The 115,343-nt window shown below is 57.3% G+C and carries 90 protein-coding genes and 4 pseudogenes; 41 read left to right on the top strand and 53 right to left on the bottom strand.

The features are described from left to right. Positions 1-239 precede the first annotated feature (239 nt). The 6 genes and pseudogenes from OGM81_02935 to OGM81_02960 form a co-directional block, all read right to left on the bottom strand. Positions 240-470 (bottom strand): annotated as a pseudogene (locus OGM81_02935) (glycosyl transferase family 1). A gap of 257 nt (positions 471-727) precedes the next feature. Then, positions 728-958: pseudogene (locus OGM81_02940) on the bottom strand (glycosyl transferase family 1). A gap of 390 nt (positions 959-1,348) precedes the next feature. Further along, a complete protein-coding gene (locus tag OGM81_02945; GenBank protein UYJ44108.1) occupies positions 1,349-1,690 on the bottom strand; it encodes a DUF3846 domain-containing protein in 342 nt (113 codons plus the stop codon). A 9-nt stretch (positions 1,691-1,699) separates the two neighbouring features. After that, positions 1,700-2,593, bottom strand: coding sequence for a class II glutamine amidotransferase (locus OGM81_02950; protein UYJ44109.1), 894 nt, complete (start codon positions 2,591-2,593; stop codon positions 1,700-1,702). Positions 2,594-2,660: 67 nt separating this feature from the next. Continuing rightward, on the bottom strand, positions 2,661-3,767 hold the full coding sequence (locus OGM81_02955) for an amidoligase family protein (GenBank protein UYJ44110.1): 1,107 nt from the start codon (positions 3,765-3,767) through the stop codon (positions 2,661-2,663). A 241-nt stretch (positions 3,768-4,008) separates the two neighbouring features. Further along, positions 4,009-4,230, bottom strand: coding sequence for a hypothetical protein (locus OGM81_02960; GenBank protein UYJ44111.1), 222 nt, complete (start codon positions 4,228-4,230; stop codon positions 4,009-4,011). Between the two features lie 321 nt (positions 4,231-4,551). Between OGM81_02960 and OGM81_02965 the strand changes: the two are divergent. Next, positions 4,552-5,501 (top strand): annotated as a pseudogene (locus OGM81_02965) (IS3 family transposase). A gap of 17 nt (positions 5,502-5,518) precedes the next feature. On the opposite strand, the gene OGM81_02970 reads toward OGM81_02965, so the two are convergent. Continuing rightward, positions 5,519-6,454 carry a hypothetical protein gene (locus OGM81_02970; protein ID UYJ44112.1) on the bottom strand — a complete coding sequence of 312 codons (936 nt, stop codon included), beginning with the start codon at positions 6,452-6,454 and terminating at the stop codon, positions 5,519-5,521. A 433-nt stretch (positions 6,455-6,887) separates the two neighbouring features. Here OGM81_02970 and OGM81_02975 point away from each other — a divergent pair, with 433 nt between their 5' ends. Together OGM81_02975 and OGM81_02980 are read left to right on the top strand one after the other, a co-directional pair. Further along, positions 6,888-7,043 carry a hypothetical protein gene (locus OGM81_02975; protein UYJ44113.1) on the top strand — a complete coding sequence of 52 codons (156 nt, stop codon included), beginning with the start codon at positions 6,888-6,890 and terminating at the stop codon, positions 7,041-7,043. 4 nt (positions 7,044-7,047) lie between these two features. Further along, a complete protein-coding gene (locus OGM81_02980) occupies positions 7,048-8,607 on the top strand; it encodes a recombinase family protein (GenBank protein UYJ44114.1) in 1,560 nt (519 codons plus the stop codon). Here OGM81_02980 and OGM81_02985 read toward each other — a convergent pair. After that, positions 8,592-9,440 (bottom strand): patatin family protein, encoded by an 849-nt coding sequence (locus OGM81_02985; GenBank protein UYJ44115.1) that lies wholly within the window; start codon positions 9,438-9,440, stop codon positions 8,592-8,594. The two genes, OGM81_02980 and OGM81_02985, sit on opposite strands and share 16 nt — an antisense overlap. A 185-nt stretch (positions 9,441-9,625) precedes the next feature. Here OGM81_02985 and OGM81_02990 point away from each other — a divergent pair, with 185 nt between their 5' ends. From OGM81_02990 to OGM81_03025, 8 genes are all read left to right on the top strand, one after another. Beyond that, positions 9,626-9,775, top strand: a complete 150-nt coding sequence (locus OGM81_02990; GenBank protein ID UYJ44116.1) for a hypothetical protein — start codon at positions 9,626-9,628, stop codon at positions 9,773-9,775. A 76-nt stretch (positions 9,776-9,851) separates the two neighbouring features. Next, entirely contained in the window at positions 9,852-10,547 is a 696-nt protein-coding gene (locus tag OGM81_02995) for a class I SAM-dependent methyltransferase (protein ID UYJ44117.1), read from the top strand. Then, positions 10,544-11,227 carry a thiaminase II gene (tenA, locus tag OGM81_03000; GenBank protein ID UYJ44118.1) on the top strand — a complete coding sequence of 228 codons (684 nt, stop codon included), beginning with the start codon at positions 10,544-10,546 and terminating at the stop codon, positions 11,225-11,227. The genes OGM81_02995 and tenA overlap by 4 nt, the downstream gene beginning before the upstream one ends. A gap of 369 nt (positions 11,228-11,596) precedes the next feature. After that, positions 11,597-12,709: an ABC transporter substrate-binding protein gene (locus OGM81_03005; GenBank protein ID UYJ44119.1), complete on the top strand. Its 1,113-nt coding sequence runs from the start codon at positions 11,597-11,599 to the stop codon at positions 12,707-12,709. Positions 12,710-12,724: 15 nt separating this feature from the next. Continuing rightward, positions 12,725-13,573, top strand: coding sequence for an ABC transporter permease subunit (locus OGM81_03010; protein ID UYJ44120.1), 849 nt, complete (start codon positions 12,725-12,727; stop codon positions 13,571-13,573). A 1-nt stretch (position 13,574) separates the two neighbouring features. Then, positions 13,575-14,363, top strand: a complete 789-nt coding sequence (locus OGM81_03015) for an ABC transporter permease subunit (GenBank protein ID UYJ44121.1) — start codon at positions 13,575-13,577, stop codon at positions 14,361-14,363. 10 nt (positions 14,364-14,373) lie between these two features. Further along, complete coding sequence (locus OGM81_03020) at positions 14,374-15,402, top strand: ABC transporter ATP-binding protein (GenBank protein ID UYJ44122.1); 1,029 nt, start codon at positions 14,374-14,376, stop codon at positions 15,400-15,402. Next, positions 15,399-16,457 (top strand): PHP domain-containing protein, encoded by a 1,059-nt coding sequence (locus OGM81_03025; protein ID UYJ44123.1) that lies wholly within the window; start codon positions 15,399-15,401, stop codon positions 16,455-16,457. The genes OGM81_03020 and OGM81_03025 overlap by 4 nt, the downstream gene beginning before the upstream one ends. A gap of 95 nt (positions 16,458-16,552) precedes the next feature. Here the strand turns inward: OGM81_03025 and OGM81_03030 are convergent, their stop codons facing one another. The 3 genes from OGM81_03030 to OGM81_03040 form a co-directional block, all read right to left on the bottom strand. Continuing rightward, complete coding sequence (locus tag OGM81_03030; protein ID UYJ44124.1) at positions 16,553-17,383, bottom strand: energy-coupling factor transporter transmembrane protein EcfT; 831 nt, start codon at positions 17,381-17,383, stop codon at positions 16,553-16,555. Then, positions 17,373-19,094 (bottom strand): ABC transporter ATP-binding protein, encoded by a 1,722-nt coding sequence (locus OGM81_03035; GenBank protein ID UYJ44125.1) that lies wholly within the window; start codon positions 19,092-19,094, stop codon positions 17,373-17,375. The genes OGM81_03030 and OGM81_03035 overlap by 11 nt, the downstream gene beginning before the upstream one ends. 64 nt (positions 19,095-19,158) lie before the next feature. Continuing rightward, entirely contained in the window at positions 19,159-19,707 is a 549-nt protein-coding gene (locus OGM81_03040; GenBank protein ID UYJ44126.1) for an ECF-type riboflavin transporter substrate-binding protein, read from the bottom strand. A 291-nt stretch (positions 19,708-19,998) separates the two neighbouring features. On the opposite strand from OGM81_03040, the gene OGM81_03045 reads away from it, so the two are divergent. From OGM81_03045 to OGM81_03085, 9 genes are all read left to right on the top strand, one after another. Continuing rightward, positions 19,999-21,447, top strand: coding sequence for a C69 family dipeptidase (locus OGM81_03045; GenBank protein ID UYJ44127.1), 1,449 nt, complete (start codon positions 19,999-20,001; stop codon positions 21,445-21,447). A 218-nt stretch (positions 21,448-21,665) separates the two neighbouring features. Further along, positions 21,666-23,183: a response regulator gene (locus OGM81_03050; GenBank protein UYJ44128.1), complete on the top strand. Its 1,518-nt coding sequence runs from the start codon at positions 21,666-21,668 to the stop codon at positions 23,181-23,183. After that, the gene (locus OGM81_03055) at positions 23,167-24,897 is read left to right on the top strand and encodes a histidine kinase (protein ID UYJ44129.1); all 1,731 of its coding nucleotides are present in this window, start codon (positions 23,167-23,169) and stop codon (positions 24,895-24,897) included. Before OGM81_03050 ends, OGM81_03055 begins: the two co-directional genes overlap by 17 nt. A 146-nt stretch (positions 24,898-25,043) precedes the next feature. Further along, positions 25,044-26,345 carry an extracellular solute-binding protein gene (locus tag OGM81_03060; protein UYJ44130.1) on the top strand — a complete coding sequence of 434 codons (1,302 nt, stop codon included), beginning with the start codon at positions 25,044-25,046 and terminating at the stop codon, positions 26,343-26,345. Positions 26,346-26,420: 75 nt separating this feature from the next. Further along, a complete protein-coding gene (locus OGM81_03065; GenBank protein UYJ44131.1) occupies positions 26,421-27,326 on the top strand; it encodes a sugar ABC transporter permease in 906 nt (301 codons plus the stop codon). Beyond that, positions 27,323-28,162 carry a carbohydrate ABC transporter permease gene (locus OGM81_03070; protein UYJ44132.1) on the top strand — a complete coding sequence of 280 codons (840 nt, stop codon included), beginning with the start codon at positions 27,323-27,325 and terminating at the stop codon, positions 28,160-28,162. The genes OGM81_03065 and OGM81_03070 overlap by 4 nt, the downstream gene beginning before the upstream one ends. 6 nt (positions 28,163-28,168) lie before the next feature. Beyond that, positions 28,169-29,023: a PIG-L family deacetylase gene (locus OGM81_03075; GenBank protein ID UYJ44133.1), complete on the top strand. Its 855-nt coding sequence runs from the start codon at positions 28,169-28,171 to the stop codon at positions 29,021-29,023. Positions 29,024-29,035: 12 nt separating this feature from the next. Next, positions 29,036-31,375 carry a glycoside hydrolase family 65 protein gene (locus OGM81_03080; protein UYJ44134.1) on the top strand — a complete coding sequence of 780 codons (2,340 nt, stop codon included), beginning with the start codon at positions 29,036-29,038 and terminating at the stop codon, positions 31,373-31,375. After that, positions 31,362-32,207, top strand: a complete 846-nt coding sequence (locus tag OGM81_03085) for an HAD family hydrolase (protein UYJ44135.1) — start codon at positions 31,362-31,364, stop codon at positions 32,205-32,207. Before OGM81_03080 ends, OGM81_03085 begins: the two co-directional genes overlap by 14 nt. An 86-nt stretch (positions 32,208-32,293) precedes the next feature. Here the strand turns inward: OGM81_03085 and OGM81_03090 are convergent, their stop codons facing one another. The 11 genes from OGM81_03090 to OGM81_03140 all read right to left on the bottom strand — a co-directional run bounded on the left by OGM81_03090 (position 32,294) and on the right by OGM81_03140 (position 44,567). Continuing rightward, positions 32,294-33,706, bottom strand: coding sequence for an MATE family efflux transporter (locus OGM81_03090; GenBank protein ID UYJ44136.1), 1,413 nt, complete (start codon positions 33,704-33,706; stop codon positions 32,294-32,296). Positions 33,707-33,917: 211 nt separating this feature from the next. Continuing rightward, a complete protein-coding gene (locus OGM81_03095) occupies positions 33,918-34,913 on the bottom strand; it encodes a LacI family transcriptional regulator (GenBank protein UYJ44137.1) in 996 nt (331 codons plus the stop codon). 212 nt (positions 34,914-35,125) lie between these two features. After that, positions 35,126-36,103: an isocitrate lyase/PEP mutase family protein gene (locus OGM81_03100; GenBank protein ID UYJ44138.1), complete on the bottom strand. Its 978-nt coding sequence runs from the start codon at positions 36,101-36,103 to the stop codon at positions 35,126-35,128. Between the two features lie 137 nt (positions 36,104-36,240). Continuing rightward, positions 36,241-37,641 (bottom strand): MATE family efflux transporter, encoded by a 1,401-nt coding sequence (locus tag OGM81_03105; protein UYJ44139.1) that lies wholly within the window; start codon positions 37,639-37,641, stop codon positions 36,241-36,243. Continuing rightward, positions 37,638-38,351 (bottom strand): ABC transporter ATP-binding protein, encoded by a 714-nt coding sequence (locus tag OGM81_03110; GenBank protein ID UYJ44140.1) that lies wholly within the window; start codon positions 38,349-38,351, stop codon positions 37,638-37,640. The genes OGM81_03105 and OGM81_03110 overlap by 4 nt, the downstream gene beginning before the upstream one ends. Then, a complete protein-coding gene (locus OGM81_03115; protein ID UYJ44141.1) occupies positions 38,348-39,100 on the bottom strand; it encodes an ABC transporter ATP-binding protein in 753 nt (250 codons plus the stop codon). The genes OGM81_03110 and OGM81_03115 overlap by 4 nt, the downstream gene beginning before the upstream one ends. Next, positions 39,097-40,074 carry a branched-chain amino acid ABC transporter permease gene (locus tag OGM81_03120; GenBank protein ID UYJ44142.1) on the bottom strand — a complete coding sequence of 326 codons (978 nt, stop codon included), beginning with the start codon at positions 40,072-40,074 and terminating at the stop codon, positions 39,097-39,099. Before OGM81_03120 ends, OGM81_03115 begins: the two co-directional genes overlap by 4 nt. A 1-nt stretch (position 40,075) precedes the next feature. Then, a complete protein-coding gene (locus tag OGM81_03125) occupies positions 40,076-40,942 on the bottom strand; it encodes a branched-chain amino acid ABC transporter permease (GenBank protein UYJ44143.1) in 867 nt (288 codons plus the stop codon). A gap of 166 nt (positions 40,943-41,108) precedes the next feature. After that, positions 41,109-42,455 carry an ABC transporter substrate-binding protein gene (locus tag OGM81_03130; GenBank protein ID UYJ44144.1) on the bottom strand — a complete coding sequence of 449 codons (1,347 nt, stop codon included), beginning with the start codon at positions 42,453-42,455 and terminating at the stop codon, positions 41,109-41,111. A 67-nt stretch (positions 42,456-42,522) separates the two neighbouring features. Further along, the gene (locus OGM81_03135; protein UYJ44145.1) at positions 42,523-43,566 is read right to left on the bottom strand and encodes an isocitrate lyase/PEP mutase family protein; all 1,044 of its coding nucleotides are present in this window, start codon (positions 43,564-43,566) and stop codon (positions 42,523-42,525) included. Positions 43,567-43,583: 17 nt separating this feature from the next. Continuing rightward, entirely contained in the window at positions 43,584-44,567 is a 984-nt protein-coding gene (locus OGM81_03140; protein ID UYJ44146.1) for an isocitrate lyase/phosphoenolpyruvate mutase family protein, read from the bottom strand. A gap of 563 nt (positions 44,568-45,130) precedes the next feature. Between OGM81_03140 and OGM81_03145 the strand changes: the two genes are divergently transcribed. Beyond that, positions 45,131-45,481, top strand: coding sequence for a cupin domain-containing protein (locus OGM81_03145; protein UYJ44147.1), 351 nt, complete (start codon positions 45,131-45,133; stop codon positions 45,479-45,481). An 85-nt stretch (positions 45,482-45,566) separates the two neighbouring features. Then, positions 45,567-46,223, top strand: a complete 657-nt coding sequence (locus OGM81_03150) for a hypothetical protein (protein ID UYJ44148.1) — start codon at positions 45,567-45,569, stop codon at positions 46,221-46,223. Positions 46,224-46,319: 96 nt separating this feature from the next. Here the strand turns inward: OGM81_03150 and OGM81_03155 are convergent. The 8 genes and pseudogenes from OGM81_03155 to OGM81_03190 form a co-directional block, all read right to left on the bottom strand. Then, a pseudogene (locus tag OGM81_03155) lies at positions 46,320-46,565 on the bottom strand (IS3 family transposase). Between the two features lie 264 nt (positions 46,566-46,829). After that, positions 46,830-49,592, bottom strand: coding sequence for a beta-galactosidase (locus OGM81_03160; GenBank protein UYJ44149.1), 2,763 nt, complete (start codon positions 49,590-49,592; stop codon positions 46,830-46,832). A 14-nt stretch (positions 49,593-49,606) separates the two neighbouring features. Continuing rightward, positions 49,607-51,355 (bottom strand): beta-glucuronidase, encoded by a 1,749-nt coding sequence (gene uidA / locus OGM81_03165; protein UYJ44150.1) that lies wholly within the window; start codon positions 51,353-51,355, stop codon positions 49,607-49,609. Positions 51,356-51,435: 80 nt separating this feature from the next. Continuing rightward, on the bottom strand, positions 51,436-53,148 hold the full coding sequence (locus tag OGM81_03170) for a DUF2264 domain-containing protein (GenBank protein ID UYJ44151.1): 1,713 nt from the start codon (positions 53,146-53,148) through the stop codon (positions 51,436-51,438). A gap of 4 nt (positions 53,149-53,152) precedes the next feature. Further along, positions 53,153-54,319 carry a glycoside hydrolase family 88 protein gene (locus OGM81_03175; GenBank protein UYJ44152.1) on the bottom strand — a complete coding sequence of 389 codons (1,167 nt, stop codon included), beginning with the start codon at positions 54,317-54,319 and terminating at the stop codon, positions 53,153-53,155. 86 nt (positions 54,320-54,405) lie between these two features. Further along, positions 54,406-55,233, bottom strand: coding sequence for a carbohydrate ABC transporter permease (locus tag OGM81_03180; protein UYJ44962.1), 828 nt, complete (start codon positions 55,231-55,233; stop codon positions 54,406-54,408). A 54-nt stretch (positions 55,234-55,287) separates the two neighbouring features. Further along, positions 55,288-56,205, bottom strand: a complete 918-nt coding sequence (locus tag OGM81_03185) for a sugar ABC transporter permease (GenBank protein ID UYJ44153.1) — start codon at positions 56,203-56,205, stop codon at positions 55,288-55,290. Positions 56,206-56,319: 114 nt separating this feature from the next. Continuing rightward, positions 56,320-57,660, bottom strand: coding sequence for a sugar ABC transporter substrate-binding protein (locus OGM81_03190; protein UYJ44154.1), 1,341 nt, complete (start codon positions 57,658-57,660; stop codon positions 56,320-56,322). 403 nt (positions 57,661-58,063) lie between these two features. On the opposite strand from OGM81_03190, the gene OGM81_03195 reads away from it, so the two are divergent. Genes OGM81_03195 through OGM81_03215 form a run of 5 tightly spaced genes read left to right on the top strand, consistent with a single transcriptional unit; the run spans position 58,064 to position 64,336 of the window. Continuing rightward, positions 58,064-59,860, top strand: coding sequence for a histidine kinase (locus OGM81_03195; protein ID UYJ44155.1), 1,797 nt, complete (start codon positions 58,064-58,066; stop codon positions 59,858-59,860). A 9-nt stretch (positions 59,861-59,869) separates the two neighbouring features. After that, positions 59,870-61,153 (top strand): response regulator, encoded by a 1,284-nt coding sequence (locus OGM81_03200; protein ID UYJ44156.1) that lies wholly within the window; start codon positions 59,870-59,872, stop codon positions 61,151-61,153. Next, positions 61,122-62,948 (top strand): heparinase II/III-family protein, encoded by a 1,827-nt coding sequence (locus OGM81_03205; GenBank protein ID UYJ44157.1) that lies wholly within the window; start codon positions 61,122-61,124, stop codon positions 62,946-62,948. The genes OGM81_03200 and OGM81_03205 overlap by 32 nt, the downstream gene beginning before the upstream one ends. After that, positions 62,948-63,544, top strand: a complete 597-nt coding sequence (locus OGM81_03210) for an ATP-binding protein (protein UYJ44158.1) — start codon at positions 62,948-62,950, stop codon at positions 63,542-63,544. The genes OGM81_03205 and OGM81_03210 overlap by 1 nt, the downstream gene beginning before the upstream one ends. Then, positions 63,545-64,336 carry a carbohydrate-binding protein gene (locus OGM81_03215; protein UYJ44159.1) on the top strand — a complete coding sequence of 264 codons (792 nt, stop codon included), beginning with the start codon at positions 63,545-63,547 and terminating at the stop codon, positions 64,334-64,336. Positions 64,337-64,476: 140 nt separating this feature from the next. On the opposite strand, the gene OGM81_03220 is transcribed toward OGM81_03215, so the two are convergent. From OGM81_03220 to OGM81_03275, 12 genes are all read right to left on the bottom strand, one after another. Continuing rightward, positions 64,477-73,836, bottom strand: a complete 9,360-nt coding sequence (locus OGM81_03220; GenBank protein ID UYJ44160.1) for a hypothetical protein — start codon at positions 73,834-73,836, stop codon at positions 64,477-64,479. A 298-nt stretch (positions 73,837-74,134) separates the two neighbouring features. After that, a complete protein-coding gene (locus OGM81_03225; GenBank protein ID UYJ44161.1) occupies positions 74,135-75,562 on the bottom strand; it encodes a 6-phospho-beta-glucosidase in 1,428 nt (475 codons plus the stop codon). Positions 75,563-75,576: 14 nt separating this feature from the next. Then, a complete protein-coding gene (locus tag OGM81_03230) occupies positions 75,577-76,953 on the bottom strand; it encodes a PTS transporter subunit EIIC (protein UYJ44162.1) in 1,377 nt (458 codons plus the stop codon). Positions 76,954-77,166: 213 nt separating this feature from the next. After that, positions 77,167-77,904, bottom strand: coding sequence for a MurR/RpiR family transcriptional regulator (locus OGM81_03235; GenBank protein UYJ44163.1), 738 nt, complete (start codon positions 77,902-77,904; stop codon positions 77,167-77,169). Between the two features lie 204 nt (positions 77,905-78,108). Continuing rightward, positions 78,109-79,659 carry an SPFH domain-containing protein gene (locus OGM81_03240; protein ID UYJ44164.1) on the bottom strand — a complete coding sequence of 517 codons (1,551 nt, stop codon included), beginning with the start codon at positions 79,657-79,659 and terminating at the stop codon, positions 78,109-78,111. 429 nt (positions 79,660-80,088) lie between these two features. Further along, the gene (locus OGM81_03245) at positions 80,089-80,271 is read right to left on the bottom strand and encodes a hypothetical protein (protein UYJ44165.1); all 183 of its coding nucleotides are present in this window, start codon (positions 80,269-80,271) and stop codon (positions 80,089-80,091) included. 21 nt (positions 80,272-80,292) lie between these two features. After that, complete coding sequence (locus OGM81_03250) at positions 80,293-81,045, bottom strand: amino acid ABC transporter ATP-binding protein (protein UYJ44166.1); 753 nt, start codon at positions 81,043-81,045, stop codon at positions 80,293-80,295. 24 nt (positions 81,046-81,069) lie between these two features. Beyond that, the gene (locus tag OGM81_03255) at positions 81,070-81,579 is read right to left on the bottom strand and encodes a hypothetical protein (protein ID UYJ44167.1); all 510 of its coding nucleotides are present in this window, start codon (positions 81,577-81,579) and stop codon (positions 81,070-81,072) included. A 2-nt stretch (positions 81,580-81,581) separates the two neighbouring features. Further along, positions 81,582-82,292, bottom strand: coding sequence for an amino acid ABC transporter permease (locus OGM81_03260; GenBank protein UYJ44168.1), 711 nt, complete (start codon positions 82,290-82,292; stop codon positions 81,582-81,584). 16 nt (positions 82,293-82,308) lie between these two features. Then, positions 82,309-83,175: a transporter substrate-binding domain-containing protein gene (locus tag OGM81_03265; protein ID UYJ44169.1), complete on the bottom strand. Its 867-nt coding sequence runs from the start codon at positions 83,173-83,175 to the stop codon at positions 82,309-82,311. 426 nt (positions 83,176-83,601) lie between these two features. After that, positions 83,602-85,167 carry a hydroxylamine reductase gene (gene hcp / locus OGM81_03270; GenBank protein ID UYJ44170.1) on the bottom strand — a complete coding sequence of 522 codons (1,566 nt, stop codon included), beginning with the start codon at positions 85,165-85,167 and terminating at the stop codon, positions 83,602-83,604. Positions 85,168-85,662: 495 nt separating this feature from the next. Next, positions 85,663-85,923, bottom strand: a complete 261-nt coding sequence (locus tag OGM81_03275) for a response regulator (protein UYJ44171.1) — start codon at positions 85,921-85,923, stop codon at positions 85,663-85,665. Here OGM81_03275 and OGM81_03280 point away from each other — a divergent pair. Next, positions 85,916-86,104 carry a hypothetical protein gene (locus OGM81_03280; protein ID UYJ44172.1) on the top strand — a complete coding sequence of 63 codons (189 nt, stop codon included), beginning with the start codon at positions 85,916-85,918 and terminating at the stop codon, positions 86,102-86,104. The genes OGM81_03275 and OGM81_03280 overlap by 8 nt on opposite strands. Before the next feature lie 190 nt (positions 86,105-86,294). Here the strand turns inward: OGM81_03280 and OGM81_03285 are convergent, their stop codons facing one another. After that, positions 86,295-86,705, bottom strand: coding sequence for a peptide deformylase (locus OGM81_03285; GenBank protein ID UYJ44173.1), 411 nt, complete (start codon positions 86,703-86,705; stop codon positions 86,295-86,297). A 492-nt stretch (positions 86,706-87,197) separates the two neighbouring features. Between OGM81_03285 and OGM81_03290 the strand changes: the two genes are divergently transcribed. Together OGM81_03290 and OGM81_03295 are read left to right on the top strand one after the other, a co-directional pair. Continuing rightward, positions 87,198-91,577, top strand: a complete 4,380-nt coding sequence (locus OGM81_03290; protein ID UYJ44174.1) for an efflux RND transporter permease subunit — start codon at positions 87,198-87,200, stop codon at positions 91,575-91,577. Next, on the top strand, positions 91,574-92,170 hold the full coding sequence (locus OGM81_03295; GenBank protein ID UYJ44175.1) for a TetR/AcrR family transcriptional regulator: 597 nt from the start codon (positions 91,574-91,576) through the stop codon (positions 92,168-92,170). Before OGM81_03290 ends, OGM81_03295 begins: the two co-directional genes overlap by 4 nt. 71 nt (positions 92,171-92,241) lie before the next feature. On the opposite strand, the gene OGM81_03300 is transcribed toward OGM81_03295, so the two are convergent. The 5 genes from OGM81_03300 to OGM81_03320 all read right to left on the bottom strand — a co-directional run bounded on the left by OGM81_03300 (position 92,242) and on the right by OGM81_03320 (position 97,706). Next, entirely contained in the window at positions 92,242-93,639 is a 1,398-nt protein-coding gene (locus tag OGM81_03300; GenBank protein ID UYJ44176.1) for a Na+/H+ antiporter NhaC family protein, read from the bottom strand. 31 nt (positions 93,640-93,670) lie between these two features. Next, a complete protein-coding gene (locus OGM81_03305) occupies positions 93,671-94,897 on the bottom strand; it encodes a pyridoxal phosphate-dependent aminotransferase (protein UYJ44177.1) in 1,227 nt (408 codons plus the stop codon). Between the two features lie 67 nt (positions 94,898-94,964). Further along, entirely contained in the window at positions 94,965-95,333 is a 369-nt protein-coding gene (locus OGM81_03310; GenBank protein ID UYJ44178.1) for a RidA family protein, read from the bottom strand. Between the two features lie 318 nt (positions 95,334-95,651). Further along, on the bottom strand, positions 95,652-96,308 hold the full coding sequence (locus OGM81_03315) for a PAS domain-containing protein (GenBank protein UYJ44179.1): 657 nt from the start codon (positions 96,306-96,308) through the stop codon (positions 95,652-95,654). An 81-nt stretch (positions 96,309-96,389) separates the two neighbouring features. Then, positions 96,390-97,706, bottom strand: coding sequence for a penicillin-binding protein 2 (locus OGM81_03320; protein UYJ44180.1), 1,317 nt, complete (start codon positions 97,704-97,706; stop codon positions 96,390-96,392). Between the two features lie 182 nt (positions 97,707-97,888). Between OGM81_03320 and OGM81_03325 the strand changes: the two genes are divergently transcribed. The 7 genes from OGM81_03325 to OGM81_03355 all read left to right on the top strand — a co-directional run bounded on the left by OGM81_03325 (position 97,889) and on the right by OGM81_03355 (position 106,591). After that, positions 97,889-99,106, top strand: a complete 1,218-nt coding sequence (locus tag OGM81_03325) for an iron-containing alcohol dehydrogenase (protein UYJ44181.1) — start codon at positions 97,889-97,891, stop codon at positions 99,104-99,106. A gap of 245 nt (positions 99,107-99,351) precedes the next feature. Beyond that, positions 99,352-100,707, top strand: coding sequence for an MATE family efflux transporter (locus OGM81_03330; GenBank protein UYJ44182.1), 1,356 nt, complete (start codon positions 99,352-99,354; stop codon positions 100,705-100,707). A 113-nt stretch (positions 100,708-100,820) separates the two neighbouring features. Further along, on the top strand, positions 100,821-101,183 hold the full coding sequence (locus OGM81_03335; GenBank protein UYJ44183.1) for a BlaI/MecI/CopY family transcriptional regulator: 363 nt from the start codon (positions 100,821-100,823) through the stop codon (positions 101,181-101,183). Positions 101,184-101,188: 5 nt separating this feature from the next. Further along, on the top strand, positions 101,189-103,147 hold the full coding sequence (locus OGM81_03340; protein UYJ44184.1) for a M23/M56 family metallopeptidase: 1,959 nt from the start codon (positions 101,189-101,191) through the stop codon (positions 103,145-103,147). A gap of 15 nt (positions 103,148-103,162) precedes the next feature. Next, positions 103,163-104,392: a peptidoglycan DD-metalloendopeptidase family protein gene (locus OGM81_03345; GenBank protein ID UYJ44185.1), complete on the top strand. Its 1,230-nt coding sequence runs from the start codon at positions 103,163-103,165 to the stop codon at positions 104,390-104,392. An 11-nt stretch (positions 104,393-104,403) separates the two neighbouring features. After that, positions 104,404-105,795 carry a peptidoglycan DD-metalloendopeptidase family protein gene (locus OGM81_03350; GenBank protein UYJ44186.1) on the top strand — a complete coding sequence of 464 codons (1,392 nt, stop codon included), beginning with the start codon at positions 104,404-104,406 and terminating at the stop codon, positions 105,793-105,795. Positions 105,796-106,126: 331 nt separating this feature from the next. Beyond that, positions 106,127-106,591, top strand: a complete 465-nt coding sequence (locus OGM81_03355) for an Lrp/AsnC family transcriptional regulator (protein UYJ44187.1) — start codon at positions 106,127-106,129, stop codon at positions 106,589-106,591. Here OGM81_03355 and OGM81_03360 read toward each other — a convergent pair. The 5 genes from OGM81_03360 to OGM81_03380 all read right to left on the bottom strand — a co-directional run bounded on the left by OGM81_03360 (position 106,582) and on the right by OGM81_03380 (position 110,339). Then, positions 106,582-106,959: a type II toxin-antitoxin system PemK/MazF family toxin gene (locus tag OGM81_03360; GenBank protein ID UYJ44188.1), complete on the bottom strand. Its 378-nt coding sequence runs from the start codon at positions 106,957-106,959 to the stop codon at positions 106,582-106,584. The genes OGM81_03355 and OGM81_03360 overlap by 10 nt on opposite strands. Before the next feature lie 54 nt (positions 106,960-107,013). After that, complete coding sequence (locus tag OGM81_03365) at positions 107,014-108,105, bottom strand: acyltransferase (protein UYJ44189.1); 1,092 nt, start codon at positions 108,103-108,105, stop codon at positions 107,014-107,016. A 61-nt stretch (positions 108,106-108,166) separates the two neighbouring features. Beyond that, positions 108,167-108,544 (bottom strand): holo-ACP synthase, encoded by a 378-nt coding sequence (acpS, locus tag OGM81_03370; protein ID UYJ44190.1) that lies wholly within the window; start codon positions 108,542-108,544, stop codon positions 108,167-108,169. An 18-nt stretch (positions 108,545-108,562) separates the two neighbouring features. Then, on the bottom strand, positions 108,563-109,918 hold the full coding sequence (locus OGM81_03375) for an HD domain-containing protein (GenBank protein UYJ44191.1): 1,356 nt from the start codon (positions 109,916-109,918) through the stop codon (positions 108,563-108,565). A 34-nt stretch (positions 109,919-109,952) separates the two neighbouring features. Beyond that, complete coding sequence (locus OGM81_03380) at positions 109,953-110,339, bottom strand: hypothetical protein (protein ID UYJ44192.1); 387 nt, start codon at positions 110,337-110,339, stop codon at positions 109,953-109,955. A 198-nt stretch (positions 110,340-110,537) separates the two neighbouring features. On the opposite strand from OGM81_03380, the gene OGM81_03385 reads away from it, so the two are divergent. The 4 genes from OGM81_03385 (at position 110,538) to OGM81_03400 (ending at position 115,335) form a co-directional block, all read left to right on the top strand. After that, entirely contained in the window at positions 110,538-111,014 is a 477-nt protein-coding gene (locus OGM81_03385) for a MarR family transcriptional regulator (GenBank protein UYJ44193.1), read from the top strand. Further along, positions 111,004-112,746, top strand: a complete 1,743-nt coding sequence (locus OGM81_03390) for an ABC transporter ATP-binding protein/permease (GenBank protein UYJ44194.1) — start codon at positions 111,004-111,006, stop codon at positions 112,744-112,746. The genes OGM81_03385 and OGM81_03390 overlap by 11 nt, the downstream gene beginning before the upstream one ends. After that, a complete protein-coding gene (locus OGM81_03395) occupies positions 112,730-114,370 on the top strand; it encodes an ABC transporter ATP-binding protein/permease (protein UYJ44195.1) in 1,641 nt (546 codons plus the stop codon). Before OGM81_03390 ends, OGM81_03395 begins: the two co-directional genes overlap by 17 nt. 80 nt (positions 114,371-114,450) lie before the next feature. Next, complete coding sequence (locus OGM81_03400; GenBank protein ID UYJ44196.1) at positions 114,451-115,335, top strand: MerR family transcriptional regulator; 885 nt, start codon at positions 114,451-114,453, stop codon at positions 115,333-115,335. Positions 115,336-115,343 lie beyond the last annotated feature (8 nt).

Below are 115,343 nucleotides of genomic sequence, written 5' to 3' on the forward strand. Positions count from 1 at the left end.
AAACCCACGGCGGGTCGCACAAAGGCAATCCACCGTAGGCTTGAACTCTCCTGCAATCTTTATTTGCTGCTCCTTTTTGTGGGTCAAAACAGAGCTTCCAAAAGCCACCTACATATAACCCTCAGGATTTCCCGCTTCTTGCAGTTTTTCAACAAATAAAACATTTGAAGGACAACTCAAGCCGTCAAAACCATTTAGTTATCGTAGGTTTTCTTGGTTGACCCTATTATATCTCTAGCCCCGCGCCGCTCAATGGTCGGAACAGCCTTCTGACGGATTCCCTCGTACTCCGTTTTACCAGCATCGTCATATTCTGCACCACTCACATGATGGCCTGCTCTGTTGTAGCAAGTCACGTCACAGCCATTCTGCGCCATTCGGGTGCAGAGCTCTTTGACAACGATCTCTACTCCGCCTTCTCTCGATAATCGCTTCTGTCCGAACATCGCAATCGCAAGTTTCTTGCTCATAAATCTTTCCCACAATCCCACTCAATTTCTTCATTAACATCTCAGCCAACACAAAGAGCGGATAGGCTCGTGCACCTGTCCGCTGGCTGTCACCCCACCCTCATGGTCGAGATTTCTTCCTGCGTGGCATTTCTGCCACCCAAAAAGATCAGTCGTTCATTCTTCGGGTAAGAAAATATGAACTTCAGGTTGCGGAGCCTTTCATTCTCTGCCGTACCCTTGTCCCTATTATGACAGCCGCGTATTATATCTCTAGCCCCACGCCGTTCAATGGTCGGAACAGACTTCTGACGGATTCCCTCGTACTCCGTTTTACCAGCATCGTCATATTCTGCACCACTCACATGATGGCCTGCCCTGTTGTAACAGGTCACGTCACAGCCACTCTGTGCCATTCGGGTGCAGAGCTCTTTGACAACGATTTCTACTCCGCCTTCTCTCGATAATCGCTTCTGTCCGAACATCGCAATCGCAAGTTTCTTACTCATAAATTTTTTCCACAATCCCACTCAATTTTTTCATCAATATCTCGGCCAACACAAAGAGCGGGTATCCTCCTGAAGACTCCAATCGTCTTCTCCCCCTCGCCTTGTCATTTCCGTATTCATTTTAGAATCATTGTATATATACGTTTTCTATATGTAGTACTATGCCTGGTCCGCTCTATCGACAGCTCTCTAATTATTTCTACACTTTTCGATTCTATATGCAGCAATTCTACCATATTCGACAAATTATTTCAATTGTAAACAGGGTCTCGGGGACATTGCAAATAATATTTCGCCATACTGACAAGTAATGGCTAATGTTGTGGTGCAAAAACGCACAATTTTATAGCAAAAAAGAGGGGTGCAGCTTAATGCTGTCCCCTCTTTGGGTTACCAGGCCAGGAACATGGGTTCCTTAAACAGGTTTGTGTACTTTTCTAACATGGCATCGGACAAAGAACACAGGTTGCCCTCCTCGTCCCCTGCGGCGATAAAAGCCGGGCCGACCAGCAGGTCTTGGCCGCCCCAAAGCCAACGGTTGGGCGGCAGCTGTAGCAATTTTCCCTCATCGTTGCATACCAGAACAATATCTGCCTCCGGGTCATCCATGGGCAGGCACTCAATCAGGCCACCGACAAATTGCTGCATGGCTTCCAGTGTGTTATCGATTGTAACCATCTTGGCGTACTCAGTCGGCAGTAACGCCAGAACACGGATTTTTTCTTCTTTCATAAGCACACCTCAGTAATATAACATCTCGTAACAGGCATCGGACAGCAATGCGCGGAACGCATCACTGTCGTTCAGAGCTGCCTCGATTTCTTCCTCGCCGTAACCACAATCCGACAGCCAATCCACATCCGCCGGGTCGAAGCCCATGTTATGGGCCGTCACGGTCAAATCTCTCCGTTGCTTCTGGGTGTCCTTCTTATACGGCCAGCAAAGCGACTGCCAGAAACGCCTATAATCGATTCGTTCCGTTGAAAAATGGTTGCGATGCATTTTCCCTTCCGCCGTTATGCAAAGTATCTCACCCTCAGCCACCTTAACGGTCTGATGTACTTTTCCCCGCAAATATGGCAGCGGAATCACTGCCGCCGCCAAAATTTCCGGCGTACTTGCGTAGAGATGCACCCCCGTGGCCGGGTAATACCACACTGACAGCGGGTTATTGCCCCGCACAAGGTACAGATCATTTCCGGAAGTCAGAATCGAAAACGTGAACGTCCCCTCCAACTGTTCTGCCATAGCAGCAATGGTCTGCGGTGTCACCGCGCCATAACTTTGCAGCAATTGGACGGCAACAAAACTGTCTGTTTCCACCGCCGTCTGTGGCAGGTTAAATCGCAGGCGAATGCTCGTTTCGTTATGCAGTACACCGTTGTGGGCCAATGCAAAGTCTCCGCCGGGCAATGCACCGCGGAACGGATGATTGTTATAGTTTTTCTTCTCGCTCCCCTGGGTCGTCATCCGCACATGGCCCAGCAGTTGGGTCGTGCCTTTGGGGAGCCGCAGTTGCATCCGCGCGGCAGGTTTCGGGCGCTTGTATATACGCAGTTTTCCACTCTGTACGTAGGCAATTCCTGTTGCATCCTGCCCACGAACTGCCACTGGCGCGGGCCAGCGAATTGGCAAGGGCGCTAGCCTGTTTTTCCGTCAGACTGTGCTGCAGGTCACTAAATCCAAACAATCCACACATAGGTTAAACCTCTCTTTCTGCCGTGACCGGCTCATTGACATACAGGTTCCGTTCTTTTAGGTACTGCACCAGTTCCGGGCAATTATCCTGCGTCAGGGCTTCAATCAGCGCCGGCCAGCTGAACTCTTGGATGCGATATTCCGGCAAAGAAATTGCCACCCGACACAGGTTCGCAACGAACTGCAGGGTGGCAATTACTGTATTGTATTTCAGAGTTCCGCGGAACACACGAAATTCGATCGTGTCCGTGTTAGTCAGGTTGATGCAGGCGTATCTACCATTAGCTCCGTGCTTTGCCTCCTTTAAAATCTCTTCGCCGCGATCTTTGTAGCCGTACCGCGCAGCCCAGTGGTTGATCTGGCTTTCTGTTCGCCGGGAGAAGCGCAAAATCTCCTGCCAGAAGCGCTCGAAAATGTACAGCAGTTTGGCAATTGTCTCTTCCTGCTCGTACACATCTTTACCCAATGCCTTACGGCTGACATGGACATGCAGCCCGCAGGTTCCCGGTGCGTGGCTGCGGTAGCCCATGCCGCGCAAGGCTTCCAGCGTTTCCCGCCAAGGCACCTGCTGTAAGTGTGTTTCCAGCGTACAGGGATGTGTCACCAGTTCAAATCCATCGTTTAGGCTGCCATCCGATTTGACATAGCCATATACATTTTCTTGGTTAAACGCCCGCAGCGCTTGGACCGCATTAATGTTGTCCTTGCCTGCTTCATCCACCTCCAGCTCAACACCCAGGTAGAGTGGTCCATCCCCGTAAAAGATTGGTTCCGGCTTGTAAGAATAATTGTGAATCGTTCCGCCGTAACCGCGCTCATAGCAGCTGTCGCAATAAGCTTCGTCCTCGTCATTGTAGTGGGCATCTTCCTGCGGAATCAGTGCGCCGCAGTTTTCGCAGGTAACATAATTGTCTGCACGGCAGGACGCGCAAAGATGCAGATAATGAGTTCCGTAGTCGTTTGCCATCCAGATGCGTTCGCCGCAGCAATCGCAGCATACCGTATATCGTTGCAGGCATTCCGGGCAGAGTTCGGCACTGCCCATCCCGGTCAGGTTTACGCGGGGGTGCACGGCACCACAGTGGGTACAGGGTTGGGTCTTTTCGTTCATGATCGCATTTCCTTTCTGATTTCATTCGCTCATGTTTTTGATTACTTCTGTCACGACAGCCACTGCCAAAGTCAGTAAGGCTTCCGCAATGGCTGCCGGCAGCTTGCAATCCGTCTCAGCACAGGTCGTTCATGGGACTTCCTCCTTGTATAAAAAGTAACAGAAGGCACCGTTTCCAGTGCCTTCTGTTCTACTAAAATAATATACAATTATTTTTTATAGAAATACGGTCATGGCAGTTTTAACTGTTGCAAAGTTCCTCGTATTCCTCTTCGGCTTTCTTCTGGCACTGTTCGCATTCCCCATCGCAGGGGCCGTTGCGCAGGCGTTCCATCAACGTCGACTCATAGCTTTCCTGTAATTTTCTCTTGAATTCTTCATAGCTCGCTCTTTTTTCACCCTCCAGCAGCGTCCAGACCGATGGCATCTGCGCCACAGGTACATCATCCGGCAGGTAGACCATAGATACCCCGGCACGGGCAATGAACTGCACCCCATTTGTTAGACAGTATGGTATACTGTTTAGGAAATGGGGTGTTTTTGTATGCCAAAAGGAGTACCAAACAAACGATATACGCCGGAATTCAAGAGAATGGTTGTAGAAACCATGGAAAAAAAACATCTGAGTATCCATGCAACGATGCAGGAATTCGGAATTAACGACCATAAAATTATAGAGCGTTGGGAACGCATTTATTTGGAAGAAGGGCCGGAAGGCTTGTCGGTTGAGCGACGGGGCCGCGGCAGCACTGGCCGGCCAAAGAAGCTGCCAAAAGAGGCGGAAGAAGATCTGCTGGCCGAAGTGCAGCGACTGCGTGCGGAGAACGATTACCTAAAAAACTTGCAAGCCTTGGTTTTGGAAGACGAGCGACGCCAGCGCAGAAAACGCAGGTAGTTCAAAAGCTGAGGCAAAGACATTCTCTGGATATTCTTCTCTCAATCGCTCAACTTCCCCGTGCCACTTTCTACTACCATCTGAAGCGGATGAACAGTGCAGATAAGTATAAAGCTGTCAAAGCGGAGATCACGGCCATTTACCATGAAAACAAAGGAAGATACGGCTATCGCCGCATTACAGCAGAACTTCACAAGCGCAATTTCCTCCTGAACCACAAGACTGTCCAGCGGCTTATGAAGGAGCTGGGTTTGGTTTGCCGTGTCAGGATGAAGAAGTATCGTTCTTACAAGGGTGAAGTTGGCAAAATTGCGCCAAATCTGTTAAACCGGGACTTCCGCGCCGAAAAGCCAAACCAGAAGTGGGTCACCGATGTGACAGAGTTCAGTTTGTTTGGAGAGAAGCTCTATCTCTCGCCCATCCTTGATCTGTGCAGCAGCGATCTGGTCAGCTATACCATCTCCGACCGTCCTGTTCTGAGTATGGTTACGACTATGCTGAATAAGGCTTTTGAGAAGATACCGGATGGAACCGGGTTGATCCTTCATTCTGACCAGGGCTGGCAATACCAGCACAAGCAGTACCAGCGAATGCTCCAGAAGAAAGGTGTTCAGCAGAGCATGAGCCGGAAAGGCAACTGTCTGGACAACGCTGTGATAGAGAATTTCTTTGGCTTACTCAAAAGTGAACTGTTGTACTTACAAGAGTTTCAGTCCATGGAACACTTCAAGCAGGAACTCGTTGAATATCTGGATTACTACAACAACCGCAGGATCAAGGCAAAGCTAAAGGGCTTGCCGCCTGCAATTCACAGACAGCAAGCCCTTTCGGCTGCTTGAACAATTTTTGCTTCAAATTATTGTCTAACTTTTTGGGGGCACTTCACAAAGGCTTCCCGGTAGTCTGTCAGTTTTTTCCGTGCTGCCGCCGGGGTTCGCCCTTTTGCGACAATATCGGCCAGGATGTTCATTTCAGCCTTTTCCCTGTCGGCATAGGAATTCCACCGATCAGCAACTTCTGCCAACTCGCTGGCCCGCTTAGGGTAAACCTCCCGCAGCTTTTTTTGCAAGTCATCTCTGTGCAGATAATCGCCGGTATTCTTCAGCACCATGCGCCAAAAGGCAGAGATAAGATCTTCCCCATTGTCGTAATAGTGATTTAGTGTTTCATAGGGGCTTATAACCTTTTCGGCCTGATTGTAGTCCTTGATGGCGCGCCGCCCCTCTTTCAATTTAAAAATCAAGCGTTGATTGCCGTAATCTCGTTTAATTTTTACGGTAAGCTTGTGTGATTTGCAACCAATCACACATTTGTCCGGCGTAAGTTCCTGCACCTTGTAGTTACTGTCACACACCGATTTGCAGATAAGCAGCAAATACCAGGAAAGGTCCATATCCGTATCCAGTTCCACCATTGCCTGCAATGTTACGGACCGCACCGAGAACTGCTGGGCCGGATCGTAACTATGCAAGTCCCATTCCCGCATTAGGTCACGGATGCTGCTCTTCGGATCCGAGTAGCCGTAAAAGTCGAGTTCTTCGTATTCACCATCCTCGTCCTTTTCCCGCACAATGTCCCAATAAACACTTTGGTCGTTATTTGCTCCAAAGCGCATGTACAAGCCGTCCCCAAGGCGATATCTTTGCTTATCCTCTTCCCATTCGTAGTAAGGGTTGTTGTACAGGTGGCCTTTTACACTCCGCATCTGTATTGCTGTAAGCTGTTTACGGATCGTAACTTTGTAGACTGCACTGTCTTCCCGCCGTCTGGTATAAGAAATTGTGTTATCCATATAAGTACCTCTTAATTTTAACATCGATTATTTTGTATAACAAGTTTCTTCACAAAAGCAAAACAGTCTCCCGTTTAGGTCCAGGAGATGATGATTACGTTGTTCCTGACGAAGAAATTCTAGGGAACCCAGCAATTCAGCCACTAGCCAATGCCATAAGTAACATTGCCGACTATCATGTATTTGAACGCACCCGCCGTAGATTTTTGGCTTCCTGGGAGCCTTATCCTGGAGCTCTCCAATCTCTTCGCATAGAAGATGATCCGTAATTCAAATTTGCTGACTGAAAAGTTGTGCAGATGTGTCGATGTGCCGGGTTTCCAGCGCATCTGCACATCCGCACAGGAGGCAAATGCCGCAGTAGAAATGCTGCGGCATTTTTTGTTGGGGTGGGGCATAGAAATGGACAAACCTGAAATAGGAGGGCATTTGCATGAAAAGTGAGCAGGTGGTCCAGCAAAACAAGGCTTCTGGCAAGGTGCGGCGGCAAGCAGAGGTCACCTTTACTTACACCCCCAACGGCCCTACGCTCGAAGCACTTTTAAAGACTCTGCTGCGCACCGCGGCCCTGCCGGGGCAGGCAGTGTAACAGCATGGCGGTACGTAAAAAAGGCGCGACAGCCAGTCGGGAGATTGCCATCTACCTGCGCCTGAGTTCCGCCGACGGCACCGAAGCTGAAAGCAACTCCATCGGCAACCAGCGCAGCTATCTACACCAATGGGCGGCGCGGGAGGGGTGGCAGATCGTGGCCGAATTTTTGGACGATGGTCACACGGGCACCGACTTTGAGCGGCCCGGCTTCCGTGCGCTGATGGCCGCACTGCAGGAAAAACGCATCACCACCTTTGCCACCACCGACCTCTCCCGCCTTGGGCGCAACTACCTGGAAGTGGGGCTTTTACAGGAAAAGACTTTTCCTGCTCTAGGTGTGCGGTACATAGCGGTCAATGACGGGTACGACAGTGCCCGTGCCGACACCGGCAGCATCGATCCCAGCCTGTTCAAAAACCTGATGAACGACATCTACGCGCGGGATTGCAGCAACAAAGTTTTGCGCGCCAAGCGCACTTTACAGCGCCAAGGCAAGTACCTAGGCTCAGCCCCTTACGGGTACAAGCTGGATCCAGCCGACAAATATCACCTGGTGCCAGACCCGGACACCGCGCCTGTTGTGCAGCGTATCTACGCACTATTTTTGACAGGTGAGACTCGCACCCATATTGCCCATCTGCTGATGCAGGAACAAGTCCCCTGCCCGGCCCGCACCAAAGGGATGACCGGGCGTCGCTTTACCGGCGAGTGGACCCCCACCACGATAAAGCGCATTCTGACCCTGCCCACTTACTACGGCGCAGTGACCCAGCACACCCGCGAGATGGTAAGTTACAAGGTCCACAAAGCACGGTTCCTGGGCAGCACTGATTGGATCGTGGTCGAGGGAACCCACGAGGGGCTTGTGACCAAAGCCGATTTTTTGCAGACGCAAAAGCTGCTGGAAACCCGCAGTTACACCGCGCCCGACATGCAAGCCCACCGGCTGACCGGGCTGGTTTACTGTGCCGATTGCGGCGGCAAATTGTTTGCCCACAAGGTAGGCGGGCATTTTTACCTGACCTGCTACACCTACAGCCGCCGGCCGGGGCAGCATCTGTGCACCAGCCACGCCATCCGGGAGGATTGGCTGGAATCGCAGATCTGCGATCAATTGCGGGCACTGGCGGATGGTGCAGTTGATTTGCCTATCTTTGCGCAGGAGCGCTTGCGGCAAATGGCCAAGGGCAGCAACACCGTGCAAGCCGAACGTGACCGACTGACCGCCCAGCTAAACAAAACAAAAAAGACCCGCCTGTCGGCCTACAAAGACCTGACTGACGGGTTATTGACGAGAGAAGAATTCAGCGATATAACATCCGATTTACGAAAAGAAGAAGACCAACTGACCCAGCGATTGCAGGCGCTGACCGATGCTCCCTCCCCTGCCGCTGACGCAGAATCGCTATGCGAAGAAATGCAAAAACTGCTGCAATTTACCACCCTAAACAAGGTGCAATTGCAGCAGTTTATTAAACGTATTACCGTGGATACCGACCGCCATGTAACGATACAGTTTGCCTTTCAGGAGCCGCACGGCAAAGATCAGTCCAGTAAATAGGCTTTCACCTCAGCCAAGCGCTTTTCCGCCTCCTGACGGCCGATGTTGTAAGCAGCTTTCAGGTGCTCCGGGTTCTTCTCTACCCGGTCCACCGGCAGCGCCTGGGGCGGGCGAATGACCAGCAGGCGGCCCGCGGTTTCCTCCTGGGCAATGTAGTCCACCGTTTCGTTATACATGGCTGGGCGGTTTTCCATCGCCGTAACCAGGTTAGGATAGCGCTTATACTTGCGGCGAATCAACGGCATAATGCTGTTTTTCCCTTTGCGGTAGCCTTTAGGCTGGGTCAGCACCACCACATTGCGGTCGTAGCCGATGGACTGAAAGTACCGCACGGGGATCGAATCGGCAATGCCGCCGTCCAGCAGTTTGCGGCCCTCAATTTCAACGATGCGCGAGACAAGCGGCATCGAAGCCGAGGCGCGTATCCAATCAAATCCGTGGTCACTTTGGCCCAGATATTTGTGGTAAACTGGCTGGCCGCTTTCGATGTCGGTGCAGACAACGTAAAATTCCTGCGGGTTGGCATCGTAGGCGGTAAAGTCAAAGGGGTCAAGTTCCAGTGGCACCGTGCCATAGCAAAAATCCGTATTATAAATGTCGCCGGTTTTGACAAGCGAGCCAAAGCCGCCGTAACGCTTATCGGCGCAGAAGCGTGTATTATAGCGGATAACACGGCCAATCTGTTTTGACTTATAGTTGCAGCCAAACGCCGCGCCCGCCGATACGCCGATCACGCCATCAAAATCCACGCCGTTCTGCATCAGCACATCCATAACGCCTGCCGTGAACATGCCGCGCATCGCACCGCCCTCTAGTACAAGCCCTGTTTTCATCTGTTACGCCCCACTTACATCTGTTTTTGTCTATTATAACAGATTTTTATGAAAAAGGAAATGCTTCAGGCTTTCCGATTTACCAGTAAAAGTTGTACTCTTATGTCACCAACAAAAACCGAGTTGGTTCCCAAAACACAGGGGGGCAAGCAAAACGCCCCGGAAAAAGAAAGTAAGGGTACAAAATGAAGTACGAAATCGTAGGTATCGCACACGCAGTCGGCGACTTTACGCCCCCTGCGGGCAAAAACGCAGACACCGTCCGGCACTATGACGTGCATCTGCACCGCAAAGGCACCATCCCGTATTGCGGCAGCATAGGGTTTATGCTATAATTTAGCCTGTAAAATGGCGGCGCTCGGGGTGGAAAAATCCGGCGCGGCACGCTAAAAAAGAAAGGAACCTTCTAAAATGAAACCCAAATTTGATGGTTATGCAGCCCAATATGATGCCTGGTTTATGGAAAACGACAACCTGTTCCAGAGTGAGCTGCGGTTGTTCCAGCGGGCACTGGGGGATATTTCCGGCCAGCGCGTGCTTTCTGTGGGCTGTGGCAGCGGCCTGTTTGAGAGCATGATCGATCACAGCGGCATCGAGGGCATCGAGCCTTCCCGCGATATGGGCGCGATTGCCCAGAAGCGCGGTGTGAACGTCATCACCTTCGGCGCTATCGAGGATGCCGACCTGGAGGAAAATGCCTACGATGTGATTTACCTCAACGGCAGCTCCAGCTATATGGAGGATCTGCACAAGGCTTTCGCTGTCTGCAAAAAGGCTCTGAAACCGGGCGGGCGCTTCATCTCGTTGGATGTGCCCAAAGAGAGTGCTTTCGGCTTTATGTATCTGCTGGCTAAGAATCTGGGCACCTTTGACCATCCTTATCTGAACGGGGTAATGCCCCAGCTGCCCTACCCGCTGGAGCTGTGCAGCGCCGGTGTATGGCACTCCACCGAGGAGAAGATCAATGTGCTGAAAGACCTCGGTTTCCATGACTTTGACTACTGCCAGACTTTGCTGAAGAACCCGATGTACACCAACGAGGATGTCGAGGACGCTGTGCCCGGCTACCAGAGCGGCGGCTATGTTGCCATCATTGCCCGCAAATGAAGATAGAAGCAAGCGGGAAACTCTCGCAAAAGATCGCTGTCCTTGCGGAAAAGCTCTGGCCGCGGTATCTTTGCCACCCTTTTATCACCCATATGGCAGACGGCACCCTGCCTTTAGAGAAATTCCGCTATTATATGCTGCAGGATTACCTGTACCTGCGGGATTACACAAAGATCTTAGCGGCGATTTTGCAAAAGGCTGATACGTTTGAACAGATCCGCTTTTTGAGCGGTGAGATCGAAAGCACCCTCGGCGAAACCTATCGCACCCATATTCCCTACATGCAGCGCCTTGGCATCACCGAAGAGGAGATTCGCCAGGCGCACACGCACATTGACAATTGTGCTTACAGTCATTATATGCTGTGCGAGACCCAGAACGGAAATGTGCTGACCGGGTTGGTGGCGCTTTTGAACTGCTCCTGGAGTTATGCGTACATTGCCGAGCAGATGGTTCAGCGCTATCCCCAGGCACTGCAAAATAAGATCTACGGTGCCTGGTTTGCAGGCTATCTTTCGGAGGAATACCGCAAAGCCAACCAGGATCTGATCGACCGCATCGACGCGCTGGCGGCGTCCATTTCCCCGCAGGAGGAAAATCGCCTGTGCGAGCTGTTTGAGAAGTGCTGTCTTTTCGATCTGCGCTTTTGGGATATGGCCTATGCCATGGGAAACTGCTGAAGGGTTTGCATTTTTCGATAACTATAACAAGGTAAATTGGTACTCACAAGGGCTCGCAGTAGTTCAGGATACTAAAGTATCCTGCTACTGCGAGCCTTTTGTTTTGTGTGTAAACGTTACCCGCCGTTTACATCTGCTTTACCAGTCACGGCCCGTCAGCCCGCCCGCCGGGCCAAAAAGCAACGCCGTATCATATGGTTAGGGCCGTTCTGACCAATTTGGCCGGCACCGGATTTTTACAATAACGCCCCGCGCCCCGCCAAAGCTTTACGCAAACTTGGCGGGGATTTGGTTGTTTGGCGGGGTGAATTTCCGTATAGTTAGAGATGTTCCGACGAAATATGAGACGAATGTTCAAAGGAGAACACCATGAAAAACAACCACAAAAAAGCCGTTGCCGTTCTGTGCAGCACAATGATGGCTGCCTCCCTGTCCCTGACCGCCTGCGGCGGCGCTTCTACTGCCGAAAGCGTTGACCTGCGGGAAGTGCCGCTGGACACCATCATTGAAAAAGCCAAGGCGGAAGGCCAGATCAACTCGGTAGGCATGCCGGATGACTGGGCCAACTGGCGCGGCAGCTGGGCCGCTGTGAGCGAGAAGTACGGCCTGACCCATGAGGACACCGACATGAGCTCTGCCGAGGAGCTTTCCACCTTTGAGACGGAGAAGGATGCCGCCACGAAGGACATCGGCGATGTCGGCCAGGCGTTCGGCCCCACCGCCGTGGAGATGGACGTGGTGCAGCCCTACAAGGCCAGCACTTGGGATTCCATCCCCGATTGGGCCAAGGACCCGGACGGCAAGTGGTGCATCAGCTACGTGGGCACTATGAGCGCCATGGTCAACGCGGACCGCGTTTCCACCACCATTGATTCCTGGCAGGCGCTGAAAGACAGCGGCGCCGCCATCACCATTGGCGACGTGGTGCGCGGTGCGTCCTCCCAGATGACGGTGCTGTCCTGCGCCTATGCGCTGGGCGGCGGCATGGACAACCTGGATCCGGCCTTCGACTTCTTTAAAGAGATGGCCCAGGAGGGCCGCCTGGATGCCGGCACCTACAGTCAGGAGCGCATGGACCGCGCCGAGATCGATGTGCTGCTGACCTGGGATTATCTGACCCTGCAGTACCGTGACCTGACCAAGGCCAGTGTACCCGATGCCAATATCGAGTGCCACGTCATGAAGGATGGCGCGCTACAGTCCGGCTATGCGCTGGTCATCAACAAGTACGCCCCGCACCCCTACGCGGCCGCAGCCACTGTGGAATATCTGCTGAGCGATGAGGTTCAGATCAACCGTGCCGAGGGCTATGCCCGCCCCATCCGCAGCGATGTGGAACTGCCTGCTGAACTTTCCGCCAAGATGATCCCGGACGAGGAGTACACCAACACCATCCCCCTGACCGACAACGATGCCGTGACCGCCGCCTGCACCGAGATCGCCACCCGCTGGGAGGAAGAGATCATCCCCTTGATGGGCTGATGGGAGCAATTTGCTATGCTGCAACAAATCAAACGCACCGGCAGCCGCTGCCTGCTGCTGGTGCCCCTGGGGCTGATCGTGCTGCTGTTTGAGTGTGTCCCGCTGGTCAGCATGTTCGTGAAAGCCTTTTCCGAAAACGGGCATTTCAGCCTGGCGCAGTTCGGCACCATTGCCCACCAGCTGGTGTACCGCACGGCCATCATCAACAGCCTGTGGGTAACGCTGCTGTCCACCGCGGTGGGGCTGGTCATTGACTTTTTCCTGGCGCTGGCGCTGTATGGCGACCATGGCCGCAAAAAGACGCTTTATCTTTCTTTATTGAACCTGACCTCCACTTTTTCCGGTGTGCCGCTGACCATCGCGTTCATCACAATGATGGGCACTTCCGGTGTGCTGGTGCTGCTGGGCAAGCAGCTGGGCATCAGCCTGCTGGCCAACTACAACCTGTACTCGATGACCGGCATGTTCATTATCTACGCCTACTTCCAGATCCCCATGGGTACGCTGCTGTTGCTGCCCACCGTGGACAAGGTGCGGCGGGAGTGGAAAGAAGCCGCCCGCCTGATGAACGCAGGCAGCATCCGTTTTTGGCTGCAGGTGGGCATTCCCGTGATGATGCCGGGCATTCTGGGCACCTTCAATATGCTGTTTGCCAACGCGGTGGCCGCCTACGCGACGCCGTACCTGCTCATCAATAACAGCATTGCGCTGCTGCCCATCAAAATCGTGGATATGTTTGTAGGCGATACCCGTCAGCGGCCCGAACTGGGCAGTGCCCTTTCGCTGGTATTGCTGGGCATTGTCGTACTGGAAATCTGCCTGAGTAACCTGGTCAAGCGGCATTTTGAGAAAGGGAACCGGTAACATGAACCAACATACACTCCCCAAAGCGATCTGGAAAACCATCGTTGCCGTGTTTCTTTTGATGCCGCTGGTGGTCACGGTCGTCTACGCGTTCTCGGCCCGGTGGGTGCACATTTTGCCAGAGGGCTTCACCCTACGCTACATCGCCACCACGCTGACAAACCAGAAATTTTTACTTGGCATCGGGCGCGGGCTGCTCATCTCCTTTGTGCCGGTGGTCATCACCAATGTCAGCGTACTGCTGGCCTTGTATGTGGTCATCGTCTACCTGCCGAGGCTGGAAAAAGTGGTGCAGCTGCTCTGTCTGATCCCCACTACGCTCAACGGCATTATCCTGGCTACCTCGGTGCTGGGCACGTATGCGGGCACCAACACCCTTTTGGCCAACCGCATTGTGATGCTCAGCTTCATCTACTGCGTGTTCATCATGCCCATGACCTATCAGGGTTTGCGCAACAGTCTGTACGCGGTAAACACCCGCGGTCTGCTGGAAGCCGCCGAGATGCTGGGTGCGCGGCGGTTCCACAGCTTTTTGACCATCGTAGTGCCGGCCATCCTACCGGGACTTTGCAACTCCGCTTTGATGTGTCTTTCGGGGCTGTTCGGCGATTTCGCCATCATCAAAATCATCGCGTCTTCGCAGTTTGAGACCGCCCAGTCCTACCTGTACCGTAACCGCGCCCAGGACACCCAGGAACTGAGCGCCGCCGTGGTCATTCTGCTGCTTATCACACTGCTGATCAATTATCTTGTACACAAAAGTCAGGACCCGGCCGACCGGGTATCCTAAGGAGTCCGCCATGTCTTACATTACCTTTAAAAACATCTGCAAAAGCTATGACAATAAAACCCAAGTGCTGAAAGGCATTGACCTGGAAGTGGAGGAGGGCGAGCTGTTGACCCTGCTGGGGCCTTCCGGCTGCGGAAAAAGTACGCTGCTGCGCTGCCTGGCCGGGTTGGAGCAGGTGCAGCAGGGGCACATTCTGCTGGAAGGGCGGGACATCACCGACCTGGATGCCCGCCAGCGACATATTGGCATGGTGTTCCAGCAGTACAGCCTGTTTCCCAACATGACGGTTGAGCAGAACATGGCCTTTGGGCTGAAGATCCAGCGCTTAAGCAAGGCCGAGATCAACGACCGTATCACCGAAGCTCTGGCCATGGTGGGCTTGCAGGACAAGGCCGACGCCTACCCGGCCCAGCTTTCCGGCGGCCAGCAGCAGCGTGTAGCACTGGCCCGCGCCATCGTCACCCGGCCAAAAGTTTTGCTGTTGGATGAGCCGCTGAGCGCCATTGATGCCAAGCTGCGCAAGAGTTTGCAGGTGGAGATCCGCCGCATCCAGAAGCAACTGAACATTACCACCATCTTTGTCACCCACGACCAGGACGAAGCCATGGTCATGTCCGACCGCATCTGCCTGCTGAACTGCGGCAAGATCGAGCAGATGGATACCCCCATTGCCATTTACACCCACCCCCGCACCAAGTTTGCGGCGGGCTTCATCGGCAGCTACAATGTGCTGGAGCCGCTGGAATTTGGCCGTGTGACCGGGGACATCGACCTGCCCGCGCAGCCCATTGCCATCCGGCCCGAGGTGCTGAATATTGCCCGCGAAAAGCAGAATTTACCCGGCACCTACGATATTGAGGGCACCGTTATCGACAGCACGCCCCGCGGCAATGTACTGCGCTACAAGGTGGATGTGAACGGTGTGCAGCTTTCCGCCGATACGCTGTTCCGCAGCTTTTCGATTTATGAGAACGGCAGCAAGGTCTGGCTCTCGCTGGAAAAGCGCAACTGCCTGCATGTGGAGGAGGAAGCCGTATGAAAAAGGATTGTTTCGGCGGCCCCGGCCAGTGGTACAAGGGCAATCTGCACTCCCACACCACCAACTCGGACGGACACCTGACCCCGGCACAGGCGGTGGCGCTGTTCCGCCAGTACGGCTACAGCTTTTTGTGCCTGAGCGAGCACGACTACTACACCGACCTACGGGCCGAATTGGACCGTGAAGATTTCATCTTATTGCCCGGCGTGGAAGCCTCCAGCTGGCTGGTACAGCCGCCCAAGGACCCCGCCGCGCTGCAGGAGCTGGCAGCGCTGAAAGAGAAAAATGCCTCGATGCCCGAACTGGTGCAGTTCTGCTGCACCCATGGGACCGGACTGGGCAAGACCCACCACATCCACGGCATCTTGGGCAACGAAGCCATGCAAAGGGCGGCCGGAGACAATGTTTTGCACCACGGCGAACGCCTGACCCCGCCGGTGGCCGTGGGCGATTGGGACGGTTTGCAGGCTGCGCAGCAGCTGACCGACTACCTGAAAAGCCGCGGCTGCTTTACCACCTACAACCACCCCACATGGTCCCGCGTGGAGATGGCCGATGTTGTCGGCCTGCAAGGGGTCTGGGCCGTGGAAGTATATAACTATGGCACCGAGGTAGAGTGCGGCGAGGGCTGCGACACCGCCTTTTGGAACACGATGCTGCAGAAAGGCACGCAGACAGGCTGTTTTGCTTCGGACGATAACCACAACCCTGCCAAGTTTTTTGACGCACTGGGAGGCTGGGTCTGTGTGAAGTCTGAGGAATTGACCCACGAGGCTATCGTAAACCACCTGCTGGCCGGGGATTACTACGCCTCCTCCGGGCCGGAGATCACTGCCTGGGGTGTGGATGGCGACGAAGTGTACCTGACCTGCTCCCCTGCCGCGCGCATCAACTTTATTGCGGGCGGGCTCGTAGGCGGCAGCGAGACGATTTTGCAGCACGAAAGCCCGCTGACCCATGGCCTGCACACACTGCACGGCGGCGAGACATGGGTCCGCGCCGAGGTCGTCGACCACCAAGGCCGCCGCGCCTGGACGAATCCCATCTGGCTGTAAGCCTACTATAATAGATAAGTAAAAACGAACTGCCTTGTGGGGAGGTTTTCCCTGCAAGGCAGTTTGTTTTTACGTTTTGTATTATTTATTTGTCATTATACGAATGGATTATAAAAGCGACCAAACTTGATGGTGACAGTCAGGCTGACCAGCAGCAATACCACGCCAAGGGCCAGGGCGATGAAATCACGCCGGGCGAAGGGGCGGCGAACGTACCAGGTGCGCTTGCTGCCCTTGCCAAAGCCGCGCAGCTCCATCGCGTTAGAGATGACGTCGATGCGGTTAAGGCTCGTTAAGATCAGTGGCAACAGAATGTTGACCGAGTTTTTCAACCGCTTAAAGAACGGTTCACTGCGGCCAAGCTCCACGCCGCGGGCCTGCTGTGCCTGGCTGATGCTGTGGTAGTCGCGCTGGATATCGGGGATATAACGCAGTGCGATGGCGACCGAGTAGCCGATTTTGTACGATACACCGATGCTGTTCAAGCTTGCCGCAAACTCACTGGGGTCGGTAGCCGAGATGAACAGGATTGCCACCGGCAGCGCCACGAAGTATTTCAGCGAGATATTGAACATATAAAACAGCTGTTCGGCCGTGACATCGTACCGCCAGAACAGGTGGCACAGCACCGTGCGGGTGCCGTACAGTGTGGTGCCCTGGTTGGGGTCGAACAGGAAGATGAACAGGTCGTTCAGAATCAAAAAAACAAGCATGAAGACCAGCATAAAGCTGACTTCCTTAATTTTAATGTGGCTGAGTTTGAACGCCGCAAAGCTGACGGCCATCAGCCCCAGCAGCACCCAGGTGTTGTAGGTGATCATGCTGGCAAAGGTAAACAGTAGAAAAAACGCCAGCTTGGTGGTGCCGGTAAGCTGATGCACCACACTTTTGCGCGGCAGGTAGTTTAAAACGGTCTTAGCAGCCATGGGCGCGCACCTCCCTGTCGGCGGCAATGAACCGCTCCACAAAATCTTCGGCCGGGGCAATGCCGCAGCGGTTGGCCAGCGTGTACAGGCTGGTCTCCTTTAACGCTGCGCGCTCGATGAGTTCCGGGTCACACAGCACGGCCGAAGCACTGCGGTCAGCGATCAGCTGACCGTCGCAGAATACCAGTGCGCGGGGGGTGTACTCCAGCATCAGGTGCATGTCGTGGGTGATCATCACCACGGTCACGCCCCGGGTGTTAAGACCCTGCAAAAACTCCATAATGTCGGTGTAATGGCGGAAATCCTGGCCGGCGGTAGGTTCGTCCAGTAAAATCAACTCAGGGTCCTGTACCAGCACGCTGGCGATGGTAACGCGCTTTTTCTGGCCGAAGCTTAATGCCGAGACCGGCCACTTGCGGAAGGGATACAAGCCGCAGACTTTCAGCGTATCCTCGACCTTTTCCCGAATCTGTTCCTCCGTCAAACCGCTGCCCTGCAGGGCCATGGCGACCTCGTCGTAGATCATCGTTTTCGAGATCATCTGGTTGGGGTTCTGCATCACGTAGCCAATGTGCTTGGCGCGGCGGCGGATGTTTTCATCTTTCAGGTCCTTACCGTTGAGGTAAATTTCGCCGGAGTCCTGGGTCTCAAACCCGCAGATCAGCTTGGACAGCGTGGATTTGCCCGCGCCGTTGCGACCCACGATGCTGACCATCTCGCCCTTGCCGATGGAAAAGCTGACGTTTTGCAGCGTATGCTGACCCTTGTTGTAGCCAAAGCAGAGGTCGCGTACTTCCAACAGCGGCTCTGGGGCCGGTTTGGGGGCGGGCAGCGGCTCGGCCTGGAACCAGCTGTGCAGGCGGGCGGTGTCGGCCTTGTCCAGCACTACCGAGTCAATGTGGGCGGGGTGCTTTTCGGGCGTGACGGCAATGCCCGCGTAGCGCATGGCCGTAAGGTAGAGCGGCTCACGGATGCCGTTCTCGGCCAGCAGCGAGCCGGAGAGCAGGTCATCCGGGCGCATGTCAGCCAAAATACGGCCCTCGTTGACCAGCACGATGCGGTCGACATTGCGCCAGAGCACATCCTCCAGGCGGTGCTCAATAATCAACACGGTGGTGTCGGTTTTTTGCTGGATGGTGTCGATCAGCTCGATAGCCTGCTTGCCGGTGGCGGGGTCGAGATTGGCCAGCGGCTCATCGAACAGCAGAATTTTCACATCGTCCACCATGACGCCTGCCAGGCTGACACGCTGCTTCTGCCCGCCGGAAAGCTCATGCGGGGCAAAGCCGAGGTGATTTTCGATGCCCACCAGCTCGGCGGCATGCTGCACGATCTCCTTCATTTCCGGCTGCGGGGTGCAGTTATTCTCCAGCGAAAAGGCAATGTCCTCCCCCACTGTCAGGCCGATGAACTGGCCGTCCGGATCCTGCAGCACGGTGCCCACGTGGCCCGCCAGGTCAAAAATGCTGCTATGGGGGGCATCCACGCCGTCCACCATCAGGGTGCCGGTGCACTCGCCGGGGTTGGAGAAGGGGTTCAAGCCATTGATGCAGGCGGCCAGCGTGCTTTTGCCGCTGCCCGAGGGACCTGCGATAAGCACACGCTCGCCGGGGTAAATATCCAGGTTGATGTCCTGCAGGGTAGGCTTTTTCTGTGCCCGATACTGGAACGAGAAATTTTTAAAGGAAATGATGGGGGTCTTTGCAGCCATGCGGCACCTCACAAACAAAGTGCCTTCCCGCCTATGTGGGAAGGCACAAGGGAAATATACGGGTTTACTCCTTGTCCAAAGAGCCCTTCTTGGCGATGGTCTTGGTGTAGGCCAGCACCAGCAGGCCGCCGACGACAACAGCGGTGATGATGTTGGAGATCGCTGCGAAAGCGCCCTGGGCGAAGACCTTCTTGGCAGGCTCGGCATAGATGAGGATGTCCAGCACCGGGGCAACCACGATCCAGGCAATCAGGTGGGCGATGACGTTGGAAATGGTGTAGGTGATGACCTTGCCTTTATTGAAGTCGCCTTCCTGCAGGTTCAGCTTTTTGGCAAACAGGCCGACCACCACGCCGGTGAAGGCAGAGGCGATGACCCAGCTCCACCACGGGATGCCGCCCCAGGACAGGTCGATCAGCGCATGGCCGATGAAGCCGATCAGGCCGCCGGCCACAGGGCCGTACATGGCAGCCAACAGGCCCAGCACGGCATACTGCAGGCTGATGTTGGTGTTGGGCACCGGGCTGGGGATGGCCACAAAGCGGCCCAGGACAAAGAACAGAGCTGCGCCGATACCAACGGCAACGAAGGTTTTGATGTTGTTGTTTTTCATGATTCCACACTCCCTAATTTATTATGAAATTAGTCCGCAATATTCCTTTATAAAAAGGAACGATACCAGTATACGCGTTCCCTTTATAAGGTGTCAATGGGCAAAACCGTATAATTGCGCCAAATCTGGGGCCGGTTGTAAATTTTAGGAAATTTTGGCGCAGTTTTTCGCAGTTTTTCGCTCCTTTGGCAGCTTTTATGCGCCCACGCTTGCACCGCCGGGCAAATGGTGCTACAATGCACCCAGGAGAGAAAACTTTATATTTTATATAAGGAAGGGAAGTTTTGTAAAATGGCCTGCACTACTATTCTTGTCGGCAAAAATGCCTCCTACGACGGTTCTACCATGATTGCCCGCAACGACGATTCCGGTTCCGGGCATTTCACCGCTAAAAAGTGGACGGTCGTCCACCCGGAGGACCTGCCCGCCACCTATAAGTCGGTGATTTCTCACGTGGAAATCCCGATGCCCGCCGGGGCCATGCGCTTTACCGCCATGCCCAACGCTGTGGAGGGCAAAGGCATCTGGGCGGCGGCCGGTATCAACGCCGCCAACGTCGGCATGACCGCTACCGAGACCATTACCTCCAATCCCCGCGTGCTGGGCGCTGACCCGCTGGTGCAGGGCGGCATCGGCGAGGAGGACATCGTCTACCTTGTGCTGCCCTACATCCACAACGCCCGCGAGGGCGTGCAGCGCCTGGGTTCCCTGCTGGAGACTTACGGCACCTACGAGATGAACGGCATCGCCTTCCAGGACGTGGATGAGATCTGGTGGCTGGAGACCATCGGCGGCCACCATTGGATGGCCCGCCGTGTGCCCGATGACGTGTACGTGGTCATGCCCAACCAGCTGGGCATCGACGAGCTAGACCTGGACGATGCGCTGGGCGAGCAGAAAGAGTACATGTGTTCCGCCGATCTGCGGGAGTTTATCGCCAAGAACCATTTGGACCTCTCCCAGGACGGTGTGCTGAACCCGCGTGACGCCTTTGGCAGCCACGATGACTCTGACCATGTGTACAACACGCCCCGCGCCTGGTACATGCTGCGCTATTTCAACCCCCACACCATGAACTGGGACGGCCCGGAAGCCGACTTTACGCCGCGCTCTGATGACCTGCCTTGGTGCCTGGTGCCGGAGAAGAAGATCACGCCGGAGGATGTAAAGTACGTACTGTCGTCCCATTATCAGGGCACGCCCTACGACCCGTATGCCAGCTATGGCGAGCGCAGCATGAAGGGCGCCTACCGCTCCATCGGCATCAACCGCAACGATTTTGTAGCCCTGCTGCAGCTGCGTCCCGATATGCCGGAAGAGTCCCGCGCCATTGAGTGGATCGCCTACGCCTCCAACGCGCTGAACACGATGGTGCCGTTCTACGCCAACATCGACACCACCCCCGCTTACCTTGCCAACACCACCGGCGAGGTCTCCACCGACAGCTTCTACTGGGCCAGCCGTATGATCGCCGCCATGGCAGATGCCTCCTTTGCCAAGTCTCAGTTCCATCTGGAGCGGTATGAGCTGGCTGTGCTGTCTGAGAGCCGCGCCATCCTGAACGATTACGACGCCAAGCTGGCCACCGAACCGGATGCCGCTGCCCGCGCCGCCCTGCGTGTGCAGGCCAACGACACCCTGGCCGCCAACCTGAAGCGCCACGCCGCCGACACCCTGGATAAGGTCCTGTTTGAGCTGAGCAGTCAGATGAAGAATGCGTACTCCCGCTCGGATGCGTAATTTTTTCGTCATAACAGCAGCTTTATTTATGCAATAAACGTGTAACAGTAAAAGGTGCCGTGTGAATGAACGATTCACATGGTGCCTTTTGTTTTGCTTTCGCCGTACGGCAAATTGTATAGAATTTTGCAAAATCGCTTGCATATTTTTAAACGTACTGTATACTGGAGAAAAGGATAAAATATTTTTTCATAATTTTCAGACGCAGCAGGTGTATTATGTACAAGATTTTAGTTGTTGATGATGAATCCATTGAACGTGAGGGAATTTCTTTCCTCATTGAAAAGTACAAGTTTCCGTTGGAGGTTGCCCAGGCGACCAACGGGAAAACGGCGCTGGAATATATGCGCACCCATCCCATCGACATCCTGCTCACCGATGTAAAGATGCCCCAGATGGACGGGCTGGAACTGGCGCGGCATACGTTTGAGAAATACCCGGATGTGCGCATTCTGGTTTTCAGCGCTTACGGGGAGTTTGAGTTCGCCAAAAAGGCGATGGCCGCCCAGGCGGTCAGCTACCTGCTGAAGCCTATCGAGGTGGACGAGTTCCAGCGCGTGATGACGCAGATCATTGCCCAGTGCGATGAGCTCTCCGAGAAGAAAAAAGACGAGCAGCAGCGCGGCGAGGAATATCGTCAACAGCTTTTATTCCGCCTTGTGACAGGAACAGGCTTGGGGAAAGCACACATTACGGAAGAATGGTTTTCTGGACAGACGCTTTGCTTACTTCATGTGCAGACCGAGAATGACTACTTTGCTACAAATGAAGATGCGTTTTGTCAAATGCTGAAGGATTGTACGCAATATAAGTTTGAATACATCAATACTTACCCAGATGAAGCATTCGTCCTCTTTTACAGCAAATATGATTTGTCTGATCGTCTGGGCGATAAGCTGAAAGGCATACAGGAAAAACTCCGACAGAATGGCTGCGAGGCATCGCTGCTGTTGGGCATAGATTTCACCGGCTTGGAGAATATCTCTGCCCGTGCGCAAGCGTTGTCAAGAATTCGCAACGAACTGTATGAAGCACCCGATGCGCTCCTGCTGGAGAAGGAGATCGGTGAGTCGGTCAGCTACTATGCAGAAGCCATAGAAAAGCTCCGTGCCGAGGTGCAGGCCGCATTGAATGAACATCACCCGGAGATTTTTCTGTCCGCGGTACAACGCCTGATACAGCAGCTTGGGCAGAACCGTTCTTTGAGCAAGATGTATATGTATCATGTCCTGTATGATCTGCTCGCGCAGATGTACCGTGCTTATGGCATACAGGACCGCAACGAGATTGGGCGCGGTATCAATCGGATTTTAAGCTGTAATACGGCAGCAGCCATGTGCGGTGTGCTGGAAGAAATCATGGCATCTTTGCAGGGAACACCAGAACCGCAAACGGAGGACAGCTCCGCTATCATTCGTCAGGTGCAGAAAATTGTGGATGCCGAATACGGCGAACCGTTGAGTCTGGAATACATCGCGGAAAAAGTATATATTACGCCTTCGTACCTGAGTTACATCTTTAAGCAGATGACTGGGCAGAATCTTATCAAATACATCACAGATCTGCGTATGTACAAGGCGCGGCGCATGGTAGCAGATGGCAATTTGAAAATTTCCCAAATTGCTAAGAACTGCGGTTACGACAACCCCTCCTACTTCAATAAGCTGTTCAAGAACTATTTCGGCGTAACGCCCCGCCAGTACAGGGAGGGCGAACGCGATGAAAGCATTGTATAAATGGTTCGCCTATAAGCTGCCTATTCGCAGTAAGCTGCTGATCAGCTTCAGCATTCTGGTTATGGTGCCGATCCTTGTGCTGGGCATTTACAGCTACCAGCAGTCGAAGGAAAACACCGAGCGCCAGATCCGCAGCACGATGGAAAGCAATCTGGCACGTCTGACCTCGGAACTGGATACCCGTTTCCAGCGGGAAGCCTCCACGGTGCGGTTTCTTGCGTACAACCTGACCTTCCGCAATGCGCTGGAAAACAGCGGCGCCAGCGCCATGACGATGGCGCAGGTCATGAATACCTCAGTCGAGCCGACCTTCTGGTACTTCATTGCAGGGGATTCCTATGTCAAGGGAATGGAGGTCTACTCCACAAAGGTCCGCGACAAAATCGGCAACTTCCTGCTGCCGGTGGATGATACCGTCAGCCAGCAGGCTTGGTACCGGCAGGCGCTGGACAGCTATGCCACCCACTGGACTTACGATGGGGTAGAGATTTGTGCCAATCGTGCAATTCTCGATACGAATTCCAGCAGTGAGGTCATAGCAGTGCTGCGGATGTTCTGCTATCCGGCCTCGCTGTTAGATGCCACCGACAGTATGAATTATCTGGACAACGGCATCCGTATCGTGGACGAAACCGGTCAGACCGTCTATGCCCGCAACAGCGGTGTGGATGCTTTGGACGAAGCCATGCGCCTGTTGGCCGAGGATGGCAGCGAGACCGCCGCGCTTGAGCAGGGGGTGCTCTATAAAAGCCGGATGGAAGTCAGCGGCTGGAGCATTTATTACTATCTGGACAAAGCGAACATCACGAAAGAATTGCAGCCGATTTTGAATACAACGATTTTGGTGGTGTTGATTTGCCTGTTCCTTTCCATTGCAGTCATTAACCTGTTGGCTACAGCCCTGACCCGCCGCATCCTGAAATTACAGGAGTACGCAGAATATGTGGCAGAAGGGCATCTGGATAAGGAACTTTCTACCACGGATACCGATGAAATCGGCGTGGTGACAAACAGCATGGGGCAGATGACGCACCGGCTGAATGATATGATCCATCAGGTCTATACGATGGAGATCGAAAAGAAAGCCAGTGAGCTGCGCGCCCTACAGGCGATGATCAACCCACATTTCCTGTACAACAGTCTGTCCAACATCAAGTGGAAGGCGCTGCGCTCCGGCAATGATGACATCAGCGAGATAACGGGATTGCTGGCAAAATTCTACCGCACCTGCCTGAACAACGGTCAGCCTTTAACCACGGTGCGTTCGGAGCTGGAAAACATCAAGGCGTATGTGCGTATCCAACAGCTGACCCATGACAACGGCTTTGATGCCGAATACGACATTGAGGAAAGCCAGCTTGATTACCGGATGCTCAACTTCATGCTACAGCCCATCGTGGAAAATGCCGTCAAGCACGGCTTAGAGTATGAAGAGCAGGACGGAAAAGGGCATATCCGCATCGAATGCCGCGGCGAGGATGAGTTCATCGTGTTCCGCGTCATCAACAATGGCGGCGCTATCGACCTGCAAAAGGTGGCCGAAGTCATGCGCACCCCCAGCACGGGGTACGGCATCTATAATATCTGTGAACGCATTGAACTGTATTACGGTCCCGGCAGCGGACTTTTCCCCTCTGTCACAGAGGACGGCGAGACCTGCTTCACCTTAAAACTGAACCGCACATTGGAAAAAGAAACACCCACTGAAGCCTGATTGCACCCCACCGATACAATTTCTGTCGGTGGGGTGTTCTGTAAAATAGTGTTAGTTTTCGAAAAAATGTTCTATTTCGCATTTTGGACATTTCGGGTACAATAAAGCCATCGAAAGCAGAACACACTGCAAGGAGGAAAACAAACATGAAAAAAGCAATCGCATCCGTGCTCGCAGCGTCGATGGCTCTGTCCCTCGCCGCCTGCGGTGGCTCCTCTACCGCCACCTCTAGCAGCACCGCCACTGAGAGCACTGCCAGCAGCACTACGGCAGAAAGCACCGCATCCGGTGACAAGGTTACGCTGCGCATGACCTACTGGAACAGCGAGGACACCGTCAAGGCGCTGCTTGACTATTTGGGCGAGGCTGTTCCCGATGTTCAGATCGAGTATCAGTTCATCGACAACTCCAACTACGACACCATCGTGGATACCCAGCTTTCTGCCGGTGAAGGTCCCGACATCATCTGCGAATCTCCCGCTTCTGCCCTGAAGCACGCAAAACTTGGCTATCTGGCCGATGTGAGCGACCTCGGCGCGAAGTTCTCTGATGCCGGCACTTCCGTTTACAGCTATGACGGCAAGACTTACGCATTGCCCGGCATCTCCTGGTTCGAGGGCATCTACTACAATGTTGATCTGTTCGAGCAGAACAACATTGCACTGCCCACCACCTTTGACGAGTATCTGGATGTCTGCAAGAAGTTCCAAGACCTCGGCATCAAGCCGCTGGCTGCCGGTCTGAAATCTTGGGAGCCGATGCTGAAGAACTCCATGGCGTTTGTCACTGCCGAGTACCTCTCCACTGATGAGGGCAAAGACTTCGGCGGCAAATATCGCGAGGGTCAGGCTACTCTGAACGGCACTTGGAATCCGTACCTCGAAAAGTGGAGCGAGATGATCACCAGCGGTGTTTACACCACCGATATGACCGGTATCGACCACGATCAGGCTCTGGAAGAGTTCGCCACCGGCAATGCCGCTATGTTCTGCTCCGGCCCGTGGGATCTGGAGGCCATCCAGTCCAAGAACCCCGACCTCAACCTCAACATGATGCCTTTCTACGGCACCAAGGCCAGCGCCGGCTGGCTGATCGGCGGCCCCGGCTGCGGCTTCGCCGTTAACGAGAACAGCGCCAACAAGGAAGCAGCCCTCAAGGTTCTGGCTGCTATCGCTACCGAGGAAGGTCAGAAGGCCCTGTGGGAGAACAACCAGGGCGGTTCCTCCTACATGAGCGGTGTTTCCTTTGATCTGCCTGAGGTCTACTCCAGCATTTCCACCGCCATCAATGCCGGCAATGTCTACTGCCCCTGGAACGAGTGGGGTTCTGCTGCCGGTGCCCACGAGGATTACGGCACCGAGATGCAGAAGTACCTGCTTGGCGAGGAAGACCTCTCCGCAGCACTCTCCAATGTCGATGCTGCCGTTGCTGAGCTGCTGAGCAAGTAATCCGATCCGTAACCATGGCCTCAAACTTTCAATCGAGGGTTTGAGGCTCTTTTTTTCAAAAAACGGAGGTCAGAAATGCCTACTAAGACCCAAAAGAAGTATGTGCCCGGTTCGTTGGGCAGATACTTCGCCATGTTTGTGGCACCGGCGCTGATCGTGTATCTGGTGTTCAGCATTGTGCCGTTCCTGTTTACGATCTATTACAGCTTTACCGATTATACCGATATGAACCCCGTAAATCTGCACTTTACGGGTCTTGCAAACTACATAAAAGTCCTTGGTTCCCCGCTGATGCGCACAGCTATTAAAAACTCGCTGATTTACGCCGTGGTGCTGACCGGGGCGCAGGTCGTGCTGGGTCTGCCGCTGGCTGTCATCCTGAATATGAAGCTGCGCACCCGCAATCTGCTGCGCGCAACCTTCTTTTTCCCGGCGGTATTCTCCTCGCTGATTATCGGCTACCTGTGGAACTTCATCCTTTCCTCCTCCAACTACGGTCTTATCAACAACCTGCTTGCTAAGGTTGGGCTGCCGACTTTCAACTTTTTCACCTCGCAAAACGCACTTTACTCTGTCCTGCTCACGCAGATTTGGCAGTGGACCGGCTGGGCTATGGTCATCTTCCTTGCCAACCTGCAGAGCATCTCGGGCGATTTGTACGAGGCAGCTGAGATCGACGGTGCCAGCGGCTTCACCCGCTTTTTCCGTATCACCCTGCCGCTGATGTGCCCCTCGGTCAAGATCGTGGCGGTCACCGGTTTGATCGGCGGCATGAAGGCATTCGATGTCATCTACTCGATGACCAGCGGCGGCCCCGGCGATGCCACCCAGACCGTTATGATGGTCATGATGCGCAAGGGCATCTCGGACGGCTTCTACAATCAGGGCGCGGCGTTCGGCGTTTGCTTCTTCGTTGTCGTTATGATTTTGAGTGCTATCATGAACACGATTATGCAGAAATGGAGTGACTCTATTCAATGAATACGCGTAAATTTGAAAGACGCGGCCTGATCATTACCGAAACATTGATGGTCTTGCTCGCTGTTCTCTGGGCTGTCCCTATTTACTATCTGATCGTCACAACGCTGAAATCCCCCGCGGAGGCTACCGCCAGCCCGCTGGCGCTGCCCAGTGCTATCAATCTGCAAAACTATATCGACGCATGGCAGAAGATGGAATTTCCCCGTGCGTTTGCCAACACACTGTTTATCACGGCAATGAGCGTCTTTCTCATCGTGCTGTTCGGCAGTATGGCCGGGTATGCACTGGCGCGCACAAGCTCCAAGCTCGGCGGCCGACTGTTCCTGTTCTTTCTGGCCGGTCTGGTCGTGCCATTTCAGATGAACATTGTCAGCTTGTACAAAATCGTCAAGGCGCTGCATCTGATGAACAGCCCCTTCGCCGTCATTCTTGTCGATGTGGCTGTGAATATGCCGCAGGCGGTGTTCCTCTTCCGTGAATTCGTTCACTCTACGGTGCCTGTTGAACTGGAGGAGGCTGCTGAAATCGACGGCTGCGGCACGATGCAAAAGTTCTTCACCATCGTATTTCCGCTGCTCAAGCCGGTAATGGCTACCGTTATCATCATCGTTACGCTGAATGTCTGGAACGAGTTTATGACCCCGCTGCTCTTCCTGCAGAGCCGTGCCAACGATGTCATCCTGCAGGAGGTTTCCCGCAACATCGGTCAGTTCTCCACTGACTGGACTGCTATGTTCCCGATGATGATGCTGGGCGTTGCACCTTTGATGATTTTCTATCTGTTCATGCAGAAGTATATTATTGCCGGTGTTGCTGCCGGTGCTGTGAAGGGGTAATTGAAAATGAAAATCACAGATTTTGGTAAAATCATGGTGATCGTTCCCCATCAGGACGATGAGCTGCTTTTGACGGCCGGTGTGCTGTATTCGGCTGCCAATGCGGGGCTGAACCCCCATGTGGTAATGGTGACCAACGGCGACTACGGCTGTCACGACCACAGCGTAGGCTATGCGCGTCTGCGTGAAACATTGGCGGGCGTGGAAATGCTGGGGGTTCCGAATGAGCAGGTGACATTTCTTGGCTATGCTGACACCGGTATGCCGCGGGCGGAGAGCTTTCTTGCGGGCTTGTATGACGAAACCGATGAGAACAAGGTTCATCCCTCCCACTGCGGCACGGAGACCTACGGTCTGCCCGAAAAGCCGGATTTCCACGCGCAGCATTTCGGTAAGCCTGCGCCGTATACAAAAGCCGGCTTTGTGCAGGATCTGAAAGCCGTACTCGACGAAATCGAACCGGACAGCATCATTACCACGGCACTTTGCGATACCCACGGTGACCACAGTGAGCTGTACCAGTTTATCTGCGATGAACTGCGCAGCCGCCGTGAGGCTGGCAAAAAAGTTCCGACCCTCTATACCGGCATTGTCCATTCGCCCGCTGGGGATGAAAACTGGCCGCTGCGTGACGGTGTTCGTCCGCTGACCTGCCCGGAGGGGCTGGAGGCCGCCAGTACCCTGCGTTGGGATGACCGCATTATTTTGCCCGTCCCGCAGGAAATGCTGAACGAAGATCTGGCGCAGAACCTCAAGCACCGCGCCATTTCCTGCCATAAAACGGCCTTAAAACCGGATGCCGTGGATTTTCTGTATTCGTTTGTAAAAGCAGACGAGGTATTCTGGAAAGTAGACCTGTAAGGAGAATTTGCAATGGATACCAATAAAAAGCCTATTTATCCTTTTGAGCCTTGGAATGTATCGGAAGATCACCTTGACCTTGCGATGAACTACCGCAACGAAACGACCTTTGCGCTTTCCAACGGCTATATCGGCACCCGCGGCACTCATGAGGAAGCCTACGAATTTGATGAGCAGCACGGCTTGGAGGGCAATTTCCTCAATGGTCTGTATGAGCAAGAGCACGTCCGCTATGGCGAGTGGAACTTCGGCTTCCCGACCGAAAGCCAGACAATCCTGAATGTGCCGAACTGTAAGACGATTCGTCTTGCGGTTGACGGTGAGCCTATGGACATCCGTACCGGCACACTGCAAAATTACCGCCGCACACTGGATATGAACCGCGGTCAGGTCGTGCGCAGCTTTGAATGGACCGCCCCCAACGGCAAAACGGTACGGGTGGAAAATACCCGCTTTGTCAGCCTTGCACACAAAAACCGCATGGCACAGCGCTACAGCGTTACCCCCGTGAACTTCAGCGGCACGCTGACGCTGCGCAGCGCACTGGACGCCGATGTGGAAAACCACACCCGTACTACAAACCCGCTGGTGGACTACGGCCCGTTTGGGCGTCATCTGCTGCCCGATGCACTGACGGCAGACGACACCACGATGACCTGCCAAAGCACCGCTGTCAACAGCAAGCTGGCGATGGCCTGCGGTTCGGTGCATCTGGTCTCGGAGGCAGCAGCTGCGACCCGGCATCAGGCAAACGATGTCGATGCTTGGATCGAATACGATTTTGCCGCCAAGCAGGGTCACACGATCACACTGGAAAAGCTGACCGTCTACACCGACTCCCTCGATATGGACAAGGACGCCATGCTCCCGTTTGTGAATGAGGAACTGATTGCCTTTGCCGCTGACGGATATGATAAGGAGTTTGCCGCCCACGCTGCCATGATGGAGCATTTCTGGGAGACTGCCGATATTCGCGTGGACGGCGATGTGCCTCTGCAGCAGGGACTGCGCTTCAACCTGTATCATATCATGCAGGCATCGGGCCGTGATGGCAGAACGGGTATGGGTGCCAAAGGCTTGTCCGGCGAAGGGTATGAGGGTCACTACTTCTGGGACACCGAAATGTATGTTCTGCCAGTCTTTGTCTATACTCAGCCGGAGCTTGCACGCAGTCTGCTGGACTACCGCTACAGCACCTTGGATAAAGCGCGCGACCGCGCCCGTGTACTGGGGCATCCCATCGGTGCATTGTATCCTTGGCGCACCATCAACGGCGAGGAAGCATCTACCTATTTCCCGCTGGGTACGGCGCAGTACCACATCAATGCGGACGTGGCCTATGCATTCCAGCTCTATGTTGCTGTCACCAACGATATTGACTACCTTGCCGACAAAGCAGCCGAGGTTCTGTGCGAAACAGCCCGCGTCTGGGCGGATGTAGGCTGCTTTGCCGAGTGCCGCGGCGGCAAATACTGCATCTGCTCCGTGACCGGTCCCGATGAGTATAATGCCATTGTGGACAATAACTTCTATACGAATCTGATGGCGCAGCAGAACCTGTATGCCGCCGTCAACGCGCTGGAAACGCTGAAGGAACAGCGCCCCGATGCTTACCAAAAGCTGATCGAAAAAATTCAGCTCGATCCGGACGAGCCTGCCCTGTGGAAAAAGACTGCCGATGCTATGTATTTTGCTTATGATGAAAAGCGGCAGGTCTATTTGCAGGACGATGGCTTTATGCTACGCAAGCCGTGGGACGATTCCCGTATTCCGCCGGAAAAGCGGCACCTTCTGTACGAAAACTATCACCCGCTGTTCATCTACCGCCAGCGAATGAGCAAGCAGGCCGATGCCATCATGGGTATGATGCTGTACAGTGCGCTGTTTACCGATGAGGAACTGCTGCGCAATTACGACTTCTATCAGACCGTAACGCTGCATCATTCTTCGCTTTCCACCTGCATCTTCGGTATTCTGGCAAGCCGCATCGGACGCCACGAGGACGCCTACACCTATTTTGCCCAGTCTGCCCGGATGGATCTGGATGATTACCATGACAACTTCTACGCTGGTATCCATGCCGCCAATATGGCCGGCACATGGCAGAGCATTGTGTTTGGCTTTGCCGGTCTGCGTCTTGTAAACGGCGTGCCGGAGTTCAAATTCTATATTCCCGAAGCATGGAACGGCTATCACTTCACTGTGAAAATCAAACGATCCGTGCTGGCAGTGGATGTGCTGCCGGATGGCTGGACCATCACGCTGCAAAGCGGCGATGCCGTCAACTTCCTTGTCGAGGGCAAGCCTTACAAACTGACCGAGAAAGGGGCAACCTGCCATGAAGCACTATAAAGCAATCTTTTTTGATTGGGACGGCACAGCGGTTCTCTCCCGCAAAGCGCCTGTAGAGGATGCCGTCAACGCCATGCGCCCCCTGCTGGATAAAGGGGTAAAGCTCTGCATCGTCAGCGGTACGACCTACGAGAACATTGCAGGCGGCAAGCTGCACAGCTACTTTACGCCGAAGCAGCTGGAAAACCTGTACCTTGGTCTGGGGCGCGGCGCGTTCGACTATGGGTATGATGCTACAGGGCAGCCGACTATCCTTGTTGACCGTGTGCCGGATGCCAAGGGCATCCTTGCCGTACACGATGCCTGCTACCGCATCCACCGCGAGCTGTTGGAAAAATACGGCATGAACACCGATATTGTTTTCAGCCGCCCGAATTACTGCAAGATCGACCTGATGCCCGCCAATAACCGCGGCGAGAATCTGTTTTTGCAGGAGGGCGAGGCTGCCCGCCTGCAGCACATTTTGCAGCAGCACGGCATTGACAGCATCGAAACGGTCATTGCGATGGCAGAATCCTTCGGTACGCCGGAAATGCCGCTGTGCGCCACGACCGATGCAAAATATCTGGAAGTCGGCCCCACCGGCAAGCGCGACAACGTAGACGCGCTGTTTTCGCACTTCGGCTTTGCTGCCGAGGATTGCTGCTTCTGGGGGGATGAATTCATCGGCGTTACGGATTCCATCTTCGGCAGTGATGCCGGTATGCTAACCGAAAAGACCAAGAGCGGTGATTTTTACGATGTCTCTGACCTGGAGGGCGTAAGACCCGAACAGGTAAAGCATCTGGGCGGTGGGATCCAGACTTTCCTGGAGTTCTTGCAGGCGCAGTAAAGTACTTTTCCACTATCTATTAAAACCAAAAAAGTTGCCGCGTGAATGAGGCCATTCACACGGCAACTTTTATATTGTCTTTATTTTTATGCGGCGGCTGTCTGCTGCTTTTGCAGCTGGGTCAGCTCGCGGAGTTCGCGGAGGGTGAAGAAGCCGCAGACAATGGCAGTGGCGGCATCGGCGATGGGACCGGCGTACATAACGCCATCGATGCCGAAGATGAGCGGGAAGATGACGATCAGCGGCAGCAGGAACAAAATCTGCCGCGTCAGCGACATAAACACGCCCAGCTGCGCCTTACCGATAGAGCTGAAGAAATTGGCCGTGACAGGCTGGATGCCATTGATAAGCGTGAGGAACATATAGATGCGGAAGTAGCGCTCCGAGAACTGGAAATACATCTCGCTGCCCGATCCGAACACGCTGATGATCTGCCGCGGGAACAGCTGGAAGCAGAGAAACGCGATCATCGACAGCACTGTGGCCGTACCCAGCGCCAGCAGATAGGTGTGCTTAACGCGGTGGTACAGCTTAGCGCCGTAATTGTAGCCGATGATGGGCTGGATGCCCTGCGAAATGCCGATGACAAAGGACATGAAGATCATGTTCACCTTGGAGATGATGCCCGCACAGGCCAGCGGGATGTCGCTGCCGTAGACTGAGAGTGCCCCGTAGTGGGCCAGCGTGTTGTTCATGACGATCTGCACCACGGCCATGGCCACCTGGTTGAAACCGGCGCTGGCACCGTAGCTGCAAATTTTGCAGGTGCGGTCCCAGGAAAGGCGCAGGCAATCCTTGTGCAGCTTCACGGTTTTAAAGTGGAACAGATACCGCAGACTGATGCAGAACGAGACGATCTGGCCAATGATCGTCGCCAGCGCCGCGCCCCGCATGCCCATGTTCATGCCGAAGATGAAGAGCGGATCGAGAATAGTGTTGACGATGGCACCCGCCAGCATCGAGGTCATCGAGTAGCGGGGGCTTCCGTCCGCCAGAATCAGCTTACTGATGCCGGTGTTGGCGATGAGGAACGGGAACCCGATAGCCGTGATGCGGGTGTATTCCTCGGCATAGGGCAACACGTCCGGGGTTGCGCCGAAGAATTTGAGCATCGGCGTTAAAAACAGGGTCGTGACCAGAAACAGCGCGATGCCGCAAATTGCCATCAGGCATAAACCGGTGCCGGCATACTCAACGGCCTTCTTTTCCTCCCCTGCACCCAGATGCAGCGAGAAGTTGGACGCCGCACCGATGCCCAGCAGTAAGGAAATGGCCGTACAGGCAATGGAAAGCGGGAACGCAATGTTGGTAGCCGCATTGCCCAGCATGCCCACGCCCTGGCCAATGAAGATCTGGTCGACAATGTTATACAGCGAGGTCACCAGCATCGAGATGATGCAGGGCACCGCAAAGTCAACGATCAGCTTGCTCTCTTTCTCCACCCGCAGCGGATTTACTTCGTCGTTTTCCACCGAGCGGGAGATGGTTTTTTCTCTCATGGATTATCCCCTTGTCTTTGCGCTTTTGCTTGTGATTTATTGCAGCAGATAATGAGCGGCAGGGCAACCATACCCTGCCGCACAATAACTCTATTTTAGTATACCCTATATTCCCTCAAAATGCAACATGGCCGTTATAGCCGCTGCCTTATGCTGCGCATAACAACTGCCTGCCGCGGGTACAGCGGCAGGCAGTTTGATTTTTGCGTTATCAGGTGGTTCCGCGCTCAACAATGGTCATCTGTAGAGTGACATGATGGCTGGGTTCGCGGCCCTCCAACACATCCAGCAAGGTGCGGGCCGCCATGATGCTGGACATCGAAACCATCGTATCCAGCGAGGTCAGCCGCGGGCGGCAGGTCTCACAGAACGAGGAGTTGTTCTCGCCCATCAGCGAAATCTGCTGCGGCACCTGGATGCCCTGCTCTTTCAGAATGTTCAGTACACCAATAGCGATCAGGTCGTTGGCGCAGATGATGCCGTCGGTATCAGGCTGTTCCCGCAGCATACGCAGGGCAAAGCTTTCGCCGCCATCGACCGAAACCGGCACGCCTGTATAAACCGTGCTATGCACATGGGGATACCGCTTAACCGCAGATTCAAAGGCACTGCGGATCAACGCACCGCTGACACGATTTTCGTTGATGACCAGCAGCATTTGGCGGCGGCCGCGGCTAGTCAGATAATCCACACAGCTCTGGATACCTGCCACTTCGTCGGCACCAACAGAGTAGATGTTTGGTCGCGGAAAGGTCAGCGTATTATGCACCATAACCACCGGCGTGTTGGGCAGGTGGTGTTCCACCGCGCGGGTGACCTTGCGGGCATCGCGGAACGCGCTGCCCAGGCAGACGGCACCCTCGACACGATGCCGTGCCAGATCCAGCATTGCGGTTTCTATGGCATCCGGTCCGTTGCCGATGTATTTGACGAAGCAGTAATAGCCATTGCGCATCAACTCATATTCTACGCGATGGCAGCCCTCCACCTGGTGCAAGGTATCAATGTCATCGGTCAGAATACCAATGGTGCGGTTGGATTGGGTTACCAGGTTGCGGGCGTTGGTATCCGGCACGTAGTTATGCTCTTTGAGCAGTGCCTGAATTTTTTCCCGTGTCGCGCGGTTGACCCCCGGTTTCCCGTTTACCACACGGGAAACCGAACTGGCCGAAACACCTGCCATTTTGGCTATATCGTAAATCGTCATACATACTCTCACTTGCTGGATATTTTTTCCTTCGGGATAGCTAAATAAATAGTAGTATATTCCAAAACCAATTGCAACTTAAATCTTCCTTGCTTTGCTAAAGATGAACATTTCGCGCGAAGATGTGCAAGATGTTTTATAAAAAATCCCAGTCGGTCAGCGCAAAGCGCAGATGGCCCGGCTGAGAAAGAAAGGGCTATTGATTTTTCAGATTATTTGCTGTTCTTTGCGCGGAGTTCTTCCTCATAAGCGCGGTACTTCTTGTCCAAGGCAATGTAATCCTCGAACTTGAAGAGGTGGAACTCATGGCCGATGTCGAACTCGCCAGAGGGATCAATCTCGTGGTTCTCGCTATAAACGGTGTTCTTGTTCTTGAAGTTCTCGCGGAAGAATTCCAGCATACCGCGGGCAGCTCCCTTCATGGCGACATGGTTGCTGACCAGGTGGAAGCCCCATTCCTGCATCTGCTCCAGCGTAGCATCGGGCTTGCCATCGGTGGCGTGGACATCGGGATAGAACAGGTAGCGCCCCGGCTTGGACAGGCGGCGGCTGATCTCGCGGCACTCGTCCTCGCAGTCAGCATGGCAGATGTTCTGGATCATGGTGATCTCAGCGCCTGCCTGGTAGCCCATCTCGGCACGGCGGATGGCTTCTTCCAGGCCCATACCGCCAAACTTGGCAATAGCACCGGTCTGGGGTGCGCCGCCCCCCTTGCAATCGGTACGGGCGATAATCATGCAGTCGGTGCCTTTGGTGGCCTCAACGGCAGCTTGGACGTTGGCAGCCCAGCGCTCGGCATCCATATAGCCGTAGCCGCTGGCGTAGGTGTAGCCGGTGGCGAAAGCACCGCTGTTGGTATCCTCGATGGAGATAGCCATCGCACCGACCTCGGCCAGCCGCTTGACGTTGCGGTAGACCTGCATCGGGGTGCCGCCGCCGTTCTCGCCATCGATGATGACGGGCAGCTTGGTGGAGTTGCAGATACGCTCAGCGGCGTAGATGTACTCCTCCCAGTTATACATACCAGCGGGGATGCCGTTCATGGCATACTCCAGCTCGCAGCTGCTGACCAGCACGGCATTGTGGCCGACCAACTCGGCGCAGCGGGCAGACAGGCAGTCATAGACACAGGGTGCCCAAACGAATTCGCCTTTTTCGAGAAGTCCACGGATAGAATGTTCTGCAGACATAATCAAATCAACCTTTCTTATGGTTTTGGTTTGTTGTAGTTCTTATAGCAGAAAGTCCTTACAGATCACAGCGGGCCAGTTCTCGGCTCAGCACCCGCTGAGGATGACGCAGCAGCATGGTGTGCACCCCCTGAGATTCAGGTCGTTTCGTTGACATTTTTGATCCATCTACCCCGGACCAGCCGCCACAGGCAGAGAAAAGATTTACAGATTGTATCCAGCTTGAGGCAGACAAACACCCAGAATGGGGACCAGCCCCAACGCAGTCCTGCCAGATAACCAATGGGGATGTTTAACCCCCACATGAAGATCAGGTCTGCAAACATTAGGAAGCGGGTATCCCCGCCGCCCCGCAACACGCCTTTGCTCATGACGGACTGTACTGATTGGAACACCATCAGCAGGCTCATGGCCTGCAGCATCTGCATCGTAGCATCGCGGGATTCCGGCGACAGGTCGTACATGCCCACGATCCAGGGGCTTACTACGGCGATGATGACACCGCCAAGCAGACCGCCTGCTACTGACAGCAGGAAGAAGGTCCGACTCTGCCGCTCCACGGCAGCGCGTTCTCCCCTTCCGATGGCCTGGCCGACCATGACCGAGGAGGCGTTGCACAGCCCCAGAATGAATGCGGTGCAGAACCGCATCGTTGCCAGGGTGATGGCCTGGCCGCTGACGACCGCCACCCCCATGTGGCCCAGGATCACACTTAAAATGTTGTCGCCTACTGTGAACATGCCGTCACTGATGATGGGCGGCATGCCCGTATTCATAAAGGCGCGCAGCATGGCGGCATCCAGCCGCCCCACCAGATTACGCGGGGTAAAACGGATCTGACGGCAGCCCAGGAACAGATAGCCAAAGGTGATCGCAAATTCCAATATGCGGCTGATGAGGGTGCCCACCGCCGCACCGGCAATACCTAAGCAGGGTGCGCCGAATTTGCCGAAGATGAACACATAATTGAAAAAGATATTGCTGACAAAGGACAGCCCTGAAACCGCCAGTCCCAGGTACAACACCCCTGCGGTGCGCATAAGGTTTACCATGATAAGGCTGGTCCCATGGAAGAAAAACACCCAGGCGGTGACCTGCAAATACCGGCTGCCTAAAGCGATCATCTCGGCATTATTCGTGTAGATCCCCATGATCTGCGCCGAAAAAAGCGCCGTGGCCAGGGCAAACAGCAGCGCCGCACCGCCGGAGATATACATTGAGAGCCGCCACACCTGTTTGACCATCTTGTGGTTGCCCGCACCCCAGTACTGGGCGCTGAGTACACAGGCTCCGCCGGAAATTCCCAGACAAAGCACATAGTACAGATAATAATATTGGTTGGCCAGCGAGGATGCAGAAAGGGCATTTTCCCCCAGCGCACCGACCATCACCGTATCCATCAGGTTGACCCCGATGTTGATGGCCTGCTGGAACGCAACCGGCAGCCCTACCAAAAAGACCTGGCGGTAAAAGGCCCGATCTTTTTCGATCCACCTGTCCCGCCAGGTCTGTTTTTCTTTTACTTGCGGGGCGCTCACAGGCCCAGATACTGCTTGCGGGTCTCTTCCGACAGATCCTGCGTAGCCTGGTGGTGGACCACGGCGCCACGCTCCAGGATGTAGCAATCGCTGCTGACCTTGGTAGCGAACTTAACGTTCTGCTCGGCAATCAGGATGGTAACACCCTCGGCCAGCAGGTTCTGTACCATGACGGCCAGCTGGTCCACGATGATGGGGGCCAGACCTTCGGTGATCTCGTCCAGCAGCATCATCTTGGGGTTCTGCATCAGGCCGCGGGCAACCGCCAACATCTGCTTCTCACCGCCGGAAAGCTTATCACCCTTGGAGTCCTTGCGTTCCTCCAGGCGGGGGAAGAATTTGTACACAGATTCCAGGTTCCACTTATCGCTGCCGTCCACGCCCTTACGTGCTGCCACACGCAGGTTTTCCTCGGTGGTCAGGGTGGGGAAAATGTGGCGGCCCTGGGGCACGTAGGCAATGCCCAGGCGGGCGATTGCGTGGCTCTGCATGCCGACCAATTCTTTGCCGTTGAAGGTGATGGAGCCTTCGGTCTTACAGTGTTCTTTCGGGTTCAGCATGCCCATGATGGTTTTCATCGTGGTGGATTTGCCGACACCGTTGCGGCCCAGCAGGCAGACAGAAGTGCCTTCCTCAACGCTAAGGTTGACGCCGTTCAAGATATGGCTCTTGTCATAATAAGCCTGTACATCTTTCAGTTCAAGAATCATGACATGTCACCTCCCAGGTAAGCCTGCTGTACGTATTCGTTCTGTTTGATCTCGTCCGGGGTGCCGCTGGCGATCAGCTCACCGTCACGTAGGACGGAGATCTCGTCTGCATAGTTAAAGACGATGTCCATATCATGCTCGATGAAGATGATCGTCATGTTGCGCTTGGTAGCCAGGTCACGGATCAGCTGCATCAGGGTGTATGCTTCTTCGCGGGCCACACCGGCGGCAGGCTCGTCCAGAATCAGCAGCTTCGGGTCCATTGCCAGTGCAATGGCGATGTCCAGACGGCGCTGGTCACCATAGGAAAGGTAGGCGGCCACATCGTTCATCTTATCTTCCAGACCAACCAACTTCAGGTAGGTGAGAACTTCCTTCTTCAGGTAAGCGTCACGCACCGGCAGGATGCTAAAGGTCTTTTTGTTCATCTCAATGCGGGCAATCTGCACGTTCTCGTAAACAGTCAAATTGCTGAACAGTTTGGAAATCTGGAAGCATTTGGTCATGCCCTTATGCACAATTTTGTTGGGGGCCAGACCGGTAATATCCTCGCCGCGGAAGATAACCTTGCCGCTGCTGGGGGTGGTACGGTTGGTAATCAGGTCCATCAGGGTGGACTTACCGGCACCATTGGGGCCGATGATGGCGCGGACCTGACCTTCGGGAACCTCGAAGGAAACATCCTTGGTGGCATGCAGAGCGCCAAAATAGCGGTTGAGGTGTTCAACCTTCAAAATCGGTTCACTCATTTTTTGGCAGTCTCCTTTTTGTTGGTTTCAGGCTCATCTAGGTTGCGGGTCACATCGTCGCGCAGCAGGCCGTTCTGCAGGAACAGAACGCAGAACACAATGATAGCGCCCAGAATGAACTGGTAGTAGTTGGTCAGGATAGAGACCTGGGTGGAGATGAAGGTGACAATCACAGCGCCCAGGATGGGGCCAAAGAACGCCTGCATACCGCCGATCAGGCACATGACCAGGCCCTCGGTGGAGGTGTTGGTGGAGAACATGACCGGGAAAGCACCCATGTTGCGCATTGCATACAGGATACCGGCAACGGCCACGAAGAAGCTGGAGACCATGCAGGCGAACAAACGGACGTTCTGGGTGTTCATGCCAACGAAGGTCAGACGCTCCAGGTTATCACGGCTGCCTTTCAGGACAGTAGCAAAGGGGCTGTGGTAGAACAGGTAGATCAGCACGATGCAGACCACGCTGATGCCGAAGCTGAGATAGAAGTTGCCGCGGGAGCTGCTGGCGAACGCCAGTCGGACGTTGCCGGTCAGGCCGGTATCGGAGCCCACGTAGGGGATCTTGTACACCATAGTGAACAGCAGTGTGTTGATGCCCATGCTCATAAAGGCGAAGGCCAGGTCATCGTTTGCGCGCAGGCAAAGGATGTTGACACCGAGGGAAATAAGCATTGCCAGCGCCATAGCGCCGATGATGGCAAGGGGTTTCGCCCAGCCCAGGCGGACGACAAGGATAACGTAGGCATAGGAGCCCATGCCAAAGTAGGTAGCCATACCAAGGGGACGCAGACCGCCGAAACCGAGGATGATGTTCAGTGCGGAGGCAAAGAGCATCATGATAACGGTGCGGCTCATAAAGTCAAGCACGGAATCTACGGCAAAGAAAGAGTAGATCAGCATGCCCAGGCAGATGATGGCACCCACAATGGCGTGCCGCTTGATCTGCGGAATCTTCTTCCAGGAACTAAGCATCTCAACGGCCCTCCTTTTTGGTAAACAGACCCTGCGGGTTGATTGCCATGGCAATGACCATCAGAGCAGCGGGCAGAACATTGTAGTACTGCGGCAGATAGATGGCACCGAAAGCATTGACCAGGCCGACAAGCAGTGCAGCAGGCAGGCAGCCATCCATATTGCGCAGACCGCCGATGACAAGGATGGGCATAACGTTGCCGAAGACGGACAAGCCTTCTTTGGGGCTCTGGCCGGTGACGGGGGCGTTCAGGACGCCACCCAAACCAGCGATGCCGATACCGATCATGAACAGGATGCTGAACATTTGGTTGACGTTGACGCCCAGATTGGCAACCATGGGACGGTCACTGATGATAGCGCGGGTCAGCATGCCAAGCTTGGTCTTATTGATCATGAACCAGAAAGCAAACGCAATAGCGGCGGAAACAGCGATCTCGAACAGGTAGTAGATGGGGAAGCTGATGCCGAACATCTGGACGCCGCCCTGCAGGAACTTGGGCAGCGCCAGCAGGCGGATGCTGTAGCCCCAGATCATAACCATCATGTCGCAGACCATGTAGGCAACGCCGTAGGTCAGCAGCATAATATACAGCATGTTTTTACCAAACAGTGGACGGGTAGCTTTCTCAACAAAGTAACCAATACCAGCCACAATGAGCGGTACGATGAAAAGTGCGGGTACAAAGCCAAGCTTTGCGGCGATGGTATAAGTAAGGTAGGTACCCAGAACGTAGAACGCGCCCTGGCCGAAGTTGACCATGTTCATGCCGCTGATGATCAAGGATACACCAGCCACCATGAGGTAGGCCACCATGCCGTTGCTGATACCAGTGATCAGCGTTTGGAAAAAGAATGATACTGTCATAGTCCGTTTCCTCTGTTAAAATGTGTTCGTACCACACAGCGGCATTTACGATTTTCCCGGGTGCCCGGCCAGCCGGCTGTCCGACAAGCCAAACATAAAATGCGGCAGGCAGGATCAGCTGCCTGCCGCAGACCGTTGTACTGTGGTAACGAAGCGGATTGTTATCTTACTTCGCGCTCAGGTCGGTGAAGGTGTAGTTGTTCTTGGAAGCGTACTCCTCCATCTCTTCCTTGGTGGGCAGCATTTCGTCGCCTTCGTAGACAGCGTAGACATCGCCAACGGGGATGCTCCACTTGCCGGTGGTGTCCTCAACAGCGGTGACGTAGTAGTAAGCGTGAGCCATGGTATGGTCGAAATCACGGAAGTACAGGTCATCACCGTACAGGGTGCTGAAGTGGACGGTGCTCAGGGCGTTGGTCATAGCCTCGGGACTCAGGTCATCAGCAGTTGTCTTGGCAGCTTCGCAGATTGCCTTGATGCCAACGTACCAGGTGTAGCCCATGTCAGAGGGCAGAATGTCTTTGTCGAAGTACTCTTTGCCGATCTCGGAGTAGCGCTGGACGAACTCAGCATTGCCGTCGATCTCATCCATCCAGAAAGGCCACAGGTCAACGCCGTGAACCTTACCATAAGGATAGTTGCCAGCTTCAGCCAGAGACTGGGTGTTGGTGGAGTCGCAGGTGTACCAGCCGAGGTAGTCGCAGATATCCCACAGGCCGAACTGCTGGCCCTGGTTGACCAGAGAAACGAAGTTGGGGCCTGCAACGGCACCGATGATAACATCGGGATCCTTACCAACGACAGAGGAGATGATGGTGGAGAACTCAGTAGAGTTGCTGGAAACCTGGTTGGAGCCGAGGTTCTGGAAGCCATCGCCCAGCTCATAGTAGAAGAAGTCACGGCTGTCGCCGGAAGCTCCGCCATCGTTGCCGATGAAAAATGCGCTGTTATAGCCCTGGTCAGCGGCATATTTGGCGTTCATCTTGGCGATGGGCCATGCAACGAAACCGCAGGAGAACATGTACTTGGAAGCATTCTCAATGGTAACGCGGGTGTTCATGGTGCAGGGAGTGACCATGGGGAACTTGTTCTCCTCGGCCCAAGTTGCACCGGTGGGAGCCTCGCCATCGGACTTGGGTCCCAGGATAGCGATGCAGCCTTCGTTGACCAGTTCGGTAGCCTTCTGGGCAACGTTGGCGGAGTCGGAAGCGGTATCACGGTAGACCAGTTCGAACTGCTTGCCGTTCAGGCCGCCAGCCTCGTTCTCTTCTTCCAAGGCCAGGATAGCACCAGCCTCAGCCCAGGTAACGGTAGCGGCTGCAGCGGAAGAGCGGTCGGTCAGGACGCCGATCTTGATGGTATCGCCGCTGGAAGCGGAGCCGTCAGCAGTGGACTCGGCAGTAGAGGTTGCCGGAGCCGTGGAGCTGGCGGTGCTGGCTGCATCGGAAGATGCGCAGCCTGCGAGGCTGGCCGTCAAAGCGGCTGCCAAGGCCAGGGAAATAATTTTTTTCATTTTGTTTTCCTCCTGTTTGATGCTTCTTTCTTTATAAATAGGTACGCGGTCCGCGCACCTTATTCCTTTAGGACTGCTTGTCGGGATTGTGGACATCCTCTTCGCGGACGAAGTAGTCAGCATTGCGCTGGGCAATGGAGTCCTGCGGCTCACGCACGAAGGCGTTCTCTGCTTCGACCCAGCTGCCGTCCGTCAGGCCGAACATGCTCATCGTGGTGAAGGTCTTGTAGCCGGTGTCATCAAAGTGGTAATCAACGTAGTCGTTGCTCTGCTCCATCAGTACGTGGCGACCGACATCCAGCATAGCCAGCATAGCGGCGTGGCAGCTGAAGTGGATACCTGTCAGCTTGTAGACTCCCAAATCTTTCAGATCCTGCATCGAAACCTCTTCGGGATCGTGTGCTTTGCCGCACAGGTCAGGATACCACATCGGGAAGTTTGCGTACTTGCCGCCCTTGGCGTTCAGGGCATCCCGCAGATTACGCATGGCCTCGATTTTCTGCGTGCGGCTGTGAATCTTGTGCATCCACAGCACGCAGAGCATATCAGCACCGGCGTCAATATAAGCAGCGCAGCGCTCGACCGTCTCTTCAAAGTCGTTGATGATGTCGCTGTCGCAGCGGGCAATCAGGAAACCATGCTGACCGTTAGCGTCCAGACCGGCGCGGGCTGCGCGGAAACGCAGGCAGGCATCAGGGATGGGCAGCTGACCCTTACGGCCCAGTTCAGAGGTATCGGTGACCAGAACACCGGCAGCGCCAGCCTGCATGATGCGCATGCAGCCATACTGTGCGTTGAGGGCGCGGCCCAGACCAAAACCGTCATCGGCATCGATAATCAGGGGCATCGGGGTCATGTGGGTGATCTGCTCGGTCACGCGGACGAAATCGTCGATGGAGAGCAGCTGCAGATCGGGGATGCCGGTCATGGCGCAGGCCAGGTCACCGCTGGAAACCATGATGACCTCGAAGCCGTTCATTTCGGCAGCCTTGGCTCCCATGCAGTCGGCCAGCTCCGGAACAATACGGACTTTATCATCGTTGAACATCGCACGCAGACGGTCGGCGGCAGGCACCTTTGCTTCAGGTGTCAGAATATACGGTAAGATCATGGTGCATCCTCCTTATCTTACAGACGTTCGCTGATATCAAAGCGGGCAAAGCCCTTCGGGTAATCCTCGACCTGGTGGCCGACGATGGTGTATTCCTTGTCGCCGCCGGTGAACTTGTTCTCCAGGGCCAGGTAAGCCTGCGGGTCCCACATGCCGGAAGCGGAGAAGCTTTCGATATGAGAAGCCGGGGCAGTTTCAAAGCTGTAGGCAACGCTCTGATTCTTGAAGTTGGCCAGGCCATGTTCCAGCATGCCTTCCATGGCTGCCTTCATGGTGTAGTGGCTGCTGCACATCTTGAAGCCCAGCGGGGTGAGTTCTTCCATCGTGACAGACGGATGATAATGACCATCCTCGCCCTTGTAAGCACGAACGTCAGCGAAAATCTTCGGGCCGGTGACGATCTTGGCCATTTCGGTGGCCTGCTCTACATTGCCGACCAGAACCATCATAGCGAGGACGTACATGCCGCGCTCTTTGCCGAGGTCGATAGCCTCCTGCAGGCGCTCGCAGCCTTCCTTCATCTGCTCGGGGTCGGCGGGATCGGCATTGCTGCGGGCAATCAGCAGGCAATCGGTGCCCTCCAGAGCCTCAAGCGCTGCGCGAACCTTGGCCATGTACTTATCACGGGGCAGAATCTTGGTGGATTCCTCCATATCAGCGGAGTCCTCCAGCTGCACAGCAGCGGCACCGGCAGCGGCCAGACGCTTGGCTGCACGGTAAACGGCCAGAGGGCCGCCGAAGCCATCCTCAATATCAGCAATCAGGGGAATGGCGCTGGTGGTGGCAACACGGCTGATGACCTCTTCCAGGTCGGTCAGGTTGGTGAAACCATAGTCAATCACGCCGTTGCGGGAGATGGAAACCTCACCACCGGAGAGCAGGCTCACAGGGAAACCGCACATCTCAACGGCATGGTTAGAAGCGCAGTCATAAACGCAGGGAACCAGGAAGCATTTATCGGATGCATCCAGGATCTGCCGCAGTGTTTTTTTGCTGGACATAAGTTCTTTCCTTCCTTTGTTTCTCTTGGTTGCGGTAGAGACCGCTGGCTGATTTTTTTGGATTGCGGGAGCGCATCTCGCAATCGATTGCACCTATAGGGTAGCACTTCGTCAGCGCCGTGTCAATGGGTTTTCAGGGTTTTCCCGTCAGATTCTCTGTTTTTCATGAATCAAGCTTTGTGCTTTTGTGCATGTTGACAATTTACCTTATGACATCCGTATTATATTATACATCATTCGTCCATGTTCCGTTTCTTTTGTCCTTGTTGTTTGTCCGATTTTCTGGTCTTTCAATCGTTGCAGGTTTCTTAGTCGTCCCTGCACAACCGTCTCACTTGTTTACGTTTTTAACGATATGCCGGCTATTTTCAGATTGCAATTGCAGCCGTTCCGTGATAATGCACGCATTTGGTATCCGGTTTTTGTTAGGTTTGACACTTGCGTATCCCTGTCGAGCCATGTACAATTAAGCGTATAGTGCTGAAACCGATTGCAAATAAATTGCACCATGTTTCAGCCACCAATTTTTCACCACAACATTTATTTATAAGGAGAGAGCACCTATGATCCGTCGCAGTGAAGAAAAGCAATCCGTCCGCAAGCCCGCCCCGTTTAACGGCGTGGGCGAAATCACCGTCCGCAGCCTGCTGAACGGCCCCGAGGAAATGAGCCAGAAGGGCCGCGTGTTTGGCCACACCACCGTCTACCCCGGCAGTGAGATCGGCTACCATATCCACACAGGCGACAGCGAGACCTATTACATCCTGAGCGGCAAGGGCCTGTACAACGACAACGGCACCGAGGTAGAGATCGGCGCCGGTGACGTGACCTACTGCGCCCCCGGCGAGGGCCACGGCCTGAAATGCCTGGGTAACGAGCCGGTCGAGATGATCGCACTCATCCTGTATGAATAATCCCCTGCCGGCTTCCTGCTGCCTGGTCCCTGCCCGGGCACTGCCGGCTGCATGCCGCACCGCTTTAGCCGGCGCGGCTTCTGTGTTGCCGGAGCGTTTTCTTTTCTTTCCGCAGACCGATGGCGGCACCTGGCTGGGACGCATCGGGCAGCAGATCTTATATCTACAATTTTCCAGCAATGCATCGCTACAACTCCAATGCCTGCACCAGCGGGACATTCTCTGCCTTTGCTGCGCCAAAAAACTGCTGATAGAAGATTGCTGTGTCTATTACCGCAGCAACAGCACTGTGCAATGCCTGACCCTACCATTGAGCCAGATGCGGCGCGAGTTGGTCACGCTGTTGCTGCTTGCACTTTTGCAGCCCCAGGGGCAGCCAACTACTGCCGTTTTGCCCATGCCGTCCGCTTTTGGGGAATTGCAGGAGCTTTGCAGTTATGCCCCTGCAGCCGCAGTCTTTGGCCGCCAGATTGGAAGCTGGAATTGGTGGCGCATAGATGAAAAAGGCTTTCCTTTTCGCAAAAAAGGGCACGGAAGCGCCGCTTTATACTGTGAAATGGAGCACGGCTCCATCGTGGTAGCCCGGCGCAACACCGAGGTTGCCACCTGGTATCTGCCCAGCGGCCGCAGTTGTCTGCTTTCTTGCCTAGAGCACGGCACTATGACCCTGCGTATCCGCACCGGCCAGCAGGTCCTTGGTGAGATTCCTCACTTGAAAGCCGAGAGCATGGTTTCAGCCTAAGGGCACAACAGAAAAATCCGTATGCAAAAATCCCCCTGTACCACCAAAAATGAAGTGCCCCCAAAAAGTTAGACAATAATTTGAAGCAAAAATTGTTCAAGCAGCCGAAAGGGCTTGCTGTCTGTGAATTGCAGGCGGCAAGCCCTTTAGCTTTGCCTTGATTCTGCGGTTGTTGTAGTAATCCAGATATTCAACGAGTTCCTGCTTGAAGTGTTCCATGGACTGAAATTTCTGCAAGTACAGCAGTTCGCTCTTGAGCAGTCCAAAGAAATTTTCTATCACAGCATTGTCCAGACAGTTCCCTTTCCGGCTCATGCTCTGCCGGATGCCTTTCTCTCGGAGCATCACCACAATAAAAAACTTTGTGATGGATTAGATATTACCCTGGGTGATTTTTTCTCCTGTGAGATTTTTGATGAACTCGAACAAGAGATCCAATAATTTCAGTAAACTTTTTTGACTAACAAGCCATTCGGCTAACGCTTCCTACTGCCGAGCGCGTAGTGGTCTTTCACCACCTAGCTGTTGCCCATGCCGGGCGCACTCACAAAAAATGTCTTTGCTCTGCAAAACAGAGCAAAGACATTTTTTCTATAAAATCAGTTTTTAGAATACGATACGGAAGCTCACGCTATGGTCGCGGTCGCCGGGGATGTGGTAGGGCTTCTCTACATCAGTGCCCCAGCTGTCGATACCGCCGACACCACGGACTGCGCCAAGCACCGTGATGCTGGTGCGGCCGGTGTTGGGCAATTCCGAAATATGCTGCGCCGCCTCGATTTCCTGGGCCGTGTTGGGCAGGGCGCTGAAGGCGAACGGCTCACCGGTCTGTTCCAGGGTCAGTTCGCTGCCGTCTGCCAGCTGCAAAACCACCTGCTGGGTGTCCATGTGCAGGCCGCAGTCCTGGGGAACCAGCGCCGGGGCGATGTGGGGCACTTCCTCGTGGCAGCCGAATACACCGCCCTTGTAACGGTCGGGATAAGTCTCGCCGGACAGGCCGGTCCACTGGGCGCGGGCCACGGGGGCAAAGGTCTGGAATTTCACGCCGAAGCAAGGCAGCTCCGGCGCGCCGGGCACACCATGGTAGACGGCATCCACCCGCAGGGCGGCCTGGGGCTCTACTGTATAGGTGATCTCCACGCCGGCACCGGGCACCAGCGGCACGCTGTATTTATAGCAAATCTGCACCCGCTGCTCGGATTTTTCCAGCACCGTGCAGCCCTCTTTGCGCAGGAACACGTCTGCCGCCATCCAGGCCGAGGCATGCTGCGGGAAGCCGCAGCCGCGGTCGTTATCGGTGCTGGCACGCCAGAACGCCGGAGTCGGGGCACGCCAGAGCCACTCCTTACCGTCCTTGCGCAGGGAGACAGGCCCCTGCTCCGGGATGGAGAACAACAACTCAAAGCCGCTGCCTTTTACGCCGATGTTTCCATCGCCGCAGATCACGGTCAGGGGCAATCGGCGGCGCTTATCCCAGGCGGTGCGCAGGGCGGCGGCACTGCGGGCAACCTCCATTTTGTTGCGGGCATCCTGGGCATTGCGGCGGGCAGGGGTGTTGTACCAGTAGCGTACCTCCTGCATAGCAGGCTTCTCGGTGCCATCGGCATAGACAATGCCGTTGCCGCTGAAGTTGTAATCTGTTGTACGGTCGCCAAAATCGCCGCCATATCCCAGTATACTGTCATTTTGGGTATTTGGGTGCCAAAGGGCCTGGTCCATATAATCCCAGATGAAGCCGCCCTGGTACTTTTTGTACTTTTCGATCAGGGCCACATAGCTTTCCATGCCGCCCAGGGAGTTGCCCATATCGTGCATGTACTCACACAAAATGAACGGTTTAGCCGGGTGTTCGGCCATGTAGGCGATGATTTCGGACGGCTTGGCGTACATGCGGCTTTCCATATCGCTGATGTCATCGAACTCACGGCAGTGGAAGACGCCCTCGTAATGCACCAGGCGGCCTGGGTCATTGGCGCGGAAGAAGTTCGCCATAGCACGGATGTCCTTGCCGGCGTAGCTCTCGTTGCCGCAGGACCAGATCAGCACAGCTGCGTGGTTTTTGTCCCGTTCAAACATGCTGCGGGCGCGGTCGACCACGCAGTCCCGCCATTCCGGCAGGCTGCCGGGCACGTTCCAGCTGGGTTCCACGGTGCCCAGCTTTTGCCAGCTGCCGTGGCTTTCCAGGTTGGTCTCGTCGATCATGTAGATGCCGTTTTGGTCACACAGGTCATACCACAAACTCTGGTTGGGATAGTGGCAGGTGCGCACGGCATTGATGTTGTTTTTCTTGAACACGGCCATGGCGGCGTGCATGTCGTCCGCATCAATGGCGCGGCCTTTTTTGGGGTTCCACTCGTGGCGGTTGACGCCGTTGAACACGATGCGCTTGCCGTTTAAGCACATGACACCGTTCAGCATCTCGAACCGGCGGAAACCAATGTCGTAGGGCACGACCTCCTGCACAGCGCCGCTGGCATCCTGCAGGGTCAGCACGGCGTGGTACAGGATCGGCTTTTCGTGGCTCCAGGGGTGGATGCCCTCCAGCGTGATGGCGCTGCCATCGGTAAAGTCATCATACAGGGCATAGCCCTCGCGGTCAGTCAGGCGCAGATGCACCTTGGCACCCTCGGTCTCGCCGTCCAGCTTGATGACAGGTGTCAGCTGGCCGGTGGTGTTGCCGGACAGCAATTCGGCTTTGAGCCAGATGTCCCGGACATGCACCTTGGGCTTAGCGTAGAGATACACTGAGCGGAAGATGCCGGAGAAGCGGAAGAAGTCCTGATCCTCGATCCAAGCGGCACTGCTGCGCTTGTAGACCTCGACACACAGACGGTTGCCGGTCTCTTGAATATAGGGTGTCAGGTCGAATTCAGACGGAGTAAACGTATCCTCGGCATAACCGACGAACCGGCCGTTGCACCAAAGGTACATAGCCTGCTCCACACCCTGGAAGCTGACGCACACCCGCTGGCCGCGCAGGTCCTCGTCCAGGTCGAACTCTTTGACGTAGCTGCCTACGGGGTCATCATCCCAATTGATCTGCGGCGGACGCAGGGCGGCACGGCCATCCCAAGGGTAGAGGGTGTTGGTGTACTGAATCTGCCCGTAGCCCTGCAGTTCAATGTGCCCGGGCACGCGGATGGTGCCAAAGGCGGTCAGGTCGGCATCCGGCTTATAGAAATCCGCCGGGCGTGCGGCGGGGTTAGCACTCCAGGCGAAGCGCCAGGCACCGTCCAGCGACTGCCGCAGCGAGGTCAGGCCGGTTTCGGCCTCCGCCTCGGTTTTATAGCAGACATGGTCAGAGTGGGCATCCAGCCGGTTCACGGCAAACACGGTGGGGTCGGTCAGCCAGTTCAGTTCGGGTGTCATAGTGTCATCCTCTTTTATCGGTCATTGGGCTGTTTTTTGGCCCAGCGGTCTTTAAAGTAGTGGGCGGCCAGCTTGGGGGTGCGCTCCCGCGTAAACAGGCCTTTGCGGTTGCAGCTGCCTACGCGCATGGGGCCCTGCTGGGTGGAGAAATCCGCAAAGTTCCAAGGCCATTCTCCCACAACAAAGGGGCGGCTGTCAAGGCAGGCGTTGATGGTTTTGTAATATTCCACCTGAAATTCCTCGGTGAACATTTCGGGGGCGGTGCCGTGCAGGCCCGCCACCGTATCCGCGCCGTATTCGGAGAGGACCAGCGGCTTATCGATGCCTGCCCAGAAGTCCAGTTCCTGCTGGAACGCATACGCAGCGTTTTCCAGGTCGCCGCTCAGGTTATACCAGCCGTAGTAGCGGTTGATGCAGACTACGTCCATCGTGCGGGTGGTAATATCCCTTGTATAGTCGTTCTGGCAGCAGACCATCGTGACCGGACGGTCCTGCGGGTCTTGGGCGTGGGCCTGCTCATACAGCGGGCGCCAGTAATCGTAGGCGCTTTGGGGGAAGTGTTCGGTGTCCGGCTCGTTGCCAAGGCTCCACAGCACCACGCAGGGGTGGTTTTTGTCGCGGTCGATCATGGCGCGCAGCACGGCGCTGTGGTAGGCTTTGAGTGGGAAGGTCTTGTACGGGTCGCAGGCCGCCCCCGCGCCAATACCTACGGCAGGCGTTTCATCAATGACCACGATGCCCAGCCGGTCGCAGAGGTCGTAGACTTCCTCGGCATAGGGGTAGTGACTCATGCGCAGGCAGTTGGCGTTCAGCCACTGGTACAGCTTCAGGTCGGTCACGGTCACACAGGCATCATAGCCGCGGCCGCGGAAAGCCGAATCCTCGTGCTTGCAGGGTCCTTTGAAATAGAACGGTTCACCGTTGATGAGGAACTGGTGGCCGCGCACCTCGACACTGCGAAAGCCGAACTGTTGGCGGTATTCATCCTGACCGAACTTGACTAGGGCGGTGTACAGATAGGGCGTGCCGGGGCGGGGCTGCCACAGGTGGGGGTCTTCCACATGCAGGGTGCCGCCCTCGCCCTTGCCATCCGCTACCACCTTGCCTTCGTCGTTCAAGATCTCAATGCTGGCAAGTCCGTCTCCGATCGTGTTGATTTTGTAGTCCAGTGTGCCATCCATTGCGGGCGCCAGGGCAATATCAGCAATGTAAGCTGCCGGGGTGGTGTACAGATGCACCGGGCGGGTGATGCCTGCGTAATTGAAGAAATCGAAGTTGGGCAGGTTGACGCCCTGCATCTGCTGGCGGGCCTTGCCAGCTTCCACCGCCGGGATGCCCGCGTTGTCGGAGCCAAAGAAAGCAGTGCCGCCCTCGTTGCCCACGGGCAGGGTGCTGTGGCCGATACGGTTGTCTACTTCCACTTCCAGCGTCACGGTCTCGCCGGGCTGGGCCAGGGCGGTGATGTCCGCCTCAAAGGGCAGGAATCCGCCGCGATGGGTGGCGATCTCCTCCCCGTTCAGCCGCACCGCGGCGTTGTGGGTCACGGCGTCAAACCGCAGCACACGGCGGGCACCCTCTGGCACAGTAAAGTGGGTACGGTAGTAGGCCATGCCGTAGTGGCGGCGGAACTCCGGGTCCGGGCTTTGGTCGTTATAGGACGCGGGCACGGCGATGGGCTGCCACGGGTCGTTGGCATTGAAGCGGAAATCCCACACGCCGGACAGGTCCCGGACGCTGCGGGCAGCATTGGTTTGCGGATACATAACAAACACCTCTCTATAATTCGGATGCTTCAAAAGATGCGGGGGAGCTTTCCCCTCTCCCCCGCGCATGCCTACACATGTTATTGGGCGTGGCTTTCCACGGTGGTGGTCAGGCTGATGCTCCCCACCGGGATCTTGTATTTCACGGCAGGGATGACCGTGTTGGGGTCGTACACGTTGGTGTTGGGGTAGGCGTTCACCAAGAAGCCCTCGCCTGCCGCCCCCTGCACGGTGCAGCTGCAGTTGTCATTTTGAGCAGTGGCGTGGCCGCCCTCGGCCGCGGCGGTAAAGCCCGGCGCAAACTTGGGCACAGCAAAGCCGCAATCGTAAGCGGTGCAGGCGATGGTGCTTTCGATCGTATGGCTGCGGACGTGCCCCCACTCGGTGGGGATCAGCTCGGTGGTCACGCGGATGCCGGGGAACGGGCTCCACCGGCTGAGCATACGGTCGCCCATCAGGATGAAGCAATCGCTATGGCGGCGCACAAAGGTCCAGCCGTCAATGACGAAGGCCAGCATGCTGTCCGGAGCGGCCTGCTCCAGCTGCACATAGCTGCGGCTGGCGGAGAAGCCGAACCGAGTGCTGTAGACGAACTTGCCGTACTTTTCCACAAACTGGCCGTGGTCGCCCTTCTCGTAGTTGGCGGGAGAGTAGGCATTCAGCTGGCCGTCCGGCAGGCGCTGCAACAGCAGGTCGGAACAGGGCTGGCTGACGACACCCGGCGCAGCCAGCTCCGCGGGCAGGGGCGCGGCCTCGGCAGTCCAGAAGGGGTGATCTTCCGGCAGGGCCAGCAGCAGGAACACCTTCAGCCCCCAGTAAGGGCTGCCGGGGGCGTTGTACTGCTCGGCCATGTACTGCTGCGGGTAGCCGTAACCAATGGTGAGCACACCGTCCCGGTCAAAGATGGGCTTTGCCAGCCACCAATTCAGGTTGCGCACGATGATGCCTTTCATCACCGGCAGGGGCAGCGGTTCCAGCCCGGCCCAGATGCAGGCAGAATAGAAGGCGCTTTGCCCGATGCGGTAGGTCAGGCTGCGGCCGAAGGGCAGGGCCGCGCCGTTTGCATCAAACCAGCGAGCAAACTGGCGGCCGAACTTGGTGGCGCGGTCACGGTAGAGCGCTGCGCGGGCGGGGTCCCGCTTGGCGGCAAACACGCTGTACAGCACCGTGTAATACTGGATGGCCCAGGGGTTGTAGTAGTCCTTCTGGGGCTTGATGCCTGCCGGGCCATCGGAGTACCAACCGTCGCCCACGTACCATTTGTCCACCTCGGCCATATCGGCGGCGGCCTTTTGCATATCGCAGGGCATGCCCACCGAATCCAGCGCCAGATTGACCAGTACGCGGAAGAGCAGCCAGTTGCAACCGGGCAGTTCGTGGTGGTTGATGGTGTCCAGCCACTTGGCAAGGTTGGCTTTCCGGGCATCGGTCAAGGGTGCCCAGACGTTTTCCGGTGTTTCCAGAATGGCACAGGCCAGGGCGGCCATCTCGACAAACAGCTGGTCGTAATCGTTGGGGGCGCCCCAGTATTCGGGGCTTTGCGGGTCGGTGCCGTTGGCAAGACCCTTTTGGTAGATGGCCAGAAAGTCATCGGCCCGGCCGCCGCCTGCCCACAGGGGGCCTAACGCCCACAGCGGGCGGGAGAACGCCTCCATCTCAATGGTGCGGGCGGGGTAGGTCACGCCGGTATCACCCAAATGCAGCCGTGCACCGCCTGCGGAGTACAGGGGCAGCAGCGGGTTCAAGATTTTGCGTGCCAGCGCTGTAAAATCAGATTTTGTATGCAGTTCCATAATATCACCAATACAGTTCCCAATCTTTGGTCAGGCGGGTAAGGGCTTCCATGTAGAAGTAGTCGCCCCAGCTCACGCACTCGTCCACGCCCTCGGGCGTGCAGGTGTTGTAGGGGCTCTTTTTGCTGTAGGTGCCGTGGCGGACAAGACCGATGCCCTGGGGGCCTTCTTTGACGGCGTAGTGCTCCGCCACGCTGCCCAGCATCTGAGTGGCCAGGGTCGTGTACTCGGCAGCTTCCTCTTTGCCCACGTATTTGGCGGTTTCCAGCAGGCCGCAGGCCACGATGGAGGCCGAGGAGGAATCCCGCGGCTCGGTATCGCCGCTGGTAAAGGTCATATCCCAGTAGGGAACCAGATCGTCGGGCAGGCGGTCGAGGTAGTAGGCCAGCACCTTGCGGAATGCATCCAGATATTCCGGCCGCTTGGTGTAGCGGTAGCTGATGGCTGTGCCGTAGACACCCCAGGCCTGGCCGCGGGCCCAGCAACTGTCATCCTTGTAGCCCTGGCAGGTAGCGCCGCGCACGGGGGCGCCGGTCTCCGGATCCATAAAGAAGGTATGGTAGGTGGAGCCGTCGGCGCGAATGGAGTTGCCCAGGCAGGTGGTCACATGCTTGTGGGCCAGGTCGGCGTAATGGGCATCGCCGGTGGTCTCGCTGGCCCAGTAAAGCAGCGGCACATTGAGCAGGCAGTCGATGATATAGCGGTAGTTATCCCGCGCCCCCAAAGCGCCCCAGGCCTGGAAGAACTCGCCTTTTTCCTGGAAGCGGGTGCAGAGCTGGTCGGCGGCGAGAATGGCAGCCTTTCTGCCGGTCTCGCTGCCGGTCAGCTTATAGGCGGCAACGCAGGACGGGCTGTACAAAAAGCCCATGTCGTGGTGGTCCACTTCGATCTTATGCTCGATGCGGTACATAAAGCTGTCCACCAGCGTGAGGGCAGCCTTTTTAAAGGCTTCATCGCCGGTGCGCTCATAGCTCAGCCAGATTTCGCCGGGCCAAAAGCCGCAGGTCCACTGGTTGTTCTCGCACTGGGGGTAGATGTCGTGGACACTGGAGTGGTTCTGGCAGTGGTCGGTATACAACGGCAGGTTCCGGCGCACCAGAGAGGCGGCGGTGTCCAGGGCCTGTTCGGCCTGTGCCTTGGTCAGGACAGGATTGGGGTAGGTTTTCAACATAAGGGACCTCTTTCAAAAACAAGGGCGGGGCACAGGGCTTTTCGCCTTGTGCCCCGCCGGATTGGGTGTTCGTTTTTACTTTCAGCTTAGCCCTTCAGGCCGGAGGATGCAACGCCCTGCACGAAATATTTCTGCAAGGACAGGAACACGATCAGCACCGGGATCAGCGCGATGACAGATGCCGCCATGATGAGGCCGTACTCAGCCGAATACTGGCTGATGAACATACGCAGGCCGATCTGGATGGTCTTAAGTTCGGTCTTGGTCAGGTAGATCAGGGGGCCGAGGAAGTCATTCCACGTATTGACGAAGGTGAAGATGACCAGCGTGGAGACAGCGGGCAGAGACAGCGGCAGCATAATGCGGGCGTAGATGCCGTACTCAGACAGGCCGTCAATACGGGCAGCTTCACACAATTCGGTGGGGACGCCCTCGTAGAACTGCTTCATCATGAACACACCGAAGGCGCTGAACGCCTGCAGGCAGATGATGGCCAGATGGGTGTTGTTCAGGTGCCAGGAGCGCATCATCATGAACTGGGGCACCATGTAAGCCTGCCAGGGCACTGCGATGGTGGCGATGTAGCCCAGGAACAGCACGTTCTTGCCCTTGAAGTTCAGCTTGGCGAAGGCATAGGCAGCAAAGGAGGAAGTAAGCACCTGCAGAATCGTGACAACGATGGTCAGGAATGCGGTGTTCTTCACGAAGGTCAGCAGGGGGATCTTGGTCCAGATGTCAATGTAGTTCTGCGGACGCGGGTTGGAGGGGATCCACTCAATGGGGAAGGTGAAAACGTCCTTGTTCATCTTAAAGGATGCAGACAGCATCCACAGGAACGGGACAAGCATCAGTGCCGCCACAATGATGAGCAGCGCATAGATCAGCACACGGCTGACGACATGCTGCACTTTCATCGAGCCAGTCTTTTTCTTAACAGCGGTAGTAGCCATTTTGTGTTCCTCCTTTCCTTAGTCGTTGTTGGACGAGCCCTTGAACTGGACGATGGTCACGGCCAGCACCAGCACGAACAGCACCATAGCCACGGCACTTGCATAACCGTACTTGGGCGTGTTGACAAAGGCAACATTGTAGATGTAGTAAACAAGGGTCATGGTCGCATTGCCGGGGCCGCCCTGGGTGATCATGTACATCTGGTCATACACCTTGAAAGAGGCGATGGTCAGCATAATGACCACGAAGAAGGTGGTGGGCTTCAGCTGGGGCAGCGTTACATTCCAGAAGATCTGCCACTTGCTGGCGCCGTCCAGTTCGGCGGCTTCTTCCAGCTCGGGGTTGGTCCCCTGCAGGCCTGCCAGGTAGATGACCATGTAGTAGCCCATGTTCTTCCACACACTGAACAAGATGACCGTGAACATGGCGGTGTCTTTACCGGCGGCCCACTTGGGCAGGTTCTCAACGCCCAGGGACGCCAGGATTTGGTTGACCGGACCCATCGAGGGGCTGAAAATCATGTTCCACACCGCAGCAACGGCGACCAGCGAAGCAACATAGGGGAAGAACGAAACTGTGCGGAAGAAGTTGCGGCATTTGACTTTCTGATTCAGCAGCATGGCCAGGCCAAGGCTGCATACCAGCGTAAGGGGCACGGTGCCGATGGCGTAGACCAGTGTGTTTACAAAAGCGGCTTTGAACGTCTTATCGCTGAGCAGCGCAGCAAAGTTGCTGATGCCTGCAAACTCGACCGGGTGAACACCGTCCCAGTTGCAGAAGGAAAGCGCGATGGCGAAGATCATAGGTACCAGCGTGAACACGCAGAACCCGATGAAGTTCGGGGCGATAAAGCTGTAGGCGATCAGGCTGTCCCGCGTGGATTTTTTCATCCCGCGTTTGGGGTTTGCCTGCACAGCCTGCGTAGTTTCAGCCATGGGTCATACCTCCTTGGGGTCAATGGCAGATTTTTGGCAATAAGATAGGGGCAGGCGCGCCCGCCCGCCCCTTATCGGAAGAAGGAAAACTTATGAAAAAGTGTAGCTGGTGAATCAGCCCAGCAGAGCGGCGACCTGCTCGTTCATGTTGGCGATGCCTTCGTCAACGGTCTCGCTCTCGGTCATGATAGCGTCATGCTCGGTGTTCAGGATGGTCTCGATCTCGGAAGCCTTATCGGACAGAGGCATCTCGAGGTAGATAGCGGTGGTGTTCAGAGCTTCGAGAGAAGCGTCGTCAGAGGGGAAGCCTTCGGTGCTGGAGATGATGGCGTTGGTCTCGTCGCTGGCAACGGCGGGGAAGGTGCCGACAGCGGCCACGCACTTGGCGCCATCCTCAGATGCGCACCAGTTCACGAAGTCGAGGGCAGCATCTTTCTTCTCGGAGTTGGCGTTGACAGCCAGGCTGGTCACAGTGCCCAGGGTGGAGCCGGCAGGTGCGCCGTCCGGATGAGGATACTTGACGATGCCGAAGTTGACAGGCTCAACACCGTTGCCCTCAGCCTCTTCGTTGTACTTCTGCATAGTAGCGATGAACCAGGAGCCCATGTTGCACATAGCAGCCTGACCGTTCTGGAAAGCGCCGGAGTAGTGCAGACCAGAGGTCTTCTGCTCGCCGTAGTTGGGGATAACGCCGTCAGCCTGCTCAGACAGGACCTGCTCGTAGTAAGGCTTCAGGAAGTCGTAGTTGCCGTCAATAACGGTGTGCTCACCATCCAGGATGCCGAACAGAGTGGTGGTGGAGCGCCAGGTGTGGTAAATGTTGCCGTAAACGCCGGTCTTTTCGTAGACTTCGCGGATCTTAGCATCGAAGTCCTCCATCGTCATATCGTTGGTGGGATACTCAATGCCGGCCTGATCGAAAATGTCCTTGTTGTAGTAGACGACCCAGAAGTCAGAGCGGAACGGAACTGCGTAGTAGTTGCCGTCTTCAGCAGTCAGCTGGTCGAGAACGCCGTTGAACTTGCTCTCATCGGTGGTCAGCTTGCCGCTCAGGGGCTCCAGCAGACCCAGGTTGATCAGGTTGGAGTAACCGGGGATGTCCTTGATGGACAGGACATCCAACTCGCCGTTGCCGCCGGCCAGCTGGGTAGCCAGCTGGGTCATGTAATCGGTAGAACCCAGGTCAGTCATCTCGATGGTGACGTTGGGGTGGCTCTCCATGTAGCCATCGGCCAGGGCCTGCCAGTAGGCGGTGGAATCCTTATCCCACAGGGCCCAGTTCAGGGTGACGGCCTCGTCGCCGGAAGCAGTGCTCTCGGCAGTAGCCTCGCCGGAAACGGGGGTGCTGTCGGCAGCAGCCTCACTGCTGGAAGCAGCGGAACCGCCGCAGGCGGCCAGGCTCAGAGCCATGGAACCAGCCAGGCCAAGGGCTGCGAGTTTTTGCAATTTACGCATAATGTTTCTCCTCCTAAGTAGAAATCATTTTTTCGGGAAGGCGTTTCGTTCTGTAGAGGGCCTGTCCCTTTCGTTGCCATTATCATACACCTTTGCGATGGTGAAATGGATGGTTTATTTTGGGTTGAGTCTGCACTTTTTACGGCAGTTCTCAAAAAGCTGCACAAAAAACATGTACTATTTTACGAAACCTGTAATTTTTATCTTTCCTACAGTTACGGCACTCGAAAAGCACATTCTTTTGTCGAATTTATACAGTTTTCTTCTTGACAGAACCGAATGGATACGGTATCTTTTTAATAAGAAAAGCGCGGTGCGCCTCTCCCCCACCCGCTTCGCGGGGCCCTCTTGCAGAGGGGGCCTTACGTAGCATTTCTTTAAAATTTTATCACAAGGAGCCTTTATGGGCAAATATAAATTACGCCATGGCAGTATCCAGGTGCGCGTGCTGGCGCTGACGCTGCTGTTTACTTTGGGCGTTTCCCTCGTTATCGCCATTGGCAACATGCGCCAGATGGCAGCTGAGTGGGAGCGCACCACCTTATTGAATGCCGAGTATGCCTTACAGACCGCCGCCACTGCCATCCACCGGGATATTGAGGAGGTGGACGACCTGGCCAGCTGGTGCGCCTACAATCCCAGTATGCGTACCTATTTATTAACGGATGTCAGCAGCAACAACCAGGCACTTTCGATGTACCCCACTATATCGGCCAAGTACAGCACACTGCGCACCATGCAGTATGTACAGCGGTTTATGCTCATCAATGCCAAAGGCCGCCAGATGGTTTTTGGTACAGCCGTTACCAACACCGTAGCCATGACGCCGGAGGTACTGGCCCGCATCCCCGGTTATGACGAGGAATATTCCGGCTGGTCCTGTATTATGCGGGACCCGATGGCCCTGCCCTCCCAGGCGTTGGACACCATCCCCCTTACCCGCAAGCTGACCCTGAGCGGCACCGGCCGCGAGGCCCACATCTGCGCCTTTGTCTCCCCTGCCCTGATCACGGCCGCGCTGAAAGGCTTTACGATGCCGGAGGGCAGCAGCCTTTTGTGGCAGATGGGCGGGCGGTACTACGGCATCACCGGCAATATCCTGACCGAGGATCCCCTGTCCGATATCCCGGCCGAGCAGCTGGATGTGGACATGCTGGATGACAGCACTGAGGTTTATTCCATTGCAGCCGGATACGATGCCCAGTTGATGGTGCGGTATCCCATCGGTGTACACGATCTGTACTTGATCGAGATCATCCCCAACGGGCCGCTGCAGCGGCAAATCCCCTACCTGTCGGATTCGCTGGTCATCAGTCTGCTGGCTATTCTGGTATTGGGCTTGCTGCTGGCATTTTTGCTGCACCGCATGATCACACCGCCCATCACGGCACTGCAGAACCGCATAACCAAAATCAGCAGCGGCGACTTTTCCTTTGACCCTGCCATTGAGTGGAACAACGAACTGGGCGACATTGGCCGGGGCATTAACAGCATGTCGGCCAGCGTCACCGCCCTGATGGACCACCGCCTGGAGGACGAAAAGCAGAAGCAGGATTTGGAATACCGCATGCTGCAAAACCAGATCAATCCCCACTTTATTTATAATACGCTGAACAGCATCAAGTGGATGGCCACCATCCAGCATGCCCCCGGCATCGCCGAGATGGTCACGGCGCTGTCCCGCCTGCTGAAAAGCGTCTCCAAAAGCAACGAACGACTGGTGCCCCTGTATGAGGAGTTTGCCCTGCTGAACGACTACTTCACGATCCAGCAGTACCGCTACGGCGGCACCATCACGCTGGATGTCAGCTATATCGAGGATGAAAAGCTGAACCACAGCTGCCTGATTCCCCGCTTCACCTTGCAGCCGCTGGTGGAGAACGCCATCTTCCACGGCATTGAGCCGAAGGGCAGCGCCGGGGAGGTCACCCTGCGGGTCGAGCGGGATACTGCCAACGGCGATGTGCTGATCCGCTTAACGGACGACGGCATCGGCATGACGGCGGAACAGGCTGCCAAGGCTCTGCAGGAACCGGGCCCCGAGGAAGCCGCCGCCAAATACCGCCACGTGGGCATGTGGAACGTCCACAAGCGCCTGCAATACAGCTTTGGCGAAGCGTATGGGTTAAGTATCGAAAGCGAGCCTGGCGTAGGCACTACCGTCATGGTGCGCCTGCCAGGGCCGCCCGCACAGCAATGAGGTGATCTTTTGACACGGATATTCTTAGTGGATGATGAACCGCTGGTGCTGATTGGCATGCAGGGCATGCTGAACTGGAGCGAACTGGGCTACGAGGTAGCCGGCACCGCCCGCAACGGGGCCGAAGCGCTGAAAGCCATTGAGGAAAAGCGCCCGGACATTGTGGTATCGGACATCCGCATGCCGGTGATGGACGGCTTTACCCTGGCGGAAAGCTGCCACAAGGATGGCTCAGCTTTGCCGGTGTTCATTATGCTGACCAGCTATGAAGAATTTGATTACGTGAAACGCAGTATGCGGCTGGGTGTGGTGGACTATCTGGTCAAGATCGACCTGACCGCTGAGGGCCTCGCCGCCGCGCTGGACAAAGCCCGCACGGTGGTAGAGAAAGAGCGCCGCCTGCAGGAGCCTTCTGCCCCGGCGGTAAGCATGGACAGTTACCGCGATCGGCTGTTTTTGCAGCTGTACAGTGGGTCATTGACCGACCGCGCGCGGTTTGACCGCCAGTGCGCCGAGCTGGATCTGCACTTTGACGCACCGCAGTACGTGGTAGCGCTGGGCAGTTTGCAGGTGCCGGAACAGGCCACCGACCAGTTGCTGACCTTGAGCACCGGTGTGACCCGCATGGCCGCCGAGACCTTGCCCAAGTACCACCCCTGCCGTGTAACCGGCATGGACCTGCGGCACTTCTCGGTATTGCTGCCCTTGCAGGAGGGCGAGGACCCCGAAGCCACCCTGGCCCCTGCCCTGCAGGCCACCGGGCAGATTTTGTACAACTATTTCAGTTCGCCCATCTACTGGGCCGTGGGGCGGCCGGTGAAGGACATTTTGCAGGTAGCCCAAAGCCAGAAGGATGCTTTTGCCACCCTGCAATTGCTGCGCAGCGATGCGCCGGTGGTGTTCTACCACGAGCGGCCCAACACGCCGCTGGACCACCGCGCCCAGGTAGTGGCCCAGGTGCAGCAGTACATCCGCGAACATCTGGCCGAGCGCCTGACGCTGAACGAGGTGGCCGCAGTGTTCAACTTCAGCCCCAACTACCTAAGCCAGCTGTTTGCACAAAACAGCGAGAGCGGCTTTGTGGAATTTGTCACCGCCACCCGCATTGCCGCCGCCAAGGAGACGATGGCCTCCACCGACATGAAGATCTACGAGATCAGTAATGAAGTCGGGTTTGAGAGCGCCTTCTATTTCAGCAAGGTGTTCAAAAAATTGGAGGGTGTCAGCCCCCGCGAGTATATTCAGAGAATGAAGGGTTCCTATGTTGACGCAAAAGATGATGCCGGGATCTGAGTTTACCACCGTGTACCCGGTTTTGTACCCGCCTTACGCTGACCGTGCCGCTTGGGCCGCGTTGCCCGGCGCGGCGCGGTGGAAAGCGGCGGGCGACGCGGCTTTGCAGGATGCGGATACACTACCACGCTTGCCGCTCTCCCTTTGGCTGCGTTTTACCCAAAATGGGGACCGCACCGTCTGGGAGCATGCCTACTTTGCCCGCCGCCGCACCCTGTGCGCACTGGTGATGGCCGAGGCTGTGACCGGGGCGGGCTCCTACCTGCCCGCTATCGCGGATTTAGCCTGGGCCATCTGCGAGGAAAGCGCCTGGCAGCTGCCCGCCCACAACAGCTATATCCGGGATACGCCCCAGCTGCCGCTGCCGGACGTAACCCGGCCCATCGTGGACCTGTTTGCCGCCGAGACCGGTGCGCTGATTGCCACCGTGTATGGCCTGTTAGGCGCTGCATTGGATGGTTACGCTCCCGGATTTTCCGTCCGTTTGAAAGGCGAAGTGGAGCGCCGGGTGCTGGCCCCCTACCGCACCGCGCATTTCTGGTGGATGGGCAACGGTGAGGAGCCAATGTGCAACTGGACCCCCTGGTGTACCCAGAACGTGCTGCTGGCCGCCGCCCAGTGTGCCCCGACGGAGACACTGCCCGTTTACGTAAAGCAGGCCGCCTACAGTATTGACTGCTTTTTGAAGGACTACGGCGAGGACGGCTGTTGTAGCGAGGGTGCACAGTATTACCGCCACGCCGCGCTGACGATGTTCAACGCGCTGGTCCTGTTGTGCCGGATTGCCCCCGGCGTATTTGATGATGTGTGGGCCGAGCCGAAGATACGCAACATGGCCGAGTACATTGTCAACATGCACATTGCCGGGCCCTATTATTTGAACTTTGCCGATTGCAGCCCCCTGGCGGGAGCTCGCGGCGTGCGGGAGTTTCTGTTTGGTCAGCGCGTAGCCAGTGCCCCGCTGATGACGCTGGCCGCCCGGGATTGGGCGGACGCATTGCAGCAGCCTGATCCCGACCGACTGCACCACCCGGACGACAGCGAGGGCATCAACCTGTATTACCACATCCAGACCACACTGGCCGAGCAGAAAGTGCTGGCCTTTGCCCAAAGCGCCGCCCCTGCCCTGCCCCGCGATATGTGGTACCCCAGCGTGGGCATTTTGGTCTGCCGCCGTGGGGCCTACGCTCTGGGGGCCAAAGCGGGCAATAACGCCGACAGCCACAACCACAACGATGTGGGCAGCGTGACACTGTACAAAAATGGTGCGCCGCTGCTGATCGACGTGGGGGTGGAGACCTACAGCAAAAAGACCTTCAGCCCCCAGCGATACGAGATCTGGACGATGCAATCCAGCTGGCACAACCTGCCGGAGTTTGAGCCGGAGAGTGCCCAATACCAGCAGCAGCCCGGTTTAGAGTTTGCCGCCCGGGATGTGGCTGTGAGTGATGCACTGGATGCTATCACGATGGACATTGCCCCCGCCTACGGCGCTGTGCCGGGGCTGGGCTTCTACCGCCGCCGGGTACAGCTTAGTGCGAACGGCCTGACTCTGCAGGAGGAAACCGACTACCCCGGCACCACAGCCCTGACGCTGATGAGCGCGGAGAAGCCCACTATAGTGGGGCATAACGTGCAGTTTGGGGCATTGGCGACTGCACACATAAATGGCACTGTACGCATTGCCGCTGAAGCCGTATCAATTACGGATTCCCGTCTGCGTCAAGCCTGGCCGGATACCTTGTACCGCACGCGGGTGTATTTTCGTAGCACACTGACCGTGGAGGTGCGTTGATGGTACTGGCCTTGCAGGGCGGTATGGCCGTGGGCAAAACAACCGCTGCCCGCTATACAGCGGCCCATGCCTCCGCTGTGACTGTATTTTTTGAGGACAACGCCCCCGCCCTTGCTGCTTTGCGGGGACGCGGGCTGGACAAGCACAAATTTGCGGACTACTGCGAAATCCAGCGGGCGTTCATCCAGCAAGAACTGGACCGTTATGCCCTCGCCGCCCACTGCCCCTGCGCACTGCTGGATCTAGGCCCGCAGGAAATCGAATTTTACACCCTGTACTATCCCCACACCCTTGGGCAGGACTGGCCCGTGGAACAGGCACTGGCGGCGGAGTTGGCCTCCCTGCGCCGTTGTCGCATCAACCGCACGCTGTTTTTGCATGCGTCCGTTCCTGTTCTACGGCAGCGCAAAGAAGCCGACGCCACCCGCGACCGCGGATTTTTTGACTACACCGTACAACACCTGCTGCCCGCGAAAGAACGGTGGTTTGCCGCACAACCCCTCGTGGATTTTTTGCAGACCGACCGTCTGACACAGGCCGAGACTGCCGCCGCCGTGCTGGCGTGGGTGCAGCAATGCCAAAAGGAGAATTTGTAAATGGAACTGTTGAAGCTGAAAATTCTGGACACCGATGGTCAAACCCTGATGACTGCCCCCGGCGCAGCGCAGGTAAGTCTTGTATACATGAATGCCTACAAGCCCGGCGACCGCGTGGCGCTGGAGATCGGCACACCGGGGCAGTATGTGGTCATCCAGTTTGAGGACACGATGGCCCCCGTGCTGGTGTATGTGGTCAAGCGGGAGATCAACTTCCACATCCCGTTCGACGAACAGGCCATCACCTACAGCCCCAAGAGTTTTGCCGGGACCTGCCACATCATCCGCGCCCGCTTTGCCACCAAAGAGGAGATTGCCGCGCGCCGCAACCTGGCCTTTAACCCTTACGATGAACATGGCGACACCGGTTTTTATCCGCATGCTTCGGCCAATGTGGAGACCCGCGGCGAGGCTGTGTTTGCTGCCCGCAACGCCATTGACGGTGTATACGAGAACGATGCCCACGGCACCTGGCCCTACCAGAGCTGGGGCATCAACCGCGACCCCAACGCCGCCCTGACGCTGGATTTTGGCCGCACTGTGCTACTGGATGAACTGCGGCTGACCCTGCGGGCGGATTTCCCCCACGACAGCTGGTGGACCCAGGCCACCGTGGAGTTTGACGACGGCAGCCGCGAGGTACTGGACCTGCAAAAGACCGCCGCCTCGCAGACCTTTGCCATTGAGCCCCGCACTGTAAAGAGCCTGAAACTGTTTGAGCTGAAAAAGGCCGATGACCCCAGCCCCTTCCCGGCCCTGACCCAGATCGAAGCCTGGGGCACCGAAGCGTAATCCGCATACAAATAAAAGCGTCCTGCATGTCTGTTACGATATGCGGGACGCTTTTTTGCCTTGCCGGGGATACAGCAAGCCCCCGCTCGTTGCCGGGCGGGGGCTGCTGCAAACAGGATCCTGTTCAGATCCGTTGGGGATTACTTGTGCTTTTGCTCGCGCTTGCGCAGGATCAGCACGATCAGGCCATTTAGGCTGAGCAGGGCCACAGCGGCAAGCGGCACGATGGGGAAGCTGTCCGACGTCTGCGGGACGCGGGTAGTGCTGGCCGGTGCGGGCGTTGCCTGGCTGGGTTTGGCGGTGCCGGCTGCGCTGTTGGAAGTGGAATTGCTGTTGTTGCTATTGCTGCTATTGGGTTTGCTGGTGGGCGCGGGGGTTGCAGTGGGCTTTTCCGTCGGGGCCGGGGTGGGTTTCTCGGTCGGGGCGGGCTGTTCCTTGGCCTTCCAGCTTACGGCGAAGGGCGACAGACTATGGACGGTTACGACCAGCTTGCCATCCTTAAGGGCAGGCTTCAGCAGTTCGGTATTGCCGTCGTTCTTCAGGTGGGCGATAAGGAAGTTGTAGTTGTCTGCCTCCTCGGCCTTGATGTCGTTGGGCAGGTCGAAAGCGACCTCCAGGCCTTCCTGCGGGAAGTTCTCCTTGGTGACTTCCTCGCCGATGGTGCCGTCCTCGTTCTTGATCCTCAGCGTAACTTCGTAGAATTCGGTCTTACCATCCTCGGCGGGCTGTTCCTTGGCGATCTCCTCTTTCAGGGCGGACTTGACCTTCTCGGAAGTGGTGAAGCCCTTGTCCTGCAGCTCCTGAGAGATATTGTCGGCGGTCAGTTCCTCCTTGATGACCTCGGTCTTGACAGGTGCAGCCGTGGGAGCGGGGGTTGCGGTGGGCTTGGCTGTCGGGGCCGGGGTGGCCGTGGGAGCTGTTGTAGGCGCAGGCGTCTCCGTAGGTTTAGCGGTGGGGGCAGGTGTCTCGGTCGGCTTCACGGTCGGGGCCGGGGTCTCCGTCGGTTTCACAGTCGGCTCAGGCGTTGCTGTGGGCTCTGTCGTGGGAACCGGGGTAGCGGTAGGTTTAGCAGTAGGCTTCGGGGTGGCAGTAGGTGCCGTGGTGGGGACCGGGGTCGCGGTAGGTTTAGCAGTAGGCTCCGGGGTGGCGGTAGGCTCGGTGGTCGGGGCCGGGGTGGGATCAGGTTTCGTAGTCGGATTCGGTGTCACGGTGGGTTCCGGCTTGGTCTTTTCGGTGCCAGCCACCATGATGAAGCTGACCTGCACGGCCGAGGTGGTGTTGGCGTTGGCGGCGATCTCCACCGTCAGGGTGCCGTTTTCATCGGCGCTCAGGCCGGTGAAGGCCAGGGTATCGCCCTTACCGGTGCAGCTGGTGTTGTAGTTGTAGCCGGTCTGCACGGTCTCACCGTTGATCTTGATGTCGGCCAGGCGAACTTTGCCGTTTTCCACCCAGCCGGTGGGGTTGAACATGCCAACGTAGACAGTGTAGCTGCTGCCGGTCAGATTGTCAAAGCGGTAGGTGATGCTGTCCTTATTGGCAGCGTAACGCATGCTTTCGTAAATGTCGGCGTTGGTGTTGCGCAGGGTACCGGCGGTGCCGGTGTAGCCGAAGCCGTTCTCGGCATTATAGGCGCCATCGTTGACAGCCGAATTCTTAAGGGTCTCGGCGCTGGCGTTTACAATGGCAGTATAGTCGCTGCTGACAGGGGTCTTGGTGGGGTTGGCAAAGTAGAGCAGGTTCTTCGGGACCACGGTAGCGGTGGTGCTGATTGAAATGTTGTTGCACTCCGTCAGCGTACCAGTGATGGAAACCGTGCCAAAGTTCTTCAGGCTATCGGTATCCCACTCGACCTTGCTGGTCACGTCCTTGCCCTGGGTGGTCACATTGACGGTTTTGGGCAGGTTGCTGCCGTCGGACCAGACGACCTTGGGCAGTTCGGTATTAACAGTGGTAGGCAGCAGCTGATCCAGACGGTCCAGCGTCCAGTTCTTCTCGCCCAGGACGGAGAGGGTGCTGTCGGTGTTCATCTGGATCGGCAGCCAGATGGTGCGGCTGTCGGTCAGATTGCTGCCGTTCCAGCGGTCAGCCATGTAGATGAACTTGCCGTTCTCGGCATCCACAGGCAGCACGTAGGTGACCTGGGTATTGAACATCTTGCCGGTATCGTTCTTGGCGGGGTTGCCGATCTTTTCCCAGCCGGAAAGCACATTTTTACTGCGATAATAGATGTGGGCGGTGCTGTTCCAGCCATCGGTACCGCTGGTGATCAGGTAATAATAGCCACCGTACTTGAACATGGCCGGGGCTTCGCGGCTGTTGTCGGTGACAATGCGAGCGGCGAACTGGGTGTCATCGGCCTGGTCAGCCTCAGCAGCAAGGCCGGTGTAGTCCTTGTTCAGCAGCGAGACATAGAGCTTAGCGTTCATCTCGCTGGAGTAGATAACATAAGCGTCATCGGAACCATCGTTGTTCTTGTCTACGCCGGTATCCACAAAGACAGTCATGTCGCGGGCTTCACCCAGGCGGTTGGCGTTCAGCGCGGCGTCATAGTTCATGCGGGTGACGTTCTGCACCGTGAAGGGGCCGAACGGGCTGTCGCTTGTGGCGATGCCGACCATGGCGCGGCTGTAGCGGCTGGCGGGGCAGTTGCCAACGCAGCCGCCGGCCACCCAACCGCTCAGGTCTTTGCTGTTGTACAGCGGGCCATCGGCGTGCCATAAGAGCACGAACTGTTTGGTGCTCTCGTTGTAGATCATCTTGGGGCGCTCGGTAATGCAGTAGCTGCCGTACAGGGTTTCGAAAGCCAGCTGCAGGCGGGTGGTGGTCACGTTACGCACGGATTCATCGGTGCTGTCCGGGTAGAGCAGGCTGGTGGCTGTGATGGGTTCCTCATCGTAGGTCTTAGCGGTCCAGCTGATGTCGTTCAGATCCGTGGGTGCCTTTTCGTACTCGGTCACGTAGGCGCGCAGGAAGTTCTTGACGTTGCGGAACTCGCTCTCGGTCACACCCTCGGGTGCGGTGGACAGCTTACCCCAGGCTTTCAAGGTCTCCAGGTTCGTCTTGCTGCGCTGCATGACGTTGTATCCCTGGGTGGTGCCGGTCCCGTTGGCCCCCACGCTGGAGGTGATGGCCTTTTCGGTGCCTTTCTCAATGGGCAGGATGGTGCTCTGGGTGTAGAGGATGGTGCCGTGGTCGGTCCAGTTATACAGGTCGGTGGAGCTGTAGCAGCGCACACCGTCCACAGGGCGGGTGTTGTTAGTCTTATCCTCGCCGAACCAGAGGTAAACGGTCTTACCCTCGGTGATGGAGCCATCGCCGTCCAGATCGTAGTTGACGCAGCCGTCGCCGGTGCCCTCTTTCAGAGTCATGGCAGAGCCGCCGTGGGCCTGCATGGGCAGACCTGTGTCGGCCTTGATGACAGTGGCAGCGGTACCGGGGATGTCGGTATAGGTTTTTGGCAGGGTGCGCAGGGCTTTGTACTGGGCATCCAGCGCCTTGACGCAGCTGTTCAGTTCATCGGTCGCAGCCTTTTCATCAGCGGCCAGGGTGTCGGCTTTGGTGAGGGCCTCGTTCATTTCGGGCAAGGTGTCGGCCGTGCCTGCCTTGTTTCCGGTGTACTGCCAGTTTTCCAGTTTTTCGGTTGCGTAGGTGATGCCGTTTGCCTTGTCGGCTGCCAGGGCTGCGCGGATCTCCTTGATCTTGGCGGCCAGCGCTGCGCGGGCTGCATCGGAGGGGTTCTTGGCATCATAGCGGGCAGTGGTCTCCTTGACGGCGGCGCTCTCGCTCAGGGCATTGCGCTTGACCATGATGTTATCGTACTGGCCGGTCAGCAGGTAATTGGTGCCGACGTTGCGGGCCACGGTAGCGGCAATGTCTTTGGATTCGCTGAGTTTGAAGCCGATGTCGGCGATCTCGCCAGCCTTTTTACCATTGAGGTAAACGGTCAGCGAACCATTGCCGCCGTTGGGCTCATTGTAGACGAAGGCTACAGAGTTCCACGTACCAACGGCCACATTGCCAAGGCTGATCTCGTTCTTGCTGATGCCGGCGTTAGAGCCATCAACGCCGTAGCCCACCTTGCCGTCATAGGTCAGCAGGTGCAGGCGGTTGCTTCCGGTGCTGATAGTGAAAGCGGAGCGCATAGCGGTCTTGCTCGCATCACTGCCGGGTTTCTCGATCATCACATCGGCCAGCAGGGTGAACTGGGTACGGCCGAACAGATTCTGACCATCGGTGATGGCGGCGTGGTATTCGTTCTTATTGTTCCACTGGGTGGATACCTTCAGAATGGTGCCCCAGGTCTCATCGGTCAGGGTTGCGGCGTTGGCCGCCAGGGTCAGGCCGCCGTTATCCTCCAGCACCTGGTCAAAGAACTTGGAGCCGCTCTCTGCGGTCTTGCCCTTGACAGCCAGCCAGCTGATAACAGGGGCCTGGGTGCCGGTGGCGGTAACGGTGTAGTAGACGACCTGCTCCTTATCCAGGGTGAAGTCTGCCTTATTGATGATATCGCCGCTGCTGCCGGAGAGGTTCAAGTCAGCGGTATCGCTCAAGGCGGTTCCCTCCGTATCGGTGACAACAGCGGTCATCGGGCGGGTCATACTCCACCACTCACGGTGGGCACTGGTCAGGGTGTAGGTACCGGCGGGCAGGGTCAGGGCGTAGGTCAGGGTCTCGCCCGCCTTGTTGTCGTGGCCGTAGATGCCGGTAGCGGTCTTATCGGCAGTGCTGCTGTAGCCCTTGGTACCTGCATCGGTATCCACCAAGCCCCAGGTAGTGGCGTCGGTCTTAAACTGGTCGAACGCATCGTTCATCAGCAGGCCGCCCAGTGCCTTTTTGTAGAGTTTGTAGGTCTCGGTGGTGCCGCCGGCCACATCGGTGATCTTGCCGGAAACAGAATCAATGAAGTAAAGAGTATCGCCGGGGATGACTTCGTTGATGTTGACGCTGACAGTGAGCTGCTCACCCAGAGAGTTGACAGCGTCCTTTACATTGCCGTTGATGGAGCCGGAGCTGTAGGCGTTGGCTGCCAGGGCATCCTCGTCCACATTCCATTCGACAGCCATGATATCGGTGGTACCGTCAGCCAGCTTGACCTTGACTTCATCAGGCAGGCCGGACACACCGCTGCCGGTCACGTAGTAGTCCATGGCAGGCAGTTCGGTCAGCACTTCGGTCACAGAACCGCTGACGGATTCCAGGCGGGCACCGATGGTGTTCAGTGCGTCGACCTTGAGGGTGCCGGATTTGAGCACGACCTTGATGGTGTGGTTCCCGGCCGCCAGGTCAGACAGGATGTAGGTTTCGCCGCGGGTGGGGGCTGCCTTGGTGGCTGCGTTTTCAACTTTCAGCTGGCTGTCCACGTAGACATCGATGACAGCAGAGCCATCGTTACCGCCCATGATGGCAAAACCATTGCCGTTGGCGGTAAAGGTAAAGCTTGCATCGGCGGTGCTGGAGGAAGAAATGGTGCGGTACCAGTTATCGGCACTGCCGCCGCCGGGATTGTTGATGGTCCAGTTGCCCTCGTACTTGACACCGTCGTCCTGGCCGTCGATCATGGCGGTGGCATAGGGGATGCCGCCCTTGACGGTCTTGACTTCCAGGTTGTCGGCGTAGACCTGCTTCCAGTTGGAGCTGATTTTGACACGGCCGGAGAGCATCGGGTTGGCATCATTGTACTTGGCAACACGCACATCATTGATGTAAGCATAGACGGTGCTGCCCAGACCAGTCAGCTTCAGGTTGTACTTGCCCTCGGCGTTCTTAGCCACAGTGCCGTTGGCCACCTGGGTGCCGATGCGGAACAACTTCCAGCTGCCGGCACCGTTGATCTCCAGCGTGTAGCCGCTGTTGTTCCAGTTCATGCCGGTCTGGGCACGGATAGTCAGGCGTTCGTAACGGCCCGCCTCGGCGTTGGGCAGGGTGACATCGATGGAAGCGCTGTAATCCATCCAGCGCCAGTCACCCACGATGGTGGCAGGGTCGCCGCTGTTCCACTGGTTGACGCCGGACTCATTTTCCTGCTTGAGCCGGCCGCCCTCGACGATCCAGGCGCCATGGGTATCCAGCATGTAGCGGGGCTCGTTGCCGCGGGAAACGATGTAATCCTGCTGGGTCTCCTCGTTAGTGGTAACGTTATATCCGGCCACCTTGCCTTCCTCGACATACTCGAAGTTATCGGCATAGAGGTACTCGTCGGTTGTATCGGCGTTTTTGCCGGTGGAATCGGTATCCAGCACACTGCGGGTCCCGGTCTGGATGTAATCGCCGTCATCCTTCTCGGTGGGGAAGCGGGCGGGCGTGGTATTCAGCGTGGTAGCGGTCACAACGCTGTAGGCAGGCACGGTGATGGTGGCGATGCCGTTTTTGATGGCGGCATCCTCGCCTTTTTGCAGGTAGATGTCGGTCACGGTGGTCCAGACGTGCAGGGCCCTCGCGGAGATGTCCATATCGTCTGCGACCTTAATAGCGAAGGTCTTTTCATTCCGGGTGTTGTTGATGAACACCGTGGAGAAGTTCTTTTTATCCGGGGCAGCCAGGGTCATGTAGCTGGCGCTGCCATCGATACCGGCGGTAGCGTGTTCGTTATCGCTGGCGCCAAAGGACGCAAAGGTAGCATTGGGCAGCACGCGCCAGATGCCGTTGGTGTTGGTATCGTTCTCCCAGCCGGTCTTGGCAAACTGGGTGATGTGAGCCAGCATGTAGAGGACGGGGTCATAGTGGATGTAGCCGCTCCAGGGGTCGCGGGCAGAGAGCAGTTCCTTGTGGCCGTACTGGATTCCCTCGTAGAAAGAACCGATGGCAGGCTGGAACATGTACATGGTGCGGCGGGAACCCACAAAGGCGTTGGGGATGCTGTCCAGCAGGGCCAGGGGACTCTGGTAGCCACCGATGGTGTTTGCGCCGTACTCGGTGGTCTTATTCTCCTGCAGTTCGGAGTAACCGAAGGTGGCGCAGCCCTCGCTGTACCAGACTTCCTTGTCGTTCACATCGGCCATCATGATGTAGTCATCGGTGGCGTTGGTGCGGTAATGGAAGCCGATGGCATCCACTGCATCATACACACCAGAATCGCGAAGCATCAAGGGAACAATGTTCAAGGTCTTGTTCTCGTCCGAAGCAACGATCTTGATGTTGTGATAAGCGGCAATGGCTTCCCCAGTGAAGTAATCGGGGAATTCGCCCTCGTTCTTCAGCGCGTTGGCAAAGTACTTGATGATCTCGCCATCGGGATTTTGGGTCTCGTTCTTATCGGGGTCGATATAGTCGATGACATAGCCGTACTTTTCGTAGGCATCAAAGATGGTCTCTTTGTACCACTTATAAATAGCGGCGTACTTTTCATCGCCGTCGGCTTTGGCCTTGACCCAGTTGGGATACTCCCACCGCAGGATGGAGACCTTGACGTTGGGGTTGATCTTTTTGGCATCGGCCGCCATGACAAAGCCGGGGGAACGGGAAGCGTCGGCTTCCTCGTTCTCGTAACGCATGGTGCAGGCCTCGGCGCCGGTGGAGTTGTTGCCGTCGTTGCCCATCTCCATCTTGATGTTGGAGAACAGCGGGTAACCGTCCTCGCTGCCAAAGAGATACTGCATCATGGCCCAGTAGGCCTGCGGGTTTTCGGCCTTGTAGTCCAGCAGCAGGTTGCTGGTGGCGTTACCGTTGAGCATACCCAGGCCCTTGTAGGTCCAGCCGTTGACGTTCTCGGCGGCAGCCTCGACCTCAGAGCCATTTAGGGTAACGATACCATCCACATCAACGATACCGTCAAAGGCATCCTTGCGGGAGGCGGTCTCGGTCTTGGCGGCGTCGGCGTCAGCCTTGCCGGTCACGACGATGTTATCGTACAGGCCGGTACGCATAAAGCCGGTGCCAAAGGTAGCGCCAAACGCACCGATGATGCCGGTCTTTTCGCTGAGCTTGAAGCCCACGCCGGTAGCGGGCAGGACCTCCTCGCCGTTCAGGTAGACGGCAACGTTGCCCTCGGTGTCGTTCTCGTTATACACAAGGGCGAGGGCGTTCCACTCCCCTGCTTCCAGGCTTTGGGAGAGTTTGTATTCTTGGTTGTTGTTGACTTTCAGCACAGCGGTGCCATCGGTCTTGCGGGGGATGATGCGGAAATGGGCATCCGCTGCCGGGCCAACCAGAATGGCCGACGTATTGTCGTGGGCATCGTTGAACTTGATGTCTGCATACAGGGTGAAGCTGCTGCGCTTAAAGAAGCTGTCGGCCTCCTTAATGGCTGCGCCGCCGTCCATGGCGGAGTTGCCGCCGCTGATCCAGCCTGAGGTAACACTGACCTGCTTGCCGCCGGTGATGGTATCCGTCAGGGAGGCGCCGTTGCGGACGGTGACGAGTTCGTCATCCTCCAGCGCTTTGCCGAAGTTTTCGTTCTCATCAGGGGTGTCCGGGGTCTCCACATCACCGGTGCGCTCCACGGCCAGCCAGCTGACAGCGGGGGCATGCTGACCCGTGGCGGTGGCAGTCCAGGTCACGACCTGTTCGGTGGTGATAGTGAACTCGCCGGTCTTGGTGGTGACCTTGCCATTGTCCTGCTTGGGCACAGAAGCATAGACGCTCGCGCCGTCGCTTGTGGTCAGGCTCAGGTCCATGGCGCGGTTCTGGCCTTTCCACCACTCGCGGTGGGCGGTGGTAATGCTGTACTTACCGGCAGGCAGGGTGAACTTGTAGGAGATGGTCTCGCCTTTTTCATTCTTTTGGCCGTATACGCCGGTGTAGGTCTTGTCGCTGGTAGTGCCATTATAGCCCTTGGTCTGGGCGTCGGTATCCACCAGGCCCCAGGTCGCATCGCCCTGGTAGAACTGGTCGGACTTGCCATTGAGCAGCCGGTCGCCCAGCAGAGCCTTGGCGGCGGCGTAGGCTTCGGTAGACTGCACGCTGTCCATGGCACCGTTGCTGCCGCTGGCAGCGACGCTGTCAATAAAGTAGACAGTATCCGCCGGGATGACCTCGACGGTGTAGGTGACATCACCCTTTTGGACCTTCACGGTCTCAAAGGCTGTCTTGAAGGTATCGGCGGTAACGCCGTCCACGTCTGCCAGCACGGCGGGCACTTCGCCCACCTTGGTGGCGATATGGGTAGTGGTCACCGTGGCGTCGGCGTCGCCACTCTCCTGGATGGTGGTGGCCGGTGCGGGAGTCTCGTCTGCAGCGGGTGCCTCGGTGGGGGCCGGAGTCTCGGTTTCAGCAGGCGTTTCCGTAGGTGCCGGGGTTTCCTCCACGTCAGGCGCTTCGTCGGGAGTTTTCCCGGCCGGGGTCTCGGTTTCAGATGCGGCCGGGGCTTCAGTGGGAGCAGGGGTCTGCCCGGCGTTCGTGTCCTCGGCCGGGGCGTCTGCATCAGCAGGGGTATCCTCCTGCTGGACGATGGCCGTTATCGGCTCATCGTTGGCAAACGCTTGGGCAGGGACCATGCTTGCCAGCATGCCGACACACAGGGCGGCCGCCAGAACGCGTTGACCCTTGCGTTTTGCTTTTCTCATGGTTTTTCATCCTCTCTTTAGATTTCAGCGGGTAATGGGTACATTTGCAGTGGTTTACCTAAATGATAACGTACCCCCGCCGCGCCGACCATGTCATTTTTCCTGTACAATCTGCACTTTTTCAAGTTGTGTTTGACAGATCTTCCCCGCCCAAAGAGCCGGAATTTTTGCATGCTGTTCTTGAAAAAATCCATGGAAAGCAAAGCTGCGATCTGTGATAATGTTATTTAAGTATATCCATCAACCGCAAAAGGCCGCCCTCCCCTGCTTGTGGGGAGAGCGGCCTTGCCGTTTTGGGTTATAAGGTCTCGCCGTTGGTGGCAATGACCTGCTTGTACCAGTTGAAGGACTTTTTCTTATAGCGGTTGCCGGTGCCGGTGCCGTCATCGTTGCGGTCGACATAGATAAAGCCGTACCGCTTGCGCAGTTCACCGGTGGTAAAGGACACCACGTCGATGCAGCCCCAGGGGGTGTAGCCCATCACGTCGACACCGTCCAGTTCGATGGCTTTCTTCATCTCGGTGATGTGGGCTTTCAGGTAGTCGATGCGGTAGCTGTCGTCCACAGTGTGGTCGGGCTTCAGCTCGTCGATGGCGCCGAAGCCGTTCTCGACGATGAAGATGGGCAGCTCGTACCGCTCGTAGAGAGCGTTCAGGCTGTAGCGCAGACCCACCGGGTCGATCTGCCAGCCCCACTCCGACGCTTTGACGTAGGGGTTGGGCACGGTGTGGGCGTTGCCGCCGCTGAGACCCGCGTTTTCCACCTCCACGTCCGACCGCACGCAGTTGGACATGTAGTAGCTGATGCCGATGTAGTCCACCGTGCCGCCCGCCAGAATCTCTTCATCGCCGGGCAGCATCTCGGGGGCGGTGCCCTCCCGCGCCCACTGCTTGCGGGCATAGGCGGGATAGTGGCCGCGGCAGTGGACATCGCTGAAATAATAGCGCTCGTGCATGGATTCCTGGGCCATGATCATATCGTCCGGGTTGCAGGAGTAGGGGTAGAACGGCACGAATGCGCACATACAGCCGATTTTAAAGCCGGGATCGATGGCATGACCTTTGGCCACCACCAGAGCCGAGGCCACCAGCTCGTGGTGCACGGCCTGATTCAGCGCCTTTTTGGGGTTAGCAAAGGTGGAGTAGCGCACGCCGGAGTTGGTCCAGCCGAAGATGTCGTTGGAGGTGTTGGACTGGTTGTTGATCTCGTTGAAGGTCATCCAGTACTTGACCTTGCCCTTGTAGCGCTCCATCACGGTGGTGGCGTAATGGACGAAGAAGTCCACCAGCTTGCGGTTGACCCAGCCGCCGTACTCTTTCGCCAGGGCGTAGGGCATCTCGAAGTGGGAGAGGGTGATGACCGGCTCGATGCCGTATTTCAGCAGTTCGTGAAACAGGTCATCGTAGAACTGCAGGCCCGCTTCGTTAGGCTGCTGCTCGTCCCCGCGGGGAAAGATGCGGCTCCAGGAAATGGAGGTGCGGAAGCACTTGAAGCCCAACTCGGCAAACAGTTTCACGTCCTGCTTGTAGGTATGGTAAAAGTCGATGCCGGTATGGTTGGGGTAGTATTCGCCGGGCAGGACGCCATCGGTGATGCGGCGGGGCGTGCTGACGCTGCCGCCGGTCATCACGTCGCTGACGCTGGGGCCGCGGCCGTCGGCGTCCCAGGCACCTTCCAGCTGGTGGGCAGCGACTGCACCGCCCCAAAGGAAGTTTTCAGGAAGCATGGTTGAAACCTCTGTTATTTTTCTTTTTCATCGCAGCCGATGATCTGTACCAGCACGATGGTGATGATAATGGTGGCCAGCACGCCGATTATCATGCCGGTAAAGGAGCCGGGGTTGGCGTCGCTCATGGCGTTGACGGTGGTCAGCAGGCCGGGCAGACCGGCATAGACGTAGTATTTGGTGTTGAAGAAGCTGATGACGAGCGCACCGATGGCACCGCCGATGCAGCCGGCCACGAAGGGCTTTTTCAGGCGCAGGGTGACACCGTAGATGGCGGGCTCGGTGATGCCGAAGATGCCGGTCAGGCCAGCGGAGAGGGCAACGCTCTTCATGTCCTTCTTCTTGGTCTTAAGCACAACGCCGAAGCAGGCAGCGGCCTGGGCGATAACGGCGCAGGTCTGGAAAGCCTGGAAAGAGTCGCAGCCGTACTTGGCAAAGTTGGCAACGTTCATCGGGGTAACGCCCCAATGTACGCCGAAGATGACGAAGACCTGCCAGATACCGCCGACCAGCAGAGCTGCCACGGCGGGCACATTGTTGGCCAGGAAGTTGTAGGCGTTGGCGATGCCCATAGCCACGGCATCGGACACAGGACCGATGACCAGGATGGTGAGGGGCACCATGACGATGGCACTAATAAAGGGCACGACCAAGGCCTTGGCGATGTCGGGGACGTACTTATTCAGGAAGCGCTCCAGGTAGGACAGCACCAATACCAAAAACAGTGGCGGCAGCACGCTGGAGGTGTAGGTGGTCTGTGCCATGGGCAGGCCCAGGAACCTGATGGTCTCGCCGTCGGCAATGCGAGCGGCGATGCTGCCCCAATCGGGGTTAGCCAGCGCCATGCAGCACCACATGGCAATAAAGGTGTTGCACTTGAAATGCTTGGAGGCCGTGACCGCGATCATAATGGGCATGAAGGTGAACGGCGTCCAGCTGATAAAGCTAAGTACGGCGTAGGTGCCGGTCTCGGCAAAGGCGGGGACAAAGTGGGTGATGATGATGAGCATGCCCTGCACCAGGCCGGCCGCAGCCAGGATGTAGATGAACGGGGCAAACACAGCCGACATGGCCGCAATGATGCGGTTGAACAGCCCCTGCTTGACCTCGGCCGCTTCGGCACCAGCGGTGTCACCCATCAACTTGGCCATCTCCTCGTAGACATCCTTGGCGTGGGTGCCGATGACGATCTGGTACTGGCCGCCGTTCTCCATGACCTTGATGACGGCGGGCATCTCGGAGATCTTCTGGGTGACCTCGGCAGAGGGGGATTCTTTCAGCACAAGGCGCAGGCGGGTGGCGCAGTTGGCTGCGCTGATGATGTTATCGGGGCCGACGGCTTCGCGGATATCGGCCGCAAGCTTGGCATAATCGCGGATCTTGGTAGCCATAGTGATTTCTCCTTCACGGTTCGTTTTTAACGGAGTGGTAGTGGTTTGTACCCCGTTCCCTGCGCGCTTTGGGAACTGGCTTTATTATATCCGCAAAAGTACGGCTTGTCAGCAGTTTTGGGGCGCAAAAAAACAGCGCGCACCCCAAAGTAACCTGTTTTTGGGAAGTAACACGCTGTTTTTTGTACGTTTTGTTGTGCGCCGGGCAAGGCGTCACTCGTTCAGGCGGTTATGCACCCGGCGGGCCAGGGATTCCAGCAGGTAAACGGCGGGGATCTGCGACGTCAAATCGTAGTTTTCCACGCCGCTGCGGCGAGTGGCCGTGTAGTAGGGCAGGGTCAGGTCGCACACCTGGGCCAGGGTGCAACTCTCGTTGCCGGTGACAGCCAGCAGGGTGCATCCCCGCTCCCGCAGATCGTGGGCGAGTTTGAGCACCTCGGGCGTTTCGCCGGAAACTGAAAAGACAAGGGCGGCGGCGCTGGTGCAATCCGTTAACGTGATGGGGTAAAACGGGTCGGACACGCTGAGGGCAAACTTGCCCAGGTTGGAGAAGTACCGCGCACCATAGCTGGCAATGCTGCCGGAGTTGCCGATGCCCACCACAAAAATGCGCTCCATGCGGGCGATGATAGCGGCGGCCTGCTCCAGCTTTTCCCGGTAGGCGGGCGTGCCCACACGCCAGAAAAAGGTCTGCAGCTCGTTTAAAGCATCGGGGATGTCTTTGTCCTGGGTGTCGATGCCGTTTTCCTCTTTCAGCTTCCACTTGAACTGGGAGAACCCCTCGCAGCCCATCTTTTTGCAGAAGTGCAGCACCGTGGTGGTGGAGACGTGGGCTTCGGTGGCAAGCTCGCGGATGCGCATATAGGGCACGGCGGAGCGATGCTCGGTGACATACTGGTAGACGAGCATCTCCAGCTCGTTCAGGCTTTTCAGCTCCTGTGCAGTAAACATGGCGGCGTGCCCCTTTCGCGGTGGTTTATTAAAAAGGTAACATTCCGGGCGGAAGTTGTCAACTGTTTGTTTTTCCCTGCTTTCTGATGCATGGAGTTCTTCTTACTGCATGCCATGTAAAAATTTTGTTGGCGGTATGCGGTTGTGCGGCAACACACAGCGCCCCTGCACGGTCGGCACAGGGGCGCTGGTTTTATGTAGCTGTTATTCGGTTACAGCGGCATGGTCCGCGGTGGTTTCTGCAGTAGGTGCAGAGGCCTGCGGGGTTTGCAAATTTTCTAACCCGGTCACGTTGATGTTGCGGTCGGTCTTGGCCTGGATGCTGTTGGCGCGGACAATCTCTTTCATGTCAATGCCGGTGGCTTCCTTCATGGCCTCCATGGTCTGGGCCATCAGCACGGGCACGTTGCCGGACACGCCCGACACACCGGAGGCATCGCCGCCGATGATGGACACCTTGTCGATGCTGGCAAGGGGCTGGGCCACGCTCTTGGCGATTTCGGGCAGCACCTTTATCATCATCTCGGCCACGGCGGCATCATTGTACTGCTTGTAGGCTTCGGCTTTCTGCTTCATCGCTTCGGCTTCGGCCAGGCCTTTCCGGCGGATGGCCTCGGCTTCGGCTTTACCGACCAGTTCGATGCCTTCGGCCTCCTGCTGCTTGGCAAACTTGGCGGCCTCGGCAGCGCGCTCGGCCTCGTACTTCTGGGCTTCGGCTTCTTTCTGGCGGCGGTACAGCTCGGCGTCGGCCTGCTTGCGCACCTCGGCATCCAGCTTGCGCTGCTGCACTTCGGCCTCCTGGGCGGCCAGGTCGACCATCTTCTTCTGGCGGGCGATCTCGGCGTCGGCTTCGGATTCCTTGACCTCCTTGGCACGCAGGTTGGTCTGGATCATACCGGCGGCCTGGGCGTCAGCGGCGGCCTTGTCGGCCTCGGCTTTCAGCTTGGACTTGGCCAGTTCCAGCTCGTTGTTGCGCTGGGCGATGGCCGTCTGGGCTTCAATCTCCTTCTCGTTGGCGGCCATGGCGGCGGCAGCCTTCGCGCAGGAGACATCGCGCTCGGCTTCGGCCTTGGCAATGGAGGCACGCTTTTTTACAAGTTCCTCCTGCTCCACGCCGATGGCCTCGATGACGCCGTGGTTGTGGCCCTGGGCATCGATGGCGTCCTTGACATCCTGCACGTTGAAGGTGACAACCTCCAGGCCCATCTTGGCCAGGTCCGGGCGGGCGTTTTCCACCACGCTGACGGCCATCTGCTTGCGGTTGGTCAGAATCTGGTCGACCGTCATCTCGCTGACGATCTCACGCAGGTTGCCTTGCAGCACATCGTTGATCTTCTCGTTGATGTGGGCTTCGTCCATGCCCAAAAAGTTGGAGATGGCGGCCTGCTGGCGGCTGTTGATGTACTTTTTGATGTCATCGTACCCGGCGTTACGGACTTCCTCGTCCGAGACGGTGGAGTTCTCGCTGTAGACCTGCACGGTGACGACGCTGTCCAGCCAGAGGGAGACGCCCTCTTTGGTTTTTACGCCAGTTTCCGGCGTTTTTACGTCGATTTTCAGCAGGCGCATGTTCAGCCGGTCGGCACGCTGTACAACGGGCAGTACAAACACGCCGCGGCCGCACACCACCTTGGGGCGGGACAGGCCAAAGCCCGTTACCACGATAGCCTGGGTAGGCGGGGCTTTTTTGTAGCAGAGAAGCGAGAACACGACCAGTGCCACCACAATGGCGGCGATAAGAATAGCAATCATCATTGATACATTCCTCCTTCGCTGATGATGGCTTTATTATACCGGCCGCGGGGGAAGGAATACAGGATGATTTTAGCAGAATAAGGCGGTCTATTTCTCTTTTGGGGGAGAAATAAGGGATGAGGGGAAGTGTTTCCGGAACTACCCATACCCAAATAACTCCGGAAGTACGGAAGTACTTCCTCTATAATCTTTATATCAATAAGTTACATATATACGTCAAAAAGTAAAAATATACTTCTTATTATACATTATGTTAAATTATATAACATACTTATAAAAAAGAGTAATTTATACGTATATATGTTATTTCTTGTTTATTTGTCTATAGAGGAACGTACTTCCGGAGTTCCGGAGTATAATAGGGGGCGGAAAAGGTCGGAAGTACCTGCAAAACAAAAAAGCTCCCTCGCCGGGAGCCTTTTGCTTTATTTATACAGCTTCGTTTACTGCCTGCTCCAGCTGTTCCAACGCCTGGGTCAGGGTGGCGTTCGAGGGACGCTCCCCTCTCGAGGAAAATCTCCATTTTATACCCGCGGGCGGCGGCGAAGGCGGCCAGGCCGATGTCGGTGTGTGGCCCACCAATTCCTCGATGGAATGTACAATACCCGCCATGGCCTGCTTCCTCCCTTACACTTAAATGCTGTAATCGTAGTCATCGGTGACGGTCCGCAAAAAGCGCTTGCTTGCCTCCTGCCGGGGGTGCAGGAAAAATTCTTTTGCGGAGGCTTCCTCAGCGACGACGCCGTTTTCCATAAAGATGATGCGGTCGGACACGTTGCGGGCAAAGCCCATCTCGTGGGTGACGACCACCAGCGTCAGGCCGTCGGCGGCCAGCTGGGTGATGGTGTTCAGCACCTCGCGGGTCAGCTCCGGGTCAAGGGCGGAGGTAGGCTCGTCAAACAGCAGCACTTCGGGCTTGAAGGCGATGGCGCGGGCGATGGCCACGCGCTGCTGCTGCCCGCCGGAGAGCTGGTCGGGGTAAAAGTCCTTGCGGTGGAGCATACCCACCTTTTCCAGCACCTCGTCGGCGGTCTTATCGGCGGTGGCGCGGTCCACGCCACGGGCGGTAATAAGGCCCTCCAGCACATTCTGCTTGACGGTCATGTTGCGGAAGAGGTTGAAGTTCTGGAACACATAGCCCATCTTCATCCGCAGGGCACGAATTTCGCTGTGCTTTAATTGGGTGATGCCCTTTTCAAAGTTATCGAACCGGATGGTGCCGCTGTCGGCCTTCTGCAAAAAGCTGATGCAGCGCAGCAGCGTTGTTTTACCGGAGCCACTGCTGCCCAGGATCGAGATGACCTCGCCCTTGTTGACATTGAGGTCCACGCCTTTCAGCACCTGGGTGGTGCCGTAGCTGCAATGCAGGTCTTTTACTTCCAGCATGGTGATGTGCTCCTTTGCTTTGGGTCACGCCAGATGATCCGGCGTGACGTCCAGAATATCGTTGAAGTAGTTGTTGGCGATCATCATCACGCCCATGGCGGTGACGACCACGATCTGCTCCTCGTTGAAGTAAGTCTTGAGCCTAGTAAAGAGCCCCTCGGGCACGTGCTTGGGGTCGTTGGCAATGGCGCGGCCGTAGTCGATGAGGACCTGCTCCTCGGGGGTGAACTCGAAGGTATCAAAGTCAATGCCGTTCTTTTTCAGCAGGTTGCGGAAGTAGATGCTGCACACCAGGCACCCGTTGGCCTGGGAGATGGCGTACTCGTAAAAATCAGCGGCACGCTTGCCGATGAGGCGGGCCAGCTCGTCATCCAGTGCGTAGGAGCCAGCCTCCACCGCATTGAAGGCGGCAGCATTGTGCAGCAGGGTGCGCTTTTCGGCAGTAATGGTATGGCCCTCGGCCACATGGTCGGCCACGATCTTTTTAATGTTTTCGGGGGCGGTATCGATGTTGATTTCACTGATTCTTGCCATAATTACGCAGGCTCCTTTTCCAGTTGTTTTTGTACGGCGGATTGCCGTTTCGGCTGTTTCCAGGCAAGGCGCTTTTCCAACACGCTTTGCAGCAGGGTCAGCACCGTGTTGAGCATTAAGTAGACAAAGGCAGCTTCGCAATACAGCGCAAAGGGTTCAAAGGTGCGGGAGGCAATCTGCTGGGCGGCTTTGAACATTTCCACCACCGTGATGCTGGCGGCCAGCGAGCTGTCCTTCGTCAGGCCGATGAGGGTGCTGAACAGCGTGGGGAAGGCCACCCGTGCAGCCTGGGGCAAAATGACCCGCAGCATGATCTGGCCGGAACTCAGGCCGATCATGTACCCGGCCTCCCACTGGCCTTCCGGCACTGACTGGATGGCGGCGCGGATGGTCTCGGACATATAGGCCGCGTAGTTCAGCGAGAAGGCGATGACCGCCGACGGGAACGCATCCAGCGTGATGCCTAAGGACGGCAGGCCGAAGAAGATGATGTACATCTGGACGATCAGCGGCGTACCGCGGAACACCCAGACATACACGCGGGCCAGCGGCTTAAGCACCGGGATCTTTTGAATTTGAATCAGCGCCAGCAGGAAACCCAGCACCAGGCTCAGGATGTAGATGCACACGGTAAGGGGGATGGTGACCTGCACACAGTACAGGACCAGCCGGGGAAACGAGGATACCAGAATATCCAGCAGTCTTTGCGTCATTGCGAATCACCTGCAATCAATTGCTGTAAGCGGAGTTGGTGTAATCACCGCCCAGATATTTTTCAGAGATCTCTTTCAGGGTGCCTTCCTCGCGGAGTTCGGCCAGCGCAGCGTTGATAGCGTCCAGGAACTCCGGCTCACCCTTGCGGACGGGGATGGCGATGACATCCTCGGAGTTTGGGATGATAAAGGCGGCCTTCAGCTTATCGGCGGCGTCTGGGTGCTCATCCAGGTAAGCGTTCAGCACCGGAACGCTGATGCCCAGGAAGTCGGCGCGGCCGGAGAGGACCAGGTCGATGGCCTCGGCGCTGGTATCGATGCCGACCACCTCGGCACCGTTCTCCTCGTACCAGGGGATGAAGGCGTTGGTGGTGTTGGTGGCAATCTTCTTGCCGTTCAGGTCCTCGGGGCCGTTGATGCTGTCATCGTCGGCACGCACGACCACGCGGCGGGCTTCGTAGTAGTAGGGGTCGGAGAAGTCGTATTTTTCGGCGCGCTCGTCGGTGATGCTGACACTGTTGATGACCGTATCAAAGCGGCCGGTGTCAATACCGATGAGCAGCGAGTCCCAGGCGGCCTCCTGGAACTCGACCTCGACGCCCAGCTTTTCGGCCAGGGCCTTGCCCAGTTCCACGTCCAGGCCGGTCAGCTCGCCGTTATCATCGTGGTAGGTGAACGGCGGGTAGGTACCTTCGACACCGATGACCAGCTTGCCGGCGGCCTTGACTTTTTCCAGCTTGTTTTCACCGGAGGTTTCAGCCGTGGAGGCGGTGGTGTCGGTAGAAGTTGCTGCAGAAGAAGCGCTGCTGCCGCAGCCGGCCAGGGCGGCGGTCAAGGTAAGTGCGGCCAGCGCAGCGGCGGACTTTTTCAAGATTTTTTTCATGGTAGTTTCCCCTCTGTCATTTTTCTATGTTCTTGTGTTTCGTTTCGGCGGTTCAACGTACCCGAACAGGTAAAACAAAAGCCCGGGGGCTTTTACAGGCTCCCAGGCACACAGCAAACGATGTTGTACAGTTACACTTTAAACATCGACAAAGCACAAGCAAGACGAATGTGCCCGGCCATACGGATATGCCTGGGAGCAAAACATTCGACAACACATGCGGACGGCGGCGATGGCATGGATGGTATACATGGCACATTTCTCCCTTCGTCTTTGTTCGTGCTTCCTGTTCGGATTCATTGGCTGTATCATACACCTATTTACCTACTATGTCAATATGTTAGTAGGTAAATAATGCAAAAATATTTGCAGAAATTTACAAAAATACGGCAGCACGTTTGTTTATTGTGCTGCCGTTGGATGGTTTTATTCGTGTAAAATGGCCTTCAGGTCGGTTTTGGGGTCGCTGGTGGGGGTCAGGTGGTAGTTTTCCACCAGAAATTGTAATACATTTGGTGAGACAAACGCCGGGATGGTGGGGCCTAAATAGATGTGCTGCAGACCCAGATAGAGCAGCGTCAACAGGATGCAGACGGCTTTCTGCTCGTACCAGGAGAGCACCAGCGTCAGCGGCAGGTCGTTGACCCCGCAGCCGAAGGCCTCGGCCAGGGCCATGGCAATGCGGATCGCGCTGTAGGCATCGTTGCACTGGCCGCAATCCAAGATGCGCGGGATGCCCCCGATGCTGCCCAGGTCCATATCGTTCAGCCGGTATTTACCGCAGGCCAAGGTCAAAATCAGCGTATCTGCGGGGGTCATGCGGGCAAAGTCAGTGTAATAACTGCGGCTGGGAGCCGCGCCGTCGCACCCGCCGATGAGGAAGATGTGGCGAATTTTGCCGCTTTTCACCAGCTGCACGATCTCCCCCGCATGGGCCAGCACGGCGTTGCGGGCAAAGCCGGTGGTGACGGTGTGGCCGCCGTTCATGCCGGTCATGGGATGGTCCTCCGGGTAGCCGCCGCACTCCAGCGCCTTTTCAATGACCGGTGTAAAATCCTTGTCCGCGCCGATGTGGGGGATCTCCGGGTAGGAGACCACCGAGGTGGTGAACACCCGGTCGCAGTAGCTTTGCCGCACCGGCATCAGGCAGTTGGTGGTAAACAGAATGGGCGCCGGGATATTGTGGAACTCGGTCTGCTGGTTCTGCCATCCGGTGCCAAAGTTGCCCTTTAAGTGGGGGTACTTTTTCAGCTCCGGGTAACCGTGGGCAGGCAGCATCTCGCTGTGGGTGTAGATGTTGATGCCCTTGCCCTCGGTCTGCTCCAGCAGCAGCTTTAAATCGTGCAGGTCGTGGCCGCTTACCACGATAAACGGTCCTTTTTCAATCGTCAGCGGCACGGTGACGGGCACCGGGTCGCCGTAGGCTTCGGTGTTGGCGGCGTCCAACAGGGCCATGCAGGCCAGGTTGACCTCGCCGGTTTTCAGCACCAGTTTTAGCAGGTCATCCGGTGATTTTTCCTCGCCCAGGGCGGCCAGTGCCTCGTAGAAATAGCGGTTCACGGCGGGGTCGGTCTTGCCCAGGGCGCGGGCGTGGTAGGCATAGGCTGCCATGCCCTTGAGGCCGAACAAGATCAGCGATTTCAGCGACCGAACGTCCTCCCCTGCCCGCCAAAGCTCGGCCATATCATAATCCGCAAAGTGGGTGGTGCTGACGGCGGCTTTCTCTTTCTCTATATCGTTTTTGATTTGCAGGATCGTCTCGTTATTGAAGTTCACGTTGGTGATGGTGGTAAACAGCCCTTTCAGCATCAGCTCGTCGGTGCGTTCGGTGGCTGTCCCCGCCTGCACCGCCTGCGCAAGGCCGATCAGCGCGCCGATGACTTCATCCTGATAGTTGGCGGTATCAGCCTTTTTGCCGCACACCCCGGCCTTACCATCGCACCCGGTATTGTGCGCCGTCTGCTGGCACTGGAAACAAAACATCTCTTGCATGTGGTTGCCCCCCTTACAGAATATCACTATCTATAAGGGTGGGCAGGCTGCGGGGATTTTATGCAGACACAAAAACAGCGTCACCCCGCCGGTAACAAGGCTGGGTGGCGCTGCTTTGGAATCATGCTTATATCGGTTTTGCTATGTGGTGGTGTTTGCCTCTTGCCACTATGTATAGGTACGCGGCACCTGTTTTTCCACCAGTTTGTGGGGTTTTACAGGGCTGCTATTTTTTATTGAGGTCTATTTTATTTTAATAACATGTCGCGATTTTTTCAAGGTTTGTGTCGACTTTTGTCGCGCTGCATCGACCGTTTTCGACATGTTTCGCAAAGAAAATTTTTACGAAAATGTTTGCATTTTTCTCTCGCACAACAGATTTTGTGAAATTGTCAGGATTTTTGGGGCACAACAAAACGCCCCCGCAGCCGGTAAGTTCCGGCCGCAGGGGCGCTGTGGGGCATGGTTCAATTTTCCATGGCTTTATACAGTTGTCTAATGTTGGGTAAACTTGGCGATGGTCGCCTTGACCAGCGGCATATTCAGCGGCTTAGCCAGGTGGGCGTTCATGTCCGCATCCAGGCATTTGCGGGCATCCTCGGCAAAGGCGTTAGCCGTCAGGGCCAGGATGGGCACAGTCTCGACATCGGGGCGGTCCAATGCACGGATGATGCGAGCAGTGGTCAAGCCGTCCACGTTGGGCATCATCACGTCCATCAGGATGGCATCGTACTCGCCGGGGGGCGGATTGCTCAAACAGGTCGATGGCCTGCCGGCCTCTGTCTTTGGCCAAGGTGGTGTTTTTGCCGCGCTCCTCGTCATGGATAAGGTCGAGGCCGACGGCCTGCTCGTTGTTAGCCAGCGGATAGACCTGCTCGACCACACCGTCGGGGCCAGCTCAATGGCCTGGATGATGCCGTCGCTGTCCAGCATGTAGTGGCAGAGGTCGTCGTAGCTGGATTTGTCTATATCAACGCCGGACTCGATGATATTTTTGAGCAGGTACGAACGGGAGGGGATTGTCATATATACGCGGCGGGGGATTATCAATTTTTGTCGAAAAGGATATTCGCGGCATGCAAAAAGCCGGGCGCGGCGGGGCGCTCGGCTTTCTGGGTAGGTGTAGTTTAGATGATGATACCGTTACAATGGTCGACTTCGTGCTGGATGATCTGGGCGGTCCAGCCGGTGAAGTTTTTGATGTGAGTGTGCATTTCGCGGTCCTGCCACTGCACCTTGATGGTTTTGTGGCGCTTGGTCTTGCGCTGGCCCTGCAGGGAGAGACAGCCTTCCTCGGTAAGATAGAGGCCCTTGCGGTAGACGATCTCGGGGTTGAACATCTCCCGCAGGGTGCCCTCGTCATCAAACACGATGATAGCTTTGTTGACGCCGATCATGTTGGCAGCCATGCCTACGCAGCCATCGGCGTGGGCACGCAGGGTGTCCAGCAGGTCGTCCGCCGTGGGGATGTCATCAGCCGTGGCGGGCTGGGCTTTTTGGGCCAGGAATACCGTATCTTTCATCAGTTCGCGTACCATGGGGTTCTCCTTTGTCTATTATATAAGGGCAATACCGCATAATTCTAAGTGCCGATACGGCGAGCGAGGTGCGGCAGATGCTAAGCCAAAAGCGCAGATAATACTTTGTGTATTATCGAGCATTTTGGCAACGCAGTTGCCGTGCCGCACACCGAGCCGCAGCGAGGCGCTTCGGAGCGCAACCGACGCTTTGCGGCGGCTCTTGGCGCGGAGATCCGCCGGAGCGGTGCTTAAGCCGCTAGGCGGGAATTGTGCGGTGTTGCCTAAGGTATTATAGCATAAAAGCGGGCGGATGCAAGCATCCGCCCCTATGGCAAGAGCTGCTGCTGTATTGTAAGGGCCGATGCTCGCCATCGGCCCGCAAGTGCCACCCAAAATGTGAATTTTTTTCTCCTCCGTTGTACACGGCTAACGTTTGTGCTATACTGGCATCGTTGCCGACCGACCGGTCGGTCGGTTTTTGTAAGCCCACGGAAAGGATCTTTTCAACCTATGCCGAAATACAGTGTCAAAAAGCCCTTCACCATTCTGGTGGCGGTCATCCTGGTGCTGGTGCTGGGCGTGGTCAGCCTGCTGCGCATCCAAACGGATCTGCTGCCCTCGATGAACCTGCCCTACCTGCTGGTAATGACCACCTACCCCGGCGCCAGCCCTGAACAGGTGGAGGCCGATGTGACCCAGCCGCTGGAAAACAGCCTTTCCACGCTGAACGGCGTGAAAAACGTGACCAGCCAAAGCAACGAGAACTACAGCCTTATCTTTCTGGAATACCAGGAAGATACCGACATGGACAGCGCCATGGTCAAGGCCAGCACGGCCGTGAACCAGCTGGGCGACACCCTGCCCGACATGGCCAGCACTCCCACACTGATCGAGATCAGCCCCGATATGATGGCCACCCAGTACGTGGCTGTGGACTGCGAGGGCATGGACATCTACGAGCTGTCCGACTACATCAACGACACGATCTTGCCCCAACTGGAGCGCGTGGACGGCGTAGCCAGCGTTTCCACCACCGGCCTGGTGAAGCAGACCGTGCAGATCACCCTCGATCAGGACAAGATCGATGAGGTGAACGACAAGCTGCTGGTGAAAGTCAGTGACCGGCTGGCCGAAGCCAAGGACCAGCTGGACGAGAACCGCGCCAAGATCAACGAAGGTCTGGCCCAACTGGACGACGCCCAAGCGCAACTGGACAGCGGCAAAAGCCAGCTGAACACCCAGAAATCCAACATCACCCAGCAGCTGCGGGACGCCATTACCCAATTGGACGACCAGATTCCCACGCTGGAGCAGAAGATCGCCGACCTGAAAGGCCAGCTGGACAAGGCCAACCAACAGCTGGGCAGCCTGAAGACCGATCCGTCCAGCCTGCCGGAGGTCACCCTGCCCATCGACGACGCGCTGTTTGCCAGCTGCAAGCAAATTCTGGCCCAGTACGACAGCGAGTACAACGCCGCCGCCCTGCCCGCCAATCTGGAAGAAGCCAAGAGAGACCTTAACAAGATGGCTGCCATGATCGCCTCCATCGACCGCGCCGATGCCGCCATCCAGGCCGCTGCCGCGCCGCTGACCGGCGATGCCACCATCGAGCAGGCCAATGCCGCGCTGAACATTCAGATCACGGCACTTACGCTGCAAATTCAGCAGTTGGACAATGAAATCGCCAACGGCATCAACGGCGGTGCCACCGACGAGGAGCTGCAGGCCAAGCGCGACCAGCAGACCGCCCTGCAGGCCCAGCTGACCACGGCCACCGCCAACCGCGATGCCCTGACCGGCTACAGCGACATGGTGAATACCCTGTCCACCACCCGCACCGCTTTGCAGAACGCCACCGTGCTGCTGAACGCCCGCAAGGACGCCGAGTCCAGCCTGAACAGCAGCACCGAGGAACTGCGCAAGACGCTGCAATCCACCATCTCCAGCCTGAACGACCAGCTGACCAAGGCCCAGACGATGCTGACCCAGCTGAACGACCAGCGCGGCAAGCTGCAGACGATGCTGGAGAATCTGGAAGAGAACCCTGTGGACCCCAGCCTGGCCGATATGGCCGTACAGCTGCTTTTAAGCGGCAGCGAGGCCCAGCTGCAGCTGGGCGAGTTCCAGCTGGAAAGCGGCCGTACCCAGCTGGAATCCGGCAAAGCGCAGTTGGACGCCGCGCAGGAAGAATACGATTCTGCCCGCGAAGAAGCGCTGAAAAGCGCCAACCTGGACCAGCTGCTGAACATGAACACGTTGAAACAGCTGATCTCCGCCCAGAACTTCTCGATGCCCGCCGGGTATATTGAGGGCGGCGAGGGCGATGACAACCGCTACATTGTAAAGGTGGGCGACACCTTCGACAGCGCCGACACACTGAAAAGCATGGTGCTGTGCAGCATTGACGGCATCGGCGATGTGCGCCTTTCCGACGTGGCGGACGTAGAGATCACCGACAACGCCGATGACAGCTACGCCAAGGTGGGCGGCAACCGCGCGGTGCTGCTCTCCATTTACAAGAGTTCCACCGCGTCCACCTCAGCCGTGTCCTCCGCCAGCACCGCCGCCATGCAGACTTTGATGGACGGCAAGGACGGCCTGCACCTGACCACCATCATGGACCAGGGCGACTACATCCGCATGATCGTCAAGAGCGTGCTGTCCAACCTGGTGGAAGGCGCCGTGCTGGCCATTCTGGTGCTGGCACTGTTCCTGAAGGACCTGCGCCCAACGCTGGTCGTCGCCATCTCGATGCCGCTGAGCGTGCTGTTTGCCATCGTGATGATGTATTTCACCGGCATCACCTTCAATATCCTCAGTCTGTCGGGCCTGGCGCTGGGCATCGGCATGCTGGTGGATAACTCGGTCGTTGTCATCGAGAACATCTACCGTCTGCGCGGGCGCGGCGTACCGGCCCCGCGGGCTTCGGTTCAGGGTGCCCGGCAGGTATCGGGTTCCATCATCTCCTCGACCCTGACCACCATCTGCGTATTTTTGCCGATGATCTTCTCCACCGGCATGGTGCGCGAACTGCTCACCGATATGGCACTGACTATCACCTTCAGCCTGCTGGCCTCGCTGATCGTGGCGTTGACCGTGGTGCCCTGCGCGGGTTCCACCGTACTGCGCACCCAAAAAGAGGTCAAGCACCCGCTGTTTGACAAGCTGCTGGACGGCTACGAGAAAGCCCTGCGCTTCTGCCTGAAAGTCAAGGCCCTTCCCCTGGGGCTGGCTATCAGCCTGCTGGTGCTGTCGGTGTGGCGCATTGCCACCATGGGCATTGTCATGATCCCCGATATGGGCAGCAACCAGCTCTCAATCACCGTGGACGTGGCCGACGACACCGCCAAGGACGACGCTTTTGCCACCGCCGATGCTGTAATGGACGCCGTGAGCGCCCTTGACGGCGTACAGACCGTGGGCGCGATGTCCGGCGGCAACAGCATGGTGTCCATGATGGGCAGTGATGCCGCCGTGGACAACACAACCTTTACCTATTATGTACTGCTGACAGATGAGGGTGCCCGCCGGGGCAGCGAAATTCAAGAACAGATCACCGATGCCACCGCCTCCCTGCCCTGCGAAGTGACCGTGAATGCCAACGGCATGATGGACATGAGCGCACTTTCCGGCAGCGGTATCGAGGTCGACCTGTACGGCAGCGACCTGAACGATTTGAACACTGCCGCGGAGCAGGTGGTCGACCTGTTGAACAGCGTGGACGGCATTGCCAACGCCAGCGATGGCCAGGAGAACGGCGACGAGGAGATCAACATCTCCATCGACAAGGACAAAGCCATGCGGATGGGCCTGACCGTAGCGCAGGTCTACCAGCAGGTAGCCGCCAAACTGACCACCGATACCACCGCCACCACACTGAAAGCCAACGGCACCAACTACACCGTGACCATCGTGGACAAGACCGAAACGCCGGATCTGGACAGCCTGTTCAACATGGAATTTGAGACGACCACCACCGATGAGGACGGCAGCAGTGTAACCGAGACCCATACCCTGGGCGAGTTTGCCACCCGCACCACCAGCGCAGGCTTTGTTTCCATCGCCCGCGAGAATGGCTCCCGCAAGATGAGCGTAACCAGCGAGACCGTGGACGGCTACAACACCACCCTGCTCTCCCGCGAGGTGGAGCCGAAGCTGGCCGCGCTGGATCTGCCCGACAGCGTGACCGCCGAGCTGGCCGGTGAAACTACCCAGGTGGCCGAGATGTTGCAGCAGATGGTGCTTATGACGACCCTGGCGCTGATCTTCGTCTACTTTGTTATGGTGGCACAGTTCCAGAGTTTGCTGTCGCCCTTCATCGTGCTGTTTACGATTCCACTGGCCTTTACCGGCGGCATGCTGGGGCTGATGATTGCCGGCGAACAGCTTTCGCTGATCTCGCTGATGGGCTTCCTGGTTTTGATGGGCGTTGTCGTCAACAACGGCATCGTCTTTGTGGACTACGTCAATCAGCTGCGCATTGGCGGGCTGGAGCGTACCGACGCGCTGGTAGCCACCGGCCGTACCCGTATGCGCCCCATTTTGATGACCACCCTGACCACCGTGCTGGCTATGGTAACGATGCTGTTCAGCCAGGATGTGGGCAGCGACATGAGCAAGGGTATGGCCATCGTAATCATTGGCGGCCTGACCTATGCCACGTTGATGACGCTGTTCATCGTGCCCGTGATGTACGACCTGTTCTACCGCAAGCCGCCTGTGAACATTGACGTGGGCGACGATGGCATGGACGATCTGCCCGATGACGCCGCCGAATTTGCGGCAGAGTTTGCCGCCCGCCGCGCCGGTGCGGCCCAGCCTGCCGCCGACGCCGAAGCGGAACCCACTTTTGAGACCACCCTGCTGCCCCCGAAGGAGGATGCGAAATGACCCCTGACAGCCATGCACAGCGCAAAGCCAAAGTATACGAAGCCGCACTGGCCTTAACGTCTCAGGGCGTCAGCCCCGCCGCTATGACCATCCAGCAGCTGGCCGACGCCGCGGGCATCGGCAAAGGCACCGTGTACGAATATTTTTCCTCGAAAGAAGAGATTTTGCAGGGCGTGGCCCGCTACTGCTTTGCGCAGGAGAACGAGCGCATCGCCGCCCGGTTTGACCGCTGCCGCACGCTGGTCGATTTGGAGAATGAGCTGGTGGACTATTTGCAGGAGGATGCCGCCCAGCGGATGAGCACCTACCGGCTGTTGGCCGTCAGCTTTGGCCAGCAGGCCGCTTTGCCCGAATGTACCAACGCATGTCGCAGCCAGCTGACTGCCCTGACCGATGCGCTGGTGGCCCGCCTGCAGGCCGCCGGGGAGATCGACCCCGACTTAACGATGGACGCTTGCCGCACCTCGATCTTCTGCACCGTGACCGGCGGGTTGATTGCCCTGTGCTGCAGCGCCGGCAACGGGGATGCCCTGCCAGATTTGCCGCAAAACCTGCGCGACAATTTGCACAGGAGTTTGCGGCCACAGAAATAAAGTACTGACAAAAAAGCGTCCCACATCCATGGATTGGATGCAGGACGCTTTTTTATGTTACTGTAAAGCGATTACTTTTTCGCAGGTTCATCTTCGTGTTTACGGCCCCAACCGGTAATGACCGCAACCAGGAAGGTGCCAAACAGTGCAAAGGCGTATACTGTTCCGCCTGCCACTTCTACAGGGGAAAGTCCGGTCAGAGCAGCACCGATAAATACAAACACGCTCATAAACGGCACAATAGCAGGCAGGCTGTTTGCCGTACCATCCAGAAGGTTTGCACGACGGTAGGGATGAATGTTCTTGGCAGAGCCAATGCGGTTCAAGATGGGACCAAAAGTCAGAATCGAAGCACTGGTAACACCACCGAACAGGATCGTTGTCAGGGAAATGCCAAGCATGCAAATTAGTTCAGCGCCGCGCTCGGTGCTGGCGGCCTTGCTCTGCAGAATACTGTCCGCCAGATAATCCAACAGGCCGGCGTCATTCAATACACCCATAATGCCAAAAACCGAAATGACCAGCGCACAGGTAGGCAGAATATTGTTCACACCATCAATGAGGAAACCCACAGCCGCGTTGTTCGCTGCATCGTTAGCAAATACATCGGCAAAAGTGAACAGTCCTGCTGCCAGTCCCACAACGGTACCCAGGCTGAGGCCAACGCCGATACCTGCATAGATGTTGCGGGTCTTGGTAGAAACAACCAGCATTACTACAACTGGGAGCAGCATGACCAGTGTTGTCGGATTCGATACCGCATCGATCTCGCCGCCCTGATAAGTACCGCCGATACCGCCAACGATAGCAAAGAACACGATGGTAATGAGCCCAGCAACTGCAGAATACTGCACACGACTGCTGACGACACCGCCAATATCTGCCGGGCGGCCATCATGGAACTGCTGCGTGGAAGAAGATGCAATCGTAGTATCAGAGATAGGGGCAAGGTTGTCACCAAACACAGCGCCGGAAACAATGCAGCCAGCCATCCACATAGGATTTGCGCCCAGAATCAAGCCTGCCGGGTAAAAAATCGGAAACGCAATAAACATGGTTCCAATAGAGGAACCGGTCGCCGTAGAGACAATGCAGGTTGCCAGAAAAGTAAAGGCAACAAATAACCCCCCACGGATTCCGAAGGAATTTGCCAGCCAGACAAAACCACCAGACAAACCGCAGATCTTAATCAACTGGCTGAACATACCCGTCAGGAGAAGAATTACCACAACCGAAACCGATGTAATGGAGCTTATCCCCCGCACGGCGCTGTCCCAGAATTCGCTGTAGCTGGTGCAGAACAATCCGCCTACCAACAATGCAATGAAACCGCCTACCGCCAGGGCCTCCATGTTGAACGCCTTGAAAATAATGAATAGAACAACACAGAAAAAGACATAAATCACAACTGGCACCAACGAGAAAAACATTCCGCCGCGAAATGTCAGTTTTTTCCTTGTTTCGTCCATGATAATTTGATTCCTCCTTATATCCGGAATATCAGGTTATTAACCCCTTTTGTCTGGCCAGTTCAGTGAAAGCTGCCTTAATACGTTCAAAGCGCTGTACCGCATCTTCATCTTTGGCAAAGCAGGCTGTTACAATGCGGATGAAACCTGCGCCCTGCTCCCCATAAGGGGTGCCCTGGTTTACCATAATTTTGGCGTGCTCCATCAGATAATCAGCCACTTCCTGCGAAGTCCCCAGGGCGCTCACATCCAGCCAGGAAAGGATGCCGCTTTCACTCATGCGCATCTTGACGCCCGGTGCAGAGCCCAGAATTTCACAAGCCAATCTGCGTCGGCGATCCAATCTCTCATAGTATTCCGGCAAAATTGTCTTATCCTTCAGCGCTGCAATCGCACCAAAGGTAGAGGCTGTGCAGGGTGCTCCCAGAACGTTCACCGCAGCACCGTAGAATACATCCATGATGTGATCATCTGCATACAGGTACGCCATACGATAGCCGCTCAGACCGTAGCCCTTAGACAGCGAACAAACCGTAACCGTGCGTTCCCACATGCCAGGAAGAGTGCAGGGGGACACAAACTCGATTCCATCAAAGATATGGTCCTCAAACGCCTGATCACAAACCAAAACCAGATCATGGCGAACAATAAACCTCGCCAATTCTTCCAGGTTATCTTTACGATATACAACTGTAGTGGGATTGTTGGGATGTGTCAGCAGCACCATTTTTGTGTGCGGCGTAACACGCTTTTCCAGTTCCTCGATATGAATACGATAATTGTCATCATACCAGGTCGGCACATGAACAGCCTTAGCCCCAAGGAGTTTGCAGTTCAAATAGTTGCTGGGATAGCTGGGGTCAGGGACCAGCACTTCGTCACCGGCTTCCAAGAACGGCATCATCGCAAACAGCAGGCCAGAGTCCGAACCCGGGGTCACAATTACATTCCGACTGGGATCGATTGCCAGGCCCGTCCGCTCATGGATATGTTCGGCCAGCGCGCAGCGTAGTTCGTACATACCGACAGGCAAGGTATAGTGGGACGGGAATCCTCCCTTTACCGCTTCCATCGTAGCCTTTTTCACCGATTCCGGGATAGACGGGTCTGGGTAAAACATATCTGCCCAGGCCATTACATCGCCGCCTGCTTTCTGGAATACGCTGGCACCTTCGCCTACATCCGCCTTGCTGACATTTAGGAATAAGCCGCCCTGCAGGTCCTTAAATCGGGCATTCATCTTTGTTTTGATATCCATGAAATTTTCCTCGCTTTTCTAACAGCAGTTGTGCTGCTGTCAATCTTTCGGGCGCGGATAGAGTCCATTATACTTCCGCGACAGCCTCGATTTCGCAGCGCACACCCTTGGGCAGGTCCTTGACGGCACAGCAGCTGCGGGCCGGGTTGCTGGTGAAGTACTGTGCGTAAACACTGTTGAAGGTTGCAAAGTCTGCCATATCTGCCAGAAAACAGGTGGTCTTTACTACTTTATCGATGCCGGTGCCGCCAGCCGCCAGCACAGCCGCCACGTTTTTGCAGCTCTGGTGAGCCTGGGCCTCGATGCCCTCGGGGATCGTACCATCAGCAGGGTTTACGGGAATCTGGCCGGAGCAGTAAGCGAAACCTCCAGAAACGATGCCCTGAGAATACGGGCCAATGGCTGCGGGTGCGTTGTTCGTTGCAATGATTTTCATAAGATAGTCCTCCTTAAAAAATTCGTTCTTTTTGCAATGAAATATTTTTCATTGCTCGTTGTCCTCATTATATCAATAAACTATTTTTCAGTCTATTGGCAAGTTGTAGGAAAGTTTCTTCTTTCTTTTGTTTAGTCTGACGAGTCACGGATTCTGCAGCAAAAATCGTCATATTTATGCTGTTACGCAAAAAAGATGCCAGCCGGGTTGTCTGCCCGGCTGGCGTCCTTGCCTTTCTGAACTATCTATAGTATACACATTCCTGCTACAAATTGCAACTAAGAATGAAAAGTATTTCATTGCAAAGACTTAACTTTTTTATTCAAGTCCCTTGCAGTGGCGCAAATGAAGGTACACGGTGTTTTTTGAAATGTTCAGGCAGTCTGCCACCTGAATCACTGCGTCTTTGATATTGAAAATGCCCGAGGCATACAACTTACTGACAATTTCTCTGTTACGCAGTACACTTCCCGCCAGCCCTTCTGCATCGGTTTCTGCTGCCGCACGCTGTACGGCAGCCTGCACCATTTCTGTAGAATTCTGTACATAGGTTTCCGCTACAGGCTGGCTCTGTGCGGGGGAAATCGTTTCCAGAAGCTGCGAAAGCGGGGTGTCCATATAAAAATTGATACACAGTAACCCGATGATTCGCTGTTCACTGCCCCGGATTGCGATCGTACAAGAGCGCAGCGGTTTTCCATCGCGGTTTGTGCTGGAATAGCAGACCGTATCCCCCTGGGTCTGTGCGTGGATACGTCCCAACATCGTAAGGGCCAATTCTGTGATAGGTGCGCCCTCGCTGCGGCCCGTGTGACTATTCATCACCCGAATTGCCGAATGTTCCAGGTCTTCCAAGCTATGCAGCACCAGTTCATAGCCTGTGCCCAAATATTGTGCCAGACCGTCCAGCATCTGGCAGTAGGAATCCAATATCAGCCGATCTTCCGGCGTGAACTGCACCTCAGGTGATTTCATAGTCGCCTCCATGTCCCATCTTTTTTGCTTTCATGATACTGCATTTTAGCCAAAAAATCAAATAAATTCGCGTTCTTTTTCTTATACAAAATCGTTTACCGGGCCCATCCGGTCGGCTGTATAATATTCGCTGCGCTTGATCTCGCCGGGCAGGTCGATGCCAGTAGCCTCCCGCAAGCCAAAGGCGGCAAAATAATCGCAGAACCGTTCTTTTCCAAGCCGTGCGCCGATCTGGATAAAGCAGGGGTTGCAGCTGACAGCCAGCCCTTGTGCGAAAGTCTCGGCTCCGTGGACGTGGCCGTTGGCGCAGCGGAACCGTGTGCCTGCCACGCTGATCTTGCCCGCGCATACAAAGTAATCGGTGGGCTTGCAGGCACCGCTGTCCAGCGCGGCGGCCGCTGTGATGAGCTTGAATACACTGCCGGGCTCGTACAGGTCGCTGATGGCCTTGTTGCGCCACTGGGCCTGCTGGGCCTTTTGCAGGGCGGCGCTGCGCTCCTCACCGGTCAGGGCATCCACCGCCGCGCGGGCATCGTCATCGATGAGCCGCCGGGGCGTGTTGGGGTCGTAGTCCGGCTGGCAGCTCATCGCCAGCACAGCCCCCGTCTGCACATCCATCACAATGCCCACGCCCCGCTCGGCCACATGGTGCTCCTGCACGGCGGCGGAGAGGGCGCTTTCCAGCCAGTGCTGAATTTCTGCGTCGATGGTCAGCGTCAGGCTGTTGCCGGGCACGGCCTCCTGCAGGGTCTGGTAGTGGGTGGGCATGTCGTAGCCCCAGGCGTTTTTGGCCGTTAAGATCTGCCCGTTCTGGCCGGTCAACTCCTTATTATAGTAAAGTTCCAGCCCCCACAGGCCCGCGTTGTCTACATCGGTAAAGCCCAGCAGGCCGCCCATAAAATCTCCCTGCGGGTAGACGCGGCGGGTATCCTGCCGGATCTGGATGCCCTGGGCATTGTGCTCCTGACACCAGGCACGCACGGCGTCGGCCATCTCCCGGTTGGCGCGGCGGCGCAGCAGGCAGTCGTTGGAGGTGCGGACCGAGAATTTTTCCAGCGTTTCCGCATAGTCTAGTTCCAGGATCCCGCTCAACGCTTTGGCGGCAGGCTCCACCAGCTCGTCGGCCAGCTCCCGCGGGGCGGCACGGATGGTCCAGCAGGTCTCGCTGGCAGCCAGCAGCGTGCCATCAGCCGAGGTAATCTCCCCGCGGGCGGCGGGCAGTGTGGCCCCGCGCAGCTGCTGGTCGGAGGCTCGGGCGGCATAACCGTCGGCGTCCACCAATTGCAGCACGGCCAGCCGCCCTACCAGCCCGCCCAGGCATCCCACAGCCAGCACACCTGCCAGCAGCCGGATGCGCAGCCGCATCCCCTTGGTTTGCAAAGGTGAAAGGTGACGCATGAGAAAAGCCCCCTTTTCAGCGTAGTTCAGTTCTTTTCAAGCTATGAAACGCAATCTGGCAAAATGCCGAAATTTGGGTCGCAAATTCGTTCAAACGTCAATTGACCTTTAAACGGAATCAGCGTAAAATGTTAAGTAATGAATTTGACAATAATTTGTCAAGCTATAAAGGAGGCAATTTTATGGCAAGATTTACTCTCCCTCGTGACCTGTATCACGGCCCCAAAGCCCTGGAGGCATTGAAGACCCTGCCCGGCAAGCGCGCAATGATCTGCGTCGGCGGCGGCTCCATGAAGCGGTTCGGCTTCCTGGATCGTGCCGAGGCTTACTTAAAAGAAGCCGGCATGGAAGTGGAGCTGTTCGAGGGTATCGAGCCTGACCCGTCCGTTGAGACCGTCATGAAGGGCGCGGCTGCAATGGAGAAATTCCAGCCGGACTGGATCGTTGCCATCGGCGGCGGTTCCCCCATCGATGCCGCCAAGGCCATGTGGATCAAGTACGAGTATCCTGACATCACCTTTGAGGATATGTGCAAGGTCTTTGGCATCCCGCCGCTGCGCCGCAAGGCACACTTCTGCGCCATCTCCTCCACCTCCGGCACTGCTACCGAGGTGACTGCCTTCTCCATCATCACCGATTATGAGAAGGGCATCAAGTATCCTATCGCTGACTTTGAGATCACCCCCGATGTCGCCATCGTCGACCCCGAGCTGGCCCACACCATGCCCAAAAAGCTGGTGGCCCACACCGGTATGGACGCCATGACCCACGCCATCGAGGCTTACGTTTCCACTGCCAACTGCGACTTTACCGACCCGCTGGCCCTGCATGCTATCGAGATGATCCAGGCCAACCTCATTGGCAGCTACAACGGCGATATGGATAAGCGCGACGCCATGCACAACGCACAGTGCCTGGCCGGTATGGCGTTCTCCAACGCGCTGCTGGGCATCGTGCACAGCATGGCACACAAGACTGGCGCGGCCTTTGCGGATTACGGTGCCCACATCATCCACGGTGCCGCCAACGCCATGTACCTGCCCAAGGTCATCGCCTTCAACGCCAAAGACCCCACCGCCAAAGCCCGCTACGGTGTGATTGCCGACAAGATGAACCTGGGCGGCGCCAACGACGACGAGAAGGTCGCCCTGCTTATCAAGTACCTGCGCGGCATGAACGACGACCTGAACATCCCGCACTGCATCGGCCACTACGGCCCCGACTCTTACCCCTGCGAGCAGGGCTTTGTTCCGGAGAATGTGTTCCTGGAGAGACTGCCTGAGATCGCCAAGAACGCCATCGCCGACGCCTGCACGGGCTCCAACCCGCGCCAGCCCAGCCAGGAAGAAATGGAAAAGCTGCTGAAGTGCTGCTACTACGACACCGAGGTCGACTTCTAAACTTTATACCAAAAAACCGGGTCCCCGCTGCGGGGCCCGGTTTTTTTGCTGCCCCAAACCGGGCAATATCCATCCGATTGCAAATTTTGTGCCATCGGCAGCCGGACAGCAAATTTGCGCAATTTTTGCCTGTTTGTCTTGCTTTTTATCAATTGCATCACCGCGGATGTTGGGCTATAATGATACATAATTCGTGCAGATATTATGCCCTTTGGGTTTAGGAAAATGAAGGAGGAACTCCCGGTATGGGTACCGCAACGCAAGCAAAGGCGCCGCTTTTTACGCGGTCTGCGCTGGTGGCGCTGATCTGGCCGCTGTTTTTGGAGCAGACCCTAAGCGTGACGATGGGCATGGCTGACACCCTGATGGTGGCCGGTGTGGGCGAGGCGGCTGTGTCCAGCGTGTCGCTGGTGGACAGCCTGAACATTCTGATTATCCAAATCCTGGCGGCACTGGCCACCGGCGGCGCGGTGGTCGCCAGCCAGTACATGGGCCGCCGCGACCAGGAGAGCGCCCAGCGCAGCGCGGCCCAGCTGTACAGCGTGCTGGCCATCTCCACGGTTGCGGTGGGCGTGCTGTGCCTGGCGCTGTCCCGCCCCATTCTGCGCGGGGTGTTTGGCAGCATTGACGACGAGGTCATGCACTACGCGCAGCAATATTTCATCATCAGCGCCATCTCCTACCCGTTCATTGGGCTGTACAACGGCGGCGCAGCGCTGTTCCGTGCCCAGGGCAACAGCCGCATCAGCATGCTGGCCAGTTTGGTGATGAATGTCATCAACATCGGCGGCAACGCGCTGTTGATTTATGGCTTTGGCATGGGCGTTGTGGGCGCGGCGCTGGCTACGCTGATCGGCCGCGTGTTTGCGGCAGTGTGGATCTTGTGGCAGAACCAGAACATCCACAACCCGCTGCGGGTGGCCGGTTTTGCCGACCTGCGCCCCCGCAAGGAGCCAATCATGAAGGTGCTGGCCATCGGTGTGCCGTCGGGTTTGGAGAACGGCATGTTCCAAATCGGCAAGCTGTGCGTCAGCAGCCTGACCTCGACCCTGGGCACCGCCGCCATTGCGGCCAATGCCGTGGCCAACAGCGTTTGCACGGCGGCCAACGTGCCCGGCGCTACGATGAACCTGGCCATGATCCCAGTGGTGGGCCGCTGTCTGGGTGCCGGGGACAAGGAACAGGCGAAAAAGTACTCCCTGCAGCTGACCGGTATTGCCATCGTGGGCCTGGGGCTGACCAATTTGGCCATGTTTTTTCTGCTGCCGGAGATTATCACCTGGTTCCACCTGTCGGCCGAGGCGGCCAGCATGTGCACGGTGGTGGTGCACTGGTTCAGCGTGTTCTGCGTGGTGTTCTGGGCCCCCAGCTTTACCCTGCCCAACGCCCTGCGCAGCGGCGGCGATGCCAAGTTTACGATGCTCGTCAGTATCGCCAGCATGTGGGTGTTCCGCGTGATTTTAAGCTATTTCTTTGTGCTGCAGATGCACATGGGGCTGACCGGCGTATGGTTTGGCATGTTTGTGGATTGGATCTGCCGGAGTATTTTGTTTGGGGTACGGTTTTATAGCGGCAAATGGATGGAGCATAAGGTAATTTAATTTCTGCTTTCCCCCACCTAAGCAGGGGAAAGCATTTTTTATTGACAATTTTGGTCTACTGTGATAGACTACAAATAAAAGAAGTCTATCCATGTAGACCAAAGGAGAAAACCATGAACCATTTAGCCGAAGCTGAATACCGGTTTGCCTGCCTGGTGTGGGACACCGAGCCCCTGCCCAGCGGCCAGCTGGTCAAACTTTCCGCCGCCGAGCTGGGTTGGAAAAAAAGCACCACCTATACCGTGCTGAAAAAGCTGTGCGAGCGCGGCATTCTGCAAAACGAGGGCGGCACTGTGACCAGCCTGGTAAAAAAGGAGGAAGTGCAGTGCGCCGAGAGCGCCGCCGTGGTGGACAAGACCTTTGACGGCAGCCTGCCGCGCTTCGTGGCCGCATTTTTGAACTCGAAGCCCATCAGCGCCGCCGAAGCGGCCGAGATCCGCGCCCTGTTGGACGCGGCCCAATCGAAAGAGGGGTGACTATTATGCGCAGCACTGTGCTTTCGTTTTTGCTGCTCAGCCTGTGGGGCAGCGCGGCGGCGCTGGCGGCCTGGGTCGTCTGCCGCCTGTTGCGCCGTGCCCATGCGCCCAGCCGGTTTTTGTGCTGGCTGTGGCTGGCCGTGGGACTGCGGTTCGTGCTGCCCTTTGGCATCCCGCTTGCCCTGCCCCGCCCGCAAAACACCCAACTGGCCGAGGCCGCCGACACTGTGCAGGCCCTGACCCAGCCGGAGCTTACCGCCCCGGACCTGCCTGCCATGGTTCCCGCCGCCCCCGCCGCGCCTGCGCCCTGGTACACCACACTGACCGTGTGGCATCTGCTGGCGGCGGTATGGGCTGTGGGCGTGGCACTGCTGGCCGTGCGTGCCGTGTGGGGCTACCTGCGCCTGTCCCGCCAGGTGGCGCTGGCCTGCAAAACGCCGGATGGCTGCTTCAGCGGCCCCTGTGTGCCCACGCCCTTTACCCTGGGCCTGCTGCGGCCCCGCATCTACCTGCCCGCCGGGCTGGTCGGCCCCGCCCGGGACGCCGTTATCTTGCACGAGCGCACCCACATCCGCCGGGGCGACCCGCTGACCAAGCCGCTGTTTTACGCCGTGGCCTGCCTGCACTGGTTCAACCCGCTGGCGTGGCTGGCCTTCCGCGAGTTTGAGCGCGACATGGAGGCCGCCTGCGACGAAGCTGCCGTGCGAGGCCAATCTTCCGCCGCCTGCAGCGCCTACTGCGAGAGCATTCTGCGGTTTGCCATGCAGGGGCGCGGCGTGCCCGGCAGCCTGGCCTTTGGTCAGGGCAGCGCTAAGACCCGCATCGTGCATCTGCTGCATTACCGCCGCCTGGGGGCCGGGGCCATGGTGGTCTGCGCCGTGGTCATCGCTGCCAGCATGACGGCCTGCATGGTGCGCCCTACTTTGGAAAACGCCCCCGCCGCCACGCCGGAGACCGCCGAAGCCGCTGAGCCGGAGGCCACGCCTACCCCCGCACCGACGCAGGCACCCACCGCTGTGGTCAACACCGCCCAGCTGCCGCTGCTGGAGGACCCCGACAACAGCCCGCTGTTTATCGATCCTGTACCGGATTACAAGTACATTTCCCGCTTTATGGGCAACGGCCACCGCGGTGACGATCTGTGTGCCGCCCCCGGCACCGATGTGCTGGCCGCGGCCGATGGCGTTGTCGTCCAGGCCGCCGAGCATTACAGCTGGGGCAATTTTGTGGTCATCGACCACGGCACGAACAGCGAGGGTTACAGCTGGCGCACCCTGTACGCCCACCTGCAGAGCTATACTGTGGAAGTCGGACAGCATGTTATCCAGGGGCAGATCATCGGCTACGTAGGCAGCACCGGCCGAACCACCGGCAACCAGTGTCATTTTGAAGTATATGTGGATAACACCCTGACCTCTCCGCGCTGGTTTACCGCCTATCACGGGGAGGGCGACAGCGCCGAGCCGACCGACGAGGAGCGGCAGGAACTCATTGACCGATGCGTCGACGCCAAGCTATACGATGCCATGCACACGATGGATGAAGCACTGGGCGGCCAGGGGGCGCAGGCCGTTGTCTTTTCGCTGCCGCTCGACCTTTCTGACGATGTGCGGATGAGCAGCACTTTCGCCCAAAACTGCACCGGCGTAGACCTGGCGGCCCCGGAGGGCACCACCGTACTGGCCGCCGCCGACGGCACCGTGACCGAGTACGACTATAATGAGGACGACGGCTACTATCTGGTGCTGTACCACGGCATGGACGACGGTGCCTCGTGGCAGACGCGATACAGCCACCTGGGCAGCGTGAAGGTGCAGGTCGGGCAGCAGGTCGTGCAAGGCCAGGAGATCGCCGCCTGCGGCAGCACCGGGGCCAGCACCGGCCCCCACCTGCATTGGGAAGTGCTGAAAAACAGCGAACCCGTAGACCCGCAGACGGTTTGTGAACTCCTGTCTACCCTATAATAAGGTAACACTCCTATGAAATATTCTTCCCCCGGCCCCGCCCTGTTGGCGGCGGGGCTGCTTTTTTGCACCCTTTTTGCGCCGTTTGGCGCGTATGCTGACAGCAAAAAGGACGAATTATCGGCAAAACAGAATCAAGCCCAGCAGGCCTACAACGAAGCCCAGCAAGAACTGGAAGAACTGCAAAACCAGCAAAGCGAGACCCAGAGCCAGATCGACCAATTGCAGGGGCAGAGCGCCGAAGTCGCCGCCCAGTTGAGCGGCATATATACAGCCTTGCAGGAGGCCCAGCGCACCCTGGACGAGCGCACCGCGGCCGCCGAGCAGGCCGCCCAGGCGCTGGCGGACAAGCAGGCCGAGTACGACGCCAGCCTGGTCCGCTGCAAAAGCCAGATGGGCGCGATGCAGCTTTTGGACGGCGGCGGCAGCATTACCCTTTTGATGCAGGCCCACAGCCTGTACGAGATGCTGACCTTTGCCGAGACCCTGCGGGAGCTGGCCGACCACAGCAGCGCCGCCCTGGCGCAGTTGAACGCCGAGGCCGAAGCCCTGGACACCGCCCGCGCCGAGGCCCAAGCCGCTGCTGACGAAGCCGAGGCCGCCCGCGCGGCGCTGGATGCCCAGCAGACCGCCCTGGAAGCTACACAAAACGAGCTGGGCAGCGCCTTACAAGCCGCCAACACCGCCCTGACCGAGCAGCAGGCCGCCGAACAGGCACAAGCTGTGGTGACCGAGGCCGCCCGCAAAGCCTATCTGCAGGCCACGGCGGATCTGGACGCCTACGCCCGCGCCCAAAGCAGCAAGTACACCACCGCCGACCTGCACCTGACCAGCCTTGCCTTCCGCTGCCCGCTGGACAGCTACGGGCGCATCACCACCCAGTTTGGCGAGGCCGACCCCTGGGGCATCCCCCACCGGGGCACCGACTTTGCCGCGCCGGGCGGCACGCCGGTCTACGCCATTGCTGATGGCATCGTGAGCGCGGCCGCCGCCGTGTACAGCTACGGCAACTGTGTGCAGATCAGCCACGGCACGGCCGACGACGGCAACACCTACGACAGCCTGTATGCCCACCTGAGCAGCATTGTCGTCAGCCAGGGCAGCGCTGTGACCAAGGGGCAGGTCATCGGCTACGTAGGCAACACCGGCAACGTGTATAGCACCGGGGGCGGCGGCTATCACCTGCACCTGGAACTGCGGGTCAACCGCGCCCGCGTGAACCCGCTGGCTTACGTACCGCAATGAGTAACGACTTTTTGTATTGGTTTGGCTTTTATGTAGAGTATCGGCTGCTCTGCCTTGCACGCGGGCTGGCCGCCTTTACCCGCTGGTTTGTCCGGGTGCTGGGTACGCTGCTGACAGCGGTGCTGCGCCCCGTCGCGCTGGGGTGCATCCAGCTGCGGCAGGCCTTGCGCCGCCCCAAAGCATGGCTGGGGCTGGTGGTCCCGGTGGCGGGATCGCTGGCCTTTGCGTGGCTGGTGCGCACCTGGCTTGGCCAGCCCTTTGCCCTGCGGGTGGAAGTAAATGGCACCGTGGTGGGCTATGTGGCCAGCGAGCAGGACTTTGACACCGCCCGTGCCGATGTGCAGGCCCGCGTGAACACCGCCCGCACCCTTCTGGAAGCGGCAGGGGCCGACGTGCCCAACTGGGACCTGGACCCGGCCTTTACGCTGGCCGTCAGCGCCGACACGATGACCCCCGGTGAGGTGGCCAACGCCATTTTGCAGGCCAGCGGCAGTGAAATTACTGCGGGCACCGCCGTCTACGTGGACGGCACCCTGCGCTTTGTGACCACCGAGGGCGACCACCTGCGCACCCTGCTGGCCGCGGTGCGCCGTCCCTACATGGACCCCACCGACGCCGACAGCCGCGTGGTGTTTGCCCACGAGTTGACGCTGGCAGACGGCATTTACCTGACCGGGTCGGTCAGTCCCTATACCGAGGTTGTATCCGCCCTGCAGGCCAATGACGGCGAGCTGCTGCGGGTACAGATCCGCCGCCGGGAGCGGTACGAGCAGGAGCTTGCCTACGATACCCAAATTGTGGAAGACGACACGCTGGATTTTGGCAAAAGCGAGACCGTGCAGACCGGCGTGCCGGGCCGCGAGACCGTGACCTACGAGGTAGTGTACGAAAACGGCGCCGAGGTGGACAGCCGCGTGTTGGATGTAGCCCGCACTGCCGAGCCGGTGCCGGAGGTCATCCGCCGGGGCACCCGGTTGCAAAGCGGGATGATCGGCAAGCTGGGCACCGGCAGTTTCATCTGGCCCGTGCCCGCCTACCGGCACATTTCCCGCTGGGCGAACTTTACTCCCGGAATCAACTATCACCGTGGCGCGGACATTGCCGCACCCTACGGCACCGAAATTTACGCCGCCGACGCCGGAACCGTGGTGGAATGTACCCGCCATTGGAGCTGGGGCAACTACGTGAAGATCGACCACGGCAACGGGTACCAAACGCTGTACGCCCACATGTCGGCCCAGGCGGTGCACGTAGGCGATGTGGTGGAGCAGGGGCAGGTCATAGGCTATGTGGGCAATACCGGCAACTCCTTCGGGAACCACTGCCATTTTGAGATGTATTATAACGAGCGGTTGTTCAGTGCAAGGGATGTGTTCCCGGATATGCCGGAGTGGAATCGCTAAAAGCCTCCCTCTGGGAGGGAGGTGGCGCGAAGCGCCGGAGGGAGAGAGTCTTGGCATAGTCTCTCCCCCACCCGCTTCGCGGGACCGCTTACGCGGCCGGACCCCTCTGTCGCGATGCGACATCTCCCCACGCTGTTGGGAGTCACCCTCGCAGAGGGGCCAAAGTGTCGCACCCTCTCACCCATTTTATTTTTTTCAGCCGGCACTTTACTTTTTTGGTTTTGTGTGCTAGAATACTTTACATAGTAAAGCGACCCCTGCTTGCGGTGCAATGACGCGCCGTTGGTGGGGGTCGTGTCTGTTTTTTAGAGGGTATTTTTAGGGGGAAGCTATGGACCGTATCGATCGAAAAATCTTGGACATCCTGCAAAAGGACGCCCGCGCACCGCTGAAAGAAATTGCTGACCGTGTATTTTTATCCAGCCCTGCGGTGTCGGCCCGCATGGCCCGGCTGGAAAGCTCCGGCGCGATCATGAGCTATCAGGCCCAGGTGGCCGCGCCGATGCTGGGGTACATGGTCAAGGCGTTCATCAACCTGGACATGGACCCCCAGCGCAAGCCGGAATTTTACCCCTACATTGAAAGCTGCCCCCATGTGGTGGAGTGCAACTGCGTGACCGGCGATTACAGCATGCTGATCGAGGTGCTGTTTGCCACCACGCAGGAGCTGGACCAGTTCATCAACCATTTGCAGCAGTTTGGCCGCACCCGCACGCAAATCGTGTTCTCCACACCCGTGGAGCACCGCGGCGTGCCCGTCAGTGTGGAGGAAGATGCCGCCGATCCTCAGAAATAACCGCCGTCCTGGTGGGTGCTCTGGCTTTCCAGCCCCATGGATACGCCCAGGGCTTCATCCACGCGGCGCATGTCATCCTCGGGGATGCGGCCCGCACGCTCCCGCAGGCGGCGCTTATCCAGGGTACGGATCTGCTCGGTCAAAATAATGCTGTCCTTGGCCAGGCCGCAGCGGTCGGCCCGCACGCTGATATGCGTAGGCAGGCGGTTTTTATCCTGCCGGCTGGTGATGGCCGCCGCGATCACCGTGGGGCTGTGCCGGTTGCCGATCTCATTCTGGATGATAAGTACCGGCCGTATCCCGCCCTGCTCGCTGCCCACGACGGGGCTTAGGTCGGCGTAAAAAACCTCGCCTCTGTGCACTTCCATAGAAAAAGCCTCCTCTCGTTTGCTTACCTAGAGTATAAGCGAGAGGAGGTTTTTTTAATCACTCTGTTTTTCGATTTCTGCGGCCAGCGCGTCGCCTTTGACGCAAAAAGCCGTAAACGCACGGCTGCGCTGCAAGGGCTGTATGATAAACCTGGTACGCAGCGTGTCGATGGCCGCGCAGCCCGCGAAAGTCAGCACGATCACCAGCAGCGTGTACGCCGCCGAGCCGTGGTGCGCTTGGGCGCGGAAGATGCCGTTCCACAAAAAGTCCCGCAGCACGGGGACCTGGTGCAGGATGTAAACGCCCAGCGTCGTGCCCGCCAGCCCGTTGATGAACCGGTTGCTGCCGAGGTCCAGATTTTTGAAGAAGTGGAACAGCGCCAGCGCCGCCAGCAGGCCGGGCAGTGCGCCCAGCGCCGTGCGGTAGTAGGCAATGTACTGGAACGCCTTGCTGTCGGTCGCGCCCCGGTATTCCAGCACCGCGCGGATGGCGGTGTTGGCCAGCGGCAGGCCCAGGCCGAGGACAAGCGCCGCGGCGGGGCGGTTCAGCAGGCGGGACAGGCGGTTATCCGGCCAGCGGCGCAGGTAGGCAGCCAGCAGGTAATCGTAGAGGAACATCCACGCCGTATCGCCCAAAATTCCGTCCTGGCCAAACACCGTGGGGTAAACGACCAGCGGCACAGCCAGCACCAGCAGCACGCCTTTGTGGGCGCGGCGGGGCAGCCCGTGCAGCAGCCGGTTGAGCAGCGGCACGCAGAGCAGCAGCACCAGATAGTCCGAGATGAACCACAGCTGGCGCGTACCGGCGGGAAACGCCGCCCAGCGCAGTGCGCCGAGGGAGACATCCAGCCCGGCCAGCCTGCACAGCAGCGTGACCGGCACGGTGTACAGCCACAGCGACAGCCAAAGCGACAACGGGCGGCGGGTTTTGAACGGCTGTTCGCACATAAACCAGCTGCCCACCAGCACAAACACGGTGCAGGCAATGCGGGAGCCGCAGCCGATGAGGCAGAACACGAAGGAGGACGGCAGCGTGGAATAATCCGCAATGCCGCCCTGGCCGGTGAGGTGGTCGCCGATGATGAGCAGCATGCAAAGGATGCGCAGCAGTTCCAGATTGCTGGCGCGGGGGGCTTTTGTCGGCACGGCGGACCTCCTTTCCGATTGTTACAAAATAAGGCGGCCCATGGCCGCCCGTAAAAGGCAGTTATTTGTTTTGTTCCAGAATTACAAACGCGCAAGCCAGGCCGTTTTCGTGGGTCAGGCTCAGGTGCGGGGTCAGGGCGTTGGCGGCGGTCCATTCGGCGGCGGGGCCGGTCAGGGCAAAATAAGGTGCGCCACTTTCTTTACGCAATACCGTTAAATCTGTCAGTGCAAAGCCGCCCAGGCCGGTGCCTGCGGCCTTTAAAAAAGCCTCCTTGGCGGCAAAGTTGGCGGCGGCTGTCTCGGCACGGTGGGTGCCGCCCCGCTCGTTCAGCAGGGCCTGTTCCTCCGAGGAAAAAACACGCTGCACAAAGGCGGGCTTTTGCAGCTTTGCCGCCATGCGGTCTGCCGCGCAAAGGTCGATGCCGATGCCGAAGATCATACTTTCACCCTTTTCGTTTCAACTCAACGCAAACTCCAACAGTGCGGCTCTTTCGTTCAGCACGCGGCCCTCCATAACGGCGGTCAGCAGTCGCTGCAGGGTAGCACCCACGGCGGGGCCGGCGGGCAGGCCGGCTTCCATCAGGTCGCCGCCGTTTACGGCCAGCTGGCGCATGGTGTAGCAGGCGGTCTTGGAAAGCTCGGTCATCCGGGCCTCAAAGGCGGCCACCTCGTTCCTCCGGGCTTTGACCTCCGGCGTGTCGGCGTGGGCGTCCAGGTCGGCATATTTCAGCGCGCAGAGCCGGTGCAAAAACACCGCGCCGTAGCGGTTGAGACTTTTTAAAATGGCGGTGTCCCCCGCCGGGACCGGGGCATCATGGATGGCGATCAGTCCGGCAGTCCCCTCGATCAGATAGCCGGGGGCTTTCAGGCGGCGCAAAATCGTGCGGGCCATCGCCGCGCCCCGCTGGTTGTGGCCCTTAAAGTGGGTCGCACCGTCCGCGCCCACGCTGCGGCACTGAGGTTTGGCAATATCGTGCAGAAACGCTGCCCAGCACAGCACCCGCGCGCCGCGGGTATCCTGGCCGCGCAGGTCCAGCTTTTCCACCGCCACGGCCGAGTGCTGCCACACATCGTAGCAATGCCAGCGGCCGGGCTGGGTGCAACCGATGCAGGCCTGCACTTCGGGCACCGCACCGGCCAGGATCTCGCCGTATTTGGCCAGCGTCGGCCCCGCGTTGGGGGCGCCGAGCAGACCGTCGATCTCGGTATAAATGCGCTCGGCGCTCACGCTTTGCAGCGTATCCCGCGCCTGCAGGGCCGCGGCGGCGGTGGCTTCGTCCAAAGCAAAGCCCAGCCGGGCCGAGAAGCGCAGCGCCCGCAGGATGCGCAGAGCATCCTCGGCAAAGCGCTGGGCCGGGTCGCCCACACAGCGGATCATGCCCGCCGCCAGGTCATCCCGTCCGCCGTACAGATCAATAATGCCCCTGCCCGGGGCGTAGGCCATGGCGTTGATGGTAAAATCCCGCCGGGCCAGATCCCTGGGCAGGTCGTCCACGAACTGCACCGCGTCGGGATGGCGGTGGTCGTGGTAGTTGCCGTCCAGGCGGTAGGTGGTCATCTCGTAGGGTTTGCCGTGGAGCACCACCGCCACCGTGCCGTGCTTTTCGCCGGTCAAAATCAGCTGATGGCCGGCAAACAGGCGGCGCATTTCCTCCGGCCGGGCCGAGGTACAGATGTCCCAGTCCCCGGGGGTGCGGCCCAGCAGGCTGTCACGCACGCAGCCGCCCACCACATAGGCAGTGTGCCCGGCGCTTTGCAGCGTTTGCAGCAGGCCGATGACATCCCGCGGCAGATAGATGCTGTCCCGGTTCATGGTGCTGTCCCCCTTTCCCTGGTTTGGTGGTGTATTAGGCGCGGTGCCACTCCTGCGAAAGATCAACGATGCAGGCCAGGCTGCCTTCCTCATCTTTCAGCGAAGCGACCTTCTCGGCAGCCTTGTCGGCGTCGATCATCCAGGTCAGGATGAAGAAGTTCTCGGCCGGGACCTCGTAGTAGACCCAGGCGCCGTCGGCGCGCAGCAGGTCGGGTAGGTGGTCCAGCTCGCCCTCCAGCAGGCCCTGGCCTTCCTCGCCATAGATCATCTCGGGGCCGACCTGCAGAGAGTCGATCACGTTGATGCTGCTATTGATATACGTATCGCGGTCGACCGTTTTATCTCCGGCCTCCCACGCACTGGCGAACGCCTTGACCAGCAGTTCGCGGACTTCCAATTTACTGTCACCCATCTGATACATAACAGGAACCCTTCCTTAAACCATAATATAAAATAAGTATAGCACAAAATGGGACGGTTGGGTATGCCTATTTTGTTTTTTGTACTGCGCGGCGGGGATAAATTTTCTGCTTTTGTTGACAGAGGCGGAAAGCAGGCTATAATGGTTGTATGTACAACGATGTAGGTGCAACCAGTTTACCCGGATACGGAGGCGACCATGGATATTACCGAACGCAAAATTACCAAAATTGCCCGCGAGGCAGAGAAGCTGGTGCTGCTTACCCTGCGGGAAAAGGGCGTTGGCACGGCGGAGATCGACCTGATCCACGCGCTGCGCCATCACCCCGGCTGCACCCAGGCGGCGCTGGCCGAGCTGCTGCACGCCGACAAGGCGGCCATCGCCCGGCGCACCAAAAACCTGGAAGCGAAAGGCTATTTGGTGCGCAAGGCCAGCCCCAATGACCGCCGCAGCCAGCTTTTGTACCCCACCGAGAAAGCCGAAAGCCTGAAATCTTCCAAGGCGGAGATCGAGGCCGAATTTTACGAGTACCTGACCAGTGCCCTGCCCGCCGACGAGGCCGCCGCCTTTGCGGCTACGCTGCACAAGCTGTACACGGCCTCCAAGACCGAGAGCCGCGCGGGGTTCCCGCACTTTAAACAAGCCGCAGAGGGTGAAGCGGAACATGCAGAATGACAAGAACTTCCGCCCGGACCGCATCGGCGCCTACTTCCGCATCGAATGGCTGCTGCTGGCGCTGGTCACCGTTTCGGGCCTGATCTACAACATCGGTCTGCTGGCCACGCCCTGGTTTGAGGGGCGGCTGGCCCAATGCCTGGCCGATATTTTGGGCGGCAGCGCCACCGCCGCGGCCATGGCCATACTGGTGCTGACCTATGTGCTGGTTACGCTGGTGGTGCAGGCGGCGCGGTTCATCAAGCGCTTTTACGTGCGCCGCTTTGCCAATAACATCAACCGCCGGATGAAGGGCATCCTGTACGCCAACCTGGTGCGCCAGAGCCGCGCCGCGCTGGAAAAAGAGGGTGCGGGCGAGCTGATGACCAAGGCCATCTCCGACGTGGACGACTGCGTGGAGGGCATGCGGAAATTCACCACCGAAATTTTTGATACCGGCGTAGCGCTGGTAGGTTACATCGTGATGCTGCTGGTGTATGATTGGCGGCTGGCGCTGTTGAGTTTGCTGTTTACACCGGTCTCCTACCTATGCGCGGCGTGGATGAAAAAGCCGGTGCAGCGCGAAGGCGCCGCCTACAAAAAGGCCGCCGGTGCGTTAAGCGCCGCCACGCTGGACCGTGCCCAGAACGCCGCCACCTACCGCATTTACGGCTGCGAGACCGCCCGCGAGGCCCGGTACGAGGACGTGCTGACCACCTACGAAAAGACCGCCGTGCGCAGCAACGTGTGGCAATCGGCCCTGCCGCCGCTGTATCTGGCGGTGTCCGAAGCGGGCGTGCTGTTCATTTTGTGGTTCGGTGCCAAAAACGTGCTGGGCACCGGGTGGCAGGCCTGGGACATTGCGGCGTTTACTACGTTCCTCTCCTGCTTTACCAAGCTGACGGTAAAATCTTCGAAAGCAGCGAAGCTGTTCAACGCGGTGCAGAAAGCTGAAGTCTCCTGGAAGCGCATCAAACCGCTGATGAAACTGCCGGAGGAGCCGGACGAGCTGGCTGTGCCCGCCCCCGCCGATGTAACGCTAGAGGATCTGTCCTTTGGGTATACCGAGGAGCCGATTTTTGCGGGGCTGGATCTGACAGCCCATCCGGGGGAGATCATCGGCATTACGGGGCCGGTGGCCTGCGGAAAATCCACTTTTGGGCGTGTATTTTTGTGTGAAGCTTCCTATGGCAGCTCGGCCCGGTTCGGCGGCAAAGAATTCTCTGCGCTGACGCCGCGGGAAATTGCATCCACCGTCGGCTACCTGGGGCATGACCCGGAGCTGAGCGCCGACACCGTGCAGAACAACGTGCTGTGCGGCAGCAAGCAGGACCCGATGCCCTGGTTGGCTGCTGTGGCGCTGAAAGACGAAGTGCAAGCCATGGAGAACGGTGTGGACACCGTGATCGGTCCCAGCGGCACGCGGCTTTCCGGCGGGCAGGCCCAGCGGCTGGCGCTGGCCCGCACACTGGCGCATCCCCGGCCGGTGCTGGTGCTGGACGACCCGTTCTCGGCGCTGGACCGCAGCACCGAGGATACCGTGTTTGCTAACCTGCAGGAGTACGCCAAGGATAAGGTCGTCTTCCTCATCTCCCACCGGCTGTACCATTTTCCCCAGATGCAGCGTGTAATTTTTATGGAGGATGGCAAGACCACCGTGGGCACCCACGAGGAATTGCTGGCGGCCGTACCGGCCTACCGCCAGCTGTACGAAAGCCAGACAGGAGGGCAGCAGCATGAAAACGAACAATAAAATCGGCGTGTTTGCAGCCCTCCGCATGGCGGCCCGGGCACACTACCCGCTGACTGTTGGCACACTTTTATGCGTGGCGGCGTCAGTTATCGCCTCGCTGCTGCCGCCGCTGCTGCTGGCACGCATCATTGATGGGCTGGAGGCGGGCCTGCCGCTGACGATCTGGGCGGTGCTTGTCTACTTTGCCAGCCTGGCGCTGGAGGGGGTGCTGTCCTCGGCGCAGGAAAGTCTGCTGGTGCTGTTTGGGCAAAAGATGACCCACGCGCTGCGGTCCGAGATGTCCCACAAATTGACGCAGCTGCCTGCACGCACGCTGGTGGACCAGAACCCCGGCGAGGTGGCCGCGCGGTTCTCCGGCGATGTGGACACGGTGGAGGCGCTGTTCACCTCCGGCATCATCAGCATGGTGGCAGACGCCTGCCGCATCCTTTCCATTATGGCGGTCATCGCCGCAAAGAATCCCGGTCTGGCGCTGATTTTACTGCTGGTACTGCCGCTGTTCGCGGTGTTTACCCGTCGTGTACAGCGCCGCATGCTGGCCGCTCAGCTGGACAACCGCCGGGCTGTGGCCGCCGTCTCCGGCCAGGTGCCCGAGACGCTGCACAACATCCGCACCATCCGCGCGCTGGGCATGGAGCAGTACATGGAGCGCCGCTATGACCGGTGCATCGGCGCGGGCTACGCCGCCATGGAGCGCACTAACTTTTACGATGCCGTCTACTCCCCCGCTGTGCTGCTGCTGAACGCCGTGGTGGTGGGCATCGTTATGCTGCTGTCGGCCTCCGGCAGCGCGGTGGTGCTGGAGCTGTTCGGCATGTCCGTCGGTACCTCGGTAGCCGTTATCAACTACATATCGCGCATTTTCGCCCCCATTGAAAGCCTGGGCATGGAGGTTCAGACCATCCAGTCTGCCATGGCGGGCGTGAAGCGCATTGATGCGTTTTTGGCCCAGCCGGAACGGGAAATTTCCGCACAGCGTACCAGGGCGGCCCGGGGCGATGTGGAACTTTCCCACGTCACCTTTGGCTACGGCAAGAAACATGTGCTGAATGATTTCTCGATGACCGTGAAACAGGGCGAGCAGGTCACGCTGATTGGCCGCACCGGCGCGGGCAAGAGTACCGTGTTCAAGCTGCTGCTGGGGCTGTACCCGGCCGAAAGCGGCACCGTCACCATCGGCGGCGTACCGGTGGCGGACATCACCGACCGGGAGCGTCGCACCTGCATCAGCTGTGTGGAGCAGCATTTTGCCCGCGTGCCCGGCACCGTGCTGGACCAGATCACGCTGGGCGATCCACAGATCACCGCCGAGATGGCCAAACATGCGGCCCAACTGGCGGGCATTGACGGGGCCATCGAAGCGCTGCCCGACGGCTACGACACCCCGTGCAGTGAAGGGATGTTCTCTCAGGGCGAGTGGCAGCTGTTGTCCATCGCCCGCACCGCCGCGGCAGACCCCGCTGTGCTGCTGCTGGACGAGATCACCGCCAACCTGGACGCCGAAACCGAAGCCCGCGTGCTGGAGGCCCTGCGGCGGGCGTCCGAGGGTCGCACGGTACTGTCAGTGTCCCACAGAATTTATGAGAACCTGGGCGGGCGAACTGTAGAAATCAAAATATTATAAGTTGTCGCTTATTTTCAGGAAAAGCCTTGACCTTCCAGTGGGTGCAGGGTGTACGATAACCGGGAAAGGAGCGTGATGTTATGAACATCAAGCAGACAGCGGATGCGTCGGGCGTATCGGCGCGGAACATTCGCTACTATGAGCAGGCGGGGTTGCTGACCCCGGCACGCAACCCAGAGAACGACTACCGTATCTATACGGATGCCGATGTGCGGACGCTGAAACTGATTCGCGTGCTGCGCACACTGGATATGCCAGTGGAGGATATCCGCGCGGTACTGAGCGGTACACTGCCGCTGACCGAGGCTGCTGAACGCCAGCGCCGACAGCTGGAGGCCGAGCAGCAAAAGCTGGCAGCGGCCGCAGCCTTCTGCACGGAGCTGGCCGCCGGCGACCGAACGGCGGCAGAGCTGGATGTGGACGACTGCCTGGCTCGGATGGACTCCCCTGCCCAGGCGGGCGGCTGGTTTACCGGCTGGGTGCAGGACTACCGGAAAATGGCGTCTGCCGAGCATAAGCGGCAGTTTACCTTTACGCCGGACACCGCCATTGTAACCCCGCAGGAATTTACGGCGGCGCTGCTGGCTTGGGCAGACGAAAACGGCGTGGATGTGAACATGACCCGGGAGAGCATGACCCCGCATTTTATGCTTGACGGCATTGAGTACAGGGCCGTGCGGTATTCGAGCCATGTGCGCAATATCCCGATACTGCGGGTGCGGTGTGAGGTGTGCGATCCATCGGCGCTGGCGGTAGAGGGCGACCCGAAGCGGCTGCGGGTGCAGAGATTTCTGCACTACGGTCTGCCGGTGCTTGTATGCCTTGCATTGGCGGTGGTCTGGGTCTGCACCCGGAATATGCCGCTTTGGCCCGACAAGGCGGCTATGCTGCTGGTGCTGGGCGCTCTTGGCATCGGGTACGGCTTCCGCGGGTGGTATCTCTACTACAACGATCGGGACCAATAAAAAATGGG

The sequence above is a fragment of the Oscillospiraceae bacterium genome, from assembly GCA_025758045.1.
GTDB lineage: Bacteria > Bacillota > Clostridia > Oscillospirales > Ruminococcaceae > Gemmiger.

Bases quoted from the DNA above. Each gene is read 5' to 3' on its own strand.
- OGM81_03030 (UYJ44124.1), bottom strand. From the start codon at position 17,383: ATGGCTGCTAAGACCGTTTTAAACTACCTGCCGCGCAAAAGTGTGGTG.
- OGM81_02955 (UYJ44110.1), bottom strand. From the start codon at position 3,767: ATGAACGAAAAGACCCAACCCTGTACCCACTGTGGTGCCGTGCACCCC.
- OGM81_03300 (UYJ44176.1), bottom strand. From the start codon at position 93,639: ATGGACGAAACAAGGAAAAAACTGACATTTCGCGGCGGAATGTTTTTC.
- OGM81_03125 (UYJ44143.1), bottom strand. From the start codon at position 40,942: ATGACAGTATCATTCTTTTTCCAAACGCTGATCACTGGTATCAGCAAC.
- OGM81_03295 (UYJ44175.1), top strand. From the start codon at position 91,574: ATGACCCCTGACAGCCATGCACAGCGCAAAGCCAAAGTATACGAAGCC.
- OGM81_03115 (UYJ44141.1), bottom strand. From the start codon at position 39,100: ATGAGTGAACCGATTTTGAAGGTTGAACACCTCAACCGCTATTTTGGC.
- OGM81_03330 (UYJ44182.1), top strand. From the start codon at position 99,352: ATGGGTACCGCAACGCAAGCAAAGGCGCCGCTTTTTACGCGGTCTGCG.
- OGM81_02945 (UYJ44108.1), bottom strand. From the start codon at position 1,690: ATGAAAGAAGAAAAAATCCGTGTTCTGGCGTTACTGCCGACTGAGTAC.
- OGM81_02960 (UYJ44111.1), bottom strand. From the start codon at position 4,230: ATGGTCTACCTGCCGGATGATGTACCTGTGGCGCAGATGCCATCGGTC.
- OGM81_02985 (UYJ44115.1), bottom strand. From the start codon at position 9,440: ATGAAAACAGGGCTTGTACTAGAGGGCGGTGCGATGCGCGGCATGTTC.
- OGM81_03255 (UYJ44167.1), bottom strand. From the start codon at position 81,579: ATGGCAAGAATCAGTGAAATCAACATCGATACCGCCCCCGAAAACATT.
- OGM81_03220 (UYJ44160.1), bottom strand. From the start codon at position 73,836: ATGAGAAAAGCAAAACGCAAGGGTCAACGCGTTCTGGCGGCCGCCCTG.
- OGM81_03085 (UYJ44135.1), top strand. From the start codon at position 31,362: ATGAAGCACTATAAAGCAATCTTTTTTGATTGGGACGGCACAGCGGTT.
- OGM81_03395 (UYJ44195.1), top strand. From the start codon at position 112,730: ATGAAAACGAACAATAAAATCGGCGTGTTTGCAGCCCTCCGCATGGCG.
- OGM81_03245 (UYJ44165.1), bottom strand. From the start codon at position 80,271: ATGGCGGGTATTGTACATTCCATCGAGGAATTGGTGGGCCACACACCG.
- OGM81_03235 (UYJ44163.1), bottom strand. From the start codon at position 77,904: ATGTTTACTGCACAGGAGCTGAAAAGCCTGAACGAGCTGGAGATGCTC.
- OGM81_03120 (UYJ44142.1), bottom strand. From the start codon at position 40,074: ATGCTTAGTTCCTGGAAGAAGATTCCGCAGATCAAGCGGCACGCCATT.
- OGM81_03335 (UYJ44183.1), top strand. From the start codon at position 100,821: ATGAACCATTTAGCCGAAGCTGAATACCGGTTTGCCTGCCTGGTGTGG.
- OGM81_03020 (UYJ44122.1), top strand. From the start codon at position 14,374: ATGTCTTACATTACCTTTAAAAACATCTGCAAAAGCTATGACAATAAA.
- OGM81_03345 (UYJ44185.1), top strand. From the start codon at position 103,163: ATGAAATATTCTTCCCCCGGCCCCGCCCTGTTGGCGGCGGGGCTGCTT.
- OGM81_03195 (UYJ44155.1), top strand. From the start codon at position 58,064: ATGGGCAAATATAAATTACGCCATGGCAGTATCCAGGTGCGCGTGCTG.
- OGM81_03180 (UYJ44962.1), bottom strand. From the start codon at position 55,233: ATGAAAGTGCAGCATGTCGTCAGCCGTGTGCTGATCTATGCGCTGCTC.
- OGM81_02970 (UYJ44112.1), bottom strand. From the start codon at position 6,454: ATGGATAACACAATTTCTTATACCAGACGGCGGGAAGACAGTGCAGTC.
- OGM81_03050 (UYJ44128.1), top strand. From the start codon at position 21,666: ATGTACAAGATTTTAGTTGTTGATGATGAATCCATTGAACGTGAGGGA.
- OGM81_03315 (UYJ44179.1), bottom strand. From the start codon at position 96,308: ATGAAATCACCTGAGGTGCAGTTCACGCCGGAAGATCGGCTGATATTG.
- OGM81_03260 (UYJ44168.1), bottom strand. From the start codon at position 82,292: ATGACGCAAAGACTGCTGGATATTCTGGTATCCTCGTTTCCCCGGCTG.
- OGM81_03070 (UYJ44132.1), top strand. From the start codon at position 27,323: ATGAATACGCGTAAATTTGAAAGACGCGGCCTGATCATTACCGAAACA.
- OGM81_03215 (UYJ44159.1), top strand. From the start codon at position 63,545: ATGGAACTGTTGAAGCTGAAAATTCTGGACACCGATGGTCAAACCCTG.
- OGM81_03160 (UYJ44149.1), bottom strand. From the start codon at position 49,592: ATGACACCCGAACTGAACTGGCTGACCGACCCCACCGTGTTTGCCGTG.
- OGM81_03090 (UYJ44136.1), bottom strand. From the start codon at position 33,706: ATGAGAGAAAAAACCATCTCCCGCTCGGTGGAAAACGACGAAGTAAAT.
- OGM81_03095 (UYJ44137.1), bottom strand. From the start codon at position 34,913: ATGACGATTTACGATATAGCCAAAATGGCAGGTGTTTCGGCCAGTTCG.
- OGM81_03140 (UYJ44146.1), bottom strand. From the start codon at position 44,567: ATGTCCAGCAAAAAAACACTGCGGCAGATCCTGGATGCATCCGATAAA.
- OGM81_03040 (UYJ44126.1), bottom strand. From the start codon at position 19,707: ATGAAAAACAACAACATCAAAACCTTCGTTGCCGTTGGTATCGGCGCA.
- acpS (UYJ44190.1), bottom strand. From the start codon at position 108,544: ATGATCTTCGGCATCGGCATCGACCTTTGCGCGGCAGACCGCATGGCG.
- OGM81_03340 (UYJ44184.1), top strand. From the start codon at position 101,189: ATGCGCAGCACTGTGCTTTCGTTTTTGCTGCTCAGCCTGTGGGGCAGC.
- OGM81_03130 (UYJ44144.1), bottom strand. From the start codon at position 42,455: ATGAAAAAAATTATTTCCCTGGCCTTGGCAGCCGCTTTGACGGCCAGC.
- hcp (UYJ44170.1), bottom strand. From the start codon at position 85,167: ATGCAAGAGATGTTTTGTTTCCAGTGCCAGCAGACGGCGCACAATACC.
- OGM81_03225 (UYJ44161.1), bottom strand. From the start codon at position 75,562: ATGCTTCCTGAAAACTTCCTTTGGGGCGGTGCAGTCGCTGCCCACCAG.
- OGM81_03375 (UYJ44191.1), bottom strand. From the start codon at position 109,918: ATGAACCGGGACAGCATCTATCTGCCGCGGGATGTCATCGGCCTGCTG.
- OGM81_03185 (UYJ44153.1), bottom strand. From the start codon at position 56,205: ATGGCTGAAACTACGCAGGCTGTGCAGGCAAACCCCAAACGCGGGATG.
- OGM81_03250 (UYJ44166.1), bottom strand. From the start codon at position 81,045: ATGCTGGAAGTAAAAGACCTGCATTGCAGCTACGGCACCACCCAGGTG.
- uidA (UYJ44150.1), bottom strand. From the start codon at position 51,355: ATGTATCCGCAAACCAATGCTGCCCGCAGCGTCCGGGACCTGTCCGGC.
- OGM81_03005 (UYJ44119.1), top strand. From the start codon at position 11,597: ATGAAAAACAACCACAAAAAAGCCGTTGCCGTTCTGTGCAGCACAATG.
- OGM81_03390 (UYJ44194.1), top strand. From the start codon at position 111,004: ATGCAGAATGACAAGAACTTCCGCCCGGACCGCATCGGCGCCTACTTC.
- OGM81_03360 (UYJ44188.1), bottom strand. From the start codon at position 106,959: ATGGAAGTGCACAGAGGCGAGGTTTTTTACGCCGACCTAAGCCCCGTC.
- OGM81_02975 (UYJ44113.1), top strand. From the start codon at position 6,888: ATGAAAAGTGAGCAGGTGGTCCAGCAAAACAAGGCTTCTGGCAAGGTG.
- OGM81_03015 (UYJ44121.1), top strand. From the start codon at position 13,575: ATGAACCAACATACACTCCCCAAAGCGATCTGGAAAACCATCGTTGCC.
- OGM81_03380 (UYJ44192.1), bottom strand. From the start codon at position 110,339: ATGTATCAGATGGGTGACAGTAAATTGGAAGTCCGCGAACTGCTGGTC.
- OGM81_03355 (UYJ44187.1), top strand. From the start codon at position 106,127: ATGGACCGTATCGATCGAAAAATCTTGGACATCCTGCAAAAGGACGCC.
- OGM81_03170 (UYJ44151.1), bottom strand. From the start codon at position 53,148: ATGGAACTGCATACAAAATCTGATTTTACAGCGCTGGCACGCAAAATC.
- OGM81_03210 (UYJ44158.1), top strand. From the start codon at position 62,948: ATGGTACTGGCCTTGCAGGGCGGTATGGCCGTGGGCAAAACAACCGCT.
- OGM81_03285 (UYJ44173.1), bottom strand. From the start codon at position 86,705: ATGGTACGCGAACTGATGAAAGATACGGTATTCCTGGCCCAAAAAGCC.
- OGM81_03110 (UYJ44140.1), bottom strand. From the start codon at position 38,351: ATGATTCTTGAACTGAAAGATGTACAGGCTTATTATGACAAGAGCCAT.
- OGM81_03325 (UYJ44181.1), top strand. From the start codon at position 97,889: ATGGCAAGATTTACTCTCCCTCGTGACCTGTATCACGGCCCCAAAGCC.
- OGM81_03060 (UYJ44130.1), top strand. From the start codon at position 25,044: ATGAAAAAAGCAATCGCATCCGTGCTCGCAGCGTCGATGGCTCTGTCC.
- OGM81_03230 (UYJ44162.1), bottom strand. From the start codon at position 76,953: ATGGCTACCAAGATCCGCGATTATGCCAAGCTTGCGGCCGATATCCGC.
- OGM81_03175 (UYJ44152.1), bottom strand. From the start codon at position 54,319: ATGTTGAAAACCTACCCCAATCCTGTCCTGACCAAGGCACAGGCCGAA.
- OGM81_03055 (UYJ44129.1), top strand. From the start codon at position 23,167: ATGAAAGCATTGTATAAATGGTTCGCCTATAAGCTGCCTATTCGCAGT.
- OGM81_03080 (UYJ44134.1), top strand. From the start codon at position 29,036: ATGGATACCAATAAAAAGCCTATTTATCCTTTTGAGCCTTGGAATGTA.
- OGM81_03045 (UYJ44127.1), top strand. From the start codon at position 19,999: ATGGCCTGCACTACTATTCTTGTCGGCAAAAATGCCTCCTACGACGGT.
- OGM81_03320 (UYJ44180.1), bottom strand. From the start codon at position 97,706: ATGCGTCACCTTTCACCTTTGCAAACCAAGGGGATGCGGCTGCGCATC.
- OGM81_02990 (UYJ44116.1), top strand. From the start codon at position 9,626: ATGAAGTACGAAATCGTAGGTATCGCACACGCAGTCGGCGACTTTACG.
- OGM81_03310 (UYJ44178.1), bottom strand. From the start codon at position 95,333: ATGAAAATCATTGCAACGAACAACGCACCCGCAGCCATTGGCCCGTAT.
- OGM81_03240 (UYJ44164.1), bottom strand. From the start codon at position 79,659: ATGATGATTGCTATTCTTATCGCCGCCATTGTGGTGGCACTGGTCGTG.
- OGM81_03075 (UYJ44133.1), top strand. From the start codon at position 28,169: ATGAAAATCACAGATTTTGGTAAAATCATGGTGATCGTTCCCCATCAG.
- tenA (UYJ44118.1), top strand. From the start codon at position 10,544: ATGAAGATAGAAGCAAGCGGGAAACTCTCGCAAAAGATCGCTGTCCTT.
- OGM81_03290 (UYJ44174.1), top strand. From the start codon at position 87,198: ATGCCGAAATACAGTGTCAAAAAGCCCTTCACCATTCTGGTGGCGGTC.
- OGM81_03025 (UYJ44123.1), top strand. From the start codon at position 15,399: ATGAAAAAGGATTGTTTCGGCGGCCCCGGCCAGTGGTACAAGGGCAAT.
- OGM81_03205 (UYJ44157.1), top strand. From the start codon at position 61,122: ATGTTGACGCAAAAGATGATGCCGGGATCTGAGTTTACCACCGTGTAC.
- OGM81_03035 (UYJ44125.1), bottom strand. From the start codon at position 19,094: ATGGCTGCAAAGACCCCCATCATTTCCTTTAAAAATTTCTCGTTCCAG.
- OGM81_02980 (UYJ44114.1), top strand. From the start codon at position 7,048: ATGGCGGTACGTAAAAAAGGCGCGACAGCCAGTCGGGAGATTGCCATC.
- OGM81_03400 (UYJ44196.1), top strand. From the start codon at position 114,451: ATGAACATCAAGCAGACAGCGGATGCGTCGGGCGTATCGGCGCGGAAC.
- OGM81_03065 (UYJ44131.1), top strand. From the start codon at position 26,421: ATGCCTACTAAGACCCAAAAGAAGTATGTGCCCGGTTCGTTGGGCAGA.
- OGM81_03010 (UYJ44120.1), top strand. From the start codon at position 12,725: ATGCTGCAACAAATCAAACGCACCGGCAGCCGCTGCCTGCTGCTGGTG.
- OGM81_03305 (UYJ44177.1), bottom strand. From the start codon at position 94,897: ATGGATATCAAAACAAAGATGAATGCCCGATTTAAGGACCTGCAGGGC.
- OGM81_03145 (UYJ44147.1), top strand. From the start codon at position 45,131: ATGATCCGTCGCAGTGAAGAAAAGCAATCCGTCCGCAAGCCCGCCCCG.
- OGM81_03100 (UYJ44138.1), bottom strand. From the start codon at position 36,103: ATGTCTGCAGAACATTCTATCCGTGGACTTCTCGAAAAAGGCGAATTC.
- OGM81_03385 (UYJ44193.1), top strand. From the start codon at position 110,538: ATGGATATTACCGAACGCAAAATTACCAAAATTGCCCGCGAGGCAGAG.
- OGM81_02995 (UYJ44117.1), top strand. From the start codon at position 9,852: ATGAAACCCAAATTTGATGGTTATGCAGCCCAATATGATGCCTGGTTT.
- OGM81_03135 (UYJ44145.1), bottom strand. From the start codon at position 43,566: ATGATCTTACCGTATATTCTGACACCTGAAGCAAAGGTGCCTGCCGCC.
- OGM81_03190 (UYJ44154.1), bottom strand. From the start codon at position 57,660: ATGCGTAAATTGCAAAAACTCGCAGCCCTTGGCCTGGCTGGTTCCATG.
- OGM81_03265 (UYJ44169.1), bottom strand. From the start codon at position 83,175: ATGAAAAAAATCTTGAAAAAGTCCGCCGCTGCGCTGGCCGCACTTACC.